This is a genomic window from Bradyrhizobium erythrophlei (genome assembly GCF_900129505.1).
Classification (GTDB): domain Bacteria; phylum Pseudomonadota; class Alphaproteobacteria; order Rhizobiales; family Xanthobacteraceae; genus Bradyrhizobium; species Bradyrhizobium erythrophlei_D.
Genome location: NZ_LT670818.1, coordinates 7,367,167 through 7,482,509 on the forward strand (window position 1 = coordinate 7,367,167; position 115,343 = coordinate 7,482,509).

Here is a 115,343-nt window from a genome sequence, read left to right on the forward strand (position 1 = left end):
CCTTTCACGACAGCGCATCCACGCCTGGGTCGAGACCCAGCGCTGGTCGCCGGAACTTCAACCGGCCAATGAAGAAGGCCGCCAAAAGGGGCGGGAGGAAATGCGGCGATGAATTTTCTGGCCCCGGATCCGCTCCAGATCGACCCGGAGTGGATGACGTGTGCGCTGCGCGGAGCTGGCGCCATACGCGGGACCAAGGTTGTGGACATGACCTGCAAGCCGGTAGGCAACGGACTTGTTGGGGACAGCTATCGTTTCGGCCTCGCCTATGAAGAGGTCGAGCCCGACGCGCCGGCCAGCGTAATCGGTAAGTTTCCGGCGGCCGATCCAGACAGCCGCCGTTCGGGTTCTGCACACCTGCTCTATCTGCGCGAGGTGTGTTTCTATCGCGAGCTTGCCCACACCCTCGCCATCCATACGCCCCGCCCCTTCGTCGCCGAGATCGATCCTGAAACCGACGACTTCGTCTTGATCCTGGAGGACCTGGCGCCGTTCCGGCAGGTGGATCAGCTCGCCGGCTGTTCCCTCGAAGACGCCAGGACCGTGCTGGCGGAGGCTGCGGCGTTGCACGCATCCCGCTGGGGCGACCCGGCGTTGCAATCCCTGGACTGGCTGGCGGTCCGCCCCGCTCGCGCCTCGGCCACGGTGAATGAGACGCTGCCTCCCATCATCCGTCTCTTCAAAGACCGCTACCGGGACGCGCTCGAACCGGAACTTCTTGCGCTCGTGGAAAAGCTTCCCGAAGTGCTGGCGCGCAGCCGAGAGGACCAATCGTCACCGCGCACGGTTCAGCATGCCGACTTCCGGCTCGACAATCTGCTCTTCGACGTCAAGGGCGGAGCGCGGCCGATGGCGACGCTCGATTGGCAGACCGTGAGAATCGGACCGGGTGCCACGGACGTGGCCTATTTTCTGTCCGCGGGCCTCGATCCGTCCGAGCGGCGTCAGCACGAAGCCGATCTGGTGCGTTTCTATCACGCCGAGCTGACCAGGCGCGGCGTGCGGAACTATGATTGGAACCATTGCTGGCATGACTATCGGCGTCAGACCTTTCACGGGATCCTGATGGGCGTGTTCTCCGCCCTCAGCGTCGCGCGTACCGAACGGGGCGATGCGCTGTTTCTGAAAATGACGCGAGGCGCCTGCGAACAGGCGCTCGACCACCGAAGCTTTGACCTCTGGCAGGTATGACCGGGAAACGCCCATGCAGAGACCGGCAGCCGTCGCGCGAATTTGGGCCTGCCCTTGGCTGCCCGGAACTACGCAACTTAACCACCGTCGCAGGAAGGCCCCATGCTCAACAAGCTAGACGACTTCCCCATCCACCAGACGCCGGAGCCGATTGCTGTTCCAGTGACCAGCGACCGCAATGTCTACGATCGGACATGGTTCAATGGCTACGCCAGCGACGGCTCCTATTATTTCGGCATCGGGATGGCAATCTATCCGCATCGCGGGATCCTGGACTGCGCCTTCAGCGTCGTGCAGCCGGGCGGGCGCCAGTATTGCTTCTACGGCTCGCGCCGTGCTCCGATAGAGCGCACGGACATGCAAGTCGGCCCCTTCCGCCTGCACGTGGTCGAGCCCATGCGCCGAGCCCGGGTAGTGCTGGTGGACAACGCCAGCGGCGTCTCCTGCGACCTGACCTTCTCGGCCCGCTCGGCGGCGATCCAGGAAGCCCGCCAGACCCTATGGTCGGGCGCGCGGCGCGTGATGGACGCCACCCGCTTCGACCAGTTCGGCCGCTGGAGCGGCGTGGTGCGCCATCCGGACGGGGAGATCCATGTCGACGAAGCTGTCTGCCACGGGACCAAGGACCGCTCCTGGGGCGTGCGCAACGTCGGCGAGCGCGAGGTCGCCGGCGCGCCGACTGCATCCCCGAGCGTATTCTTCCTCTGGGCGCCGCTGGTGTGGGACGACCACATTTCCCACGCCATCTTCTTCGACGGTCCGCGCGGTGAGGCCTTGATCAGGGAAGCCATTGTTGCACCGCTCTACCCGACGGAAGCCGCCGTGCCCGGCGTTGAAGACGGAAAGGACCAGCGCATGGCAACCGCACGTCATCGGGTGAAGTATGTTGCCAGCACGCGGCTGGCGCGGTCCGCCGAGATCGACCTGATTGATCACGACGGCAAGACGCGCACGATCGCCCTCGAACCAATCCTGAAATTCCAGATGAAGGGCCTCGGCTACGGCCATCCCCAATGGGGACAGGGCATGTGGAAGGGCGAGTTGGAAATCGGTGGGGAGTCATTCGATCCGCAACAGCTGGATCCCCTCGCGCGGGAGCATCTTCACGTCCAGCAGGTTGTCCGCGCCAGCGATGGAGAGCGCACCGGCGTCGGCGTGCTGGAGCAGATTTGTCTCGGTCCCTATGAACCATCCGGGTTCGTTGGCCTCTCCGACGGGGCAAAAGGTTAGCCGATTGGTCGCATCCACGCGGCTCCGGAGGGCTCTACCGAAGGTTGGGTTTGGGCCAGCAGCGACTGCGTCAATCCGACGACCAATCTCAGCAAACCATGCGAAACGTTACATCGAGCGAAAGCTCTTGTTCGTCTCAAGAATTTCCAGCGTCGATTTGCCCGCCTCTGCCTTTTAATTCGAGTACTTCCGCAGCTCCAGCCGGGCAATCTGGTTGCGATGAACTTCGTCCGGTCCATCGGCGAGGCGCAATAGGCGAGCGGTAGCGTAGGCCGCAGCCAATCCGAAGTCGTTACTGGTTCCCCCGCCGCCATGCGCCTGTATCGCCCAGTCGATGACCTGGCAGGCCATGTTGGGCACGGCTACCTTGATCATCGCAATCTCGGCCTTTGCCACCTTGTTTCCGACCGTGTCCATGGCATGGGCAGCATTGAGCGTCAGCAAGCGGGCCTGCTCGATCATGATCCGCGCTTCCGCGATCCGCTCCTGCGTTACCGTCTGTTCGGACACGCGCTTGCCGAAAGCGATGCGGCTCGATGCGCGACGGCACATCCTTTCCAGCGTACGCTCGGAAAGCCCGATCAGTCGCATGCAATGATGGATACGGCCCGGCCCAAGGCGACCCTGTGCGATCTCGAACCCACGCCCTTCCCCGAGCAGAATGTTGCTTACCGGCACGCGGACATTCTCGAACAGGACCTCTGAGGCGCGATCAGGCACGCCATAGAATCCGAAAACGGGAATCGGTCGCAGGACCTGAACGCCCGGCGTGTCCATCGGCACCAAAACCATCGATTGCTGGCGATGCCTGTCCGCGTTGTCAGGATCAGTCTTGCCCATGAAGACGCAAATCTTGCAGCGCGGATCGGTCGCGTTGGTCGTATACCATTTACGGCCATTGATAACGTAGTGATCGCGGTCGCGCACGATCGAGCTCTCGATGTTGGTGGCGTCGCTCGATGCTACCGCCGGCTCGGTCATTGCAAAACAGGAGCGGATTTCACCCGCCAGCAGCGGCTTCAGCCAACGATCCTGATGTTCCTTGGTACCGTAGCGCGCGAGCACTTCCATGTTGCCAGTGTCAGGCGCCGAGCAATTGAAGAGTTCGGGCGCGAGATGCGAGCGCCCCATGATTTCACAGAGCGGCGCATATTCGAAATTCGTCAGGCCGGCGCCGTGGTCGCTTTCCGGAAGGAACAGATTCCAAAGTCCCTCAGCCCTGGCCTTGGGCTTCAGTTCTTCGACAACCGGATAGACCTTCCAGGGGCCAAGTTCCTCGGCCTCCTTGTAAAAGCGCTCTTCATTCGGGTAGACGTGCCGGTCCATGAACGACACGACCCGCCGTTTGAGCGCGACGACTTTTTCTGACTCTGGATAAAGCATTTTTCTCCTTCCAAATCCGTAGACCGCGATCAGGTTCTTCGCCCTCAGTGAATCGCGGCATACATGATTTTCTCTTCCGTGGCCTGGGCAGCGGTCATTTCCTCGACGATCCGGCCGCCCCGCGCCACCAGGATGCGATCGGAGATCGCCATAACTTCCGGCAGGTACGACGATATCACGATAACGGCCTTGCCTTCGGCCGCCAGCGCGCGAATGGCGGCATGAATTTGCGGGATCGCGCCGACGTCGACGCCTCGCGTCGGCTCGTCGAAGATCACGACCGATGGTTCCTGCGCGAGTGATTTCGCCACGACGACCTTCTGCTGGTTGCCGCCGGAATACTCGACGATCCTCAGGCTGCGCTTGAGCGCGGAGATGGAGAGCGCCTTGACCCAGCGATCGGCGATCTTCTTCCTCTGCTTGAGCGAATAGAGCAGCCGTCGCCCGCCCTTCGGCGACGCCAGATAGCCGAGATAAACATTATCATCCGCGGTCATGGTCTCGAAGAAGCCGTCGAGTTTGCGGTCCTCGGTGATATATACAATGCCATCCCGCACCGCCTGCCGCGGTACCCGATAGCGAATCGGCCGGTCGTTGAGATAGATCAGCCCGCCGCGCAGGAAATTCCGCTTGCGCGCGCCGCAGATGACATGAGCGATCTCGGTGCGGCCTGAACCGACAAGCCCCGCCATGCCAACCACCTCACCTTCATAGACCGAAAACGACATATTCTTCACGACGCTGCCCATCGTGACGTTCTCGACCGACAACACCCGACGCCTATCCTTGTCCGTCCCCCCGCGTGGCTCGACAGCCGCCACACCTTCCGCTTCGACCGCCGCATAGTGCGTCGCGGCGATGTCGCGGCCAACCATCATTCGCACGATCGCCGGCCGGGCGAGCCCGGCCGCCGGACCGGTATGCACGAGCTTGCCGTCGCGTAGCACGGTGATGCGATCGGCGATCTTCAGCGCCTCTTCGAGCGCATGCGAAATGAAGATAATTCCAACACCCTGCGAGCGCAGGCTGTTCAAGAGATGAAACAGGTGCTGCATCTCTTCCGGCGTAAGACTCGCGGTTGGCTCGTCGAAAATAATTACCCGTGCATTGTGGCGTACCGCGCGCGCGATCTCGACCATTTGCCGCTTCGCGGTCCCGAGCGTTTCGACAAGTGCGAGCGGATCGACGTTGAAATTGAGCGCCTGCTGCGATTGCTGGGCAGCGATATTGATCTTGCGATAGACGGTGAAGAATTTCTCCATGCCGAGTTCGAGGTTCTGCGCAACGGTCATCGAGGGAACGAGACTGGTCTCCTGATAGACCATGGCCACGCCGTTTTTCAGCGCCTCACCGGGAGACGAAAACGAAACCTGCGTCCCGCCCAGAATGTAGGCGCCCGACGTCAGCTCGATGGCGCCGGAAATCGCCTTGCACAGGGTCGACTTGCCCGCGCCGTTTTCTCCGAGCACCGCATGGATTTCACCGGGTCGCAGGTCGAAATCGACGCTGTCGATGGCATGAATGCCGCCATAGACCTTGCTGCCGGCGACAATCCGCAGAACCGGCGCTACCTCGGCGCTATTACTCATCGTGTTCTCCCGCTGATCTCTCGTCACTGACGGGCAACTCGGCGATCTTGCCATGTCCCTTCGACACCACCAGGACACGGCCGCGGTCATCCGCGACGGCCGTAACGCCATGAAGCTGACCCGAGGCACGGCTATGAAAGCTTTCGACGGCATGCCCCCTGGCGTCGAGGCGCGTCACCAGACCGTAAGATCGCGGCGGTGCCCACGGCTTTTGAATGCCAAGTTTCTTGATCCGGCCGATCTGCGTCGGCTCCCGACAGTCGAACGCCCCTCCAAGGGTCGGCCCGACCCACAGATTCGGAGGAACGCTGGCCATCATCCTTGCACGAAATGCATGCTCGCGCAGGACGAATTCGGTGAGTTGCGTTCGCAGGGCAAAGAAGGCGAGCCAGTAGTGGCCGCCTGCGCCGCGCACTATGCGTGACGGATAACCGGCAAAATTTTTCACTAGCACCCGCGGCTCGCCGCCCGACCGCTCCAATTCGCGCAGGCGATGCGACCACGACTCCGTGACGAAGACACTCTCCTCGTCGTGAGTCACCGCGACGCCGCCCGGCCAATCAAGACCATCGGCGACAACGCGTGCATTCGTCAGCGCTGCGTCGCAGGTGATCAGGCGTCCGGAGGGCGAACGCTTTTGCATCAGATCCGGCAGCCATTGATCGGGCGTGTTGTGCCGGGACCCATCAGTTAGGAAGATCGTTCCATCGGAGGCAACGGCGACCGCCGTCGGACAGCCGATCGCCGCGCCGTCAACCTTCTCGAGCCATCCCCTTATTTTGCCGGCGCCATCGACAGTGCAAATCCCGCGTTCGGGAACGCAAACCACAAGGCCCGTCATCTCCGACCATGCCAGGCCGCCGGCCTTCCCTTCAATCCGGACAAATGGGCGGCGCGTTTCGAAATCCCGGCCTGTGCAGGCATAGATTGTCTGCCCGGCCGAAACGTACAATGTACCCTCACCGTCCAGCACCAGCGCATCGGGTGAATCGAAGATGTCTCCGAGCTGCCGCGCCCGATCGAGCCGTTCGTTCGGCGAGAAGCCGCCATCGAGAACCGGGATCGAGTGGACGTCCCGATTCGGAAAGAAGATGCGGTCGACGATATCACGCGCTAACGACACGGTCTGTCCTCGCAGGCATTGGTTGTTGCTTCGCGTCGTCCTGCTTGCCGCGCGCCCAGTAGGAGTTCCACCCGGTCCAGGTCGGATCGGCGTCGGGCAGCGGAAGCCGGCCGATGCGGTTGTTTTCGAGCCCGCCGATGTACAGGTAGCCCTTATGCTCGCGCATCGAGGTAATGGTCGGATGTGAGATACCGCCGGGGTCCCACAACGACTCGTGCACCTCGCCATTGTCGTCGAATTTGATCACGCAGCCGAAATTGATGCCAGGACACAGCCATTCATCGGGAGGTATCTGCTTCACCATCCGGGTGCGGAACGCTGGATCCGCCATCGCGAGGTCATAGACCGGCGACCGCAATCCGACCAAGGCAAGCCAATAAGTGCCGTCAGAGGCGCGGTTGATGTTGTCGGGATAGCCCGGCAGGTTGTCGACCAGCAATTCCAGCGTGCCCGCCTTCTCGCCCTCGATCCAATAGCGATAGATGCGGCACAGCCACGTGCTAACCCAAAGCACCGCGCGTCCGTCATGCGAGATGCATACGCCATTCGGAAAAGCCAGGTTGGAAAGAACGGTCTGCGTCTTTCCCGTCGCCGGATCGTGGCAGACCAGGCGGCCATTGCCTCTTCCCTCGAATCCGTCGAGCGCCCAGTCTGAGAGATCGTAGCGCGTGGTGGCATCGCTGAAATAGATCTTTCCATCCGGCGCGACGTCGAGATCGTCGGCAAGCCACAGCCGCGAGTCGTCCTTCAAGCGATACCAGGTGCGGTTGGTCTCGTCGGTGACCTTGAATACCGTGCGGTCGGGCTTGACGCCGTAGACACCCATGCCCGCCACGCAGACAAGCAGGTTCTCGTCGCGGTCGAGCGCCATGCCGAGCGGGCGGCCGCCGATCCGCGCAAATTCCTCGCGACGCTCGTAATCCGGCGCGAGAAAACGGATGACGGAGCCGTTGCGATTGACGGTATAGAGATTGTCGTGACGGTCCAGGATGATGTCCTCAGGACCCTCGATGCGATCGAGCGCGATAGCCTCGGCGTTCTTGAGCCGGTCGTTTTCCGCGAAAACTGTGCCGCTGTCGCGTTCGATCGAGGCCGGCGGAGAGAATTCGACGAGGCTTGGGCTGACGTAGATCTTCTGGAGGATCTTGCTCTTGTTCTTGACGAACTTGACGTTGAAACCCACTGCCGCGAGCAGGATTGCGCCGATAGCGGCCGTCGTCAGGCTGCCGTGGGTGCCGAGCTGAACCAGTCCGTTGATGAGCAGGAAGATGATCGCCGCCCCCATCAGCGCGCGGCTGATGGTGCCGCGACCACCGCTCAGGCTGATGCCGCCCAGCACAGCGGCGGCAAGCGCGTTCACTTCCCAGCCAACGCCGGTGTCGGTGCCGGCGCTGTTTTGACGCGCCGCGTAAAGAGTGCCGGCCAGAGACGCCAGCATTCCGGATAGGACGTAGGCGAGAAACAGGGAGTGCCTGACGTTGATACCGGCGTGCCGCGCGGCCTTGCGGCTCGAGCCGACGGCCATGATGTGAACGCCGGAGCGAATTCGCGTGAGATAGAGGTGCGCAATAACCCCGATGACGATAAGACACAACATATTGACGGGAATTCCGAACAAAAATCCCGTTCCCAGGAAGTCCCAGGCCGCACTGTCAGAGGAGGCGCCGGCAAGCTCGGTTGCAAAGGCACCGGTGATCTTGTTGTAGGCTGCGCGCAGGATGATCAGTACCACCATGGTCGTCAGGAAGGGACGCGTCTTGGCATACGCAATCAGCCCGCCGTTGACGGCGCCGATCAGTGCGCCCCAGCCAAGTACGGCGACGATCGTCAGCGGCAACGGCCAGTCGCGCACTTGCATGAGGTACAGCGTCAGGAAATCGGCCATCGCGAAGACGGCACCGACCGACAGGTCGAGGCCACCAGACAGGATCGAGATCGCCATTGCCATCGCCACGAAGGCCTGCTCGGGGAAGCTGCGCATCAGTTGCTGCAGCTGGGCGAGAGAGGTGTATCCGGGAATGGTCAGGATGAAAACGACGAAGACCAGAATCAGCAATGCGAACGGAACGATCGGCTCCATCCATCGCTTTTCAAGCAACTCGCCGATCAGAAGCTGCGGTGAGTAACGATACCAGAAACGTCGTAGCGCGTTCATTAGCTGTCCAATGTTCAGTCGGCGGACGCCCCGGGGCTGGCCTTGGGCGTCCGCGCTGCGGCTCTTGTAAGACGACCGCCTTATTCCTTTGGTACGACGAAGCAGTACTGGCGGTCGGCTTTGCCCGAGACCCAGTAATTGGTGGTGTAATAGGCCAGCTGCGTCGTTCCCGCGGGGCGGCTATCCTGCAACAGCGTCAGCACGGCATTGACGATCGCCTCGCCCTGCGTATCGGCGCGATAGGACAGATTCTTGGTGAACAGGCCCTGCTCCAGCAGGTCGCAATCGGCCGGTTGACCATCGCTCGCCACGAAAATCTTGACCTGGTCCTGCTTGCCGGCGTTCTTGACCACCTGCGCCGCGCCCGCCGTCTGGGGACCCCAAACGCTCAGGATTCCGCACAGATCCGGGTTCTGTTGCAACACGTTGGTGGTGATTTCAGAAGCCTTGTTGGCGTCCCAGTTCGACGGCTGCGACGACACGATCTTGATTGATTTGTCGGCATTGAGAACTTCTGTCGCGGCCTTGGTCATATCAAGCGAATAGGCCGCGGTTGCCTCGCCCTGGATGATCGACACCTTGCCGGAGCCTTTGCCGCCGCCGCAGGTCTTGACAACCTCCTCCCCAAGCATGTGGCCGAGCTTGGGCACGTCGGCGCCGACATAGGCGTCCGTCAACTGGTTCGACGCCATGTTGACCTGGACGACCTTGATGCCCGCATCCATCGCGCGCTTCAACTCGCGCGCGAGCAGCGTCGTGGTTGGATTCTGCACTACCAGAATATCGGGCTTCTCGTTGATCAGCGAGCTCACGGCCTGGAGCTGGACATCCGATTTGAAGTTGGGATCGCGGACGATCAGCTTGATCCCATAGTCGTCGAAATGCGCCTTCATGACGCGGGTCCATTCGGATTCAAGGACGCCAAGCCATACCGGCACCCAGGCGACGGTCTTGCCCTTCACCGCGGTCTGAAATTTCTGGAGCAATTCCGCACGCGGATCGGCGGCGTACGCCGTTCCGATCGATCCGGCTGCAAATGCTGCGATTGCAAGTGCGGCGCGAATAACTTCCCTTTTAGTAATCGACATGTCATTTCCTCCCTGATGCCGAAAGCGTTGTTGCCTTCGTGCGTTGTGATGTCGTCGATTTCAATCAATCGCCCTGCTTGGCAGTCTCCTCGTCCCGAGGATGAATGTAACTGTCGAGCGTGATGGCCAGCAGCAGCACCCCGCCCTTGATCATGTCCTGGGTCTGAATGTCGAGGTTCATGATTGTCATCGCGTTGAGCAGCACGCCGATCAGCAGCGTTCCCGCGATAACGCTGACGACGTTGCCCCGTCCGCCCACCAGACTGACGCCACCGAGTACGACGACGAGGATGACATCGAAAATGATCGTCGATTCGGCGATCTGGAGATGCATCAGCGAGGTCGACCCCACCATGATCACACCTCCGACGTAACCGATTGCGGAACAAATGGCGTATTCCAGCATCGTCAGCGGCCGCGTGGCCATTCCGGAAAGCCGCGCCGCCTGCGCGTTGTCGCCGTGAGCATAGATGAAACGGCCAAGCACCGTCCGCGACAAGAATAGATGCAGCAGCAGCGCGCAGATCGCGAATGCGACCACCGGAACCGGAAGGCCTCCGAAGGTCGTACCGCCCAGCATCAGAAGCCAGTCATGGCCGGGCTGCAAGAAGACCTGATAGTGAGGAACCACCAGCGCGCGTGTTATGCCGAGCACCAGAAGTCCGGACGCGAGCGTCGTGAACAGTGGCGGAATCTCGATCACCGACACCAGATAGCCGTTCGCAATTCCGATCCCGATCGACAAGAGAAGGCCGAAGCCGATCGCGAGCGCCGGCGGCCAGCCATTGTTGATCATCGTGACCGCGATCGCGCTGGAACAGGCAAGCGAGGCGATCTGCGAGAGGTCGATTCCGCGCCCGATCACCACCACCGCCATGCCGAGCCCCAGGATTCCCAGGATGGAAATGCTGCGGGCCAACGTGAACAGATTGCCGAGCGTGATGAAGCCCGGCAGCACGACACTTAGAACAAGGAAGAGAGCGAGCGTCACGCCGAGCACAATCGTCGACTGGCTGGGTTGGTAGCCGCTACGCCGCGGGTTGTCGGCTATCGTCTCGCTCGACACGTCTACTCTCCCTCGCCGACGAATGCGCGCATCTCGACGGCGCCAATCCCGCTTTGCTGGTCCGACGGCTGGCTTTGATAACGGCCTCGCTGGGCCGCTCTGGTCCGACGGTCTACAAAACAAATGCAGTTGTTTGTTGCATCTTATTTGTTATAACAGATTTATGCACGAGGTTCCCGGCATGTCAACGATGATCACCGACGCGCTGTCGACCGAGGGAGAGATCGGCTCGGGCCAGTTCGGGCGGCAGATCACCAAGGAAAGCGTCAGCCAGCAGGCTTACGTCGCCATTCGCAACTCATTGATGCGAAGCCGGCTCAAACCCGGACAAAAGCTCGTCGCGCGACAGGTCGCCGATGAACTCGGAATTAGTGTCACCCCCGTCAGGGAATCACTGCTGCGCCTGGTTTCCGAACATGCGCTGATGCTCGACGAACGCGGAACGGTCGTCGTTCCCGTGCTCACGCTTGAACGGTGCATCGAAATTCGGGACCTGCGCATGCTGATCGAGGGCGAAGGCGCGGCGCGTGCGGCTTCCGTTGTCACCGGGCCGGAGATTGAAAACCTGCTTGCCATTCACGATCGCTATGTGCGGACCGAGACTGACAGTAATTTTGCGGCGGCGCTCGCGGAAAACGAAAACTTTCATTTCGGTGTCTGCCGCCTCGCCAGATCGCCCACGCTGTTTCGCGTGGTCGAAAATCTGTGGATGCAGTTCGGACCCATACTTTCGTACCTATACGACGCGCATGCACGGCCGTTCCACGGTCAAAAGCATGCCCATCTCCGCGTCATCGAGGCCTTCCGGAAGCGCGATCCCGAGCTGGCCCGCAAGGCTATCAGCCAGGACATTCTCATCGGGGGCAAAACTCTGCTGGAAAAGCTCAAGGCGTGAGCCTGCTTGCCGCATCACAAAGAAGATAAAATGCGGATGGTCGACCGTGTCTGATAAATTCTGGGGTGACAGCTCCTGGGAGGGAGCGCTTCGTGAAGAGCAACACTACGACGGTCGGCGGATGCTGTGCTTTTCGGAGCGTCCCGCCACCCTCGCCGCGATGTTTTCCGATCTGGTGCACCGCTTTCCCGAGCGGCCGGCGATCGTCGAGGATCGCACCATCACTTACCGCGAACTCGATGGTCTGAGCCGAACGATAGCGGCCGGGCTGTCCGACCGCGGCATCGCGCATGGCGATCGCGTGGCATTGTTCCTTGGCAACTGCTGGGAATTCCTCGCCTGCGTCTACGCGTGCAACCGTATCGGCGCCATCGTCGTTCCCATCGGGACGCGCCAGCGGCAGGCTGAACTCGAATTCCTGCTGAACGACAGCGGCGCCAAAATACTCATCTTCGAAGCCGATTTGGCGGATGCGATTCCGTCGCGTGATGCCCTTCCCGCGCTCGTGCAGATGTTTTCCGTTTACGGCACCGCAAACGACGCGCGGCCATTCAGCGAACTTCTCGCCGCGGCATCGCAATCGCCGTTTTCGCCGGGCATATCCGAGGAAGATGTCGCCGTCATCCTTTATACCTCGGGAACCACGGGGCGGCCGAAAGGCGCGCAATTGACCCACCTCGGAATCCTTCATTCCGCTCTCACCTTCGCCCGCTGTCACGGCCTGACCGAGGTCGACCGCGGGCTGGTCGCGGTCCCGCTGTCGCATGTGACGGGACTGGTCGGGGTTGCATTGTCGACCATGATTGTCGGCGGCTGCGTGGTGCTGATGCGCCAGGCATACAAGACTCCGGATTTTCTGGCGCTGGCGAGCCGCGAGAACATCACCTATTCGATTCTCGTTCCGACCATCTACACACTCTGCGCGATGCATCCGGAACTTGGATCCTACGATCTGACGTCCTGGCGGATCGGATGTTTCGGCGGTGCGCCGATGCCGGTAGCGACCATCGAGATGCTGGCCGAGAAGCTACCACGTTTGCAACTCTTGAATGCCTATGGCGCCACCGAGACCACGTCGCCATCCACCGTGATGCCACGCACACAATGGCGCGATCATATCGACAGCGTTGGAGTGACGGTTCCCTGCGGCCGGATCAAGGTGGTCGATGATGATGGACGAGAGGTGCCACCGGGTACGTCAGGCGAGCTCTGGATCGCCGGTCCAATGGTGGTGCCAGGCTATTGGCGGCGTCCTGAAGCCAATGCGAGCGAGTTCGTCGATGGCTTCTGGCGATCCGGCGATATCGGATCGATAGACGCTGACGGCTTCGTGCGCATATTCGATCGCAAGAAGGACATGATCAATCGTGGCGGCTTCAAGATTTTCAGTGCCGAGGTCGAGAACGTCATCAGCAGTGTCGAAGGCGTTCTCGAATGCGCGATCATCGGCCGCGCCGACCCCGTCCTCGGAGAACGCGTTCATGCTATCGTGGTCATTGCGGAGCAAAGCACGCTAACCGCGGATAATGTTCGTTCGTTCTGCGCCGAGCGCTTATCCGACTACAAAGTTCCGGAAACCGTCACGCTACAAACCCTCCCATTGCCGCGCAACGCCAACGGAAAGGTCCAGAAACCCCAATTGCGCAAGGGCTAAGCGCACAGATGCACGTCTGCGTCTTCCCGCGTGTCACCTGTTCGTTCTGCAAAGATCCGAAATGGCTCAACGTCCTCTTCGCGCGCCATAAGCGGTCGTTCTCTCAAAGTCGCTTGTGGCCCAAACGAAGCAAGTGGGACCGTATCCAGATTTCGCGACTTCATCGCCAAGTTCACCGGAATGACAAGCGAGGTTTTACCAGACACAACGAATCTACGGAATTGGAGCGCGATAAGCAAACTTGCCGATGCGGCTCAAGGGAGGTGTTGGGGAATGACGCGCGTACCTTCAGAAGGAGACGCCGCCGCCCGCATGCGCGCGGCCAACTGGTCATTGTACGGCGGAGGCTGGCCTTGATCGGAATTTCGTGTGGGAATATCGCGCGTGGTAGCGGGGAAGGATTCGAGCCCGCGACCTTGGTGTTGTTCTTTAGCGATCAGCCGCCGGACGACCGGTGACTCAACGTTTTCCATAGCTGTTTCTACCGACCCGCGGTTGCAGGCTAAAGTTCTGCCGGCGCCGAAGTGACCGCTCTGATCGCGCAGATGTCCAATTTGCTCGCCCCAATATCCAAATCTACGACGCGCAGGTAGCCGACCTGTACCAAATGGGTCTGTGCGCGGTATCTCGTTGGTGTGAAGGCTGCAAAAACAAAGGCAAACCGCAGTTACGCTCAGCTCTTGACCGAATTTCAGAACGGATCACGCTGGCTTTCCCAGGCCCTGTCCCACCCAGAAGCAATCCGGGGGCCAACCATCGGAAAACGATAATTCATATTTCAATGTGACCTGGCGGAGGGAGAGGAACTGGGATCGAACCTTCTCCGCGTATTCCAGAGCAGTCCAGAGGGCCCAGGCGGACAAGGCTCCGAAAGAGGGGGGCCGTAGGCAACCTATGGCGGCCTTTGGGACCTGTTTGTGGGTGGACGGCAGATCCCGTAGGCGTCCGCCCCGCCCTTCCCGCCAACAGACGACGCCCGGGGGCGCTCGCTGCACCCGCCTCCCAGGCCCCTACCGGGGGCCGCCGCCTATCGTTCAAGCGAATGACCGCTTTGCGCGGCCGTTCCTGCGTTCGCGCCCCGCGCATGCGGGCCGTCGAGATTCAAAATGTAATGCGCACCTTCGGTCTACCTTTGAACGAATTGGTGCCGCGAAAGCCCTTCCGAGGCGAAGCTCCCCAAGGAGTTTCACCTTTCCAAGGTGGTCACATTTCCGAAGAAGATGGCTTAGGCAGCGCCCCGCAGAGATGCGGGGCATTTCTTTATCCAGCGGTCCGGTTCATAGCTGACCCAGTCTGTGTTGATCCGCTTGGATCGTGCCCGAGGGACTAAACGTATTCCCCGAAATATTCCTGGGATCTCTCGCGATACGTCCCATCCCGCCAAGGCTTACGAACGGGCCAGTGACGTGACTTCCAATGTGCATTCCACCCGCGCAAGCGCGAATGAACTCGGGAGAGCGAATGCAAGTGCTCGTGCGATTGTTGTAAGTTTCATGGTTGTCTTGTTTTTTAGATAAGAGACAACCGCACTGACGCCATTAAATTCTTCTTTAGCGCAGAAGCCTCCGAGCTGTTCACAGCTCGCAGAGCCTTGATGCTCCCGCAATCATCTCCTATCGCGCGAAACGGTCGGTGTCGACCTTTGATGACGAGTCACTAGAGGGAATTTGGCGTAACGGCGCGATTGTGGTCCGCCGGATCGATTCCTCGACGCAGCCGGCACTTCGCATTGTGCCAATCGGCGTGTCGAAGCTCGCCCGATTGCGTCGATCACCAAAGCGGCCCGCGGTGGGGCCCACAGATCCGCGGCACGCCATCCTGAGACGGCCGCACTGAAATAAAATTCAATTTAATGGTGTCGGCGGATTGCGAATCCTACATCAGCTCCACGCTCATCGGCGATTGCCGAACCCGTGCAATATGCCCTTGCGATCATAGCTCACTGAAAGGGTTGGGGGACCGTGGATATCAAGCCCCTGCTCGGCCTCAGCGGTGTCCTGATCGCCGCTATGACGTCCGAATTCAACGACCAGGTGACATCCATCGCGCTCATCGACGTCCGCGGTGCACTCGGGATCAGCCACGATTCCGGAACCTGGATCGAAAGCCTGTATGTGTCTGCCGAGATCATCGGCATGGCGATCTCGCCCTGGCTGCTGATGACCTTCACATTGAGGCGCTGGACGCTTTTTGCGATCGCGCTGTGCGGGGCCTCGAGCGTGCTGATCCCGTTCAGCCCGAACATCGAGGCGATCTACGCTCTGCGGCTGCTTCAGGGGCTCGCGGGGGGCCTGATCATTCCTCTGGTGATGGCCACCGCTTTTCGCATTCTCACGCCGAAGATCCGGCTTTACGGTTTGGCCGTCTACGCCTTGACAGCAACCTTCACGCCCGCGCTGGCCTCAACGGTGGCAGCACTTTGGACGGATGTCGTGGATTGGCGTTTTGCGTTCCTGCAGACCATCCCGCTCTGCTCTCTTGCCGGCGTTCTCGTCTGGTACTGTGTGGACCAGGACCAGCCGAAATACGAGCGGTTCCGGATGCTGGACTGGCGCGGCGCGCTGCTGCTGGTGATCGGGATCGGCGCCTTGAGCACCATGCTGTATCAGGGAGACCGGCTGGACTGGTTCAACTCACGGCTGATCTGCGTCCTGGCTCTGGTGAGCGCGATCGCCATCCCGCTGCTGCTCGTCAATGAATGGTTCCACCCCTTGCCGATTCTAAAGCTGCAGATGCTCGGCCAGCGTAACCTGGCCTATGGCGTGCTCGGTCTGTTCCTCTTCGTGATCATCAGCCAATCCGGCTCCACCGTCCCCTTACGATTCCTGCAGCAGGTCCAGGGGTACCGGCCGCTGCAGTCCAACCTGATCACGCTGGAGATTGCGGCGTTGCAGCTCGTGATGCTGCCCGCCATGGCGCTGCTGCTGGACTACAGGCGGGTGGATTCGCGCGTCGTCAGCCTGGTCGGGCTGGGATTGATTCTGGCATCCTGCATCGGTTCGTCTTTCGTGACGGTCTATTGGAACCGTGATCAATTTTATATATGGCAACTGTTCCAGGCGATCGGTCAGCCCATGGTGGTCATGCCACTGCTGATGAAGGCCACCAACACCGTTATCAGCCCGGCGGACGGCCCTCTCGCGTCGGCGCTGTTGAATACGGCCCGAGCCACCGCCGAGGCAACGAGCGCATGGTTCCTGGAGCTGATCGATCGTTGGCGCGATGCGCTGCATTCCGACCGCATTGTCGATGAGGCTGGCCAGGACCGCTGGCGGGTGATCCAGGGCAACGGCGTGCTGCCCCAGTATCCGCCGCCGTTGATGCCAGACGGGCGGCTCCGCGCGCCGGGCAGCCTGGAAGCCTTCGGCCACGCCGTGCAGCAGCAGGTAACGATTTTATCGACGAGCGACACCTTCCTGATTCTCGGGGCCCTGACCGTGTTCTTGATGCTCGCGGTGATGACGTTGCCGGTCCGCACCATGCCGCCGCGCATCCACTTTGCAAAGCAGTAGGAACCCGCATGGCAGAGGATCTAGCCGAACTCGAGATGCGAGCCGCCGAGCCGGAGCGGAACGAAAGGCCAGACCCGGCCCCGACGCGCAAGAACGACGATCAATCCCAACGGGAGGATGGACGATCGAAGGACCGCGAGGTGCAGGACGTCGATAAGTTTCCCAAGCCCCTGCCGCGCTGGCCCCTCGTTCTGGCCGGACTGGTCGTGGTGATCTTCGCCGCGGCAGTCCTCTACATCATTTTCCGGCCACGCCCGGACGTGCGGACCGCCGATGCTTATGTGACGGTCCATTACGCCACGATCGCACCGCGCATCTCCGGTCAGGTCGCCACCGTGCCGGTTGACGACAACGACGTCGTCAAGACCGGACAGGTGCTCGCAACTCTCGACCCGCGCGACAATCAGACCGCCGTAGCTGCCGCCGAGGCCGCGGTCGCGCGCGACAGATCGCGACAAGATGAGATCTCGGCGAGCGTGTCGCGCCAACCGGCGATCATAGCAGAGCAACAGGCCGCCGTTGTATCGGCGCGCGCCAGGCTCGCTTTCGCGCAGGCCGACGCGCGCCGCTACGACAACCTCGCCGCGACGGGCGCCGGCACGACGCAGGAACACCAGCGAGCCGACAGCACGCTTTCGCAGGGTCACGCCTCACTGGACAGCGCCGAGGCTTCGCTCGACGCGGCACGCCGGCAACTGGACGTGCTGAAGGCCCAGCGATCGGCGGCAGAGGCGGCGGTCAGGGCCGACGAGGCTCAACTGGAACAGGCCAGGCTTAATCTGTCCTACACGCGGATTAGGGCACCGGTCGATGGCATGGTGGGTGAGCGGTCGGTACAGGTCGGCAACTACGTCGGCCCCGGTACGACACTGATGACCGTTGTTCCGCTCGACCAAGTCTATATCGAGGCGAACTATCGCGAGGTGGCGCTACTGCACGTCCGCAGCGGCCAGCCCGTCACCATCCATCTGGACGCCTATGACGTCGACCTCAAAGGCACGGTGGATAGCGTGCCACCGGCCTCAGGTGCCGCCTTTGCACCGATCGCGCCCAACAATGCCACCGGAAATTTTACCAAGATCGTGCAACGGCTGCCGGTAAAGATCGTGGTGACGCCCGGGCAACCTTTGGCTAAGCTACTGCGCGTGGGCCTGTCGGTCGAGACCACCATTCATACTGGACTGGAGGACGTCGTGGACGAACAGCGCAGATCAAGCGATCGTGTGACCGGGCGCTGATTGGTGCGTGCGTTGCCTCTCATGGCGCGCCTCTCCGGTTCAATGTTGGGCATCGGGCTGGCTGCCTGTACCGTTGGGCCGGACTACCAAAGTCCGGAGATTGCCGCAGCGCCAATACAGACGGCGCCGGAGACCGTAGACGTGCCCAACCGGACGGTCGAGGGCAAGATCGATACGACTTGGTGGAAGAGCTTTCGAGACTCCAAGCTTTCCTCGCTCGTCGAACGGCTCGCGGCCCAAAACCTGGATCTCAAGACCGCAGCGGAACGTGTGATCCAGAGCGTGGCGCAGCGCCAGGTCGCAGTCGCTCAAGGACTGCCGCATATCGATGGGCAGTCATCGAGCACCTATAATCGAGTGAGCCCGAATGGCCCGATCTCTGAGTTCGTACCTGCGCCTGGCTCGACCTTAGACTATGCCCATTTTCAAGATGGCTTGACGTCCTCATGGCAGTTGGACCTGTTCGGTCGGGTGAGGCGGGCCGTGGAAGCCGCCGACGCCAACACCCTGGCGACCGTGGAGAACCGGCATGGCGTCGCGCTCGCGGCGCTCGCCGAACTGGCGCAAAGCTACATGCAATTGCGCGGAACGCAGAACCGGCTTGAGATCGCGAAACGCAATCTCCGCCTCGCCGATGAGAACGTGGAGCTTGTGAACACACGCTTCGGCGGCGGAGTCGCCACCACGCTCGACCTCGCGCAAGCCCGGGCTCAGCAGGCCACCATCGCCGCGACCCTGCCGCCGCTGCGCATCCAGGAGGCAGAGCTGATCAACGCTATCGGACTGCTTTTGGGCGATGCTCCCCGCGCGCTCGAGACTGAGTTGCACCGCTTCAGGATGCTGCCGCGCGTGCCGCGCCGAGTTCCGGTGGGCCTGCCGGGCGCGCTGGTACGCCGCCGCCCGGACGTTCGCGAAGCCGAGGCGCACCTGCATGAAGCCACGGCACAGACGGGCGTCGCGGTGGCGAGCTTCTACCCTGACGTGACATTGAACGGCGCCGTCAGCCTGGAAAGCTTGCATCTGAGCAATCTGTTTTCCCCGACGTCGACTGCCTTCGCCGTGGGACCGTCGATTTCCATTCCGATCTTCGAGGGAGGGCGATTGCGGGGCGTCCTGACGCTGCGCGAATCGCAACAACGGGAAGCGGCCATCTTCTTTCAGAAGACGGTGTTGCGGGCCTGGAAGGAGGTCGACGACGCCATGACAGCCTATCGCGAAGCGCAGCACCGGCGTGCGGATGTGGCGCGGTCCGTCACTGAAAATCACGCCGCTCTGCAGGCCGCCAGGCAACGTTATTCGGAGGGTGCGATCGACTTCCTCAACGTAATCGCCACCCAAGCCCAGTTGCTGCAGAGCGAGATCGATCTTGCCGACAGCGACACGCGGATCGCCACAGACCTCGTCAATCTTTATCGCGCCCTCGGGGGAGGATGGGAGGTCGGAGATGTCGCTTATAGTGCAGATAGCGCGCCGCGACAAACGACTGGAACACCATAGACAGGTACCGGGAAATGGGCCCGGAACATTAGCCATTCGAGTCGGCAGCTAGATCGACGCGGTGTAAAAAGCCGGAATTGACAAAGGCACGCTGGGCGCAATGCCAGGCGTTGTCCCAATCGCGATTGAGTCCTGTTTCGCGAACGTCAACATGCTGAACTCTATTTGGACTCAGTTTGACCCGGCGCCTACGTGCAGCATCAAACGTCAATCGTTATATTTCGGTCCACCGTGGTAGCTGTACGCATTGGTCGCGGCCGTGTCGGTCGCCACGGGCCGATCGAAAGCATTGTAGGCGTAGACGGCTTGTCGGTCTGAGCGCGCAGTCGTTTCCGCAAGCGCCTGTCCTGAGATCGTCATCAGCACTGCCATCGATGCCACTATAGCAAGCTTCTTCTTCATGGTTCTGTTTCCTTGTCCACGGATTACGGAGCGCATCGCGGCATGAAGAATGCCGAAGCGGTTGAAGCTGATATGGGCTTGCAGACGGCCGGCGCCATTAAATTCTGTTTCAGAAACTCGTCCCGACACGCAAACGCGTGGACCCAGCATTTCTCGGACATCGAGCTGTCCGAGATACAAGATGGCACTAGCGAATACCGGTTGCAGTTTACGCGCCTTTTCTGACGTTCCTCACGGCGATTCTCCCAACGCCCTGCATTAAGGCGGCAACCCCTCAAGCAAGATGCGGGCGGCCCGCAGATCCGCCGTCGTAAAACCTTCGGTGAACCGATCATAAACCGATGCAAGCGGCGCTCTCGCCTCGTGGCGGCGACCTTGGCTCACCCTCAAACGAGCAACGCTAACGGCGACCCGTAGCTCCCAAAATAGAGCGCCCTGTTCGTGAGCCATTTGGGCCGCCTGGTTGAAGCGATCTTCGGCTGCCGGGGCGGACTGATTCGCGGCTTGCAGGAGCAGCACTTCGCCTTTGATGCGGAGCAACTCAGGGGCATACCACCCGTGCCCGTCTGCGCCCTCGGCCTCCATCGCGTCGTCCAGGGCAACGAGAGCCTCGTCGAGCCGTCCTGTCCCGGCGAGCCCTAACGCGAGCGTACCCTTGAACTCCGCATACGTCAGGCGCCAGCCCGTCCGGCTGCACGTCTCGAAGGCATCGCACAACACCAGCAGACCTTGCGCGAACTCGCCGCATTCGACCAACAACTTCCCTTTCAGGAACTGACCCGCGGTCTCCCACAAGTGCGCGTTCAAACCTCTGGCCACTGGGGCGCGCTGCGACGTTCCAATTCGTCCTGCTTAGCATCGGGAGGATATGTTGTGATTTACCAGCCCAAATCATCGCATGAACCCGCGCGCGCCAATGAGTCGATTGTCTTCGTCATCGACGACGACGAATCCATGCGCAGGGCGCTCACCAATCTTTTTCAATCGGTTGATTACAGGTCAAGGCGTTCGGTTCGGCGCCAGAAATACTGAAAAGACAGTTTCCGGACGTTACCAGCTGCCTGGTCCTCGACATCAGATTGCCCGGATTGAGCGGCTTGGACGCTCAAAACGAACTAGCCAAAGCGAACATTCACATTCCAATCATCTTTATGACTGGCCATGGGGATATCCCGATGACCGTCAGGGCCATGAAGAGCGGCGCGGTCGATTTCCTCACGAAACCGTTTCGCGATCAAGACATGCTGGATGCCGTGTTAGCGGCAATTGAGCGGGATCGGAAGAGGCGCGAGGCTGAGAAGATCACCGCGAACCTCCAGGCCCTGTTTGAGACACTGACCGCCCGCGAGCGGGACGTTTTGGCCTTGGTCACTTCTGGCCTGATGAACAAACAGGTAGCAGCCGAGATTGGACTCGCTGAGATTACCGTGAAGATCTATCGCGGTCATATTATGAAGAAAATGGGCGCGAGGTCGTTGGCCGATTTGATCAGAATAGCGGAGATGCTCGGAATTCGGCGTGCGAGGCCCTCTGGTTTGTAAACCTATGTATATTTTGCAATCTTGTCTCGCTGCCTCATCTTAACTGTGTGGCACGAGCACAGCGTTCGGTTCCCGCAATTGGAAGGTTCGTCTTGTCAAGGCTTTTTGACATTGCCGTCATTGACGATGATGCGTCCGTCCGTGCTGCGACGAACAACCTTCTCTCGTCGCACGGGTATATCGTCCATACATTTGCCTCGGCCGAGGACTTCTTACGGTCGCCTCAACTGCAGGGCGCGTCGTGCATAGTTACGGATGTGCAAATGCCGGCGATGAGCGGTTTGGATCTGCTCATCCATCTGCGCGCCCAGGATCACCGTGCGCGATTCATTTTCATTACGGCCTTTCCCGATGAGAACGTTCGCGCCCGAGCGCTGAAGGCCGGAGCAATTTGCTTCCTGTGCAAGCCCTTTGCTGGACCCACCTTGATCAAATACCTCGACAACGCGCTGGAAGCACATCGCGGCAGAACTGACACCTGAGACGGTGAGCGCCGGCGCAGCATCGCACCTGCTACCTGCGGGAGTGGATTCGAGTACCGTCGGCAGGTGTCTTGGTCGCCCCGGAGAAAAGCCCCAGTGGGAATAGCTGACCCCATTTATCTTGATTGAACGTGAATGCAGAGCGTGGCGCGACTATCGGCTTCGTTCGGCATCTAATGACAGCATTGCGGGCCGACTCATTGCGCCGGTCAATCGAGCCATCGAAAAAAGGCACCCGAAACCTCCGTATAGTTTGCCGATCCCTTTCAATATCGGGCTCTTACCCATGTATCATTGAGGCTTGCTCGGCATCAGCTTAGTCTCGCTGCCAATCGGAAGCGCCTGTTGCAGGTGACGGCATGTCTACGATCCAGGTCAACGAGCCAGCAAACGAGGCAGGCACCAACCACTCCGCACGCCAGGTCCAGAGGAGGGAATAATGTGCAACACTCCGCAATATGCTCGTAACGGCGCAGCCACGCGCTGCGTGATCTGTGCCGGAAAGTTTGGCTTGATCCGGCATTACTCCTGGCGAACCGCACTCTGTTCAAAGAAGTGCGCAGAACGCTTCAAGACCCGTCGGGAGGACGACCACAAATGGTTACGTCGACTGCAAGCTGCCGCCTGACGATGGCTGCGGCAAACAGCACGGCAATTTCTCCAAGTTTGGGATTTTCGCAGCAAGCCGGAGCGAACATCAGGAGGCGCCACATGAGATTTGTACTAGTGAATGAAAGGACACCCCGCCAGCGATCCTTGTGTGTGAGGTGCGATCAGCCGATCGGGGCGGGTTACATCCGAGAAGTCGGGACGCGGCTCGCCTACTGCAATCACGATTGCTACGCCGATCATTGCCAAATCGCATTCGTGCTTCTTGACAATCGGTCGAGAGCATCAGGAGTAGCCTAGGAGGCCGTCCCCTCGATCTGGGCCGCGCTTATGCGCGCCGACGAGATCTGCTGAGCGATAAACCAATCCGGCCAACCGAGGCCAGTCCGAAGTAAGGAAGGGACATTACGATGCGAGCTCATAACACCAGCCTTGACACCTCCCATCGGACCGACACGGCGTTCGTCGGCGCTGATTCAGCGATTTCGGAGCCGAGATCGGGCTCAATACATTTGCTGACTTCATCACCCGGATCTAGAGACCATCATAGCGTGGTTCGGAGCACGCGGCTGCCGCCGAGGTTGCAGTATGAAACGGCGGAGGTTCTGGCCGATATCGACGGCTTATCCGTTCTGGTGCGTTTCCACGTCCAGGATATACCGGCAGAAATGCGATCAGAGTTCGTCTCCCGGGGCGTCGATGTTCATTCGCTGCTCTCAAGCACACTCGAGAAGATGGTTGATCGAATGCGCGGTTCTTGCCAGCGAACTAACGCCCCCCCCCCCAAAACGCCGCTTGCGACAGTTGCACTGATGTCGAGCGGAGAACCTTTGGCCCAGCCGCCTGCTCCGCTCAATGAAACGGTGCTCCGCGTGGGGCCGATCGAGCTCGATCTGCTCGATCGAACTGCGAAGCGTGGCGATCGTCGGATCGATCTGCGGCCGCGCGAGTTTCAGTTGCTCAAGTACATGATGCAACGGAGTGACGAATTGCTGACGCGGGCAACCCTCTTGAGGGATGTATGGCATTATAAATTCGTTCCCAAAACGAACCTTGTCGATGTTCATCTGGGCCGGTTGCGCCGCAAGGTCGACGGATCAAACGAGGCCCCCTTGATTCGCAACGTCCGCGGCGAGGGCTTCGTTCTGAGCGCGACTCCGTTCTTGCAGGGCTCACCGCCGAGAGCGGCCAATGTCGGCGACTGCGATGCGAATGAGTTCTTCCGAAACATCGGGGCCGTAGGCGTCTGCTGTATCGACGAAGTTAACTTCCAGTTCGGGCAGCCGCTTCAACGTTCGCAACGCTTCGGGCCGATCGGCCGGCTCGCCCCAGATGCCCGGGCCTGTGAAAGGCGCTGCTGGCCTCGGTCCTGACACCGGATCCGGCGCTGGGGATTCGGCTTCGGAGCGACCGGCAAAGGGAATGGCGAGGGAAGATGAATTCGGCATGACGTGTTCTCGACACAGGGGTTAGCAGTCTTCGATTGAAGTCTCTCGGCCGATCAGGCCGCCCCTCGTTTTTAGGCAGCCTTCAGTGCCGCGACGTCGGCCAGAGCGGTTTCGAGTGCGAGCTTGCGCTGTTCAGGGCCAAGGCCGACGCCTTCAGCACGTACGAACGCGACGTCGCTGATGCCGATGAACCCGAAGAAACTCGTCAGGAATGTTTCCTGATGATCCATAAAGGCCATCGGAGACGAGGCGGTGTAGAATCCACCGCGGGACGAGGCGACGATCAGCTTCTTATCGCCCGCGAGACCCTCCACGCCGGTCGCGGTGTACTTGAACGTCTTGCCGGGCGAGGCAAGGCAATCAATCCAGGCCTTCAACTGGCTGGGAATCCCGAAATTGTACATCGGAGCGCCGAGCACGATGATGTCGGCCGCGAGGAACTCGTCGAGCACGACGTTGGTTTCGGCAAATGCAGCCTGCGTCGATGCATCGACCTTGGCACCACCCTGCACGGCGGCCGCCACCATTTCGACGATGTGGCCGGCCAGCGCTCCGGCCTCGTACAGAGCCTTCATCTTGGCGAATAGGATGGTGGGCGACTGGTGCGGGACGGGTGCTATCGCCAGATCGCGATAGGTGATTTCGAGACCCGGTGTGGTCTGGTTCAGACGGGCGACAATACTCGCCGTAAGTTGCCGGCTGACCGACTGACCGCCGGAAATGCTGGAATCGATGTGTAAGAGCTTCATATCTGGTCTCCCTGATACCTGTGGGTGCGAGAGCTACATCGGTCAGAGCCGCTTACGGAATAACCGCTAGGAACATTTTGTTCGTTGCTCTAAGATGCATCCTGGCGAAAATTGCACAAGGAGGCACTATTTTGAGCGATACGCACATCGATGTGTGCGAAGGGGGCCACTCCCCCGAGGAGCGCAGCGCGTTCGCAGACATATTGGCGCATATCGGCGACAAGTGGACCGTGCTGGTGGTCGGCGTGCTCGCGCACGGACCGATGCGTTACAGCCAGATCTTCAAGCTGGTCGAGGGTATCTCGCAACGCATGCTGACGCTGACGCTGAAGAGCCTGGAGCGCGATGGCCTTGTCACGCGAACGGTTTACCCGACCAATCCACCACGGGTGGATTATGAGCTGACCGAACGCGGAAAAACGCTGATCGTGCCCTTGCATATGCTCTGGGCGTGGGCTCAGGCCAACCGCACTGCAATCGAAGGTACCCGCCGCAACTTCGATCAACAGCGCAGCAAGGATGGGGCAGCTGCCTGATTGGCGTGACGCATGGTTCACCCAGATCGGAAGATTTCGATCATCGACAGGGCATCAGCGAGAGGCCGATGCAGACGAGGATGATTCTACACCGGCCGCCACCCCGGCTTCGATGGGTCCACCAGCTTGTAGCCAACCGGTCCCATGCCGCAAATTGCGATGATCGCCGGCTCGGCATGGTCGCGGATTACCCCATCGTAGTGCGGTGTACCAGCGACGCGGCGAACGAAGCTACCGGCGGGGACGGGCACACAGGACGCTGGGTCAAAATCGTCACCACTGTTGCACCACCAAGTGCCGGATATCACCACACACAACCGATCAGTAATATAGGTGTGCGGCGCGCTCATGTAGCCGGGCCACCAGCGCACTAGCGTTAGATATAGCCCCGGCTCGGTAAGTGAGCCTGCCAGCGGACACATATCCACGCTGCGCTCCGGGTAGTTCTTGTTCGAAACCCAGTGGTGATCTGCCGGGGGCTGGATGACGGTTTGTGCAGAGTTGATCGGGCTCGCCTCGGCCTCGCTTACTACCATCGCAGGCAGTGTCGCCAGCAGGGACGCGAGAAGCATGTCCCGCCTCGATGTGTCCATGTTGCTGTACCTCCGATTGTTGGTTTCCATCTGGGAACCAGACTGCCGCATTCTAAAGCTTCCAACAACGCAAGATTAAGCAACCGACGACGCAATTCCACCCTCCATCGTATGTTCCAGCAAGAGCGCAGCATGCGCGAGAGGATTGAGCTGTCGTTGCGCGGGCGATAGCTGATGTCGCCTTCGGGTCCAGGCCGTGTGGAAACGTTTTTCGTACCCCAATAACTGCAAGTAACCGGGCGTGATGGATCTCGACGCGATCGGCTGAGCCTATTTTTTGCTGTATCGGGTCTGGAGTCAATCCGGGCGCAGCCTCGGGCCATGCTGAGCGACCCTAACGGTCTCACGGCGGGCACCATGACGCGCTCGCCCGCGCGATCGAAGTCCATGAGTGCGGTCTTAACGTCGCTCCAAGATACTGAGATATTCTTGCTTCGGATCACGGCCATGAATCCTTCAAAATGCTCTTATGCGCGCGCCTCTCGGCCCAAGATACCCGACTTACGCATACGGAGCAGATCGGTCAGGTCAACGATGCTTCACCAGTAGGACATGCTCCCCTCCTCTCTAACCGAGGAGTGTGACCATGCTGGACCAAGCGAATGCCACCCCGACGCCTCATAAACGGTTGCCTTGGAACAAGGACAAGCTGACCGGGGCAAAGCTGCCGCTACGACCCAAGCACGTCTGGTCGACCTGGACGACGCTGAAGATCGAAGGCCGCGCTCGCGACTTAACCATGTTCAATCTGGCGATCGACAGCAAGCTTCGTGGTAGCAACCTGGCGCATGAACGGCCGCTTTGCGCCAAGAGCGGTCCTTCATTGACAATCATCATCTACGTTCGAAAAGATTTTCGGACTTGCCAGCGGCTCCGCGGGTTCGATCGGCTCGGTCGAATGTCAGGGACCAGGACATCGGTGGGGCGTACTCAGTAACTGGCCCGAATATAGGCAATCGCGAATCGAACGGCCCCGCGAACGCGGTCGGGGGCCATCACCCCGCTCGCGCCGGATTGAAACAAGCGTGATCGCAGATGGTCTGGTTGTACCTATCTAATGTGAAGATGACAAGAAAGGACCAACCATGAAACTTAGGACAATAGCACTAGCAACCGCATTTGCTCTCTCGAGCACGGCCGCCCTGGCGCAACCCGAAACAACTTATGGACAGTCCGTATCTTCAGTTGGAACAGTCACCGCTCCGTCAGTGGGGTCGTACACTTGGCCGTCGGTGGGCACCACAAATGCAATCCCTACCTGGGGCAACACCGGGCCTAGCGCTCCCGCTCCCGGTGCGCCGACAATCGGTACTGCGCCGTTCAGCACCGGCGCTCGCAGGTAATCCCGTCCCTAACCGGGCGGACCGCAGATTCTCGCGATTGCGCCGGATCCGACAAGCGCATCGGACCGCAGGTCGCGCGCACCTGGGATCGACGTCATAAGGTCGTCGACGATTGAGTGAGGAACGCTCCGCCAAAGAATACCGATCAGGTGACAGAACACCGCCGAGCCACCTGCCGCATGAATGATCTCATCGAGCTGCTTTCCTCGGACACAGCCGCGAAGTCCGCTTTGCCCCCCACGAGCGGGCGTCGGCAGCGCGGCTGGTCATGTCCGTTAAGTACCAATCGCGACCGGCGCACTGGCAGCAAACTGCGTCTCTATTCGATCACCTCGTCGGCGGCAACCAGCAGTCCGGGCGGCACAGTGAGGCCGAGCGCCTTGGCAGTCTTAAGGTTGACGATGAGGCGGAACCGCGTCGGCTGCTCAAGCGGCAGATCGGCGGGCTTCTGGCCCTTCAATACCCGCAGGACGAGATTTGCGCCGTGCTCCGCGCTTTCCTTCTCATCCGGGCCATAGGACATTAGGCCACCATCCCGAGCGAAGGCACTCGACTCATAGATCGCGGGCAAGCGGAGCTCCGCGGCGAAGTCGAAGACGTGCTTGCGATTGAGAAAGGTGAGCGCATCGGCGACCATCAAAAGGCCGTCGGGCTTGTCGCGCTCCATCGCCTCGAACGCATCCCCGAAATCATTTGGCTCGCCCACCCCAAAGGAGAGGACGGCGACACCCAATTCTTTCGCCGCCGCCGCGGATGCCTCGTAGCGCGTCGTCATTCCAAGATCCTTGGCGTTCCACAGCATCGCCACGCGCTGGAGTTTGGGGGCCGCCTCCTTCAATAGTCCAAGACGTTTCGGCGCGAGCTCTGCAGCCACGTCGGAAATGCCGGTAATGTTGCCGCCGGCCGATTGAGGCTATCGACGAGATGCGTCTTCACCGGATCGCCTGCGTTGAAGATCACGATGGGGATCGTACTCGTGCCCTCCTTCGCCGCCGCCGCGGTGGGATAGCTGAAGGTGACGATGACATCGACTTTCGTCAGCACCAGCTCTGCAACCAGCGCCGGCAGGCGTTCGAAATGCCCCTCCGCCCCGCGTTTGACCCTCCTTGCTCCCCTGCGCATTCCCGCGAATTTCCGCCACTTCAACATAATCAAATTCCGCGCAACTCCGACTCCTGACGATTGAGGCAAGACCGGCGCAATCGCAGCAATAAAACCAAAGTTGCCGCGAAACGAGGGCGTGATCCCATGCAGAATTGTCGCAAGATCCCGTCAATCGCAGCAAGGAGGGCAAAGTCAATTTACCGGCAGATCGATATATTGGAAGCGACGCTGATCGTTGGGATTTTCGGGCGACGTCCCAACATCCGTCCGTAATTGGAATTGGCTTAGTCTACCTGCGCGTACACCAATGCCATTCAACGACTGGAACTCAGCACGTCGAGACGAAGTTTCGTGAGGCCAAAAAGGAGATTGCAGATGGTTTCCAATTCCAATCGCGGCGTGGTTTATCTCAAACCCGGCAGCGTCGAAGTTCAGAAGATCGATTTTCCGAGCTTCCGGAATCCAGCAGGAAAGACTATCGATCACGGCGTTATTCTCAAGGTCGTAACGACGAATATCTGTGGCTCCGACCAGCACATGGTCCGAGGCCGCACGACAGCGCCGGCCGGCATGGTGCTCGGACACGAAATCACCGGCGAAGTGATCGAAAAGGGCCGTGACGTCGAGTACCTCGACATCGGCGACCTCGTATCGGTCCCCTTCAACGTCGCCTGCGGCCGCTGCCGGACCTGCCGAGAGGGCGACACCGGCGTCTGCCTTCACGTCAACTCCGACCGCGCTGGAGGCGCCTTTGGATATGTCGATATGGGTGGGTGGATCGGTGGGCAGGCCGATTACGTGATGGTGCCCTACGCCGACTTCAACCTGCTGAAGTTTCCGAACAAGGCGCAGGCGATGGAAAAGATCCGCGATCTGACCTGCCTCTCCGATATTCTGCCGACAGGATTTCACGGCGCCGTCACGGCCAAGGTCGGCGTTGGATCTACGGTGTACGTCGCCGGCGCTGGGCCTGTCGGCCTAGCGGCCGCAGCTTCCGCACGCATTCTTGGCGCCGCGGTGGTGCTCATCGGAGACATGAACCGGGAACGGCTCGCTCACGCCAAGAAGGTCGGCTTCGAACCGATTGATCTCACCAGGCACGATCGCCTGGGCGAACTCGTCGCCGACGTCGTTGGCGTTCCGGAAGTCGACTGCGCGATCGACTGCGTCGGGTTCGAAGCAAAGGCGCAAAGTGCGGACGGCAGGGTCGTCGAAGCGCCTGCCGTCGTGCTAAACAGCCTTATGGAAATCACACGGGAAGCCGGTGCAATCGGTATTCCCGGCCTGTACGTGACCGACGATCCGGGGGCGAAGGAGCAGGCAGCAAAACGTGGCAACCTCAGCCTGCGCCTCGGTCTCGGCTGGGCCAAGTCCCACACTCTCCACACCGGCCAGACACCGGTCCTGAAATATAACCGGCAGCTCATGCAGGCGATCCTCTGGGACAGACTGCCCATCGCCAAGATCGTCAATGTCAAGGTGATCGACCTCGATCAGGCGCCGGAAGGATACAAAACCTTCGACGCGGGCGTCGCGAACAAGTTCGTCATCGATCCACATGGGCAACTCCCCAGGGCGGCCTGAGATCGGAGCCGATGAGCTATGCCAGCGACAATCCGGCTGAGCCATGTCCCGGTAACGGAGACAACTGCCATGGCGCATCACCCGCTCCGGCACCAGGACACGCCCTCGCTGATAGCGTCCTCGCGCAGCTAAACTCTAACCAGTCGAAATCAGTAGACATGGCGAAACTTGGAACCAGCGTTTTCTCATTGGCAACGGTCTTCTGCTTGTCAGCCGGGGCACAGACCGTAAACGTTATGACTCTCAATCAAGCCGGGGGCCAGACGGTCCTGCAGGCGGCAAAGGAGAGCGCGCAGCAGCGGAGCGCGCCCTCAGCAATCGCAGTGGTCGATACCGCGGGGGACCTGCTTGCATTCCAGCGGATGGATGGTGTCCGCCCGGCAAGCGCTGACCTCGCCATCGAGAAAGCACGAACGGCTGCGCGGCTGCAGCGGCCGACCGCGGAGATCGAGGACAACATCAATAAGGGCCGAATCGCATTCGTCACCGCCGATATCGTTGCACTGCGCGGCGGCATGCCGATACGTGTTAACGGCGAAGTCGTGGGCGCAGTCGGTATTGCCGGCTTGAGCAAGGAGACCGATACCGAGATCGCAAACACCGCGGCCGCGGCCTTCAGCCCTTCGCCGAAAACACCTAAGCATAATTGAGATCGTTATCGTTCGTGTCGGCCTTTTGGGCGCGTTGCAATCATAAGATCTATGCCGACGCCGGAGAGATTTGTGTCTCTCACCGAACCCACGACCGGCTGGTAGATTGCCAATAGCGTCACGATACGCCGGTCTTGCGCCCTGATTAAGACACCATTCCAAGCCGTCAGCCCCATCAGGCAAAGCATGCTGGAAACATTATTTCTTGCCGAAGTCCCTTGGGCGACAGGTTTTGCAACGTTAGTTTGCCACCATGACGCTCAACAATCTCCTTGGCAATCGCGAGGCCAAGGCCTGCACCGGGCACGGATTTGCGACGCGCCGGATCAACCCGGAAAAACGGTTCGAATACGCGTGACATGCTTTGCTCGGGAATGCCCGGTCCCTCATCATCGATAGTGATCAACGCGGCGCGGTCTTTCAGCCCGACGGTGACAAAGGCGCCGCCGCCATGAGTTGCCGCATTGATAACCAGATTTCTGACGGCCCGCGTCAGTGCCAACGGCGCCGATGAAATTGTCACCGCGTCTATTTTCAAGACCGTTACAGATGCCTTCATTGATACGAGGTCCTGACAGATCTCGCTGATTATTTCATCGGCACGGAGCAATTGGTTTCTCTCCCGTTGGGCTTCTTCGCGCACGAGCTGGATCGCGCTGTCCGCAATATGGTCTAGCTCCTCCAGGTCGTTTAGCCACATGGCGCGATCCTCCTCATCGAGAAATTCCGCCCGAAGCCGCATTCTGGTCATCGGCGTGCGCAGATCATGGCCCGCAGCTGCGACCAGTCGCATCCGGCTTTCGGCAGCGTTCTTCAGCCTGGCCGTCATGGTATTAAGCGCGCGGGCGGTCGCCTTCAGTTCGGCCGGCCCGCTTTCCGGCAATCGCGGAACGACGCCGTCCGCGTCGATCGTTGCCGCTACACGCTCCAGCGCAGAAAGATGACGCGTGATGCGGTAGGCAAACCATATCGCCACACCAACCGTACCGACGGTAACAAGCAAGATCCAGCCGGCGAGCGCGACGAGAATTCCTCCTTTGGGATGACGATCCCTTACCGGAATTGCAAGCCATCCCGATTCGAATTTGACCGACGCGACCGGATGAGTGCTTCCGGCGGGCTGCGTTACAACAATCTCAAGATCGGATCCGGCATTGCGCAGTTGAGCTTGCAGCAGGCTGGTCAGCGCCGGACGCGGCTCGCCTGAAACGGGGCTCGATCCCAAATGCGCGCCCCGGTCCATTACGTCGTCACGAAAGAATGGCGCGATCAGCAAAATCCCCTCAGAAACCAGTTGGACGTACTGTTCCTGTTCTTTTTCCTCATGGCCCGCCCGCGCCCAAAACAACGTCGCTGTCGATATTCCAACCACGCAGATGATCGACAAAACCAGCGTCACTACGATGCGAGCCCTCAAAGAGGTCATTCGCCGGCTCCAACCTTCTCCACATTGGCGGTAAACACGTAGCCTCCGTTTCGCACCGTCTTGATCAACTGAAATTCAATATCGCCGAGCTTTCGGCGAATCCGGCTGAGCAGCACGTCGACGGACCGATCGAAGACATCGCCATCGCCACGGCTGGTCGCGTCCAGCAGATATTCGCGCGACAGCATCCGCCCGGACCTCGCCACCAGTGCATGCAGCAGATCGAATTCGGCCGAGGTCAGGTCCAACTGCCCACCGCTCGAATTAACAACCCGCCGCAATCCCGGTTGCAGCCTGAAGCCTTCGAAACGGTATTCCTGGGGAGAATGCGCAATCTGGCCCGCGTCATTCTGACGACGAAGCACCGCGCGGATACGGGCCGCAAGCTCTCGCGGATTGAACGGCTTGCCGAGATAATCATCGGCGCCGATCTCAAGGCCGATGATACGGTCGACGTCCTCCTTCAGCGCGGTGAGGAGAATGATCGGAATAAGTGAATTTTGGGTTCGCATATCCCGACAGATTTCCAGGCCGGATCCGTCCGGCAACATGACATCGAGCACGACCAACTTGATATCGTTAGACTCAAGCGCAGCCTCCAGTGTGCGCTTGTCAGACGCCAGCGTTACCCGAAATCCCTGCTCGGCCAGATATCGGCCAAGCAGCTTTCGAATCTGGAGGTCATCATCGACTATCAAGATGTGGGGTTCGATGTGCACTCGCTACGTCCTCACCGAAACTGTCCTCGACCGAATAACGCACTTGCCCATGGCTTTCAACGAGGCACCATTCAAATCATCCTTTCCAGCAACATTGAGACATATTGCAGCGGTGCCCAGGCAACGTTCGTATACTGATGGCCCTAATTTAGCGATTGGCGGCGCGTTAGAGCTTCGACGCTTCGACTGAATCCTTGGCGCGCGAGGGTGAGAACTTATCATGCCGAGACTTAACCCAAGCTGGAAGCGCGTTCTGCTCTGGGCTTTAGTTAAGTTGTTTCTGAGCGTCTGCGACCGACAACACGACGCGGCCGCGACGATCTCATTGGACCAACCGCTCAAATTTTCTGTGGCGGAGGTAACCCGCGACGCGTTGAACCACCGCACGCACTGACCTACATGGAAGAATGGTCTGAAACCAAACAGCGTGTATGCTCCTCCGATGACCTTCGCCATCTACTTCGGTGAGCTTATTTTCGCGATTGCTCTCGCAATCATGTTATTGGCTGCCTCAACTGTTGCGTCTTCCACTGCCATTCTTCTATTCTGTTGCGGCCTCGTGGCGTGGACCTTGGCCGAATACATCACTCATCGCTTTGTGCTGCATGCCATCGCTTCGATCCAGCACGGGATCCATCACGCGCACCCGCAAGAGGGTATAGACAAGATCTTCTGGCAGATATGGCTCGCTTTCGCCGTCGTCTACCTGACGACGGAAGCCCCTCTTCTGGCCGGCGTTCTCGTCGCGTACGCCTGGTATTTATCGGTCCACTATGGCGCGCATCACAATCCCTCAATTCTCCCAGCTTCCTTGTTGAAACATCACCTCGACCATCACAAGTTTGCGAGCCGGAACTACGGTGTCACCACGAAGTTGTGGGATCGCGTGTTCGGAACAATGCTCCGTTGACGCAAAGCGTGCTCAGTCGAATAGTCAGGCCTTAGCATTTCGCCCGGACTTTAAGCCCCGAGGCGCAATGTGTCCGCACTACGCCAAACAAGTCGATTTGGACACGTCGCGCAACATTCGGAAATAAAGCCCCGAAATTCGGAACAAGCTTCGGTCGCAAATCACCGGCAACAACGGGATCGATAAAGTCCCTGTGGCCGGTAAGCGAAATGTGGACGACAGCGCTTCTAACTAACGATGATCCTCGCAGGCGCGCGGCCGAGGAGCTTATCAAGAACACCTACGCAGCTCGATATGGCGCTCGGCTGGAGGCTTTTCCTTCCCGGATCATCGCCCTTTCAGACAATCGTGGTGAGATCGTCTGTGCGGCCGGCCTTCGTTTCCTCGATGACGGATTTTTCTCTGAACGCTATCTTGACGCGCCAATTGAAGATGTGGTTAGCGCGATATCGGCGAGGGCAGTTACTCGGAGCGCCATCTTTGAGGTGACCACGCTTGCCAGTCGAGCACCGCTGGCGACGGCGGAGTTCATCGCGGAAATCGGCACCTTTGGCGAGAAGGCCGGATTCGAATGGTCTTTCTTTACCCTGACGCGCCGTTTGCATCATATGGTCGGTCGGCTCGGCATTGCACCGACCTTGCTCGGTGAAGCCGACTGCCGGCGCATCGCGGATTCCGACCGATGGGGGACCTACTACGCTTGCGAGCCGAAAGTATACGCCGTTGCCAGTCGGCGCCTGAGGACGGGCGGTGACGGCCTTCAAAGCGGGGAGCGTTATGCGGCAGCTATTTGACTCGATGAAGCGCCATGCGTCGGAGGCAGGCGACTTGCTCGCGGTAAGCGACCGGTACGGTCAATTATCACGCGGCGAACTCTTTGCCAGAGTCACGGCTCTTGCCGCTGACCTTAAAGGTCAACCCCGAACGATCGGAATCTATGCGCCAAACGGACTTGGCTGGGTCATTGCCCAGCTCGCCTGCGCACTCGCCGGCAAGATCGTAGTGCCGTTGCCGACGTTTTTCAGCCCGATGCAACTCGGCCACGTCGTGCGTGATGCATCGGTTGAGCTTATTCTTGTCTCCGAACAAACGGCAGCGCTGGCCGTGCAATCAGGCGCGCCGACCCATATGATCGATGTCCATCGGTCGGGAGCGGACCTGCCCGACGCGATCGATGGCTTCGGCCAGATCATTTATACCTCGGGAAGCACTGGTCAACCGAAGGGCGTCCGCCATCAAAGTGGGCAGATCGCATGGTCGGCCGCCGCATTGGGAACCGCGACCGCAGCAAGCGCAACCGACACCTATCTCTCCGTCCTTCCGCTACCGCTCCTGTTGGAGACGCTCTGTTCGATTTTCATTCCAACACTGATCGGGGCATATGTGCATTTCGATACCGGCCTCGCTGAACAAGTCGGTCGCGGCGACGCGAGCGGCATTGCGAAGGCGTTTGAAATTCATCGTCCCACGATGAGTGTGCTGGTACCGCAATTACTGAAGCACTGGGTTGCGGAGCTCCAGGGGAGCGGTCAATTCGCGCCGTCTTCTCTTCGATTCGTCGCGGTGGGAGGCGCGCCTGTCCCGAGGCAGGTTGCGAATGCCGCCTGGCGCCTGGGAATTCCCGTCCACGAAGGCTACGGACTTTCGGAATGCTGCTCGGTCGTTGCAGTCAACCGTCCGAAGGAACGTCGCCCGGGTACCGTTGGCCAGCCGCTGAGCGGACTTTCTGTGTCGATTGACGACGGGGAAATCGTCGTCGACGGACCTTCGATAACGGACGGTTACCTGGGCCAAGGACCTGCCAAAAGGCCATGGCGCACCGGTGACCTCGGCGAGATCCATCAGGACGGTTTCGTTACCGTACATGGACGCAAGGACAGTCTCCTCGTCACGTCATTCGGTAGAAACGTCAGCCCTGAATGGATCGAGACAATGCTCCTTGCCGATCCACGCATCGCGCTCTGCACCGTGGCCGGTCACGGCGAGCCGCACTTGACGGTCTTGCTTATCCCCTCCCCTCCAGGGGCAGCTTGGTTCGCCAAGGCAACTCGCGCGGATATCCTGGAGCTGTTGTCCGATCGTTGTTCTGACGCACCAGAATATGGAGTACCGCGCGCCTACGTGATCGTTTCCCTTGAGCAGGCCTTGAAGAATCAGTTGCTCAGTAACGGACGACCCGTTCGCAAAGCAATTGGCAAATTCGTCCTGGAAAGGGCGGCCGCCTAGCGGAGGCCTCTCCTCACATCTCGTTTTCAACCTGAAAGGCCGAGTATGAGCTTCTATGAGCAACTGGTCGCCGAGACGGCTGACAGCCGTGACGCCTTCCTCTCAATTCCGCTGGTGCGGAACACGATTCGGAATGGGGCGGACCGCAGGCTCTACCTCACTTTCCTGACTGAAGCCTATCACCACGTCAAACACACTTTTCCCCTGATGGCTTTGGCCGCGTCACGCACTTCGGACGAGCGATATCAAGACGCTTTGGTCGAATACATGGAGGAAGAGCGTGGTCATGAGAAATGGATTCTCGACGACATCCGCATTCTAGGCGGCGATCCGGAAACGGTTCGCAATGGTCAAGGGGGCCCTGCCTGCAGGATCATGGTGGGCTACGCTTACTACGCCATCGAGCATGTCAGCCCGTACGCATTCCTCGGAAGCGTGCATGTCCTCGAGGGAATGTCCGTGTTGCTGGCGGACCAGGTTGCAGATGCCATGAAGGCGTCTCTCGGCTTGGAGAGCGATGCCGGATTTACCTACCTTCGAACCCATGGATCGCTGGACACCGAACACGTGGCTTTCTTCCAAAAGCTGGTTGATGGCTTCGATGATCGCAATACCCAGCGCATCATCATCGATAACGCGACAATCTTCTATCGCTTGTACGGCTCGATCTTTCACGACCTTGGCGCGCGCCCGGAGTTGAGCCATGCCGCGTGAGCAGAAATGCGTGCTGATAACAGGAGCAGGCTCCGGGATCGGGCGTGCTTTGGCTATCGAAGCGGCGCAGCGGGGAATGGTCGTTGCGCTATGTGGACGGCGGGAGACGGCACTTGAGGGAACTGCTGCGCTGCTCGACTGGGGAAGCCAGCATATCATTGTTCCGGCGGATATAACAAATCCCCAAGACCGCCGCCGGATCGTTGAGGTCATCAGAGGAGAATGGAAAGCGCTCGACATACTCGTCAACAACGCAGGCGTCGTCGAGGGCGCCGCCATCGAGAAATTCGACGATGACGCGATCAGCAGGACATTTTTCACCAATGTCATCGCGCCGATTGCGCTGACGCGCGATCTCATGCCTCTGTTGGCCGCGGCAAGGCCATCGAGAGTGGTCAACATCGGCTCTGTTTTTGGCGACATCGCCTATCCGCGGTTTTCAAGCTATTCCGCCTCGAAATTCGCGCTGCGCGGATTTTCGAATGCGCTGCGCCTGGAATGGAAGCAAATCGGCATTGGCGTCACCTATGCTGCCCCGCGGGCAACCCGGACCGAAGCAGCCGTCGCATTCGACCATCTAATTGCAAATGCCAAGATGGGCGTCGATGCTCCTGCAAAAGTCGCCCGGCAAATATGGCGGTCGGTCGCAAGCGGTCATGATTCGATCTACGCACCTGCACCGGAACGTATCTACGTCGCAATTCAACGGATCTTCCCGCAAATCATCGACTGGGCGCTCTCACGGCAAGCGTCCTCTCATTAAATTCCGCTGGCAGAAAAGACACCCCGCAGACGAGAAGGCTATCTATGATCTTGAAATCCCGGACATCGCTACTGTCATTGATCGTCTTGCTGGTCGCGGGACCCTGTGCAACTTCCAGCCGGGCTGCAGATACCCTGTCGCCGGAAGTCCGTCGCCTGCAAACCAAGTGGGAGGCGATCAAGTTTGGCGTTCCCGAAGGCGACGAGCAAACCAAACAAATGAATGCGCTTGGCGACGAAGCCGACGCAGTCGCCGCACACTTTCCCGGTATGCCCGAAGCCCTGATTTGGGATGGTATCATCACGAGCGAGCGCGCCTCGATGGCGAGCACGTTTTATGCGCTCGTCTTTGCCAAGCGCGCCCGCGACATTCTCGAGCAGGCCTACAACCTGGATCCTGCGAAATTGGATGCCGGCGCGACGACGAGCCTTGGCGTGCTATACTACCGTGTTCCCGGATTTCCGATCGGATTTGGCGATAAGGCGAAAGCCGGGCAGTTGCTCGCACAGGCAGTCAAACTTGCCCCAAGTGGGCTGGACGCGTGGTATTTTTACGGAGACTTCCTTTACACGCAAAACGAATTTCCGAAGGCCGTCGAAGTCTTTCAGCATGCCCTCAAGATACCACAACATCCGGATCGTCCGCTCTGGGACAAGAATCGCCGTCTCGTGATCGAGGAAGATCTGGCCAAGATCGAGGAGAAAAGGTGAGACCTCCTCCGCGCGAATCCGCGATCAGAAATGCAAGACCCCGTTTGCTTGTAACCGACAGGATTTGGCACGCCCTTGGTCGTCAATTGCGAAACCCGAGCGGCGGCGTTGGATTGATCGTTGGATGGCTGATGGCCTGGATCAATGAAGAGCCCAACCGACTGGCCATCAATGCGCTCGACCCTGGCCCAGGTGAAACGATCCTTGAACTCGGCTTCGGTCCTGGTTGGGGCCTTCGAACGATCGCGGCGCGCGCCCGCGGCGCACGTGTGTACGGCGTAGACCAATCGGCGCGAATGCTCCAACAAGCCAAACGTATGAACGAGGTCGCGATATCCCGAGGTCGAATGGTGCTGGTGCGGGGAGCCTTCAGCCCGCTGCCCTGGATCGACGAAATGTTTCATAAGCTCCTGTTGGTTAACGTTCTTTATTTCTTCGACCATGACGGCCGCGATATCTCAGAAGTCTACCGTGTGCTACAATCGGGCGGCCGTCTTGTCATCTACGTGACGTCGCGGGAGACGATGGAACAATGGCCGTTTGCCGGCCCAACTACCCACCGGACCTTCGACGAGCGCGATCTTGCCACTCTTCTCGAGAATGCTGGGTTTCGCCGAGCGCACATAACAATTACACATGTCGAACTTGCGCTCGGCGTCAAAGGTCTCATCGCAGTCGCCGAAAAATCCGGCGGCGCGATACGGCGTGAGGAACTGTCGCAGGATTTTACACCCAGCGGCTTTGAGGCTTTGAGGCAGAACGTTTCCGCGGGGCTACCAAATGATCGGGGTAAGTCGCGCAACGTACGGAAATGAAGCGGGAGTCGGGGGACAAGCTTCAGTCGCAAATGCCGTCAATAACCTGCCGAATTCAGCCCTCTTGCCGATAATCTAAATGCGCAAGACGGTCCTTCCAGCCGAAGAACTAATCGAGAAGCGCTTCTCAGGACAGCCGCCGGAAAATTTCAAGCGCAACCGTAACTGGACGCCGGTTCAGCGCCTGGAGCGGCGGCATGGTCCGGTACGGCCGGCGGCGTCAGAGGCATCACTCGTTCGGCTGACAAAATACCAGCTCGAGTTCTCGTCGCGAATGTCCGCTTGGCGGCCAAGAGTGGCCGGTCGAGAGTACTACCCTGCGCAACAGCCACGGCTTCGATCGCATGGCTCCCTACCGTTCGTAGAAGCCTCGGCGCGATATATAAGAGTCCAATTTTCAGCCCCTTCGCTCGTCCTTGAAGAGCGCTCGACCAATCCCACATCGCCGGCAGCATGCGGCCAAAGAGTTTGTTGTTCCTTGCGTGCTACCCTGCGCCCGCAGCGATTCATGCGGCGAGCGAGTCCGACCTTGGCCTTACGCCCTCGTCACCTTCTTTCCTTTCCGGGGGAAGCCCGGCGAACCGGCACAAGGCATCGGCCATCTGCACGCGCGCGGCAACACCGGTGATCACCACGTCGACCATCGTAAGCGACGAGTGGAAGTGGCCGCGAGCTTTGAGTTGCTCGACGGGCACGCCTGCGGCAGAAAGAGCTTCGGCGTAAGCGACGCCCTCGTCGCGCAGCGGATCGAACTCGCAGGTCGCCACCAACGCCGGAGGCAAGTTTTCGAGTTTGCCGCGCAGCGGCGAGACGCGCGGATCGGTGCGGTCGGCGGGCGAACAGTAGATGTCCCAGAACCAGTACATCAGTGAGCGCGTCAGGAAATAGCCCGTGGCATTGTCGGTATAAGACGGGCGGTCGAAACCACAGTCGGTGACCGGGCACACGAGAAGCTGCCCGGAGATTGCCGGGCCGCCGCGGTCGCGCGCCAGTTGGCAGGTGACGGCGGCGATGTTGCCGCCGGCGCTCCAGCCCGCGACCATCAAAGGTCCTGGTTTGCCGCCAATCTCGGCCGCATGTTCGGCGATCCACCGCGTCGCTGCATAGCCATCCTCGGCCGCCGCGGGAAAGCGGTGTTCGGGCGCATGACGGTAACCGACGCTGACAAAACTCATCCCGGTACGCCGGCACATGTCGCGGCAGAACGGATCGTCGGACTGCTCGTCACCCAAGACCCAGCCGCCGCCATGGAAATAGACCACGATCGGATGCGGCCCCGGCGTCGCCGGCCGATAGAGACGATAGGGCAGCGGACCGTCGGCGCCGGGAAGCGTGCCATCGACCACCTCGCCGACCGGCCGTCCGGCGGGACGGCTCTTGTTGAATTCAGCCACGAAGTCGCGCGCACCCTGGGCTCCCATCGACTCGATCGGCGGCAGGTTCATTTCCGCCAGCATGTTCAGCACCAGCCGCACATCCGGCTGCAGGCGAACGACCTCGCCGTCGTTGCATTGCTCGGCCACGTTCAGGCCGTTCAGCCTGAAGCCGAGCATGCCGCGGCTGACAACCTCGTTGCAAATGCTGCGATAGGGACCGACGCCGCCGGTATAGGGCATCACGCCCCACGCCTTGCCGGGAACGTTGGCGCCCGTGTACCAGGTGTTTGCCAGCCGATGCAGCGTCAGCGTCGCGCAGTCGGCCATGTGGCGGGCCCAGCCGGCCTGCGCCGTCTCGGTCGCCTCGATGGTGGTGAGGCCGGCTTCGCGCATCGCCATCAGCCGGTCAGCCACCCAATCGACGTGCTGCTCGATCGATACGGCCATGTTCGACAGCACTGACGGGCTGCCGGGGCCGGTGATCATGAACAAATTGGGGAAGCCGGCTACCGTAAGCCCGAGATAGGTCTGCGGGCCGTTGGCCCAGACGTCGGACAGCGACTTTCTACCGCGGCCGGTGATCGGATGCACGGCCATGATCGCTCCGGTCATCGCGTCGAAGCCGGTGGCGAACACAATGACGTCGACGTCGAAGGTTCGCTTGTCGGTCTTGATGCCGGAGGGCGTGATGGACGTGATCGGTTCCTGGCGCAGGTTCACCAGCGTGACGTTCGGACGGTTGTAGGTGTTGTAGTAGTTGGTATCGAGGCAAGGACGCTTGGCCCCGAACGGATGGTCGTAAGGGCTCAGCGCTGCCGCCGTCTCGGGGTCCTTGACCGTTAAGCGGATTTTCTCGCGAATCAGCTCGGCGAGCAGCGCGTTGCCGTCGACGTCGACCGCCTGGTCGGCCCAAAGCTGGGTCAAGATGTACACGAGATCGCCAGCGGCCCACGCCTGCTCGAACCGCTCGCGGCGCTCGGCATCGCTCAATTGCCAGCTCACCTCCATTTGTTGCGGCCACGGTACGCCTGCCAGCGACCAGCGAGCCTGCTCACGATAGCCGGCTCGGTCGCCTTCCAGCAACGCGACGCGATCCGCTGGCGCAGGACCATTATGGGCAGGCAAGGCAAAGTTCGGGGTGCGCTGGAAGACGGTCAGATGCGCCGCCTGCTCGGCGATCATCGGTATCGACTGGATCCCCGACGATCCCGTGCCGATCACCGCAACGCGCTTGCCGGCGAGTTTTATCTCTTCATGAGGCCAGCGGCCGGTGAAATAGACCTCGCCCTTGAAGTCCTTGACGCCATCGATCTCCGGCGGCTTCGGCGCGGAGAGACAGCCGGTGGCCATGATGTAATAGCGGCAGGATACGCTGGCGCCATTGTCGGTCGTGAGCCGCCAGCGTTCGGCGGCCTCATCCCACGTCGCCGCCGTGACCTTGGTGCCGAAGCGGATGTCGCGGCGCAGATCATAGCGGTCGGCGACGAAGCCGAGATAGCGCAGGATTTCCGGCTGGGTTGCGTATTTCTCTGACCATTGCCACGCGCTCTCCAGTTCCGGATCGAACGTATAGCTGTAGTCGATGGTCTGAATGTCGCAGCGCGCGCCGGGATATCGGTTCCAGTACCAGGTGCCGCCGACGTCGCCGGCCTCCTCCAGCAGCACCGAATTGAAGCCGGCATTGTGCAACCGATGCAGCAGGTACAGGCCGGCAAATCCGGCACCCACCACCGCGACATCGACCTGTTGTGTCGCAGCGCCGCGCGTCGCCTCTGACGCAGATGATGCAACCATCGCTTCTGGCATACCATCCTCCCATGTCTTTTGATTTCGCCGCGGTCTATCGGCGCGCAGCCCAGTTTGTCACAATCTTCGGTAGTTCCACTTGCGTGGACACGCTATCGCCTCTGGGAATTCACCGGCCTCCTCTGGCAAATGGGCAAAGTGTCAACCCGCGTGGGGTCCCGACGACAAATGGCGATAACGCCAGGTCAACGACCGAACGCGTGCGAGACTAATTTGCTAGACTCAGGAGGCCGACCGCCGGTCGCCCTACCGACGGTCCGCACCGGATCAATCTCGCGGGCTCCGCACTTAGGCGGCCTGCTTTTCCGCAGGAGCCGCGTCAAAGCCGACCCGCGGGAAGCGCAGGTTCACCCTGCCAACCGAGGGGTCTTCGTGCCGGATGATAATTTCGTCGGGTGTCCAGGAGAGAATGCTTCCGCATACGGAGTTGCCATAGTCGTCGGGAGTTACGCTGACCCAGTCACCGCGCCGGAGACCGACATTCTGCGCCTCTGACGACCATTCGTCTGGCTCACTCGGTTCGTTAACCTTGGCAACTTCGATCGCTTGGTCGGGCGTCATTTCGGAGAAATTGCTGTGCCCAATGGCCGCAACTCTTTCATACCAGGGGTCGATCACGGTTGCGAAAGAGATCAGCTCATTTACCTCACTGCCACCATTCTGCCGTGCAAACCAAATCGGATGGTAAGCTGACAAATCGGCCGCGGAAGGATCTGTTCCTAATATGAACCCGCGACCGTCGGCCAGAGCCTCAGCGAGCCATGCGATGTGCGCATTGACCCTTTGCAGGTACATCGCTCGCTTTGGACGCAACGCCTCGGGATCCAAGTCGACCCGGAAGAGCGGACGTCGTTCCTCGATAAGTTCTTGGGGGAGTCCAGGCATGTTGCCTATCGTGAGACAGACGGCATTCATGAAGGAGCCTTTCTCGATCCACCAGCCAAGCGCCTTTGCAAGCGCTTCTTGACCTTTCGGATAGAGCGAGCCCGAAGTGCCCAGTTTTTCGATGGCTCGAAGTATGTGCAGCGTGTCGCAGTAGAACTCTGCCCCGACTTGAAGGATCGGAGTTCGCCGATAGCCTCCTGTCATCGGGGTGAGCTTGGGGCGCGGCGTCCATACCGGAATTTCGACGGAGTTCCAGCTTACGCCCTTGAGACCCAGGGCGAGGCGTATCTTTTCCGAGTAAGGCGAAAGCGGGTAGTGGTGCAGGATGACCTTTGACATGTGTTTTCTCTCCCTGTGTTGTCTGCGGACGTGCCATCCCAGCGAATGGTTCAAGTTTGCCCCTTCGTTGGAAATCGTTGCGGAGGCATTCCGCGAGAGTGGAGCCCGGGATGGTCCGAGCCCTTGACTGAAACCAAGTCTCTGCCACCGTCCGAGCTTGAGGATCGGCAACGAGAGAGCGCTTTGCGCGGTGGCTACTTTCGCAGCACCGGCATATCGAAACCGAGGAATTCAAACGCTGCATCGCCGTTGACCCAGCCATGCAATGGGGTTGCCACCATTGGATCTTTTGCTCGCGCCGATGCGCTGGCGTTACTATTTCTTCGGCGCCTGCATGTCGAAGCCGAGGAATTCGAACGGCGTATCGCCATTGACCCAGCCGTGCCACGTATGCGGCCGGAACAGAATGACGTCATCGGGCTTGTAGGCGATATCGCCGTACTTTTTGCCATCCTTGTCGTTCAGCGTCATCTTGCCAGTGCCGCTGATGACGTAAAGAACGTATGTCTGTTCCGCTGGTCCCTCGTGAAGCGCGATCAAGCCGTTGGCGTCGACGTGCCCGCGCATCACATTGATGCCTTTGCCGATATCAATGCTGTTAGGTGGCACTTGATAGAGTGCCCCATAGTTGAAACCCTTGTTCGGTATGCCGCCAATGTCCGGTATCGGCGCGAGCTTTCCAGGCTCCTTCTTGACCGCAATCGCTTTGCCGTTGGGATCGACTTCAATGCTCGTCAGATCGCCGGCAAACGCCGGAGCAGCAATTGCGAGTGCCACCACCGCATCCAACCCATAGATTAGACCACGCATTCTTCCCTCCCTGTTGCTATGCTTGCTTTGAATTATAGATCGAGTGTTGCTCCGGGCCGCTGCGGAAGCAGTAGCCCGCCGTTTGGTGCCTATCCCGCAGGCTCTCCGCTTAGCCGCCCGTGCGCGCGTCGAGGAAAAGCTGGGTGAACGGCTTTGCCAGTACGGGCTCGAGCTTTGGCACGATCGCCTTGATCTCGGGGGTGCCCATATGGCCTTCGAGGGCGGCCTTGTCGGTCCAGCGCTCGAACGTCAGAAAACGCCCTGGCTCGCCGATCACTTCCATCAGCGTGTAGACCAGACAACCTGGTTCCTTGGCCGACTTCTCCGCGAAGGGCACGAGCAACGCGCGGAGATCATCCGCCTTGTCCTTCTTGGATACGATTTCAGCGATCACGAAGTAGCCGGTCTGTCCCGCCGCCATGGCGGATGAAACAGCAAGAACCGCAGCCGCCACGCTACCCACAACGGCCGCACCAACGAATGCACGGCGATCCATGTCTGACATGATGATTTCCCTCCCTCGAGTTTGTTTTCCTGTGATGACCAGCGGCCGGCCCAAAGGCGGGACTGGTCATGCCCTCTCAAACAGTCGTTGACAGTTACAGAGGACACTATTAGCTTGCACGCGATATAATAAGAGTCAATGATATGCGACACGATGTAAGAAGAAAAAGCCTGAATGCTCAAAGTCCCATTGCCCCGGTAGAAGTACCGGGGCTCGACAGCCATCTTTGCTTCGCGCTCTACGCCGCCAGCAACCACATGACGCGACTGTTCGTGCCCTTCCTTCAAAAGCTCGGCGTGACCTACCCCCAATATCTGGTTCTCGTTGTGCTTTGGGAGCGTGGCCCCCAGGGCGTGGGAGACCTCGCCTCAATGCTACGAATGGATTTTGGCACTCTTTCCCCGATGCTCAAGCGTATCGAGAGCAAGGGACTGATCACGCGGCAGCGGACTCCCAGCGATGAACGACGCGTGGTTGTCACTCTGACAGCAAGGGGCATTTCGCTGCGGAAGCGAACCGAGCAGATGCTGGGAGAATTCTACTGTTTTCTGAATATGCCGCTCGACGAACTCACTGACCTGAAGGACCGGCTTCATCATTTTGTGAAATCGGCAGGACCGAAGGAGTCGCCGGCCGTCCCCCGAAAACTGAAGCTGGCTTCCTGAGCCTGCCGTTTGGTCGATCGACGTCTTAGGAGCGACTGAAAACACGAAAGTCGTGTGTTCGTAGAGATAATATCTCCACGCAAAGATGGAGTGACATGGCCGGACAGGCGGATGGCCATGTCAGCCGGTAGATACCGCCTTTTGGAGGAAACATGACCACCTTGAACATCAATGGACGGAATATGTCCGTCGAGGCGGCACCCGATACGCCGCTGCTCTGGGCCATTCGCGAGCAATTGCAGATGACCGGGACCAAATTCGGCTGCGGCGCCGGGCTGTGCGGTGCCTGCACGGTCCACGTCAACGGCGAGGCGGTGCGGTCGTGCCAGACCGCGATTTCCGACGTCGCCGGCAAGAAGATCACCACCATCGAAGGCCTCAGCGCCAAGGGCGACCATCCGCTGCAGAAGGCGTGGATCGCCGAGCAGGTTCCGCAATGCGGCTACTGCCAGTCCGGACAGATCATGCAGGCGGCCTCGCTGCTCGCCAAGAACCCCAACCCGACCAAGGATGAAGTGGTGGCGCATATGGACGGCAATCTCTGCCGTTGCATGACCTATTCGCGCATTCAGAAGGCGATCATGCGTGCGGCAATCGAAATGCGCGCCGCCTCCAACGCCGGCACCGAGCGGAGGGCAACATGAATAAGCACGTGAAAATCACCCAAAATGAGCCGGCCGATCTGAGCCGCCGCTCGTTCCTCGTCGGCACCGCCGCCGCCGGCCTCGCGCTCGGCTATTCCGGCGTTCCCGGCCTGCTCGGCGCCGATCAGGCGCTCGCCGCGCCCTCCAATTTCGATCCCAGCGTCTGGTATTCGATCGCGCCGGACGGGATCGTCACGGTCACCTGCGGCAAGGCCGACATGGGCCAGCACATCGCTTCCACCATGGCGCAGATCATCAGCGAGGAGCTCGGCGCCAACTGGAAGGACATGCGGGTTCAGCTCGCCTCCAACGATCCGAAGTTCAACGACCCCGTGCTCGGCGCGCAGATTACCGGCGGCAGCTGGAGCACGATGATGAACTTCGATGCGATGAGCCGCGCGGGTGCCGCGGGACGCATGGCATTAACGGACGCCGCCGCTACCGCGATGGGCGTACCGTCATCCGAACTGGTCGTCCGCGACTCCGCGATCTCGCATTCGAAATCGAAGAAGTCGATGACGTTCGCCGACATCGTCAAGAGCGGCAAGATCACCAAGACGTTCACGCCCGACGAACTCAAGGCGATTACGCTCAAGACGCCGGATCAGTACACCATGATCGGCGTGTCGGTGCCGCAGCTCGATATTCCCTCCAAGACCAACGGCACGGCGAAATACGGCATCGACACCATGCTGCCGGGCATGGTGTACGGCAAGGTCGTGACGCCGCCGGTGCGCTATGGCGCTACCGTCAAATCGGTCGACGACAGCGCAGCAAAGAAGGTGCCGGGCTTCATCCAGGCCGTCATCCTCGACGACAAGACCGCGACCACGACGGGCTGGGTGGTGGCGGTGGCCAACACCTATGCCAACGCCCGCAAGGCGGCGGACGCGCTGAAGATCAGCTATGACGGCGGGCCTAACGCCAAGCTGTCGAGCGAGTCGCTGCTCACCGAAGCCAAACGGCTGCAGGCACTCGACGATTCCGGGCTGTTCTTCGTCAAGGACGGCGACACCGCGGCGGCGTTCGGCACGGCGGCCAGGGTGATGGAGGCGGAGTACACCACCAACATCAACATCCATGCTCCGATGGAGCCGATGAACGCCACGGCGGAGCTCAAGGGCGATATCTGGCACATCTATTCCGGCAACCAGTTCGCGACGCGCTCCGGTGCGATCGCGGCGGGCGCTGCCGGGGTCGATCCCAAATTCGTCGTGATGCACCAGACCTGGCTGGGCGGCGGCTTCGGCCGGCGTCTCGACGCCGACATGATGGTGCCGGCGGTGCAGGCGGCCAAGGCCGTCGATAAACCGGTCAAGGTCATCTACAGCCGCGAAAACGACATGACCATGGACTTCTCGCGTCCGCTGACGTTCCAGAAGGTCAAGGCCGGTATCGACGGCGACGGCAAACTGGTGGCGCTCAATCACGACGTCGTCAGCGCATGGCCGACCAAACGCTGGGGCATCCCGGATTTCCTGTCGCCTTCGGTCGACAAGAAAGGCGCGCTCGATGCGTTCACCGTGAACGGCGCGGACTTCTTCTATTCCGTGCCCAATCACAACGTCCGCGCCATCCTCAACGAGATGGCGCACAGCGCCACCCCGTCGGGTCAGTTGCGGTCGGTCGCGCCGGGCTGGACCTTCTGGGCGGTCGAAAGCATGGTCGATGAAATTGCACACGCGGTCGGCAAGGACCCCGCGCAGTATCGTATCGACATGCTCGACGGCAAGGGCAAGAACGACGGTGGTGCGCAACGCCTGCGCAACACCCTGCTGGCGGCGATGGGCATGTCCGGCTACGGCACCAAGAAGCTGCCGCAGGGCGAAGGCATGGGCGTGGCCTGCGTTTCCTCGCAGGAACGCGCTACCGCAAGCTGGACCGCCTGCGTGGCCCATGTCGCCGTTTCGCCGTCAGGCGAGGTCAAGGTCAAGAAATTGACCGTGGCCACCGACGTCGGCACCCAGGTGCATCCCGACAACATCCGCGCCCAGGTCGAGGGCGCGGCGTTGTGGGGACTTTCGCTCGCCCTGTATGAGAAGGCGACGCTGAAGGACGGCGGTATCGAGCAGACCAACTTCGATACCTACACGCCGCTGCGGATGAGCCAGGTGCCGGAAGTCGCCGTCAGCGTCATCGCCAATGGCGACAAAGCCACCGGCGTCGGCGAGCCGGCGGTGACGGTGATCGCGCCCGCGCTCGGCAACGCCATCTTCAACGCGGTCGGTGCCCGCGTCCGCGCGCTGCCAATCACGACAGAGCAAGTGAAGGCGGCGATGAAGGCTTAAGGCAGCCGCGCATTGCGGTGCGAAACGATCCGCCGGGGAAATTCCCCGGCGGTTTTTTGTCCGCGACTTGCATGGCTTAGACTGCTAACGGTACGATTTCGTTCAACTAATGCAGAATGATACCGTTTTTCGCATAAACAGCGGAACGGCGGTCCAATGAGAAGTGGTATCCATATATTCTCAAGCGGTTGTTGGCAGTTATCAGGGAATTCCATGTTATGCGACGCGAAGTAAGAAGAAAAAGCCTGAATGCTCAAAGTCCCATTGCGCCAATGGAAATGCCCGGGCTCGACAGCCATCTTTGCTTCGCGCTCTACGCCGCCAGCAACCACATGACGCGACTGTTCGTACCCTTCCTTCAAAAGCTCGGCGTGACCTACCCCCAATATCTGGTTCTCGTTGTGCTTTGGGAGCGTGGCCCCCAAGGCGTGGGAGACCTCGCCTCAATGCTACGCATGGATTTTGGCACGCTTTCGCCGATGCTTAAGCGGCTCGAGACAAAGGGATTCGTTAACCGACGCCGGCAGCCCACCGATGAACGACGCGTACTCGTCGATCTAACAGCGAAGGGGGTTTCGCTTCGGAAGCGGACCGAACAGATGTTGGGCGAGTTCTACTGCTTTCTAAACGTGCCTTTAGCGGATTTATTCGATCTGAAGGATCGGCTTCACCATTTCGTAAGCTCAGCCGGACCGAAGGAAACGAGGACCAATCCTGTTAAGGTGTCAGAGTGAGCTTTCTGAACTATCGTTTCAACGCCTTCTCATCAATTTCGTTCGTGTGTGACGCCCCGAATAGCTTACGGAATTCTCCTTCTCTAACGCTATCAGTTGAGGAAAGCGCCTCAAGCGAACCGTAGTCTCCGCGAAACGGGAACATTTCGTATTTGGGCCGGAGACTTTTGCCGATTCCGCCTAAACACCTGCGAACGGCGAGTCTGGAGACAACCTCGGAGTCGCCAAAAGCTCGGATTTCCGGGCCATTCGCGCGTCTCTTCTGGCGCCGGGCGGAACGGAGGACTGGCTGGCTGGGGCGGGAGGATTCGAACCTCAATATGGCGAGTTAGAAATCGGACGCTCTCGCCTGCCCGAGAGAAGCGGCAGAACCTCTTTCCGCTGAAGTTCATAAGTAACTCCGAACGTTCGAATTTCGAGAACCGTACCGAATGGATGGAGTCCAGAGCTTCGGAGAGAAACGGACCTTTCGGAGAACAATAGGCCGACTCTGCCGATAGGGAGTCCGAAGCTCAAATGAGAAATCGCTGCTGTTACTGGCTTAATTGCCCCCGAGTTCACCCGGAGAATACGCGGCCTTCGGCAATCTGGCGGAGGGAGAGGAACTGGGATCGAACCTTCTCCACGTAGTCCGCAGTAGTCAGGGGTGCTCAGGCGCATCAGGACGCCCTCGGATCGGGCGGCCGGAGCCTGACGGCGCCCAAAAGGGCTCTCGAGGCGCCCACAGCGACGGCGGCGAGCCCCAGCCATATGGGTGCCCTCAGGAGCCCACGAACGCCTGATGCCTTTCCGGAGCATGTCGTGAACCATGCGCCCATCCTTGCGGAAGGTCCCGCCCCGCGAGAATTTGCGTCAATGGTCGCGAAATATCTCGCTGCATGAACTCCGCATGCCGAAGCGGTCGCGCCTCGAACAGTCGCCCGGTGCGGCGTAGGAATCCGCCGATTCTTTTCACTTTATGCAGCTGGAAATGCCTCCGGATCTTCTTGAGGTCCAACGCGTTACACGCGTCGTATTGTAAACTCTGGCTCAATCTCGAGCACGGTCACGGTTCACCTGCCGAGCGGAAGATGGCGATGGTGATTGGCCGGCCCTTGCTGAAGTTGAATGCCTCGACACGCGGTCCGCGTTCATAGCGCACCCCAATCGCTTCTGCTCGCTGGGCAAAAGCGCTTTCCTGATGCGTTTCGATGAAGGCAAAACGGCAGTCGCCCTCGCGCAGCAAGTCTGCCGCTCCTGACGCATCGGTGAAATGGGTTTCGGTGCCGGCGAGAAAGACGAGGCTCGGCTCGCCGTACCCGGCGCTGGCGGCGACCGGATGCGTGCAACCGGACTCGCGCAGCACGCCAGCGAGCGCCACACTCGGGAACAGCGGGCCAAGCGTCGGCAGGATCATCGAATAAACGCCGATGCTTATCAGCACCATTGCCGCCGTAGCGCGCATAAGCGCTCGCTCGGCACCGTCGTCATCATACAATTGCCAAGCCAAGAAACCACAGACGATCGCAGCGGCGAAGAACGGCCAAGCGGGAAGGACGATGTCGTGGTTAATCACGATCGCGCCTGCAACAGCGGTGATGCTGAGGAGAATCGGGACGACGAACCACCAAATGATGTTGGGTTTGAGCCAGCGCCACCGGGACAACGCTTTCGCCTCGACCGCTCCGGCGGTGAGGATGGCGATGGCTGGATACAATGGCATCACGTAATGTGGCAGTTTGGTCACGGACAATTCAAACACGAGCCATGAGGGCACCAGCCATGCCAAGAGGAAGCGAATTGGCATCTCTCGCCGCTTAGCCCATACCGCTGGTGCCGCCAATCCCGCCAGAATGCAGGCAGGAAAGAAGGTCGCAAAAAACAGGACCACATAGTATCCCGGCGGCCCGCCGTGACTCTCCTGGGAATTCGCTATCTTACCCAGAGTGTCGTGGACCACGGAATCAAGGAGGAAGGCATTACCTGTGCGGGCGTAGATCGCGATGAACCACGGTAAGGCGAGAACGACAAGCCAGACGACACCGTAAAGCGGGCGAAGCGCTTGAACCCAGCGTACGGAGCGATCGATGATCGAGAGTGTCGCCACCGTGAGGCCAACGATCATGACAATCACGAGCCCCTTTAGCAGAATTCCGGCCGCGAGTGCGGTCCAAAATACCGCAAGCAGCGCCCATCCAGGTCGCGCGACCTTATCGTCGCGCGAGAATAAATATGCGCGCGCTAGCACCGACATCGCGGTGACTACTGTAAAAAGCAGCATAGCATCGGCTCTCGCGAGCCGGGCTTCGGCGCCGAGCAGGATCGAGCCCACCATCATCAAAGCGGCCAGCGCCGCGCCGCGCCGGTCGACAAAGGCGAGTGCGCACCAGTAGGTTGCCAACACAGCGCCGACGGCGCCGAAAAGCGACGGCAGCCGGTAAAGCCAGATGGTGAGACGCGCATCCGGAACGCCGAACGCTTCAGCCGTCTTCACCGTGGCCGCCTGCAGCCAGTACATGCCGACTGGCTTGGTGTAATGCGCCTCGCCTTGGAAGCGGGTGTCAACATAGTCGCCAGTTTCGATCATCTGCTTGGATTTTTGGGCAAAATGCGGCTCGTCGCGATCGATCGGCGGAATCTGGAATACGCCGGGCAGGAAAGCGATCAGCGAGGCAATGACCAGCATAAAAACTGCCCGCCGGTTCGAACTCACGGCAAAATCGAAAACCGAGGCAAGGCCCTTTGTCCGCCAAAAGGTCCGCGGCAGCGCGCAAAGCCGAGAGCGCAGTTGCGCTGCATTAAACAAGGTCAGACTCTCGTTGGGCGAACTGGTGCTGCGCCAGGACATCCTCACGCGCGAAGCGGTAGTATCGGACCGCACCTTCGAACGGCACGTCCCGCATAACATGCTGCAGCCGGCGTAGTGCGATCAGATTCCAATAAATTTTCTTGATCATCAAATTGCGATGCGGCCGAGATTCCCTGTACTCCACGGGAACCTCAACCAGGCGCTTGCAGTTGCGCATGGCGCGTAGGACCAGTTCGGTATCGAACTGGCCGCGATCGAGCTCGCAATTCGCTATGATGGCATTTAGCGACTCGCGATTGAGCAGCTTCGGCCCGTGCGTGTCCGTCCCACTGTAGCCAAACAACACCTGCAGGGCGGCGTTCAGGCCGGCGCTCAGAAACCTGCGGTACGGCCGCTGAAAATTCAACGTCGGGTCGGCGCGCTTGGAGGCAATGAAGAGGTCATATTGGTGGCGATTATTCCAAGCCCAGGTCATGAACGGAAGGTCCCACTGCTCGATGTCGAGCATGTAGACCCATTTGGTTGTTGTGGAGCGCAGGCCTGCCTTGAGCGCAGCACCATAGTTCGGCTTCTCGAGATTGACCACGCGCGACAGCGGCCAACGCTCGACAATGTGGCTGAGAAAAGCCGGGGTTCCGTCGGTGCTGCCGTTGTCGACAAAGACATAAAGCCAATTGTCAGCGCCGAGCAGGTTATCGAGATAGTTCGCCAGCGCCTCGGCGTTCGCCATCAAAATGGATTGCTCATTGAAAACCGGGATTACGATCGACAGCGGCAGTTCCCCGGCGGCTGGCGTTCCCGATGACACTTTTGTCAGCATCGCTACTTCCAATCAGCCGCCGTCAATCCGAAGCGGACCAAGCCTGCCGCCGCACCCAGATCTCGCGGTTCTCCAGATACCAGTTCCACGTTGTCTGCAAGCCAGCCTCGAGGTCCGTTGGAGCATTGTAACCGAATTCGCTCGCCGCTTTGGCGATATTACACCAAGTCGAGTGAACTTCGCCGCTGCGGCGAGCTTCGCAATGAACCCGGATATCGCGTCCGGAAACCTTCTTGAGCGTTGCGACGAGCGTGCGGAGCGATGTCGGCTGTCCGCAGCCGAGCTGGTAAACGCCGGTGAGCTCCCGCTTGAGCGCCGCTTCGATGCCGCGCACCAGATCGCCGACGTAAAGGTAATCGCGCTGCTGGGTGCCGTCGCCGTAGACGACGAGCGGCTCCTCGCGAATGATGCTTTTGATAAAGGCGGCCACCACGCTCTTTTTGTGCGCCGAGCGCGGACCGTAGATGTTCGAAAAGCGCAACGTCACGCATGAGAGTCCATAGGCGCCGGCAAAGGCGGAGCAATAACCCTCCACAGCAAGCTTGGAGGCGCCGTAGGGAGAGAGCGGACAAGGTGCCATCTCTTCCGAGATCGGCGACGCTGCTTCGCCAAGCAAGGCGCCACCGGTCGAAGCATTGATGACGCGACGAACATCTGCGGCGCGGGCCAATTCGAGCAAATGGAATGAACCAGCAACATTGACTTCGAAACTGGGACGCGGATCTTCAACGGAAGCGATAACACCGGACAGGGCCGCAAGATGTACGACGGTATCGACGCCTTGCAGGCATTCCGTCATCGTGGCTCTGTCGGTGAAATCGCCGCAAGTGAACCGTACCCCGCGCGGAAAGCTGGGACGCTGCTGCCCGACCGAGAGGTTGTCAAGCACGACGACCTCGTAGGCGCTGTTGGCCGACAAATGCTGTACGAGATTAGCACCTATGAAGCCGGCTCCGCCCGTTACAAGTACGCGCATGCTAGTAGATCTCGAATGAAGCATTGATCGGGGAACTGCGCAGCAATCGTATCACCACTTCGAGACACAAGGAATCTTTGTACGGTCGCAATTGCTTGCGTACTTCTTCGCGATTTCCCTGATCTCCCCGAGCAAGCTACTGTTGAGCATGATCGGCTCGAGGCCGAGGCCGATAAGACTACGGTTTTCGACGTACAGGTCGTTAGTGTCCGCCTCTTTGCGCGGATTGGGCACATGCGAAATCGGCACCCCAGTCAATCCGGAAATCATCTCCGCCAGATCGATGAGCCTGAAGGTCTCGGTCATCTGGTTGAAGATGCGCACACGTTCGCCTTTTTGAGGCGGGTTCATAATCGCAAGCTCGATACAACGAACGGTATCCTGAATGTTGATGAACGCCCGCGTTTGACCGCCTGTGCCATGTACGGTTAACGGAAAGCCGATGGCTGCCTGCACGAGAAAACGATTGAGGACGGTTCCATAATCACCATCATAATCAAACCGATTGATGAGCCGCTCATCGAGTGACGTCTCTTCAGTTTGCGTGCCCCAAACGATGCCTTGGTGCAAGTCGGTGACGCGAACCTCGTCGATTTTGTTGTAGAACGCGAACAACAATTGATCTTGGGTCTTGGTCAGATGATAGATGCTGCCAGGATCGGCCGGATAAAGAATCTCCCGATGAATGACTTTACCGCCCTCCTCCACCTTAATCGGCAAATAGCCTTCCGGAATCTTCATCCCGGCGGCGCCATAGCCGTAAACCCCCATTGTACCAAGATGAACGACGTGGCTGTCCACGCCGGCCTCGACGATCGCGGCGAGAAGATTGTTGGTGGCATTGAGATTGTTGTTGACCGTGTAACGCTTGTGATACGATGACTTCATTGAATAGGGCGCCGCGCGTTGTTCGGCGAAATGCACGATAGCGTCCGGCTGCCACTCAGCAATGAGCGTCAAAAGGCGATGATAATTCTCGGCGACGTCGAAATTGTAAAAGGAAGTAACCTTGCCGGTTATCTCTTTCCAAGCCCGAATACGTTCTCCGATCGGCCGGATTGGCGTAAGCGACGATGCCTCTAGCTCGTTGTCGATGTTGCGACGAGACAAATTATCGACGATTACCACATCGTGGTCTCGCGCCGAAAGGTGCAATGACGTAGGCCAGCCACAAAACCCGTCGCCGCCAAGAATTAAAATTTTCAATAATCTTCCTCCCTCAATCTCGCTGCCCCATGTCCGAGATGAGTGCTGAGGTGGATCCCATCGGTAGGACCACCTACAAAGTTCCATTCCCCACACGCCCTTGTCGTCCCCACTGGGCGCCCTCGATCCCCGGGTAGCCGCGAGGATGGAGTAGGGGCCTTCTGACAGACGATTGTTTCTCCAGAATTTCTGAATTGTGGAATCATAGTGGCCGCTGGTCTGGCTGGTCGCAATCATATGCATATATGACAGCGCTTCCTAGTTTGACGTTAACTGGCAGATCATCGATTGGACAGCATTGAAAAAAAGCGAATCTTCAAGCATGCCGAAAGCGCCGCGCCATGGCTATGACTGAAGCTGTTTCTTTGGCCGCCGCCGCGCGTTCGCGCATACGCTCGATCGGCCGCCGCGGCGCCGCGCGCCTCGTCGCCTGGGCGGGCGACGAGAAATTAAGCCCGTGGCTGGTGGCGGGCTTCGTCATCCTCCACGTGGTGTTCTGGACCTTGATCCTGATGCGTTTGCGGGTGGCGCAGGATGTGCACTTCGATGTCGCCGAGGCCTTTGCCTGGGGCCAGAAATTCCTGCTTGGCTACGGTAAGCATCCCCCGCTGTCGGGATGGGTCGCCGGCCTCTGGTTCATGCTGTTCCCGGTCACGGACTGGTCGACCTATGCGCTGGCGATGGTGACGGTCGGTGCAGGCATGATGATCTGCTGGGCGATCGCCGTGCGTGTGGTCGATCGCCGCCGCGCCTTCCTTGTAGTGGTGATGCTCGCGATCTACCCGATCTTCAATTTGAAGGGCTTCAAGTACAATCCGGATCTGCTGCAGCTGGTCACGCTGCCGCTGGTGGTCCTCGCCTATCTGGACGCGTTCGAGAAACGCACGATTCGTTCAGGCGTCTGGCTCGGGCTTGCCGGCGCGCTGGCGCTGATGACGAAATACTGGGTGCTGACGATGATCGGCGCGATCGGCCTCGCGGCACTGATTCATCCCGCGCGGATGCTGTTCCTGCGCTCGCCAGCGCCGTGGGTCGCGATCGCGACGTTGGTGGTTGCGATGGTCCCGCACTTCATTTGGCTGAAGCAGGTGGATTTCGCGCCGTTCACCTATGCCAGCGATACCTATTCGATATCAAATCATATTCAGAGCCTGGAATTGGTACTGGGCTATATCGGGCATAACATTGCTTTGCTCGCGCTGCCGTTGGTGGTCGCCGCCGTGGCGTTGGCGTGGAGCCCGCACGGGTGGATGTTGCTGCAGCGCGATCCGCGCGCCTTCGTCACACAACCATGGTCGCGCGATGCCAATTCAGACGTGCGGATGAACCAGGCACGGAATATCTGGATCGTTCAAGGCATCGTCGCCGTCGGTCCGCTGATCGGGGCGCTAGTTTTCTCGATTTACGTCAAGACTGACTGGGGCATCTCGCTGTTCTTCCTGACGCCGCTGGCAGTGGTCGCGATTCCTCAATTGCGCCTGCGCCGGGCCGCGCTTGTGCGAGTCGTTGCGACCTGGCTGGTGATTTCGCTGCTTGTGCTGGTCGCTGCGCCGCAGATCGTTCCCATCACGATGCTGCACAATGCGACCGGCCAGTTCACCTATGGCTCACATTCGCAGCTCGCGCGTGAGCTGACGGAGCTGTGGCATCGGCGCTTCCATTCGCGTTGGAAGGTGGTCGCCGGCGCCACCGATGTCGGCGAGCCGATGACATTCTATAGCCCCGATCACCCGATGCCGCTAACGCCGAATGAAAGCTGGTCATCGGGGCTTACGTCGCTCGACGAGGCGAACCGATATGGCTTCATCGGCATCTGCGAAGTCGGCGCCTGGAATCAGCAGGCATGCGAGGCCTGGATGAAGCGGAATGCAGCAGGTGGAGAGGAGATGGTGATCACAACGAGGCGACTCTTTCGCGGGTCTGCCGGCGCTGCGACCACATGGAACGTATTCATCGTCCCTCCGGCCAATCGTGAAGCTCCGGAGTAGCCTCATGGATAGTGCCAGCATTTATCGTTTTAGCCGACCAGCCCCACAGATAATGTCGCTCTTGGCGCTAACCGTTTGCGCGATTGGTTGGGCCGGAGTTTGGCGAGAACACCCACCAGCATGAGGGATTTCTACAGGAACGTCACGGGGACCTCCCGCGTTGATTCCAGGATTTTACCGACAAAGACGGCGTCGTCCATAGTAGCCCACGTCCGCTAGGTTCCCGACGCTGGATCGTAGGCACCAGCAGCGTGTTGGTGCCGGCGAACGGCTCCCATTTCGCAAGGACCATGCACCGCAGCAAGCCGCATCTCTCTTAGTTTCGTTGATCGCCGATGGTATTGGCCCGAAAAATAGCTTCTCCGTTTCTAGGATTATGCTAACGATCCGCCCGTTAACTACCGCCCAATTTGGTGATGAGATGAACGCAAAGGGCTTAGCCGGAAGACTACTAATTGGTCGTCAGATTGGCGCGGTAGCAACCGCGTTCATGATTCCCGTGAGTACCAGCGGACAAGCAATCGCACTGTCCATTTTCGTTTTGTTCGCCATTCTAACTGTAGAGCGTGAAGAATGGCTGGTCACCTTCGCGATTCCCGCAGCGGGCGTTCCGGTTGGCCTATTTTTGCTAATATTGATTGGCATGTCGTGGTCGCCGACCCCGTTTGCCCCCGGAGGGGGAGTAACTCACTATGCAAAATTGTTGCTCATTCCGGTTGCGATGGCGTGTGCTTTCACCCCCCGGGAGGCGCTTCAAATCGGCTACGGGTTTTTGGCGGGATGTCTAGTCGTCCTGGTCCTTTCGTTTTTGTCATTTTTCATACTTCTCCCCCCTCCCTTCCGCCGCGCGATGGACGGTGTGCCGTTGAAAGACAATGCCGTTCAAAGCGGATGTTTTGCGCTATGCGCTTTCGCGCTGGCCTTGGGAGGCGTCCGCGTGTGGGTTGGGGGCAACCGGCGACGTGCAGCCGCAATGATTATCTTGGCATTAATATTCCTTGCGGACATCTTCATGATTTTCATCTCGAAGACCGGCGTCCTTATGACGGCTGCATTGGTTGGTCTATTTGTAATCCATGCTGAGGGTTGGAGACGGTTCTTGTTGGTCGCAGCTCCGATCGCACTTGTCGTGGCAATTGCGCTTTGGTCGTCGGCTCCAGCACACCGTCGTTTGGCAGAGATTGCGACCGATATACATGCCGTTGACGGTGACAAAGGGAGTTCGGAACCAACCCTCTCGACAGCTAGTCGGCTCGATTTCTGGAGCAAGGCTGTCGAATTCATTAAGGAAGCCCCGTTGTTTGGTCACGGCACCGGCAGCACCAAATCGCTGTATCAGTCTCTCGAGGCTACTAGACCGTCTCCATATGGCGAGGCTGTGCCCGACCCGCACAATCAGTTTTTTGCGATTGCTATTCAGGTCGGTCTGGCGGGCGGCGCTATACTACTCGTTATGTGGGCCGTGCATTTTTCAATGTTTATCGGCCGTAGTTTCGCAAGCGCGTTGGGGCAGGCGGTCGTTATACAGAACTTCATCGGATCGCTTTTCAATAGTCACCTGTCGACCGTCACACAGGGAATGCTGTATTGCTTGGCTGTGGGATTGCTTGGAGGCATTGTGCAGCGAGCGCCACCGAACATTGATCGCTAAAGATCTCCGCAGCCAGCTTGAAATTAGCTCATAAAATGAATGATATGGCATCGCGATCGATTTTACTCGACAATGCGCATTTTTTAATTCGGTGCCTACGTTATCGTTTGCGAACAGAAAAGCTTCAGATCAAAACCATGATCTGTCTCAATCTGAGGGGCGCGACGGTCTTGGATATCGGGGCAAACAAAGGACTCTATTGTTTTTGGATGATGCGCGCAGTCGGACCTTCAGGCCACGTAATCGCATTTGAAACGCAACCAGAGATGCGAAACGGCATCGAACGTCAGAAACTTCGATTTGATTGGTCCAATCTTCGAGTGATGAATGTCGCCTTATCGGATTTAGATGGGGAGATGAACCTATCTCGGCAAAGAATCGGCGACGGAAGCGCGACGCTGGACACAATTGCCGACGAAATATTCTCGAAATTGAAATTCATTAAATGCGATGTGGAAGGGCACGAACTTAACGTGTTTTTGGGTGGCGCGCAGACAATTCGACGCCACCGACCTGTCGTACAATTCGAGAGTACCGTTACAGATCAAAGAACACAGGATATTTTTCATTTTTTTCGTAGTCTCGGATACTCGGGGGTACTTTTATTAGGGGGTGCGTACCTTCATTACTCCAATCCTGACACCGTTCCGCACTACAAGTTTGGGATGGGAGGCCACCGAGATTTTCTATTTTTCCCACCGGAAGCGATCGGAACGACGATCCCGTTTAATCTGTCTGAAGTGGATTCCGGACCTGGGACCAGGGATCGCCGAAATTAAGGTGTGATCCCGCCTGCCTTTGTCCTTCAAATCAAGCAGCTTCCTGCTGCTGCTTTTGCGTCTGCTGTAGGCGCTTCGGGTCAAAATCAGATCTCGATGCTCGCAACGCAATGTCTGCTTCAGGCGTCCTTTTCCGTGATGACCGCGAACTCATTGCCAAGCGGCACTCCGCCCAGGCCGAAGCGGACCGGGGCCTTGTAGTGTTCGACGTAGTTGTTTGCATGCTGGTTTGCCATTTTGTCTGCGCGGCGGCCGAAATGCTCGGCAAGTAGCTGTTGCCGCGACTGCCGAGCCCTGAATGCCCAAGCCGAGGAAATCTCGGCGGCTGTGCGGCAGCGTTGCACCCTTTTCAGTGTTTTCAGAATTCTGTTCTCCCAATGTCACTACGTGGTGACGCGACGCCCTGCGGCCGTCGCGCGCTACTTCAGGCGGGGTCCAGGCCCTGCGATTTACGCCAACCCTCTGTGCTGGGCCCGGCCGATCGATGCCGAGCTGCGCCGCGATGCCAGAACGGTAACGCCAACACGTATTCGAAGGGCGGCTCCGAAGAGGTGGTCGGCCGGGCGATCAGGTGAGGGGCGAGTACTTATACCAGCCTTCGGAAGGTCTGACTCTTTTTTGAAAAGCTGGCGCCGGCGTGATTCATTTATGACCGACTGGATTGATTCGGGAGGTCGGCGATGGGCGCGGCGGTCGGTCTACGGGAGGATTTCGAGGCGGATGAGCTGCGTCGGCTCGCGGCGAAGGTGAAGGATGCCGCGCAGGCGCGACGGCTGCTGGCGCTGGCGGCGATTCGCGACGGGATGAACCGCACCGAGGCGGCCCGGATCGGCGGCATGGACCGGCAGACGCTGCGGGACTGGCCGCACCGCTTCAACCAGTACGGGCCTGACGGTCTGATCGACATCAAGCCGACCGGGCGGCCGTCGAAGCTCTCCGACGAGCAGAAAGATGCATTGAAGCAGCTCGTCGAGACCGGCCCCGACCCGGAGAAGGATGGGGTCGTACGCTGGCGCTGCGTCGACCTGAAGCGTGTTCTCGGACAGCGTTTCGGTGTCGATCTGTCGGAGGTGAGCCTGGGGCGCGCGCTCAAGAAGCTCGGCTTCTCGCACATCAGCGCCTGGCCGCGCCATCCCGTGCAGGATCCGGAGACGATCGCGGCATTTAAAAAAACTTTCCTACGCAGGTCGCGGCGATCGTGACCAAACTCGCCCCGGAAACGCCGATTGAGGTCTGGTTCCAGGACGAGATGCGGGTCGGCCAGAAGAACAGCCTCGTCTACCAATGGGCCAAGAAGGGATCACGGCCGCGGCAGCCCAAGGATCAGCGCTACGAGAACGCCTATGTGTTCGGCGCCGTCTGTGCGAGCCGCGACACCGGCGTCGCCCTCATCATGCCGCAAGCCGACACCGAGGCCATGCAGGCGCATCTCGACGCCATCGGCAAGGCCGTCGCGCCCGGCGCGCATGCGCTGCTGATCCTCGACAAGGCCGGATGGCACACGACGCGCAAACTAAAGCCACCTGCCAATGTCACCCTCGTGCCGCTGCCACCCGCCTGTCCGGAGCTCAACGCAGCCGAGAACATCTGGCAGTATCTGCGACAGACCTATCTCGCCAACCGCGTGTTCGCGTCCTACACCGATATCCTCGACGCCTGCCAAGACGCCTGGCGAAAACTTCTCGCCGAAACCGGGCGCATCACCTCGATCGCGGCCCGCGACTGGGCCATCATCGGTCAGCCCTTCTGAAGGCTGGTATTAGCAACCGCGGCAGATGCCGTTGATCATGCGGTCGAGCGCCGCGTTCTCCTGGTTGACTGGATCGTTCGGATTCATCAGATTTTTTTCCGAGGTCACTTGATCAGCAGGTGGCTGGCGCTGCCCCACCGGTGCCTCCGGCAGCAATTGCTGGTCCGAGTTCATCGACGGAGCTGCGGCTGGATTTCCCGAACCAGCCGGCTGCGCAATCGCCGCCGTCGCGGCTCTTTCTTGGTTTTTTCCGCAAGGATGTCGCAGACCATCGTCGCCGAGATACGTCCCGGACACCGGGTCGTAGGACTGGTAATGCTGGGCGCAATAGGAAGGATCAGCGCCGCTCGATACCACGGAGCCGGAGTACCCGTCGTAGCCGGGGTCGTTGTAAGCGTAGCCGTCGTTATAATAATTGGGGTCGTAGTATCCAAAGTAAGTATAGGGGTCGTAGTAGCCACCGTAGCCATAACCCAGCGCGCTACCGGCCGCTAATCCGCCAGCAAAGCCGACTCCTCGGTCATAACCGTGGCGCCGGTCGCGATCGCCGCGATACCCGCCGTGCGCAAACTGTCCGTCGCTGTGCCCAGTGAAATTTCCGCCGCTCACTGAGCCAACTCGGCCATCGCCGATGCTTGCTTGAGCACCGCGGAACCCGCCGCCGCCGACGTGCATCCCATCGCCGCCGCCGCCGACGTGCATCCCACGGCCGATGCCGCCGATGTGCATCCCACCGCCACCGCCTATGCCGCCGACGTGCATCGCGCCGCCACCGCCGACGCCGCCGATGTGCATCGTGCCGCTACCGCCGACGCCGCCGATGTGCATCGCGCCGCCACCGCCGATGCCGCCGATGTGCATCGCGCCGCCACCGCCGACGCCGCCGATGTGCATCCCACCGCCACCGCCGATGCCGCCTACATGCATCCCACCGCCGCCGCCGCCGATCCCCGCCGCGAAGGCCGGGCCTGCAACAGCTAACGCGAGTGACAGGGCCGTAGCCCCGACCATACGAAGTTTCGACATTGTGCTTCTCCACAAGAGCCTGAAGCAGAAACATAGGCGTTAGGCGCGAGGCTCATGTAGGTAAGCAATCCGCCGCTACCATTAAATTGAATTTTAAGAGTCAGAGGCCCAGCAAACGCTGGTGCATTCGCGTTGAACAATGAGTTGCTTCCAAGTAGCCACCGCGCATATCCATTGTGGCGACGCCTGTCAGGAGCATCGGCCCGTGTTTATCGATCCTGCGCGGCTGATCGGCATCGTCCTTTTCTGTGCTGATGCACGATCGGCTGCTCCGATTACTGCCTTCGAAATTTCCCATTAGCGACTGCGAGCCGCGTGGCCATATGAGGCCACAGGGCGATGCTCACTGGCTGCGCCCGTCGAAAGGAAAATGACATGACTGGACGAAGAACGATGATGGTATTGGCCAGCGCCCTGCTCGCCGGGTCTCTGCTGGCGACGGGTGCTGCACAGGCAGGTGGTGGTGGTGGCGGTGGCGGCGGCGGCGGCGGTGGTGGCGGCGGTGGTGGCGGTGGTGGCGGTGGTGGCGGTGGCCATGGGGGTGGCGGCGGCTTCAGCGGAGGCGGCTTCGGCGGAGGTCACATGGGCAGTTTCGGCGGAGGCAGCTTCGGCGGAGGTCACACGGGCGCCTTCGGCGGAAGTCACTTCGGCGGATCTCCCATGGCGGGCACTGGCCGAGGTCACGGCGGAACTCGCATGGCGGGCATTGGCCGAGGTCACTATGGCTATGGAAGACACCATGGCTTTTACGACAACGACTATGGTTGCCCGTATTACTCATCATACAACTGGCCGTACACCTGCGCCTACTGAATGGTGAGCTGCGCCGCAACTTCCGAATCAATCTTCAGGCGTTCACCAGGAGAGCTCGCGTACAGCAGAACGCTAGCTCTCCTAGGTGAGCCGTCAGCCCAACTCAAACGCCATCATTGAACACCAGCGTCACCCGGCGACCGACCGATGTCGCTAGTTGGCTGCCGAACGAGGTGCGACGTCCCCATCACTCCCAAGGGCCCAGGCGATCCTAGAGCTAGGTATACTCTTCTCAACCAAATGTAACGTACGGATCTAACCTCCGTTCAACGGCCCGGGTCCATCTCTCTCATGCGGGTGTAGCTCAGTGGTAGAGCACGACCTTGCCAAGGTCGGGGTCGAGGGTTCGAGCCCCTTCGCCCGCTCCAGAATTTCCTAATGTGGCGTGCGCCGAGCAAACGCGGCGCTTTCCAGTGGGTGCAAACCCCACCCGGCAACCGCTCCAGCCGGAAGCAATCGGAGCAGTCATGGAGGTAACGAAGTGGCTGAAACCTTCGATTAGCGTGTCACGACTCCCCCGTCCTATCGAAGCAATATCGACGAAGGTGTCGTGCCGGCGCCGAAATATCTTGTCAAACCCGCTTGCTTAACGATCGCCGTCTGGTCGACCAAAAATCTGGGAATTGATATGTCAAAGCCACGCCTACGATTGATCCATTGCTCGAACGGCGTCCGACCGAGAGCAAAGCACCGGCACCACGGCCGCAGCTTCCGACCTTTGGTTATTGATGGGGGCGTGCGAGCGAGATCCGTGCCGAGAGAGAGCTCATGGGACGCTGCGCTTAAACTAATCGATCTTGGTTTTTTAACTTTCCATGTAAATTATCTTGCCTTCTTGCAGGCGAGTATAACAGTTCTTGAGGCCCACAAATGGACTGATCCTGAAAAGACTAGCTAGATTGACATGGTGCACCCGACCCATGGGGTGCGACCGAGTGGGTCACCGAAACACCGCGCTCTCGCGTATCGATCGCATCGACCGTGCTGCTCAACCCCGTCGGCTCCCTTCGGCTGTCCCGCGCGCAGAAGCCAAATCGCTATAGAGCCCGCGCGCGGCACCGCCTGACGTATCCCTGCCCGCGATTGCCGCTAGCTCCGGGACAGTGCGGCTAGGGACATCATCTCAGCCGCGGGCTCCAGAAGCTTGGCCACGATACCCGGTTGATGCCTGCGCGGTACGTTCGCCCCTATTCAAAGGGACAGAAGAACGACTTCCGTGACGCGGAGGCCATTGCCGAAGCGGTGCAACGCCCGACGATGAAGTTCGTGGCAACCAAGACTGTTGACCAACTGGACCTTCAGGCGATTCACCGCGTACGAGAACGTCTGGTTAGCCAGCGCACGGGCATCGTCAACCAGATCCGCGCCTTTCTACTGGAACGCGGCGTTGCTGTTCGGCAAGGATTGCGCTTCTTGCGCGCCGAGTTTTCGAAACTGCGCTAACTACTCAGTCTCCGTGCGCGCAATCGCGTTCGCAAAAGATGTTCGGTCGGTAAGTACGATCAACGATCCCGGTCAACCAAGCACTTGGGCAAATCGCAAAAATCAAGGTGATGTAACTCGAACAAGTGGGCTTTTCGGATTGGCAGCCGAAAATTATGCGTATGAACCAGGACCACCGGTCCGCATCCTCTTTGCGCCAGAGGATTGACCATCCCCCACCCCGAAGGTCTGACGACGCGCTTAGTTCCGGTTGAAGTAGACCTCAAGCAGCAAATCTTTGATGTCTGCTCTTCCCTCAACAACGGACATGCACCAAAGGGGCGGTTACGTCAGCTTTGGTAGAGTCGAGGATGGGCGCGGTAGCTTGGGCCATTCGGCAACGCTCCGTTTCCCATCCCACCGGGTCGCCGGAGGCGGTCGCCCGCCCCCGGCTCCCACAGAACGTGGCGTGCGGATTTCCCGCACCACGCTCTTCGGCAGTTGGTTCACAGCTTTCACTGCTATCTGTTCAAGTTTCGTTTCCATGGTCAGCTGATCTTCTCACTGAGTAGAAGGCCGTAACTCCCGTTGAATGGAGCCCATGTTGCCCAAGAACAATTCAACTACCGCTGACCGCTTCCCCAAGTAGCCGGCTCTCCCGACCGCAGAGTACTATCAGTCAGTCTGACTTCCACCCGGTCATCAGACCCTTCTCACCACTTCGGCTTGGCAGGTCCTACAGGCTTGCGCCTGAACCGGATGGATCTCCCTTGTTCACGTTGCTCCCTTTGGTTGCATGCTGGCGGTACCGAACCCCGGGAGCACCTCAGACCGCTCGCGTTGTCGCGGCCTGCGATTCCGCCTTCCCCTTTGAGCGACAGGGTCGGCTACTCCGATCACGTTCGATTTCGGGGCTATGTTCCCGTTCACTTCATTCCGGCCTACAACCTCCCTGTCTACGCTTCGCAGCGGCCGTTACCGGACGCCACGCCAGACTCGGTTCGCGGCTGCTCGCTAGGCTTTGCCGCGGCCGTCATCGCAGACGGCAGACTTCAACGCGCTTGCAAGGCGCAACGCTCATCGAACCGGACGTGCCCGATTAAGGCATCCGGCTCTCCGACTGGTTTCACCGTGAGGCACACAGAGAGCAAACTAACCGCACGCGGCTTCGGTGCGGTGAGTAACTCTCCTTCGCCCCTCGACACAGCAATCTCCGGCGGCTCCTGTCTTTGATGGTGTTTGCAGGCTCATCGCCAATCACCACGACCTAGCCATCTTCGAAAGCGCACCAGAAGTCAGGGCCCTTTCCTCAGCCAGCATTACCCGGCTTCGACGGTCATACGACCCTGTCCGACTCCCGGCATGGCCGCCGCCTTCGCGACGTTGAGGCCGCTACCCTCGCCCTTGACGGGTCTCCCCCGATTACCCGAACCACCTTTCCGACGTGCCGTGCCCACTACCCCGGCGGATCGAGCGGGTGCGCGTGTCGATTGCTTCCCCGCTCATACAGCCTTCCCCAAATGGCAGGAGGGTCGGCATCCGCATTGTCACTTTCGAGGCCTGCTCAGGCTTCACTCACGTTACGGCCCGCCGGATTGCTCAACCGCCTAAAGCGGCCTTTGTCACGAGGCTCCAGCCCTGCCGGTTACCCGGCCGAACCGCTCGTCAGCTACCAGATCAATCGACAACTCTCTGGGTGGCATCTTCCTCCACTAGTGATCCGCGCCTTCGGGGCGCACTGCCACTTCCGGACTTCGGTCGCCGCGACAACTTCGCCAGTATCGGCCGGACCGACCCGCCCCAATCGCAGCCGAAAGGGAGCCGTTTTTCTCGCCGAGCACACCACAAGGGCGACGACTGACAAGATTGTGTAGGCCGAGGTTCGCGGAGAAGGCGGTACTATGGAAGGAAAAGGCCGATCAGAACGAAGCGAGTGGGTGTGACGCGTTGCGAATCTCCTGCGGCGTTTGTCCAAAAGCGCGTAGGAACGCTCGGCGCATGCGCTCCCGGTCGCCAAAGCCGGTTTCCTTCGCGATCGCTTCGATGGGACTCCGCCCTTGTTCCAGCGCCAGCCTGGCGGCCTCCATCCTGAGGTTCTCGATCGCCTTCGCAGGCGATTGTCCGGTTTCGGCGTGAAACACGCGAGTGAACTGGCGTGGGCTGAGGCGCGCCGCTTCGGCGAGCCGTTCCACCGACAATGGCTTGTGAAGATTGGCTCTAGCAAAGACGAGCGCATCCTGCACACGATCGGATTTCGCATCGAGTTCCAACAAGGCAGAATGCTGTGATTGGCCCCCCGAGCGGCGGTGATGAACCACAAGCGCCTTAGCGACAACGCGGGCCGCCTCCGGCCCTACGTCTCTTTCGACCAGGCCCAGTGCGAGATCTATGCCGGCCGTCATTCCCGCGGAGGTCCAAACCGGGCCATCGGCAATGAAGATCCGGTCTACCTCCACCTTGATTTTCGGAAAGCGGCTTTGCAGTTCGCGGCCATAAAGCCAATGGGTCGTCGCACGACGACCGTCGAGAAGGCCGGCTTGGGCGAGCGTGAATGCTCCAATACAGATCGATGCTATTCGCCGCGCTGATCCCGCGGCGTTCTGGAGAAACGCGATGATGCCTGGCGGTGCGGGAGCGATGTCATGACTGGCGCCCACCATTATTGTGTCAAACTGGGCGCAACCAAGCGGTTCTGTGACAATTTCCATGCCGAATGAGTTGCGAGTGCGCCCACCTGTCTCCGACAATACTCGCACCTCATAGCGCTGTTCGCCTAGCGTTATGTTGGCGGCATCGAAAACCGAAAGCGGAGCGAAGCTCATCACCTCGAAGCCCGGTACGACGATCATTCCTACGCGTATCATGATCATCACCATATCTCGCACGCGCTATCTACGTTGATTGAGCGCCTGCGGCCTTCGGCTATCGTATCATCCGAGACGGGAAAGCGCACGTCGTCGGAGCGCCGGTTTTCGCGCACACGCGTGCGCCTATTCGACGCCAGTTTGGAGCCGACTGATCGCATAAGTCATTGCGGCAGCGGGGTAATCCACCGTTTACAGACAATGAAGGGTCAGCACGAGAGTGGCGTCTCGGTGCAATCAGAGCGCGCGCCGGAAGGGTCCTGTGTTCATTCAATTGACCCTCCCAGTGGGCGGCGAGAACAGGCCAATAGATGACGTCCTAAAGCGTGGCAATTACGACCTTCTCGCCCATCGCGGGACCGACGTAGAGAGGGTCCGTGACACTTTCTTCGTTCCGGCACCGGGATGGCGGGGTCGCGCCGCTTACAAGGTCGCGGCGGAAATCACGAGACGACAAAGATGAGCGCTTACCACCAGATAGTCCTCGCGTCCCGTCCCAAAGGGACTCCGACATCTTCCAACTTCCGACTTGAAGAGGGACCGATCCCTGTGGCCGAGAAGGGACAGGTATTGGTGCGGACGTTGTATCTTTCGCTCGATCCGTACATGCGGGGCCGGATGAACCTCGCCACGCCCCATCCGATAGAAATCGGCGCAACTATGGACGGCGAGGTGGTCGCGGAGATCGTGCAGTCGACACACCCGGTCTATCGTCCTGGTGACCTGGTCCTGGCAATGACTGGCTGGCGGACGCATGCGGCTGTAGAGGCGAACGGCCTGCGGCGTGTCGATCCCGGGCAAACGCCGGTGACGACCGCGCTCGGCGTGCTCGGAATGCCAGGCTTCGCGGCCTACGCCGGGATGAAGTTGATCGGACAGCCGAAAGAGGGGGAGACCGTGGTGGTGGCCGCCGCGAGCGGCCCAGTCGGTTCACTGGTGGGACAGCTCGCCCAATTGGCCGGAGCGCGGGCCGTGGGAATCGCCGGAGGCGCCGAGAAGTGTGCCTATGTCCGCGACGAGTTGGGCTTTGACGCCGTCGTCGACCGCCGCGCTGGGGGACTTCCGCAGGCGCTGGCGCGAGCCTGCCCGGATGGAATCGACGTTTACTTCGAGAGCGTGGGCGGACCCCTGTGGCAGGCGGTGCTGCCGCTGCTCAACCGCTACGCGCGGGTGCCGGTCTGCGGGCTCATCGCCTTTTACAACGGCGTTCCACGATCGAATCGGGACATGCTGCCCGCTGCTATGATGACGATCGTGAAGCGCAGCCTTCTCGTTCAAGGCTACATCAACACCGAGTTCGTGGCCGATCACTATGCCGACTTCTTACGGGAAGTCGGTGCACTCGTCGCATCTGGGCGCGTTCGCTATCACGAAGATATTGTCGAGGGCCTCGAAGCGGCGCCGGAGGCGTTCATCGGAATGCTGTCCGGCCGAAATTTCGGAAAGCTGTTGGTTCGTGTTGGGTAAGGCTCCACGTGTTCAGGGATTTTTTTGTACTGGCGATCCGCTCCTATTCAGCGCCCATCCGGTCCGCGGTTTGCCTTGCTGTCCGGACCGCATGAGCACTCTGCTAGTCGTCGATGTCCTGAAGGGTGGCATCTACGACCTTTGGGCTGCCGTCGAAGCGCCGTAGATTTTGGGCTGTCAAGCGGCCTTCCTAGAGCCGCCTGCTCAAGTTTCACGCCGCTAAGCCGCGCATGAATGTTCCGACGAAACGCCGTCGGGTTTCCGGCGCCTAACAGAGGAGGATCGGAGAATGAGCAGTCAAGTTGTCTTGATCACCGGCGGACTTACCGGCATCGGGCGCGCCGCCGCCGTCGCCTTTGCCAAGAAGGGCGCGAAGGTGGTCATTGCCGGCCGGCGTGATGAGGCCGGCAAGGCGCTCACAAAAGAGCTGCGCTCTTTCGGTGCAGAAGCCGAGTTCATTAACGCCGACGTCCGCAAGGAGAATGACGTGCGCGCTCTGGTCGACAAGACCATCGCACGGTTTGGCCGTCTCGACGTTGCGGTGAACAACGCCGCCACCGAAGGTCAGGGCGGCCCGATCACGGACCAGACCGCGGAAAGCTTTGCCGCGACGTTCGACACCAATGTTGTCGGCGTGGTCCTGAGCATGAAGCACGAGGTGCGCGCCATGCAGGCCCAGGGGAGCGGCAGCATCATCAACGTCTCCTCGACCTACGGGCACAAGGGCGCGGCCTATGCCTCGATCTATGCCGGCGCCAAGCACGCTGTCGAAGGCATCACTAAGTCGGTGGCGCTCGAAGTCGCCGCGTCGGGCATTCGCGTGAATGCGGTCTCGCCTGGCCCGACGGACACCGGCATGCTGACCCGCTTTACCGGCACCGCAGATAACAAGGCGGCCCTGGTGGCGCAGGTTCCGCTGGCTCGGCTCGGCCTCTCCGAGGAAGTCGCCGATGGCATCGTCTTCATCGCATCGGATGAAGCCCGGTTCATCACCGGCCATATCCTCAGCGTCGACGGCGGCCACAGCGCCGCCTGACCCCGCTCGGCTGGCCGGGATTGCGCAACGAAGCCAACTATTACGCCCACCGCCCGATCAACGCACAATGCATATCAAGTCGAAGGAGGAAGTCCGATGGCTAACGTGGTGAAGAAATACAGCATTTCTTCTGAGCTAGCACAGAAAATGGTGGATGAAGCGGTGGCGAAAGCCAGAGAACTTGGCGTTACCGAGAACGTAGCGATTCTCGATGACGGCGGCAATCTCAAGGCCTTCAGCCGGATGGATGGGGCACCGATCCTTTCCATCGAGATGGCGCAGAATAAGGCATATACAGCTCTGTTCGGCGTTTCCACGCAGGACTTTTTCAACTTTATCCAGGGCGACCCGTCGCTTTTGGCCGGCATCCCCACGCTTGCACGTGTGGCGGCGTGGGGTGGAGGGTTTCCCATTAAGGTGAACGGAGAAGTTGTCGGGGCGATCGGGCTGAGCGGGGCGCCCGCGGTACAGAACGACGTCGATTGCGCGAGAGCAGCCCTGGCGCTCCTGCCCGATGCGGTGCCGGCTGAGTAAAGAGGGCGCGACCATGATGATTCATAGCCGCCCAGAAATGATTCATACCCACCAGACCGCGCCGACGCAGTTCGTCGAGGCCAACGGCATCCGCTTCGCCTATCGTCGCTTCGGCAAACCGGGTGGCGTGCCGCTCGTTTTCAACCAGCACTTCACCGGGACGATCGACCATTGGGATCCGGGGGTGACCGACGGCCTCGCGGCGACGCGGGAGGTGATCCTGTTCAACAACGCTGGCATTTCCAACAGCTCGGGCGAAGTGCCTACCACGTTCGAGGAGATGGGTGCTAACGCCATCGCCTTCCTCAACGCGCTGGGACTGAAGCAAGTTGATGTGCTCGGCTTCTCGATCGGCGGCTTCGTCGCCCAGGAGATCACGCTGCAAGCCCCTGAGCTGGTCCGGCGCTTGGTGCTGGTCGGCACGGGCCCGCGCGGCGGCCAGAACATGGCGACCCTCACGCCGGAAGCGCAACAGATCTTCGGCGCCACCTACAAGGTGCCGGAGGAGATCTGGCTGAAGGTCCACTTCACCGACTCGGAAGCCAGCCAGGCCGCCGGCCGCGAATTCCTGAAGCGCTTCCTCCGCCGCACTGAAAACCGCGATCCCGAGGTGAACGAGAAAGTGGCGCCCGCCCAGATCGAGGCCATCGGCAAGTGGGGTGTGCAGCGTGAGGGTTCCTATGAGTACCTGAAGACCATCCTGCAACCGACGCTGGTAATCAACGGCGACAACGACGTGATCATCTACTCCATCAACTCTTGGATTCTGCAGCAGAACATCCCCAACGCTCAGTTGATCATCTACCCGGACGCCAACCACGGTTCGCAGTACCAGTACCCGGAGCGCTTCGTCGGGCACGTCTCGATGTTCCTGTCCGAGTAAGACTCTTCAGCGCATTGCAAAACCTGCGCTTTCTTCGTTTGAGCGGAAGACAGATGGATCCGCCGCAAGGCGTCTTTGGAGCGTGGACCGAAGGAGAATGAAGTGACGCAGACAATCGAGGAAAAGAATAAGGCTTTCGTGTTGGAGGCTTTCGAAACGCTTTTCAACAAGAGGGACTACGCCGCTGCGGAGCGTTTCTGGTCTCCGAACTACATTCAGCACAGCGCGCACATTCCGCCGGGACGCGAGGGCCTCTTCGCGTTGGTCAAGGGCACACCCGACAGCCTCCATTACGAGAACGGGCTTACCGTCGCCAACGGAGACTACGTGTTGCTCCACGGCCGGTTCTCAGGCATGGGCCTGCCGGCGAACTGGATCGTGGTGGATATCGTGCGCCTCGAGAACGGCCGACTTGCCGAGCACTGGGACGTCATCGAGGACGAAGCGACTAAGGAGGCGTCCGTTAGCGGCCTGCCCATGTTCGGGACGACATTTCCCTCGGGATGATCTGCTGCGGGCGTCCGAAATGGGGGCAGCACATGTCCGTTCCGGGTCCAGGCCGTGTGGAAACGTTTTTCGTACCCCAATAACTGCAAGCAACCGGGCGTGACGGACCTCGACGCGACCGGCTGAGCCTATTTTTGCTGTATCGAGTCTGGAGTCAATCCGGGCGCAGCCTCGGGCCGTGCTGAGCGACCTTAGCGGTCTCACGGCGCGCACCATGACACGCTCTTCAAGCCCGGATCGCTGCGAGGAACGGTTTGATACCGACGATGTTCATCACGCGCGTGAGGTTGTAGGCGAGCACGTGCAGCGCCATCTCAGTCGCCACTTTGGGCAGCGTCTTCATCAAAAAGTGCGTCGCCCCCATCCGCATCTTCAGCGTGCCGAACGGATGCTCGACTGTCTCGCGGCGAGTACGCATCGCGTCCGGATTCTTGTCCAGGCGGGCCTGCACAGCATCGACAACGTGCTCGTGTTCCCAACGCGTGATGCGGCGTTGCGGTCCCTTCGTGCACTGAGCCTTCAGCGCGCAGGTCCGGCACGTGTTACTCCAATAGCGGTGCAGGACCAATCCATTTTCCTCGTTCGCGAAGCGGTGGATGAGCGTCTCACCGGCTGGACAAACGTAAATGTCCTCTTCGGCCACATAGCGGAAATCCTGCTTGCCGAAGCGGCCTTCGGACTTTGCCCCCGATGTCTGCGGTTTTGGCAGCGTGACCGTGATGCCAGCCTCTTCGCATGCGAGGATCTCCTCGCCTTTGAAGTAGCCGCGATCGGCGAAGGCTTCGAGGTTTTCTGCCTCCAATGCCGCCTTCGCTTGGTTGGCCATGTTCGCAAGATGCGACTTGTCGGTGCCGACGTTGGTCACCTCATGCGCGACGATCAGATGGTTCGTCGTATCAACGGCCGCTTGTACGTTATAGCCGACCATCCCAGAGCCGCGCCCGCTGGTCGCCATCGAGCGGGAATCAGGATCGGTGAAGGAGACCTGCTGATCGGGCGCGGCAAGCATCTCCTTCTCAATCGCTTTGAGGCGCTTGACCTCCTCTTCGAGCTTGATCAGCTTCTCCTTGAGCCGCGTGGTCCTGGCCACAAGCTCCTCCGACGGCACCTCACCGGCAGCTGTCTGGCGATCGGCTGTGTCAAGTTGGCTCAGATAGCGCGCAACGCTCTCCTCGATCTGCGCCAGACGCCGCTCCATCTTTCCCTTCGTGAAGTTGTTGTCGCGCGAGTTAACCGCCTTGAACTTGCTGCCGTCGATCGCAACGCTCGCTTTCGCCAGCAGACCCATCTTGCGGCACAAGGCAACGAATTGCGCGCAGACCTTCTTGATGGCGGGGCCGTTGTCTTTGCGGAAATCGGCGATGGTTTTGTGATCCGGAACGAGCCGTCCCGTCAGCCACATCACTTCCAGATTGCGGCCAGCCTCACGCTCCAGCCGCCGGCTCGATTGGACCCGGTTGAGATAGCCATAGATATAAAGCTTGAGCATCGCCGAAGGATGATACGCGGGCCGGCCGGTCGCCGCCGGGTTGACGCCATCGAACCCCAGCTCGCGCAGTTCCAGCGCATCGACGAACACATCGACCGCGCGAACAGGATTGCTCTCGTCCACCCAATCATCAAGGCATTCCGGTAACAGTGTCGTCTGCTGGCGATCCGCCCCTTGAACGAAACCCTTCATCATCCCCCCGCGATTCAGCAAGGGAAGCATGGCATCGGTCAGGTTTTCACACAGTCTGGGTCAAAGGCTGACCTCGAGCCGCTAATGCTCAAGGTCCGCTCTTCCATCCACAGCGGACATTCACCGAAGCCGCAAGTGGGCTTTTCCTTGTAAAAAAATCGAAGATTTTGGGTATGAACCAGGCCCACCGGTCCGCACCCTCATCGCGCCAGAGATTTGACCACCCCCGACCCCATCCGCAAAAGACGACGCTCTCGGTAGGACCATTGACGGCAAGCGTCCGAACAAAAGCGAGCGTCACGTCTGGCGCTCTGAAAGCCAAACTTGCAAACCTCACAAGCAAGTGCCTTTGTCCGCTTTTTCGAACGAAGGTATCGAGAATAACAGGTCGCACATCGACCCTTCACGTTGTCGATCAAGCTTGTCTTTCGGCAGTCTGCGCAAATTATCGCGGCCATGCGTTACGGATACACGGAGTGCTCGATTCGTACTACGGGTATCTGTAACAAGGGCCAGGCAGATATGCCTTATCACTTTGCCCGCTTACCGGCTAACCAAGTCGTCAGGACATCGAGGTTTGTTGTTAGTGCAACGATGTCTGCTCGAGCCCCGGCACTTAGCCTACCGCGGTGGTGCTCGATTCCCAAAAACCGTGCCGGGACGAGCGATGCGGCGCGAAGTGCGTCATCGAGGGAAGTCCCCACGAGCGTTACTGCATTTTTAACAGCCGATGCCATGTCGAGATGAGCGCCGGCAAGCGTTCCGTTTTCGGAGACCAGTCGTCCGTGCCGCAGCTGGATCTGCCTCCCCATGAGTTCGAAATGGTCTTGCTCGGTGCCAACGGTGGGCATTGCATCACTGACAAGGGCAATGTTGCTCCGATTTTTTGATGAAAAGACGGCCCGCACAACGAGCGGATCGACATGTATACCGTCGAGAATAATGCCCGCTGTAAGACGTTCGTCCGTAAGGGCCACGCCAACAATACCAGGTTCTCGGGCGTTCATGGGGGGCATTGCATTGAATAGGTGTGTAACTCCACTAAGCCCCTCGTCGATGGCCCTTATCAACGTGTCGGGAGTTGCCTCGCTGTGACCAACTGACACCCGAATTCCGCTCGAAGCGAGGGTCTTCACAAACCCCGCAGGTACGCATTCTGGCGCCAGAGTCACCATGGACGATCCGACTGTGGATAGCTCTCCGAGCCAATCCAGATCGTCCCTTGTCGCGGACAGAATACAGTCGCCCCGATGAATCCCCGGGCGCAAGCGACTAATAAACGGACCTTCGAGATGAAGACCCAGGATTCCGTCGGTGCCGGCCAGTAATTTTGCGGCAGCAATTGCGGCCGTCGCCTTCACGCGGGTATCGCTTATCAATGTAGGTAAACAGCTTGTAGTGCCGTACCGGCGATGTGCTCGAGCAATCGCGCACATCGCGTCCGGCGTTGGCTCATCATTGAGAAGAATGCCGCCGCCACCGTTGACTTGCAGGTCGATGAAGCCCGGCGCAAGCATCGTCCCGGGCGGCATAACTTCGGTGCGCCAGTCACCTGACGTCTGATCGCGCGGCGCGATGCACTGAACCACTCCACGATCGATCAAGATGACCGCATTATTGTGCCATCGATATCCATCGAAAATACGGTCAGCCGAAATTGCCGACTGGTGCGTTTGGGCGTGTTCGGCTGGTTCCAGACCCATCGCCTCACTTCCTCACTGGCCGGTTGGTCGGCCCGATCGATCCGTTGGCCGAACTGCAGGATGCACCGGCTCGGAGCCCGGGAATCATGAGAGCGGAACTCAGGGGGCTAGCAAACGTTCCGGAAGGTGCTACCACAACGTTTGCGCACTGAGCATCGCCATTTTTCGCGAGTAAGCGAATGAGCAAATACGGGTCATCGGATCACGCTCAATTTTATATCGGAGTCGACGGCGGTGGAACTAGTTGCCGAGCTCGCATCGAAGATGCGGAAGGTCGTCTTCTGGGTCAAGGCGCCGCCGGCCCCGCTGCAACGCGAATCGGCGCGGATAGGTCGATGCAGGCGGTGCGAACAGCGAGTATGGCAGCCGCTACCGACGCCGGGCTGCTGCCGACCGCCCTTGCTCACACGAGCGCCGGCGTGGGATTGGCTGGAATTGATCGTAAAGGGGCCCGTGAGGCGTTTCTGAGCTTCCCACATCCGTTTCGAAACGTCATCTACGCGACTGACGCGAACATCGCTTGCTTGGGAGCGCACAGTGGCCGCGATGGAGGCATTGTCGTTCTGGGCACCGGCAGCATCGGCTTCGCTCGGGTGAAAGGCCGCGAACTCCGTATCGGAGGATACGGCTTCCCGATCTCCGATGAGGGCAGTGGTGCCGATCTCGGACTAAAGGCCGTGCGGCTCGCCCTTCGCGCACACGATGGCAGAGCTAGACCGACTCCCTTTTTGCTCGAGGTCATGGGACGGCTTGGGCCTGATGCCTCTACGTTAGTCGCCTGGGCCGAACAGGCGACCGCGACCGAGTATGCAAGCTTGGCTCCAATTGCTTTAAGCTACGCAGAGGCTGGTGATCCGTTCGCAGAAGAAATTGTCGCCGAAGGTGCCCGGCATGTCGACGTGCTCATTGGTTCACTGGTGGAGTTCGGTGCGCCGCGTATCTCCCTCCTTGGGGGTCTGGCATCGCGTCTGGTTCAATGGCTTTCACCCGACGTCCTACACTTTCTTTCCCCGCCTGAAGGCGACGCGGTAGCCGGGGCCCTGCTTTTGGCCCGTCGCGAAGGACGCACACCAACACCAGGCGAGGCGGCAGGGGAAGGTGCGCAGATATGCTGACTGAGCACATAAGCCCGCGGTTCGTCGACCTCGATTCATGGTCCACTAGCGACATGATCCAAGCCCTGTATGACGGACAGCTCGTCGCTTGCGCAGCTGTGAGACCGGCCCTGCCGGCGATAAATGCCGCCGTAGATGACGCGGTGATGGCCCTCAAGCGCGGCGGTCGCTTGGTTTACGTGGGTGCCGGCACCTCCGGTCGCATCGCCATTCAGGACGGCGCGGAGCTTCGTCCGACATACGATTGGCCAAGCGATCGTATCGTTTTCGTGATGGCTGGAGGAATGCAAGCGCTAGTGGAGAGCGTTGAAGGTGCCGAAGATAACGAAGCAAAAGGGGTAGAAGCTATTGCCCAAGCTAACGTTGATCAAAACGACGTTGTTATAGCTGTCGCAGCGAGCGGTACGACGCCGTTCACTGTCGGAGCCCTACGTTCCGCAGGAGCGAGGGGAGCCCTCTGCATTGCAGTGGCGAATAACCGAGGCGCCCCGCTTTTTGAACTAGCGCGCCATCGTATCTTGATTGAGACCGGGACGGAGGTGCTGGCAGGCTCGACGCGGCTGCAAGCGGGAACAGCCCAAAAGATCGTCCTAAATCTCTTTTCTACAGCCGTGATGGTCAAGCTGGGCCGCGTCTACCGGGGTCTGATGGTAAGCATGCGCGCAAGCAATGCGAAGCTTCTTCGCCGTGCAGAAATCATCGTTAGCCAGATCGTGGGTTGCGACGAGGATGATGCTGCCACATTCGTTCAACGCGCGGAGGGTGACGTCAAAATTGCCGTCCTACTCGGTCTAGGATGGGAAAAAACCGACGCCATCGAGTCATTGCTCAAACACGAGGGCAATCTGAGATCAGTTATCGACGAGTTGGCTCATGATCGAACATGACCGAGCCCAGACAGCCATGGCTCGAGAGATCCGGGAGATCCCGCTTACAACTGAGCGCCTTCTGGCAGAACATGATTTGATCACAACTGTCGCAAATCGCATCCGCCACGCCAACCCACGGGTCATTGTGATTTCAGGCCGCGGCAGCTCTGGAAATGCGGGAACTCTTCTTCGCTATTTGTTTGAAACTCAGGCGGGTTTACTCGTTTCGACGTCCGCTCCCTCAGTCGTGACAACCTACAAACAATCGATCGATATGCGGGACGCCGTTTTCATCGTCATATCACAATCCGGTCGTAGTCCCGATCTTGTGACAGGAGCGCAATCGGCCAGAAAAAGTGGGGCCCTGACAGTTGCTATTGTAAACGATGTGAGATCGCCCGTTGCTCTTGCCTGCGAACTGACGCTGCCGATTGGAGCTGGCCTAGAGCGTTCAGTCGTCGCTACAAAATCTGTCGTACTGTCGATGGTGATAGGCGTGCAACTTATCGCATCGCTCACCTCCGATCATGCTTTGGGCGAAAAGATCACACAGCTCCCGCGAAGATTCAGTGACGCGCTTACCTGCGATTGGTCAGCCTGGAGCGGCAGTTTCGCAGCAGCACGCGCAGCGTTCGTAATTGGGCGGGGATTTGGATTGGGACCGGCGCGCGAGATCGGGCTTAAGATCGCCGAAACGATGCGGCTACCGACATTAAGCTATAGTGCAGCAGAGGTAATGCACGGTCCACTTGCTTCTGCCAGCACTGAAACTCCATTTCTCGTGTTGAGGCAGAACGACGGATCATCTGCCATGGTCGATGCTTTGATCGCCGATCTTCGTGTCAGAAAGCTGAATGTCTTTTCCGTTGGTGATCCAAGCGGAACGCTTCCGTGGATAGGAAACGATGATCCAATTTGCGATGCGATTACGATGTTGTTGCCAGCCTATGCTACCATAGAGCAGGCTGCGCGGGATCGCGGTTTTGATCCGGACAATCCGCCAAATCTCACCAAAATAACAGAAACCCTCTGATGCCGCTAGGGATGCTCCATTCATCGGTCCCTTGCTACGTCCGACCTGAAGGCAATAATCAAGTGGGCTTTTCCTTTTAAAGAACTCGAGAATTTTGCGCACGAATTATGCCCACCGGTCCGCATCCTCATCGCGCCAGAGAATTGACCACCCCCACCCACAGGCCTGAGCGAACGACTCGCAGGTAACCCACAATCGTTCGACCACCACGAAAGCCAGTCACGGCCCCGGAAATGGCGGCTCTGTCGCTTTCAATCAGGCCAACCCGACGCTCATTTCGGGCCGATGGAGCTTGGGTAATCGCAATCAAAGGCTTTATTCGCGTCGGTAACATGGGGCAGGATACGACTCATGTCCGACCTCTCAGCCGAAATACAGCTTAGGCCAACCCGCATTGGCTTTCTCGTGCATCCCGCCGACCTTGCCTCCGTCCGCAGGATCATGCGTGCATGCACGTGCCTGTGGGGAGGCGTTTACAATCCGATTATCCCAGTTTTCAACAAACCGCCTAACGAATGGAAATCCGAGGTTTACGAGCGCTTTAAGGGAGCAGCGGTCGCCAAGGGATATGTCCGGTTCTTCGAACCCGACGTGTACGTCGAAGCTGAGGCGGGCCTTCTTGAAAAGGCGGGTCTCGGTGCGCTGCGCGAAGACCACACATTTCATTCGCAAGTGATTACCCTGAAGGAGTTGTTCGAACCGGACCAAGACCGAAGTTGGTCCGAGCCAGAGTTCGGTCTCAACGTCCATGATGTGCTTGGGCAAATCTACAAAACTGAGCAGAAGTTTATCCTCCGCGACAAAGGGGAAAGCGTCTTAGTCAAACCGCAGCGCGCCAATGCGCTCGTAGAATCCGTGTTCGGCGCGTACCCGACGTCCCCGGACATGAGCTACATTCAGCAGGCCTACACGGATGTCTACAAGCCGGAAACGATAGATGCGACCCCGGACACTTGGCGACGCGTCTTCCGTGGGGGCGCAGAAACGCCCCTGCGCGTTACGCGCTATGGTCTGAACACAGAACGTTACTGGTACCACGATCTGGTTTTGTTTGTTTTCGACCCCTCTCGCGCCACCGATTTGATTGACCTCTGGAATTTGAGGCTCGAGCCACATCCTGTCCTACCCGTTCCTATCGGGTGGTTCGAAGCCTTGGCAGACGATATATACGACTTCCTCGAGTCTCAGCACCGACCCGTTGCCGGAAATCCGAACGGTGTAATGCACAATGCCACGATAGAATTCGGCCGTTCGATAAGAAAGACGGACGCTGAGAGGCTGATCAAAAAAATTAAGCCTGGGCTTTCGCCCGGCGCCTTGACGCTGAAGTATTGGCGGAATTCGATATGGATCGACCATCGCAACGACCGAGTTCATCGCGACCGGCGCTTGAAAGTCGTTGCAAGTGAAAAAAGAGTTGATTTGATCCTCAAGAAGGATGGCCCGCGACTGCACACCGCGTTTGAAGCGCTAGAGCCGGAGTTCTCCGGTCGCCACGGAAAGGGCGAGCACCGATGGGTCAATGTCCTCCGATTATCAAACTACGGCAACAAGACCATTGCGGCACTGTTGCCCTTCAATACTTTTGATCGCTCGTGGCCAGGCCTTGCAATGGGCGGTGAACGCGTTCCAATTGGAGGTGAGGGATGGGTTTACCCACAGCGCTTCAAGAATCTGGACCACTATGTTTCGCTACTGAATCCTGAGGAAGCAATTATCGGTTCCCTTAAACAGCTTGGTATCAAGGCCGAGCTGTCGGAACCCGGGCACATCGCCAAGCAAATGTTGGAGCACCTCGGCGGATTGTGGGGTGTGCATCTGCTGGCCGATCTCGAGACGTTGAAGCTGCTCAACAAGATGGCAGGCGGGTTGCGGCGAAAACGAAACGACCACGAAACGATTGAAGAAAATTTTGAACTCAGGACGGCAAGATTAAAGGAATGGACAGACTTGATCTCGCAGCGTCAGGAAAAAGGGGCGCATGGGTCAGAGTTGGCAAAGTTCACCAAAGCCAACATCATTCGGCTCGGTCTCGAGACAGACTGCCCGCATTGCAACGCGAAGAATTGGAGCACACTAACCTCTGTAGATTATCGTGTGGTCTGCGAGCGCTGTCTCAAGCCTTATGATTTTCCGCAGGCTGGGTTACGGGACCATAACCGCAACTGGACCTATCGCGTAGTAGGCCCCTTCTCCGTTCCGGACTACGGTCGAGGCTCATACAGCTCTCTCCTGGCTCTACGTGTGCTGAGCCGCTATAGATCGGCAATGGATCGCATGACTTTCACTACAGCTATGAATCTTAACTTCGACGGGATTCAGCGCGAGGTCGACTTTATCGCATGGCACGGCGATGAGCATATGCAGGAAACACATCGTCCGCCGCAACTTCTCATTGGCGAAGCTAAATCGCTCGGACGGGGAGAGCTGATCACACCGAGCGAGCTGGCCAAGCTCAAAGCCGTCGCTGAAAAACTACCGGAGGCGGTTATTGTGCTCGCGGTGTTGCGCGATCACTTTACTGAAGCTGAAAAGAAAATCCTGAGAAACTTCGTTACTTGGGGTCGACGCGTCAACGCTTACGGCGAGCCGACGAATCCGGTCCTTCTTCTGACATCACACGAATTGACAATGGACCACCACCTCCCTTCGACATGGAAGGAGCTGGGCGGCAAGCACTCGAAATTCGCCGACTACAACCATACTCGGACCCTTTTCGCTTTTGCAAATGCGACCCAACAAATCTATCTCGACATGCCGTCATTTGATCAAGCGCGCAGGCAATATTGGCAAAGACGCCATGCGCGGCGTCTTGCGAGGCAGAGTGGCGCCGAAGCAGGTAGCGGTATAGCTAATCCTCCCATCCCGCCGCCCCTCACGTAGATCGGCTTACGTCACCTTTATACCTTTGCCGAACAGCACGTCGGTCAAGCGCTCTCCTTCAGTGGGCTTTTCCTTTTAAAAAAAGCCCGAAAATTTTGCGTGTGAACCAGGACCACCGGTCCGCATCCTCTTTGCGCCAGAGGATTGACCATCCCCCACCCCGAAGGTCTGACGACGCGCTTAGTTCCGGTTGAAGTAGACCTCAAGCAGCAAATCTTTGATGTCTGCTCTTCCCTCAACAACGGACATTCACCAAAGGGGCGGTTACGTCAGCTTTGGTAGAGTCGAGGATGGGCGCGGTAGCTTGGGCCATTCGGCAACGCTCCGTTTCCCATCCCACCGGGTCGCCGGAGGCGGTCGCCCGCCCCCGGCTCCCACAGAACGTGGCGTGCGGATTTCCCGCACCACGCTCTTCGGCAGTTGGTTCACAGCTTTCACTGCTATCTGTTCAAGTTTCGTTTCCATGGTCAGCTGATCTTCTCACTGAGTAGAAGGCCGTAACTCCCGTTGAATGGAGCCCATGTTGCCCAAGAACAATTCAACTACCGCTGACCGCTTCCCCATGTGGCCGGCTCTCCCGACCGCAGAGTACTATCAGTCAGTCTGACTTCCACCCGGTCATCAGACCCTTCTCACCACTTCGGCTTGGCAGGTCCTACAGGCTTGCGCCTGAACCGGATGGATCTCCCTTGTTCACGTTGCTCCCTTTGGTTGCATGCTGGCGGTACCGAACCCCGGGAGCACCTCAGACCGCTCGCGTTGTCGCGGCCTGCGATTCCGCCTTCCCCTTTGAGCGACAGGGTCGGCTACTCCGATCACGTTCGATTTCGGGGCTATGTTCCCGTTCACTTCATTCCGGCCTACAACCTCCCTGTCTACGCTTCGCAGCGGCCGTTACCGGACGCCACGCCAGACTCGGTTCGCGGCTGCTCGCTAGGCTTTGCCGCGGCCGTCATCGCAGACGGCAGACTTCAACGCGCTTGCAAGGCGCAACGCTCATCGAACCGGACGTGCCCGATTAAGGCATCCGGCTCTCCGACTGATTTCACCGTGAGGCACACAGCGGGGCCGTTAGGGGTAGGCGTTCGAGACGCAGCAGACCGTGTTGTCCATAGACAACGTCGAGAGAGAACCGGTGTGTGCCACGTCCTGCCACTTTGTGCCGTCTGGCGAGGAAGTCGCGTACGCGCTCATAAACGTATCGGTCAATGCCGCGGAATGCCGATCGGCGCGTTCCATGGCAGAAGTAGTTCGACCAGCCAAGCAGAGAGCTGTTCAGCGTGTCGCGCACTTCGGGCCATGGATCGTTGTTGCCAGGCACCAGCAGATTGCCAACCTTCGTTTTGAGCCGTTGCACGCTCTTCTTGGACGGGCTCGCGCTCAGATACCAATGACCGTTCGCTTTGTAACGGTGAGGTCCGAACGAGTAGCCGAGGAAGTCGAAGCGTTCTTGCCGAGCATTCTTCAACGAGGTCTTGGCCTCGTTGAGTGTCAGCCCGAGCCGCGTCATCACCGCCTTCGTCCACGCCAGGGCCTCGGCCGCACATCCGCGACTGAGGATAACGAAGTCGTCGGCATACGCGATGACGTGTGCCCGGAACGCCTCCCCGCGCCCGGTCAGCCGCCAATACTTCAGGAACCGATTCATGTAGATGTTGGCCAGCAGTGGGCTCACGACGCCGCCCTGTGGCGTGCCGCGCGCGTTGCTCTTGCCACCACCGATGCGCCGGGTCCCGTCGCCATCATCCCGTTCCTCGATCGGCGCTTTCAGCCACAGCTTGATCAGCCGGAGCACGTGCCGGTCCACGATGCGACGAGCTACTGATTTCAGAAGCTCGCCGTGCGGAATCGAATCGAAGTAGCGGGATAAGTCGGCGTCGACCACGTCGGTATGGCCCCGGCAGATCAGCCGGTGCACTTCCTTGACCGCGTCCACCGCTCCGCGAACGGGGCGGTAGCCGTAGGCATTGTCCTCGAAGTCCGCCTCGAAGATCGGTTCCAGCACGAGCTTGGCGGCGGTCTGCACCACCCGATCCCGGATCGTCGGAATGCCGAGCGGTCGCTCGCCTCCGTCCGGCTTCGGTATGGACACCCGCCGCACCGGATCGGGCCGGTACGCCTTCGAAACCAGTTCCTCGCGCAGGCCCGCCAGCCACCTCTCCAGGCCCGACGCCTCAACCGCCGCAAAGGTCATTCCGTCCGTACCCGGCGCACCCGCATTTGCTCGGGCCAGCGCATAGGCATGACGCAGGATGTCCGCTCGGTAAATCTTGTCGTAGAGCAGGTAGAAGCGGAAGGCAGGCTCCGCCTTCGCCTTGCGGTATAGCTTTCTCTGAAGGGTCCGGATCGTTGTCGGTGTTGCCAGGCTCATCGCCAATCACCTTCACCTCACCATCTTCGAAAGCGCACCAGAAGTCAGGGCCCTTTCCTCAGCCAGCATTACCCGGCTTCGACGGTCATACGACCCCGTCCGACTCCCGCCATGGCCGCCGCCTTCGCGACGTTGAGGCCGCTACCCTCGCCCTTGACGGGTCTCCCCCGATTACCCGAACCACCTTTCCGACGTGCCGTGCCCACTACCCCGGCGGATCAAGCGGGTGCGCGTGTCGATTGCTTCCCCGCTCATACAGCCTTCCCCAAATGGCAGGAGGGTCGGCATCCGCATTGTCACTTTCGAGGCCTGCTCAGGCTTCACTCACGTTACGGCCCGCCGGATTGCTCAACCGCCTAAAGCGGCCTTTGTCACGAGGCTCCAGCCCTGCCGGTTACCCGGCCGAACCGCTCGTCAGCTACCAGATCAATCGACAACTCTCTGGGTGGAATCTTCCTCCACTAGTGATCCGCGCCTTCGGGGCGCACCGCCAAAGGCTGACATTCGTTGACTATGACACCGCCCTGATTGCCAACAGGGCGACCACCAATGCTGGAGGCATGACGACAATCCCAAGTTTCAGGAACTGCCACGCTGTCACAGCTTCGCCTTCTCGCCTCAGGGCGATTAGCCACAGGATTGTCGCGAGCGAACCCGTCACAGAGAGGTTGGGGCCAAGATCGACGCCTATCAATATTCCGCTTGTCACTTGCAAGGGGACATTAGCACTTTGGCTGACGGTGGCAGCGACCAAGCCAGTCGGAAGGTTGTTCATCAGGTTTGAAGCGAGAGCGACGATGATGCCCGCACCAAAAGAAGCATCCCGAGGCGAGTATGCCGCCACGTTATGAAGCATTTGCGTGACCGAGTTCAAGATTCCAGTCTGCTCGACACCCGCGACCAATATGAACAGTCCGGCAACGAGCGGCAACACTCCCCATGAGATATCCCGCAACACAGGCAGCGGAGACTGCCGACTGATGATCAGCACGATGATGGTCACTGCGGTTCCTGCAACGAACGTCGGCAAGCCAAGCTGCCGGTCGAGGGACGATGCGCCAAGAAGTGCCACAGCGGTAAGAGCAATACCGACTGCAACGCATTTACCGCCAACGGAAAGCGGCTCGGTTGGGAAATCCTCGGAAATTTTCTGATCTATCGCGGCGCGCTGGGTGAACCGCAGGAGGAAATAGGTAGCGAGGATAGAGGCAATCGACGGCGGCGTGAATTGATAGAGCCACTGTGCGAGCGGCGGCATATGGGTGCCAAAGATAACCAAGTTCGCCGGATTGGAAATCGGCAGCACAAAGCTCGCGGCATTGGCGATGAACGCACATATGAAAAGGTACGGCAGCGGCTCGACCCGAGCGGCTGTCGCAGCGGCATATACGGCAGGCGTCAGCACGACGGCTGTCGCGTCATTCGACAGGAACACCGTGACAAGTGTGCCAACGACATAGATGATCAGGAATAGTCGCCTCGCTGAACCTCTCGCATAGCGAACAGCGAGCGCTGCCAACCAATCGAACAGCCCTTCCTGACGCCCGACCTCGGCAAGTAGCATCATGCCGATCAGAAAGAGATAGACATCGATCCCCTTTGCCGCTGCGGCGACCGCAATGCGCCAAGGAAGAAAGCCGAACCCGATCAGCACGACCGTGCCGACCACGGCCCAGACATATTCTGGTATCCGCAGCGGACGCGTGATCACCCCAAGCGTGGCGAAGGCAGCGACAGAGAAGATCAGAGTATTGTGGTTCACCGGTTAAGACGCCGGGACTGGAACTGCGGCGCTGTCACCGGTTGGCTTTCCCACGCATGCTGGTTTGAGCACGGAGGCGAACGAAAGCCAGATTACGATTGAGCCAATGGCAAAGCATCCAAGGATCGTAAAGGCCGCGGGATATCCAAGGTCTTGCGCCAGCCACCCGCCAATCGCTGGACTTAGCGCAGCTCCTACGCCTTGAACGGTCATTACGGCACCTTGGCCGACATTGACCCGCCCCGTGCCATTCAGAATGCGAGCCACGAGGCCCGGGACGGCTACGCTTTGCAAGCCCGCGCCAATGCCGTCGAGCGCCTGCACCGGAAACACCCCCCAGTATTTGATCACCGATGCCGCGACCAATCCGCGAACCGGCAGCGCGAGAAACGATATGAGCAGGACCAGCCAATAACCTTCCTTCTCCGCCATTCGCATCGCTACGATTGATGCGACAATCATCACGGCCTGCGCTACGACGATCGTCATGGCCACAAAGCCCGCACCGTTGTCTTCTTGTCCCGAGACGACCGCCAGACCATAGAGCGGCAGCATTGCGGCATTGCCCAAATGGAAAAGCGCCAAAGCAGCAGCTAGAACAAGAAGTGGCCTGCATTCCAACAAGACCCGCCATGCGCTAGCCGGCTCCCGACTGCTATCGTCGCTTGAACCTCGAGCAACATGATCGTCAATTGCTTTCTTAGGGATGATCGATACCGAAATGATCGACAGCGCACCGAACACAGCCGCCAAAATGAACACCGCGCCGAAACCAGACTGCCATCCTAGGAAGCCAGACAGGGCCGCGCCCACCACATTGCCGGCGTGATTGAAAGTCTGATTGCGACCGTTCTGCCTGTTGAAACCTGCCTGATGCACGATCCCCAGTGTGATCCCCGTGACCGCAGGCACGATCGCGGCCCCTGCTATCGCGGTCGCTACCTGCGACGCGGCAACAACCCAGAAGCTCTGCGAGACAAGGATGACAGCGGAGGCAATGACAGTGAAGATGCCGGGGATGATGACAAAGGTGCGCTTGTTCGTCGTCGCGTCGATCATCGCGCCCGCTGGCGTGGTCATGATCATGCCCGCGATACCGCCAACGCTCATCACGGTACCGATCAAGCCGCTTTCCCAGCCATGGGCCAGCAAAAATATGCCCAAGAAAGGACCAATGCCCGCCTGTATGTCAGCCATAAAGAAGTTCAGTGACAAGAGCGCCGCGATAACTTGCGGCTTAGTGCCCGAGCTCTTTTCGACCAGACCGGCCTCCTCACACAGATACTAACAGCAGCTAGTTTCGATGTGGGTTTGAACAATTAAAATAAATGTTAGTCCGCAGAAATGCTCCACGTCCGCTCCGGGTCCTGAACGGACTTGACGCGCTTAAAATGCGATGTCCGCTTTTCTCCCGAAAACCGACGTGTATCGGGCGTCGTCCCAAGGTGGGCTTTTCGGATTTAATTCCGAATTTTTTGCGTATGAACCAGGCCCACCGGTCCGCATCCTCTTCGCGCCAGAGAATTGACCCACCCCCACCCCGAAGGTCTGACGACGCGCCGAGCGCCGGTTGAAGTAGACTCGAGCAGCAAATCTTTGACGTCTGCTCTTCCCTCAACAACGGACATTCACCAAAGGGGCGGTTACGTCAGCTTTGGTAGAGTCGAGGATGGGCGCGGTAGCTTGGGCCATTCGGCAACGCTCCGTTTCCCATCCCACCGGGTCGCCGGAGGCGGTCACCCGCCTCCGGCTCCCACAGAACGTGGCGTGCGGATTTCCCGCACCACGCTCTTCGGCAGTTGGTTCACAGCTTTCACTGCTATCTGTTCAAGTTTCGTTTCCATGGTCAGCTGATCTTCTCACTGAGTAGAAGGCCGTAACTCCCGTTGAATGGAGCCCATGTCGCCCAAGAACAATTCAACTACCGCTGACCGCTTCCCCATGTGGCCGGCTCTCCCGTCCTCGGAGTACTACCAGTCAGTCTGACTTCCACTCGGTCATCAGGCCTCCCTCACCTTGTCGGCTTGTCGGGCCCTACAAACTTGCGTTTGAACCGAATGGATCTCCCTGGTTCACGTTGCTTCCTTTGGTTGCATGCTGGCGGTACCGAACCCCGGGAGCACCTCAGACCGCTCGCGTTGTCGCGGTCTGCGATTCCGCCTTCCCCTTTGAGCGACGGGGTCGGCTACTCCGATCACGTTCGATTTCGGGGCTATATTCCCGTTCACTTCATTCCGGCCTACAACCTCCCTGTCTACGCTTCGCAACGGCCGTTACCGGACGTCACGCAAGACTCGGTTCGCGGCTGCTCGCTAGGCTTTGCCGCGGCCGTCATTGCAGACTGCAGACTTCAACGCGCTTGCAAGGCGCAACGCTCATCGAACCGGACGTGCCCGATTAAGGCATCCGGCTCTCCGACTGGCTTCACCGTGAGGCACACGGAGAGCAAACTAACCGCACGCGGCTTCGGCGCAGTGAGTAACTCTCCTTCGCCCCTCGACACAGCAATCTCCGGCGGCGCCTGTCGTTAATGGTGTTTGCAGGCTCATCGCCAATCACCACGACCTCGCCATCTTCGAAAGCGCACCAGAAGTCGGGGCCCTTTCCTCAGCCAGCATTACCCGGCTTCAACGGTCATACGACCCCGTCCGACTCCCGCCATGGCCGCCGCCTTTCGCGACGTTGAGGCCGCTACCCTCACCCTTGACGGGTCTCCCCCGATTACCCGAACCACCTTTCGGACGTGCCGTGCCCACTACCCCGGCGGATCAAGCGGGTGCGCGTGTCGATTGCTTCCCCGCTCATACAGCCTTCCCCAAATGGCAGGAGGGTCGGCATCCGCATTGTCACTTTCGAGGCCTGCTCAGGCTTCACTCACGTTACGGCCCGCCGGATTGCTCAACCGCCTAAAAGCGGCCTTTGTCACGAGGCTCCAGCCCTGCCGGTTACCCGGCCGAACCGCTCGTCAGCTACCAGATCAATCGTCAACTCTCTGGGTGGAATCTTCCTCCACTAGTGATCCGCGCCTTCGGGGCGCACTGCCAAATTCAGACCTGGTCAATGTCGCGCATACGGCGCGCGCTCAGTTACCGAAGACCGGCTTGGCGTAAAAATCGGGAAAGATCGCGGGAAGATACAAGTGGGCCTGTAGGCGGCCACCTATGTCGCGGCCGGAATGGGCATCCATCGGGATGATCGCCTCTGCGGCGACCTGGAGATAGCGGCTCACCCAGATGACGCCGGGATTGACGGTGCCGGTCGTCCTTCCGGCGAGCGGCCCGTTGAGCGGTGTCGACGTTGTGAATTCAACCAGGGGAACCCATCCCTGCGGGTAGCGGGTCCCGGTACGGTTGGGTCCGGTATACTCATTGGTGACCAGGCTGTATTCCAGCGCAAAGCCCAACTGCAGGATCTTCGGGTTGACCGTCGCGGCGAGCGTGGTCGGGCCGGTGGGCAGCGTCGACAGACTATTGAAAGCGCCTGTCTCTAAGGGGATATTGACCGAACCTAATGAAGTCGAAGTCAAGGTGGACGCGTCGGTTGGCACCGCGACGGCGGCCGTGGCACTGATCGTGAGCGGCCGCAGCCACGCCGCCGAATCCGGCAGATCGCCGAAGCCCTTGCCGACATAGACGGTCGGCGTCAGCGTGGAGAAAGTCGAGGCGATTCCGGGCGCTCCGGTGCCGCCGATCGCCGCCGTGCCGCCCACGGTGACGACGAATTGGTGCTCGGGGTTGGTATAGAGCTGATACTGGGTGCCGATCACGAGATTGTCGAAGCCCGAGCGCGTGCCCCTGTTGGCGTCTTCGATGACGCGAAAGGTCTCGGTGAAGAATACCGCCCAGTCTTTGGTAACAAGTCTGCTGTAGGTGGTGGGAATGTCGAATTCGCGCGTAGAGGGTGTGGTGGCGGTGTCGGGCAGCTTCACAAAGTAGGGCGGATTATAGAAGTCGGCCGCGGTGGGAACGGTGGTCGCCAAGGTCGAAGGGAAGTAGCGGTCGCCGACGTAGGCGGCCCACCCTTCAGAACATGTCGCGAGCAGGAGCAGGAAGCCGGGTATTATCGTACGCCAAGCAATACAAGCCATCGCGCCCTCCCTATGTCAAAATACTATCACTCCACCTGTTGAGCGGCGTCCCCATCGGCCGCTACGATACCCTGATCATCCGACGCCTCACGCCGCGATGCAAGTCGCCAAGATGCGATAGAGCGTTGACCCCTCCTCGCATGGGACTCGCATGGGGAGGGGTCAGGTTTTGTACTCAGCCCTTGTGCTTGATTTTCACCGTGCAGTCGTATTGGTGCGGCGTTGGGCCAGTGTGACTGTCGGATTACATCGCTTGCGCCAATGGAAGTTTGAGCATTGAATTCAGCGATAATACGCCCCTACCGCAAGTAGCTTTTCGGGTGTGCCTGCGCTCTTCGCTGGATGAAGCGATGAAGAGACTCGCCCGGGCGTGAGGCGAGTGTGATGGCTTCACGCATAGCTAAACAAGGAGGGTACGCCTGGTCGTTCCACCTAACTGTTCGGGAGCGGACAAACGCGCAGCCTCATGCGCGCACCGACCAACACTGTCGATGGCCAAAAGGGAGGAGAGCAATGAGTACCTGGCTTAGTGAGCGAGAACAGCGTCTCGTCGCGGGCGCGGAGACGGCATCGGCGGCAACGCCGATTCCCACTCAGATTGTTTCCAACGGCGAGTATCTTCCGCCCCCGCAGAGCGCTACGCAGAAGAAGGTCGAGGCGCGGATCAACGAGCTGGCCGATGTGAACGGCAAGCACCTCGGCTTGAGCCGCAGGCAGTTCCTGCACACGAGCTGCGGCATGGCGGCGGCATTCCTCGCCATGAATGACATCTACGGCAATATTTTCCAGGTCGCGCCCGCGGAGGCCCGCGAGCCCGAGCTGATGCTGGCGCGCGCGCAAGGCCTCGCCGGCCAGTTCATCTTCGACGTCCAGACCCATTTCGTGCGCGACGACTTCGATCACAAGGAGCTCTTGGGTCTGGCGGACTTTGCGAGCCAGCACTGGAACCCGAAGATGAAGGAGGAGGGCGTCTCCTCGCTCGCCCGCTACAAGTTCCAGAACTATGTGCAGGAGATCTATTACGACAGCGACACCAACATGGCGCTCTTGAGCGGCGCGCCGTTCGACGATCCGAGCTGGTGGCTTCTGTCCAACGAGCAGATCGTCAAGGCGCGCGAGCTAATCAACGACTTCGCGGGCTCGCCCCGTCTGCTGGCGCACAGCGTCATCACCCCCAAGCAGCCCGGCTGGATGGAGGAGGTCGACAAGGCAATCGAGGTCTACAAGCCGGATTCCTGGAAGTCTTACACGATCGGCGACCCGCTGGCGCCCTCCAAGTTCCCATGGCGGCTCGACGACGAGCAGGTGATGTATCCGTTCTACGAAAAAGCGGTTAAGGCCGGCATCAACACGCTTTGTATCCACAAGGGGCTGCTGCCGCCCGATTACGAGAAGTCGTTCGCTGGCGTGTGGGAATACGCAACCGCGTGGGACATCGGAAAGGCTGCCAAGGATTGGCCGCAGATGAACTTCGTGATCTATCACTCGGCGCTACGGCCGTTCCTCGAACTTCCGGACAAGGCGTGGGCGGAATTCGAGCAGACCGGCCGCATCCAATGGGCCTCGGATCTCGCGGAAATCCCACAGAAGTTCGGCGTCACCAATGTCTATGCCGAGATCGGCACGTCCTTTGCCAATTCGGCGGTGGCGCATCCGAAGTTTTGCGCCGCGCTGGTCGGCACGCTGATCAAGGGCATGGGGGTCGACCACGTGATGTGGGGCACGGACTCGGTCTGGTACGGCTCACCGCAGTGGCAGATCGAGGCGCTGCGCCGGCTCGAAATCCCGGAGGACATGCAGAAGAAGTACGGCTTTGCGCCGCTCGGCGACGCCAACAGCGCCACCAAGCAGCTGATCTTCGCGGGCAACGCAACCAGATTTTACAAGATCAAGCTGAAGGCGGCCGATAACACCAGGATGCCGGTCTTTTCCGAGGACCGCCTCGCGGCGCTCAAGAACGAGTACACACAAGCTGCGAAGCAACCCTCGAACCTCCGCTACGGCTACGTTCGCGCCGCCTAAGTGCCAACGGCTGCGGCGGCGGAGCGGGCAAGCTTCGCCGCGCAGCAAGCCCGCGGCTGCCTTTCGTCGGCAGGACAAATGTAAACGTCCTCTTCTGCCACTTCGAAAGTTCTTACAAAGTGGGTTTTTCCTTTTGAAAAAAATCAAAATTTTTGCGTGTGAACCAGGACCACCGGTCCGCACCCTGATCTCGCCAGAGATTTGACCACCCCCGACCCAGTTTGGCGGAATAACTCACGGGAGCTGCAGAGATGCCACGCGCTCTCGGTTAGCAAGGAATGTGTCCGGCCCGCTCTTGTGTCCCCCGTACTTGGCGTTAACCGATGGTCAGAGTGTTTGCGACGCGTTTGAACTGCTTTCCTATCTGCCCCGAAAAAGCCGATGATGCCGCGCTTACACTCCCGATCTCGCCTCCGCTATGGAAGTCATGGGCACCATGCAGAGTGATGTTCTCGGGCGGCTTCCCACCGAGGAAGAAGAGCGTAACCCACAGTTGGGCAGTGTTCTGCTCCGTCGTCCCGCAGCTCACCCGCTTCACGCTGGAGTAGTTGGCTACGTGCCTGTCATTCTCCAGCACTTTGCCGCCCTCAATCTGCCAGCGCATGCCGGGATCGTCTGCGTTGTGTAGGCAATCTCGATGCAAGGTGTACGTGAGAACTGAGGACGGGCCGACCCCAAACGTCAGGTGGAACGGCGCTGTCAGCCCACCACCGCCGTTAGGAACGAAGAAGTCCATGAAAGTCCCGGCTGGATAATTGAAGCGCATCACATTAGCAAAAGCGCTTGTGGCAACGTAGAGGTTGTTGTCGGGACCAAACGTGATTCCGATTGGGGAGTAGAGGTCGCTGCCGGTATTGGCGAAGAAGTCGATGAATGCGCCCGTCGTCGGGTTGTAGCGGCGGACGCCAAGATTACCTCCGAACGTGCCGCCAGAAATGTAGAGATTGCCGTCGGGGCCAAACGCCATGGCCGATGGCGTATACAGCCCGCCGGAGCCGAGCGGGCTACCAGCGGGCATCAGCAGGCCGAGCGACGCCATGGTCGTGAGATCGAATGTCTCGACGGTCGCGGCGTTGTAGTAGAGCACGTAAAGGCGGTTGTTCGCGGGATTGACCTTCACGTCCCGCGGGCTGGCGTTGGCGAGCGAGGGAACAAAGTTGCCGGTGTTCACACCCGTGGTGGCGTCGAACTTCTGGACGCCTTGAGGGGGGTTCGAGTTGGTTACGTAGAGCACGCCCTGGTGGATGGCCATGCCCGTTGGACCTGCCAGGTTGGCTGACGCAAACACGTCGATGAACGCGCCGGTCCCGCTGTCGTACCGCTTCACCTGGTTGGTCTGGCCATCCGAGACAAGGAGGTTGCCGTCGAGACCGATAACGACGCCGAGCGGATCGCCCAGGGCGGACGCGGCCACCCTGACAAAGGCTCCAGTTGTCCCGTCGTACTCCCGGACGGTATGGTCAAATTGGCTGGCGACGAGCAGGCCGCTGGTGATCATTTTTCGTCCCTTCCTGTCCAACGTATACCAACATTAAGAGCTCTCTTTCCGACGAGCAACGCCCAGTGTGCGGGGCGTCCGAAAGTGGCATGAATGGACTCGTGCGGCGAAACAGCGCGCGCACGGGACGAATTTGGCCAACTTCAGATCAGCTTTAGTCCAAGTGGCTTTTTGTATTTAATTCCAACTTTGCACGTACGAACCAGGCCCACCGGTCCGCAGGCGAAGCCGCGTAGAGATTTGACCACCCCCGCTCCCTTCAAGCTTTGACAAGACTGCGCAAGGTCGCGTGGCTTCGACGGGCAAAGCCCAAATTCGCGTTTTGCTTTGATCGCGGCTATCGCTGGGGCTCGGTTACTCGATAGCTGGCCTTCAGCTTGTGCACGGCGGCGTCTTCCGTCGCCAGGCGACGTTGCTCCCGCAAAATCATTTCGAATCTAGGCTCTTCAAAAAAGCAATTAGCGCCGAGTTAACTTCGTCAGCTTTCTCCTGCTGCGTCCAGTGCCCACAGTCTGGCAACATAATAGTCTGTTCAAGTTTGGGAACGAATTGTTTGAGGTTCGCGATGAGCTGGTCCATTCCGGGAAATTTCACAACGAGATCCCGATCTCCAGCCATGTAGAGCGCCGGCACCCCAACCTTTGCATCCGACCAAGGAGCCATCAGCTCCCAGTTACGGTCGATATTGCGATACCAATTTAAGCCGCCGCGGAAGCCAGTTCGCTCAAGTTCGCTGGCGTAATAGTCAATGTCTTTCTCTGAAAGCCAATTTGGGAGAGAAGGCGGCGCAGGCCGCGAACCAAGCCAGCCTCCCTGCCTCGGGACCATTGAGCTAATTGGAGGGGAGTTTTTATTGCTAGATCCAGCGAGGACTAAACGAACTGTCTTTCGTACATCCTGCTCAAATTCCTTCTCCGCGATGCCCTCAGCCTGGAAGTAAAGCTGATAAAATATCTCGTTGTCCGTCTGCGGCATGACGCTCGTCGGCGGCGCCGGGCCTCGTGGTCTAAAAGGCACGCTAAGACCAGCGACGGCATGAAACCGATCCGGGCGAAAAAGAGCGCAATGCCAAGCGACTGGCGCACCCCAGTCGTGGCCTATCACGACCGCCGGTCCATCGGCGATGGCGTCGACTAGCCCGACCATGTCGCCGACTAAATGGAAAAGTGAATATTGATCTATTGCGTTAGGACGATCCGTCTGTCCGTAGCCGCGCATGTCCGGTGCGATGACGTGATAACCAGCCTCGGAGAGAGCCTTGATTTGGTGCCTCCACGAATACCAGGACTCAGGGAATCCGTGGCACAAAAGAACCAAAGGTCCCGCGCCTGCTTCCGCAATATGGATCTTTATGCCGTTCGATTCAACAAACCTGTGCTCGACTACCATCGCGAACCTCGCTCCAATTTACTTTGGCAAGAATGCGACTTCGAATTTTGAGGGTAGCGATTTCTACCTACGGCTTAATAAAGCAATACAATCTCGATCATGATAAGCATTTGGAACGATTGCAAGACCGATAGAACTGTTTGCGTCGGCAAGTTAAGTGCCAAAGCCACGGCTAACCGCTTCCGCTTGCAAACGCTTTGCCTCGCGCAGCTTGGGCTGACCCTGAGGATTTCCCCGCTTCCTTGCGTCGGCGCGTGGCGTTATGCTCGACTGGCGTCGGCCCCTCTTTCTGCGAGAGGAGCCAGCAGCCGGAGGCGGCAATGGCGTCAACTCTGATCGGCAAGCAGGCCGTCGTAATCGGCGCGGGAATGGGCGGGCTTACGGCCGCGGGAGCGCTCGCTGATCACTTCGATCAGGTCGTTGTTCTGGAGCGCGACACTCTGCCCTCGGAGCCTACATATCGCGCGGGGACGCCGCAGGCGCGGCACGTGCACGGGCTGCTGCTCAGCGGCCAGCGCGCCCTCAGCGAGCTGTTCCCAGGTTTCGAGCAGGATCTCGCACGGGCGCGCGCCGTGCCGCTCAGGGTCGGTCTCGATGTTCGCGTGGAGCGCCCCGGCTACGATCCCTTCCCGCAACGCGATCTCGGCTGGCTGATTTACGCCGTGTCCCGGCCGACAATCGAGCACGCCGTGCGGCGGCGGGTGGAAAGCCGCGCGAACACCACGCTGCGCCAGTGCTGCCGGGTCCAGGAAGTGCTGGCGTCGCCAAATGGAGGAGCGGTCACCGGCGTGCGCTACGAGAACGACAACGGTGCGAGCGAGACGATTGCAGCGGATCTCGTCGTCGACGCCTCTGGACGCGGCGCCCTCACTCTCGCTCTGCTGCAATCGATCGGCCGACCACTGCCAGAGGAGACCACAATTGGCATCGATCTCGGCTATGCCACATGCGTCTTTGCCATCCCGGACGATGTCCCGACCGATTGGAAAGGCGTCATGACCTTCGGCCAGGCGCCCCAGAACAGCCGTGGCGGCCTGATGTTGCCGCTCGAGGGCAACCGCTGGATGGCGACCATTGGCGGGCGCCACGGTGACGTGCCGTCCGGCGATGCGGAGGGTTTCCTGACCTACGCCCGGGCACTGCGGACGCCAACGATCTACAACGCGATCCGCCACGCCAGGCGCCTGGACGGGGTCACGCGCTACGGCTTCCCCGAGAGCGTGCGGCGCCATTTCGAGCGACTAGGCGTCTTCCCCCGCGGGCTTCTGCCCATCGGAGATGCAATCTGCCGCTTCAATCCCGTCTACGGTCAAGGCATGAGCGTGGCCGCCCTGGAGGCGTGCCTGCTCCAGAGGCTTCTCGAGAGACTAGGGGGAGACAGCGATCCAATCGGCGGGCTAGCGCCGACTTTCTTCGCCGAGGTGCAGGCGTTGATCGAGACGCCGTGGTCGGTGGCCATACTCGACTTCGTGTTTCCCGATACGCGGGGGCAACGTCCGGCGGATTTTGAGACTACGCTCAAATTCGGTATCGCCCTAACCCGGCTCGCCGCCGAAGATCCGGCCGTCCACAAGCTGACCGTCGAAGTCCAACATCTATTGAGGCCGCGCAGCGTCTATCGCGATCCCGCCCTGGTGCAGCGCGTGCTCGCGAAGATGGCCGAGGCGTAACCCTTCGCCGTGGAGATGGTACATCCGCCGAGAGGACTGGCGCTTTCGACCATGCCAAGTGGGTTTTTCTGTTTAAAAAAATCCGAAAGTTTTGCGTGCGAAGGAGGCCCACCGGTCCGCATCCTCTACAAGCCAGAGAATTTACCACCCCCACCCCGAAGGTCTGACGACGCGCCTAGTTCCGGTTGAAGTAGACCTCAAGCAGCAAATCTTTGATGTCTGCTCTTCACCTCAACAACGGACATTCACCAAAGGGGCGGTTAGGTCAGCTTTGTGCCACAAGCGCTCACTTAATCGATCAACTCGTCTGCTCGACCGAGCAAGCAGAGCGGAACGGTTAGACCGAGCGCCTTCGCCGTCTTGATATTGATCACTAACTCGACCAGCGTGGCTGCTAAACCGGCAAGTCAGCGGGCTACTCGCCTTTGAGGCGCCCGGCGGGAAGCTCGATGGGAAGTGTCGCCAAAACACAGCACCTGATGCCGTGGCTAGCCGTACCTTGAAGGCGGCGACGTGATGCACCTGGGCGCAAAATAGAGAGGCCGCTTCGGCGGCCTCTCTCTTGTCGATGGGAGCGGACGGAGCGGGCGTTATCGCTTCTCGCCACCGCCACCCTTAGTTCGTGCAGACCTTCATGGTCTTCATCCCGGTCTCAGCTTCGGTGCGCGTCTTGAACATCTTGCCGTCGCCGACAACGACAGTGGTGGTGGTGGTCGGCTTCTTGTCCACGATGGTGCATTTCTTCGTGGAAGTGTCTTGCACTACATAAAATTCCGTGGCGGTCTGAGCGTAGGCAGCGCCGGTCATGATTGCTGCGGCTGCAGCCGAAATAAGAAACTTCTTCATAGTGTCTCCTCCATTGTGAGTGTGTCCCTGCGTTAGATTACTGAGGGGCGTGGTGTCGGTTCCACGGCTGGGAACTAAGTCTGTGGGTTCACTAACTTTCAGTTCCTAGGTAGAGAACTTAAACGGGTTGATATGAACGCTAGCCGAACGGGCAGTTCAGAGACTGTTTATTTCGAGCTTACCGATCTTCACCTCCACCTTCGAACCACGATCAGGAATGAGTCCCCGGCGATTAAACTCATTTGTGTCCGGTTTTCAGCTCTGAAAGGATTCATCGTGAGCGGACGAGTGCCCGACCTGATGGAGAGGCCTAAAATGAAAAGCGATGTCGTTCCGCGTCAGAATTGGAAGGGCGGCGACTTCCCCGCGGTGTCCGCTCTCGCCTCAACACAGACCTTTCGCGAAAGGTACCGGCACGTCCGAAAAGTGCCATGATCGGACTCACGCGGGGCAGTAAACAGTCTCATTATTCCGACGTTATTGGCGTCCTGTGCTTCGGCTGTGACAAAATGACCAGTCAGTCTTCCGCCTTATTTATGACCTGTTCCATTCAGAACTCGTTCAGTGGCAAGCTCTAGTAGATTCCATCAGGTTCCTCATCGTGGGTTTCTTATGAAGCATCAGCGCAATTTCGTATTGGCCTTACTCTCAGTGCTTCTTTTCGGGGACTTGGTCTTGGCTAGTGCCCAGGCGGCGGAGAAGCGCATCGCTTTGGTCGTTGGCAACGCGAATTATTCGTCCGGAGTTCTTCCGACACCTGCCAATGATGCCGGGTTGATCGCGCAAACTCTTCAGGCCGCCGGTTTCGACGTGGTCGGAGTTCGCGACCTTGATCAAGATTCGCTGCGGCGGACGTTCCGGGATTTTATCGCCAAGGTATCTGCGGCGGGTCCTGATACAGTGTCATTCATCTACCTCAGCGGCTACGGATTGCAGCTCGAAGGCGAAAATTACTTCGTGCCAACGGACGCGAACATCGCACGTGATGCGAATGTCTCGTCCGAGGCTTTACGCCTTTCGGACTACACCAAGCCGCTTGCTGCTCTCGGCATCAAAGTGAGCATCGTCGTTCTTGATGGGGCTCGAGCCAGCCCGTTTGCCAAATCCGGCCCCCCACTTGCGAGTGGCTTGGCCCTTGTCGAGCCGGACCCTGGAACGTTGATCGCTTTCAACGCTGCGCCAGGAACCGTGGCGCCAGACGAGGCAGGCCCCTATTCGTCTTACGCCCAGGCGCTTGCGGAGATGATGCGCGAGGGCGGCCTTCCGGTGACGGACCTGTTCAACCGGGTTCGTCTTCGCGTCAATGACGCAACGAAGGGTGCGCAGGTGCCGTGGAACGCATCGAAGCTGGAAGCGCCGTTTTACTTTTTTGAGCGGGCGCCGGATGCGCCGCCGCCGCAAGTTTCGCCCGAACAGACTTCATCGATCCGATCGAAGCCGATCCGTGATTTTGACGCGAGGGATGCCTATCTCGCAGCTCTGGATCGCGACAATCTGCAAGACTATGAGAATTTCCTGCGTGCTTATCCGAACGATCCGATGGCAAGACGGGTGCAGGCAATTGTTGCAGCCCGCCGCGAAGCCATAACGTGGCGGCGCAGTCGGAGCGTCGATACGCCTCCCGCTTACTGGTCGTATTTGCGTCGTTATCCCCGCGGCTCCCACGCTAACGATGCGCGGCGTCGGCTTGCATATTTGACGGCCGCTCTCGAACCGCCGCCGCGATTCGAAATCATCAGCTATGATGTGCCGCCGCCGCCGCCGGAAGAGGTGATTTACGTCGAACGGCCAGTGTTGATTTTCGACGATCCGGATTTCGGATTTGAGCCTCCGCCGCCGCCTCCGGTGTTTTTCCTGCCGCCGCGGCCGGTCTACTTCGTCGATTTGGCTCCGCCACCGCCGGCGGTTTATGAATACGTTCTTCCCGTTCCGGTCTATGTGCCGGTACCGGTGTGGGTCAACACGCCAGAATACGTTGCGCCGCCGCCTAACAATGTCATCTACAACAACATCCACAACACTGTCGTCGTCAATAACACCACCAATACCGTTGTAATTACCAATCCAAGCGGGCAGACCCAAACCTTCTCCCCTCCAGCTCAGGCCCCTGCAGCTCAGGCGCAGCCTCCCGCCGCAGCTAAATCGTCGCCGTCCAGCGCCGCTATTGTAGGTGCCGGCGTTGCGGGCGCTGGCGCCGCCGCTTTGCTCGCACCTTCGCTTCCGCCGTCGGTCGCTCCAAAAGCGATTCCGATTCAGAATACAAATCCGCCAAACACTCCGTCTCCCGGTCAGACGCAGCCCACTGCGACGCCATCGGCAAACGGCAAGCCACCTGTCGCCGGTCAACCGTCGCCTACTCCTTCGCCGACACAACCGGCGGCTCCGGGGCAAGCGCCGAAAACAACCCTTCCTGAAACCAAAGCCGGTCAGCCGCTGCCAGGATCAGGCGGACAACCGCTGTCGCCAATGGACGGCAAGCCGCCCGTCGCCGGTCAGCCATCGCCTACGCCTTCGCCGACACAACCGGGGGCTCCGGGGCAAGCGCCGAAAACAACTCTTCCCGAAACCAAAGCCGGTCAGCCGCTGCCAGGAGCAGGCGGACAACCGCTGGCGCCAAAAGACGGCAAGCCGCCAGTCGTCGGTCAGCCATCGCCTACGCCTTCGCCGACACAGCTGGCTCCTCAAGGGCCGGCGCCGAAATCAACCCTTCCAGAAACCAAAGCCGGACAGCCGCTGCCAGGAGCAGGCGGACAACCGCTGCCGCCAATAGACGGCAAGCCGCCGATCGTCGGTCAGCCATCGCCTACGCCTTCGCCGACACAACCGGGGGCTCCGGGGCAAGCGCCGAAAACAACTCTTCCCGAAACCAAAGCCGGTCAGCCGTTGCCTGCGCCTTCGCCGACACAGCTGGCTCCTCAAGGGCCGGCGCCGAAATCAACCCTTCCAGAAACCAAAGCCGGACAGCCGCTGCCAGGAGCAGGCGGACAACCGCTGCCGCCAGTAAGCGGCAAGCCACCCGTTGCGGGTCAACCGCAGCCTGCTGCACCACAGCCAGTACCACCGCCTACCTCGGGGCCCGCGCCAAAGACGACGTTGCCCGAAACCAAAAGCGGACAGCCGCTGCCAAAATCTGGCGAGCCATCGTTGCCATCGGAGAACACGAAGCCGCCCGTTGCTGGCCAACCGCTGTCACCGCAAGCTCAACCGAAGACACCATCAGCGGTCGCACCCCCCACTGCATCGCCGCCGCCACCGCCTGCTATTCCACTACCGCCGCCGCCTCCTGCTGCACGTCCGGCTCCGCCGCCACCACCACCGCCTCCTGCTGCGCGCCCGGCTCCGCCGCCACCGCCGCCGCCTCCTGTTGCGCGACCGGCTCCGCCGCCACCGCCGCCGCCTCCTGCTGCACGTCCGGCTCCGCCGCCACCGCCTCCGCCTCCTGCCGCGCGCCCGGCTCCGCCGCCACCGCCGCCGCCTCCTGTTGCACGTCCGGCTCCGCCGCCACCGCTACCGCCTCCTGCTGCGCGACCGGCTCCGCCGCCGCCACCGCCGCCGCCTCCTGTTGCGCGTCCGGCTCCGCCGCCGCCACCGCCTGTTGCGCGACCGGCTCCGCCGCCGCCACCGCCGCCTCCTGTTGCGCGACCGGCTCCGCCGCCGCCACCGCCGCCTCCTGTTGCGCGACCGGCTCCGCCGCCACCACCGCCGCCTCCTGTTGCGCGTCCGGCTCCGCCGCCTCCGGCGGCAGCGAGGCCGTGCACGCTTCCAAACGGTCAACCTTGTCCTCCGCCGAGATGACGAGATGAAGAGGGTTAGACCGCCCGAATTGCAGAAGCGGACGAATTGGGAGCGCGCGCTCACTGGATGCTACAGAACAATACCGAGAACGCGCTTCCAAAAATAATTTGCCCGCTCGCGTGCAGCCTTAAGAAAGCGTTAATCGCGGAATGTACGATAGTTCGAACAACGGCCGTGTAAGGCGGCGTGGAGAAAATGTGATGGGCAAAATCGCTTCAGCTATCGTGGCTGTTACATTGCTCACGAGTCCGCTTCTGCTGCCGGTGCCTGCAAGCGCCGAGAACGGTCAAATCGCCGCCGGCGTAGTGGGCGGACTTATCGGCGGGGCGTTGCTCGGCGGCGCTCTGGCAGCACGGCCAGCTCCGCCTCCGCCGCCGGTTTATTATGCGCCAGAGCCGGTCTACGTCGAAGAGCCTGCCTGCCGTCTGGTTCGGGAGCGCTACTGGGATGGATATGGCTGGCAATTTCGTCGAGTCCAGGTTTGCGATTGATCGCCGCACCGTTTCGGGCGGTCGCGCCGTGAACTGACTCAAGTCAATCAACTAGAAGCGAATTGGGCGCCGCTCTTTCCCGCCCTAGGACATGCGCAGCCACGGCGCCTGGCGACATCCGCCGCCAGTCTTCCGCCAGTCGCCGTTCCGCGCTCGCCTGCCAAAATCCCCCTTTTATGTACAATTCCCTTCTCAAAAATATCCGATCACATCGGTGTGCCGTCCGGCCACCGGCTCGATGTCCGCCTTGGGGTCAAAAGCTGACCTGGGCGTGTAGCGATGGATCGTCTGTTTTTTCCCCCCAACAACGGACATTGAAACCGCATCAGATGGCAGGGCCGAGACGGATGATGAAAGACCTCGCCCGAAAGCTCTTAGGCGACTTAAAACCTTAGGGGTCACGTAACTCACAAGTGGGCTTTTCGGATTGATACCGAACTTTTTGCGTATGAAGGAGGCCCACCGGTCCGCATCCTCTTCGCGCCAGAGAATTGACCACCCCCCACCCCGAAAGTCTGACGACGCGCCTAGTTCCGGTTGAAATAGACCTCAAGCAGCAAATCTTTGATATCTGCTCTTGCCTTCAACAACGGACATTCACCAAAGGGGCGGTTACGTCAGCTTTGTGCCGAAACCGGAAGTGGCAGTTTAATTCTCCGAGTTCATTAATGTAACAAATCTTGCATGTCGCAAAAAATTGGGAAAGGGTGGATGAGAGCGAACTCAAGTTGAGCGGCTATATTTGGGAAAGGAATATAGGAAGCCCTGCGGCAACAACTGTGCATGCTTCGCAACTGCCTCACGGACGCAATCCAGCAGATAGCTTCCTAGCCCTGGTTTCTCGACGACCAAAACCGCAATTGCTGCGGCTCGGTCCCGCACATATTTGGTGGGATTGCCTGTGATGAGAATAGCCGGGATCGATACTCCCCGACCGCGCAGTGCGCTGACCAGCTCCAGTCCATTCATTGCGGGCATGTGGTAGTCAACGACCAAGCACCCAATCGCAGGTAGGCTCGCTTCGCTGAGGAAGTCGTGGCCATTGGAAAAGGCACGCACCTCAAAGCCCTCACTCTCCATCATGTTTCTGAGGGAATCCCGCACGGCCTCGTCATCATCAACGACGAGGATGACTTGCTTCGCAATCTCCGGCGCAGGCTGAGTTATCACCAAATTGCTTTCGCTGCTGGGTTATCTTGACTTGACGCAACGTGCGGCGTTCCGATGCTTTTTCTAGGTAGACGGCTGCGCGGAAACGGCTCACATAGTATCGCTCGATTCACCTGCTGCATCAGCCGGCACAACCAAAACGCGGGATTGTCCCGTATTCATCGAGAAGATCGCCTCGACTTCGAGACGCATGGTGCCATGGCATTCGCACGCCGCCGCCGCGAGCCGCGATCGGTCGACCTCGATCTGGCCTCGACGATCAGATCTGATCGCTCCGGACGCGCGCAGATTGCGCATGAGGAGCGTCACTGTCGTTCGCCGCACACCGAGTATTTGCGACAGCGCCTCCTGGGTGAGCGGGAGGAGGTCGTGGTCGATGCGGTCGCGAAAATGAAGCAGCCAGCGTGCCATGCGGGCTTTGACCGGATGCAGCGCATTGCAGGCCGCGCCAAGCTGAAACTGCATCAGCATCGCCCTGATGTGAATTTGGACCGCGTGCCGGATCGCGGGGCTCCGGTTGAACGCGGCGTTAAATCGCGGTGCAGGGATCCGTGAGACAGTGCCCGTCGAACGAACGATGGCGGTAACGGCCGAAGGTGACGGCCCTAGCACGGAAAGAATGCCTACTGCCCCCTCGCGTCCGACTGCGGCGGTGGCAACCGTCTGCCCGTTCGCCATGTCGATCATCAGCGAGATGGCGCCGCTATGAGGGAAGAAGACATGCTCGATCTGGTCACCCGCTCGCGAGAGGACCGCGTCCTGATCGAGCGCGACCCTCTCGAGTTCGGGCGCCAGCAAGCCGAAGTCCGCTGGCGGCAGTGCTGCCAGAAGGCGGTTACCAATTCCGCAGGGGCGCGTCACTTCAGGTGACCTGCTGTGAGGCGTCCGCCGCCTTCTCCGTTCCCAGCGGTGCGGAACGGCGGCCTTAACATCGGTTTGAATCTGCTTTCGACACCGCACCCGGGATCCATAGGCGCGCCGAGCTTTTCAAGGTCAGGTTGGGTGGCGCCTCGAACAGGAGGTAGCCGAGTAAGAAGATGCCGGCTACCTCGAACAGGAGGTAGCCGAGTAAGAAGATGCCGGCGCCGAAGCCAAACACGCTCGGCGACAACCCCAGGTTCTTGTTCATGGCCAGTGCGGCGAAGCCGATGGTCGCGTGATCGATGAACGAAACGAAAAAGAGCAGCATCACGAAGGGAACAATGCGCAGTGTGATTTTGCGCAGCACGCGCGTTTCCAGCTCAGCACTCATCGAATGGGCTCCTAGGCTGATTGCTTTTGATTTCCGCGCCATTTGGCGGGTGAGAGGCCACCCTGCGACCGTAACCGCCGTGACTCAATTGGCTCTCGTTTATACAAAGAAATGATATAATCGGGATCCAGGAGAGATCCGATGGATCTTCATCAATTGCGGTGCTTCGTGACGGCGGCCGAAGAACTGCATTTCGGCAGAGCAGCGCAGCGGCTGGAAATGCTGCCCTCGGCACTCGGACGCCATATGCGGCTTCTCGAAGAGGACCTCGGCACCCGGCTGATGACGCGCACTACTCGGAGCGTCACACTGACCGACGACGGGGCCATTCTCGTCAAGGAAGGCCGCGCACTGCTGGAGCAGGCAGACGCTCTCGCTGCCAAGTTTCGAACGCGCGGCCGGAAGCAGGCCGCAACTGTCCGCGTCGGCGCGATCGATAGTGCTGCGGCCGGACTGCTGCCGATGCTGCTTCGCGATTTTCGCGAGCGGCGACCCGACGTCACAGTTCAACTGGTGGAGGATAAGACGATCCGTCTGTTGCCGCGTTTGCTGTCCGGTCGGCTCGACCTTGCTTTCGTCCGCCCCCCGGAAAGTCCGGACAAGCGGCTAGAATTCATGTTTCTCTTTCACGAAACCGCCGTCGTCGCGGTCTCTGATCATCATCCGCTCGCATCGCGGAAGTGCGTAACCGTCGCTGATCTGGTAGATCAACCGCTGATCGTGCCCGAGCGTCGTTCGCGACCGCACAGCCACGATCTCACCATTACCCTATTTGCGGAAGCCGGACTGCAAGCCCGCATCGCCCAGATTGCCGACGAGAAGCAGACCATCGTCAATCTTGTTGCCGCCAAGCTGGGTGTTGCGATCGTCCCCAAATGGACGTCACGAATGGCGGCGCGCGGTGTTCGCTATATCAGGCTTGCTGCGTCCGATATGAAGAAGTTGCCAGTGGCAGCAGCCTGGACTCGCGGGGCGCGTGATCCCATCAGAGACGAGATGCTGGCGTTGCTTCAATCCAATCTTCCCGGCTACGCGCTCAAGGCTTAGAAGCCAGGACCGCTGTGGCTCAATCACGTCATTCTGAGGGTGCACCGATCAGTCCGGTGTACCCCCCGACCATCTCAGAGCCGATCCGCACTTCGCATTCTGCCAAGGTCGGACATAGCCCTGCTATTCAATTATTTCGTCGGCACGCGCGAGGATTGCGAGAGCAATTTCGAGGCCGAGTGTCTTTGCTGTCTTGAGGTTGATGACGAACTCGAACTTTGTGGGCTGGACCACTGGAAGATCGGCAGGCTTCTCACCCTTGAGAATTCGCCCAGCGTAGACACCCATCTGGCGATACCCGTCTACAAGGTCGTGTCCGTAACTAACGAGTCCGCCGATTTTGGCGAATTCGCGTTACGGACAGACTACGGGCCGTTTATGGCCGGCAGCTAGCGCCACGATCTGATCGCGTCGGCTGTTGTAGAACGGGTCTTGGACAACAAGAAGCCCGTCAGCCCCTTTTTGGGCGGCGATCTCGAATGCCGTTTCAATGTCAAGTGCGGTACTGGCGCGCACAATGTCTATCTGTCGTTTGATCACGCCTGCCGCTTCTCGCAACTTGCGCAGCTGGAGATCGGCAGCCGGATTCATCGGGTTCACCAGCACACCAATCGGCGTAGTTCCAGGAATAAGTTGGTCCAGAAGCTCCAGACGCTTGGTCTCCAATTCCGGCCCGAGAAGACCCACGCCCGTGACGTTGCCCCCAGGCCGATTAAAGCTCGCGACGATGCCGGCCACGACCGGATCGCCGGTGTTGACAAAGCCAATCGGAATCTCGGCGGTTTCCGCTTTGGCAACCGGTGCTGCCGGGGTATTCGCGGCGATGATAGCCACTTTACGATGTACAAGATCGGCAGCCATCACTTGGAGGCGATCGTACTGACCCTTAGCCCACCGATAATCCGTCGTGACGTTTTTACCCACGACGTAACCGGTTTCATTGAGCCCGTGGAGGAATCCGGTCACGTGCGGTGCGTATCCGTTTAGTGATCCGCCATTGAGGAATCCGACCACCGGCATTTTCGGTTGCTGGGCACGCGCCCCAAGCGGCCACGTGGTCGCCGCACCGCCGAGAAGCGTGATGAACTCGCGCCGCCGCATGTGCTTCTCTGAACAAACCTTGTGCAATGTCTAAAGCCTACCACTTTTGCCACCGGGCGGTTGCGGGAGAAATTGCGCCCAACCGACCTCAGGCTGATTAGGCCCGATGGTCGCGGTAGGGACGAGGATTTCTCCTCGCCCCCCGCACAGATCCCGGCGAGCGCTGCTAACGCACCGGGCTCCTCCCTCGGGTCGAACGTCGGCGGCACGCACGCTTGAACCCACATGCGCTCCGGCGCACAGCCGCCAATTGGATCGACGTGGCAGCTCGGCTCAGTGTCCGAACCACGGCCGCCTGTCGGCTGTTCCCCTCGGGTGAGGCCCTTCCCTCCACGACCTCCGCCGGAAGTTGCCTTCCTTTGTTCGGTCGCTTCCTCGGTACTACGACCTCATCCGACTTCTCACCCGCGTACATGCTCGACGTGCGGCTTGTCGCCTTCCCGAGCCGGCCCGGCACACGTCCGGGCACGGATGAGACCTCCCAGGTTCCGCGCAAAGAACTTCCCCACGTGCACAAGGTCTCCGACTGCGCGAGGTTCTTCCCATGCAAGCCATTCGCCATGGGACGATGTTGCCTTCTCTTTCTCAGAATAAGATCGGCACCTCGGAATTAGACCCGTTTCGCAGCTCAATACTTGGCCCGTGGTCTCCCCTGTGAACGCTTCACGGCTGCCCTCGCGAGCAGATCCTCGTGCATCACTCGGGGTCGGGGCGGTTGGCTAGACCTTCCCCGTGGGGGACTTTCACCTCCTATTCTTTGCCAGCTTCCTGGCGCACTCTCAGATGGGTCAAAGGCCGACCTCAAGCCGCGAATGCTCATGGTCCGCTCTTCCATCAACAGCGGACATTCGCCGAAGCAGCCAAGTGGGCTTTTCCTTTTAAAAAAACTGAAGATCTTGCCTGTGAACCAGGCCCACCGGTCCGGATCCTCATAGCACCAGAGAACTGACCACCCCCACCCCGTGATCTTCAGTTCCGATTACCGCGTTGCTCGATGCGGATTGCCAGGACGGCAATCCTTAGGGTCTCATCATCTAGCCGTCCCTGTCGCTCGAGCGTGCACAGGCGGGAACGCTGCGCCTCGTTCATTTCCCCTAACACCAGCCAACCGTCATCGCCAATACGACCGGCTATACGGTGCTGAACAACCTCTGTTCCCTCCTGCTTCTTCTGGAAGGCCGCTATCCTCTCCGCGGGGATGCTAGCTATGGATTTGTGTGACGGTTCATATGAAGGTTCTATTGAAGGTTTATGCCGCAAGCTCTGCGGTCTGGTCAGTGCCGATTTTGCGGCCTGGCCAGACCGCAGATTAGGGGACCGAGCCACAGTCTGCACCTTCGGCGCGGCGAAGGTTTGCAGGGGCAATTTGTAAAGATACCCCTGCCACTGGCCGCGGCGCTTGGGCATACGTTCCCGCTTAAGAAGCGTCAGCTCCTCAAGCACAACGATTTGACGCTGAACGGTATCCACCGATTGCTCGGTGTCTCGCGCCAACGTCGCTTGTGACGGCCAGCAGATTCCATCCTCATCCGCGTAGTTTGCAAGCGCCAGCAGAAGGAGCTTCCGCCCTGCTTTGCCGGTGATTTGCCCTATGGCCCAGGCTGTAGCTCGCCAGCTCATCCGAGCCTCGCCCAGGCTTTGCGGATTGCCCCAAGCGCTCTCGCTCGGGTGCGGAAGCTTCCCAATCCGCGATTTTTGGAATCGAACGCTTTGAATGTTTTGCGATCGATTTTTACATATCGCCCCAGCCGTTCGCGGCCAAAGTAAAGCGAATACTCGATTGGCTTCGGCCGCACAGCAGCCCTGACGCCGCGTCCTGTTTTTGATACTGGAGGAGACCGCGTCATGACGCAGAGCCTATCGGTGCGCCAATCGTATTCGCATCGATCCACGCGATGAGGTCACGGCGGCGATAGCGAACCGCGCGGCCAACCTGAACAAATGGGGGCCCGGCCATCCGGATCCGCCAGGATTGCAGCGTCCGAACCGAGAGGCTCAGCAGGTCGGCCGCATCCTGCTCCCTCAGAAGGGCGTCAGTGTCCAATGAAAGGGAACTTGCGGGCATCTCAAAACTTGCATCAGTTGCGATGCATTGAGACTGCCTACGATCAAGTACGCCGAATAGGCGCCGCGATTATCGAAGTGCGGCGATTACGATTGCGGTGATTTCGGCTTTGGACCCGGCGCCTTCCACGCCCAAGCTCGTTTGTTTGCAATCGCGTCGTCCCGTGCTTTTAGAAACGCTCTATTGCTCAGTTTATTCGGCCACTTTGATTTGGCCTCAGCCCACAGGTCATCCCTAGAGCGTGGCACGATCTCTGGATTGGACATCATTCCCTCGAGCCAGGCGACGCAGTCAAGCCGGCATTTCTCCTTCGTCTGAATTTGCGCTTGGGCCTTGCGGGGTATCTCAGCGACTTTCGGGGCGATATCGTTCTGCGGCTGATTGGGTGTCTCGGGCAATCTTAGGCTCAGACCGGTCCACCTGGGCATCGCGCGATGATCTTGACCTTCGCACAAATCCCCGTTGCTCACATCGATCGAGGTGCCGCTGCGCATCCACTGGTGCCGCCCGATCGGTCCTTCGATGCCGGTTTGCGCAAATGTACCAAATGCGACAATCTTTCCGTCAGCGAGAATATCTCGCAACGCTGAGAAACGATCAACAAGCAATGCTGAGACCGCAATCACGGCATCAGGCGGGTTTGGAAGACTATCGAGACCAAGCGGTTGGTCAACAAGATTGAATTCAAGGGATTTCGCGGCTACGTCCAACGGCCAAAAAAAATGACTGGTCATTGGCCCCGGAAACATTCCGTCACTGAAAACGGCAGCATGGGAAGTTTTGGCGTTCACGACGCGCTTACCCAGCGCCACAATCTCTGAATCATCGAGCACGTAAATCCGAAAGGCTTCTTTCAGGGAGAGGCCATTCAAACGTTCGGCAGCGTTTGGGGCGCGCAGAACACTGAACGAGTTCGATACATCCATGGCGAGTCGTTTAGCTGGGTTTACGACGAATCAGTTCGCCAGTTTGCACCGATCCCGATCAGAATCGGAACGGGTTTGATGATCTCTCCAAAGCTTTTCCGAGTGCTTTAGTACGCCTGAATACGATCGCCTGCGTGGCTCTGCTGTTTCATGTGAAATCGTAGACACGCTCTGAACGCTTGCCGTTCAATGGCGCATGCCAAGGGAACCCGAGACCGAACACCTAACCGAAATCGCCACCATTTTGGCGGCCGGCCTTTTGCGTCTTCGGAGCCGAAAGTCCAGTCCAAATTCGCCCTCTCAAACCGATAGTCAGCTCGACTGTGAGCGGGTTTTTTGCCGTCATGAGACCGGTAATTTCAAGGATTCCGAACGATGAATGTATCGGTTTTGACCCAATTAGCGGCGCTGAAGGGGGCTTCTACCCCTGTTTTGAAGGCGAAATGGCGGGAGCTATTCGAGACCGAGCCGCCGGCTTACAATCGGCGTTTCCTGGAAAGCCGGCTGGCCTACCGTATCCAGGAATTGGCCTATGGCGGGCCGAGCCGCCAGACGTTGGAACGGCTCCAGGCGATGGCCAAGCAGTATGCGACACGAGACGCGGCCGAACGCAAGGCGCGCCCGGTCCATCGACCGATATCAGGCACCAAACTGATCCGGGAATGGCAGGGTATCGAGCACTGCGTGACGGTGCGCGCCGACGACTTCGAGTATTTGGGCCGGCCTTACAAATCCCTGTCGTCGGTCGCCCACGAGATCACCGGCACCAAGTGGAATGGCTGGGTGTTCTTTGGCCTCAAGAACCATCAAAGCCGAACATGAGGTCCCACCGCGCACGCCCCAATCGCCGCGGTGCTGGCCTCGATGGCGCTGACGGTCAGCAATCTGCTTCGAGCGACGGCTTGCCGTCGGTGAGGCGAAAGCTGCGCTGCGCGGTCTACACCCGCAAATCCACCGAGGAAGGGCTCGATATGGAGTTCAACTCGCTGGATGCCCAGCGCGAGGCCTGCGAGGCCTTTATCGTTAGTCAGCGCGCCGAAGGATGGCTCCTGGTCGAGGATGGCTACGACGATGGTGGAGTCTCCGGAGGCACCTTGGAGCGACCTGCCCTCAAGCGACTGCTGGCCGATGTCGAAGCCGGCAAAATCGACGTGGTCCTAGTTTACAAAATTGACCGGCTTTCCCGCTCAATGCTCGATTTCCTCAAACTGGTCGAGACCTTCGAGCGTCACGGCGTCACCTTCGTTTCCATCACCCAAGCGTTCAACACGACGAGCTCGATGGGTCGCCTGACCCTCAATATGCTGCTGTCCTTTGCCCAGTTCGAACGCGAGGTCATCGGCGAGCGCATCCGCGACAAGGTCGCAGCCTCCCGCAAGAAGGGCATGTGGATGGGCGGCTGGACGCCGCTCGGCTATGAAGTCAGGGACCGAAAGCTCCTTATCCACAAAGAAGACGCCGAACGGGTCCGGTCCATTTTCAGGCGTTTTGTCCAGCTGAAGTCGGCAACACTGCTGGCTAGGGAATTGGTCCTCGCCCGGGCGACCAACCGTTACGGTCAACTGCTCGATAAGGGTGTTCTCTATAGAATCCTGAACAATCGGGTCTACATCGGCGACGCCGTGCACAAGGGCATCTCCTACCCCGGCGAGCACCAGGCCATCATCGACCGCAAGCTCTGGGATCAGGTTCACGCCATTCTTAGACAAAGCCCGCGTCGCCGGGCGGCTAGCGCACGGGCGCAGACGCCGGCGCTACTGAAAGGTTTGCTGTTCGGGCCGGACGGCGCGGCGATGTCGCCGACCCATACCCGCAAAGCGGGGCGGCTCTACCGTTACTACATCAGTCAAAGCGTAATGAAGCAGGGCGCTAACGCCTGCCCCGTCAGGCAAATCCCGGCGGCCGAGATCGAGCGCATTGTCGTCGAGCAGATCCGCTCACTGCTGCAAACGCCCGAAATCATCGTCCAGACCTGGCGCGCTGCCCGCAAGGCCGACAAGGACATCACCGAGAGCGAGGTCCGAGGTGCCCTGCTTGGGTTCGAGCCAATCTGGAATGAGCTGTTCCCGGCCGAACAGGCCCGTATCGTTGAATTGTTGGTCGAGCGTGTCGACCTGCAGCCTGATGGGATCGACCTGCGCCTGCGGATTGAGGGGCTGACATCCCTCTACAGCGAACTGCGCACCAGCGGCGGCTCGCAGCAGGAGGCGGCATGACCGGCACCGCGACCATGCACGCCGGTCAATTTAGCCGTCCCACCCTGAGCAAGGACGGTCGAACCATAACCGTCCACATCCCCATCACGCTGCGCCACCAGGGTGGACGCAAACAGGTGGTGACACCGGCCGGCGCCGATCCATGGATCCCTACCCCGTCTCGCGTCGACAACACCATCGTCAAGGCCATTGTCCGCGCCCATCGCTGGCGCGACATGCTGGAATCCGGACGCCATGCCACTGTCCGCGATCTCGCCAAAGCCGAAGCGATAAACGAATCCTACCTGGGCCGTGTCCTGCGTCTCACCCTGCTCTCCCCCAGCATCATCGAAGCCATTCTCGAAGGCCGACAGCCGGCCACTCTCGATCTCCAGGATCTCCTCAAGCAATTCCCTATTGCCTGGGACCAGCAAATCGGAAGCTTCACCGCAGGTGGGTAAAAGACAGGTCCGCTTTGCCCCCAAAAGCGGACCTTCGTCAGCATCACTTCGATGTCCGAAAAGTGCCAATTCCGGAAATGAGAGGCCTTATTCAAGCACCTCGTCGGCGCGGGCGAGCAGCGTCGCCGGGACGTTGAGACCGAGCGCCTTTGCGGTCTTTAGATTGATTGCCAGCTCGAATTTGGTCGGTTGCTCTACAGGTAAGTCCGCAGGCTTTGCACCTTTCAGTATTTTATCCACGTAGACCGCCGAGAGGCGAAAACTGTCGACGATGTCAGGGCCGTAGCTCATGAATCCGCCGCCCTCGAGATAGGCCTTGTTTGCGAAAATCGTTGGAAGACTGCGCCGCCGCGCAGCAGCGCCTATCTCCGAGCGGTTACTTATTGTTGAGCTGTCAGAAATGATGAGTACCGCGCCCGCTCCAGCTTGCGCGGCTCGCGCAAAACCGTCCTCCAAACCATCAGGAATTCGCACGTCGAGAGAGTCGATCGCTATGCCAAGAGCGCGCCCGGCCGTTTCCGCTTCCCGCAACTGACTGACGCCTCCCGCATTCTGAACGTTCCAAAGGACGGCAACCATCGACAACGCTGGCACAATCTCCTTGAGCAACTCGATGCGCTTCTGTGTTAGTTCGGGCGCATACACCGATCGTCCCGTAACATTGCCGCCAGGGCGGGCCAAACTGGCAACAAGGCCGTCGCCGACGGCATCCTGACTGCTTGTCATGACGATCGGTATGGTGGCAGTCGCCTTTTTGGCCACTTGTACCGCTTGCGCACCAGCGGTGACGATAACATCGACCTTTAGCGCCACCAGTTCATCAGCCAGGGCCGGCAGTCGTTCGGTTTTGCCTTCAGTCCACCGGTATTCGATTGTGATGTTACGACCGGCAGCGTAGCCGTGCTCGCGCAGCCCAGACAAGAATCCTTCGTCGAAAGGTCCCGGCCCAGACCGGTCCATGAGGTAACCAATTCGTGGCACCCGTTGTGCATTCTGGGCACGCGCCGCAATCGGCCATGCAGCCAATCCGCCTAGGATCGCAATGAACTCGCGCCGTAGCATGTTCGCCCCCGGCTCTGGAGACGGCACCGTAACAGCACCGACGCATGATTTGATAGGTGCGGAAAACCGGCTTCAATCAAATATCTGCTGGGCCCAAGCGATGGTCGCGGTAGGGACGAGGATTTCTCCTCGCCCCCCGCACAGATCCCGGCGAGCGCTGCTAACGCACCGGGCTCCTCCCTCGGGTCGAACGTCGGCGGCACGCACGCTTGAACCCACATGCGCTCCGGCGCACAGCCGCCAATTGGATCGACGTGGCAGCTCGGCTCAGTGTCCGAACCACGGCCGCCTGTCGGCTGTTCCCCTCGGGTGAGGCCCTTCCCTCCACGACCTCCGCCGGAAGTTGCCTTCCTTTGTTCGGTCGCTTCCTCGGTACTACGACCTCATCCGACTTCTCACCCGCGTACATGCTCGACGTGCGGCTTGTCGCCTTCCCGAGCCGGCCCGGCACACGTCCGGGCACGGATGAGACCTCCCAGGTTCCGCGCAAAGAACTTCCCCACGTGCACAAGGTCTCCGACTGCGCGAGGTTCTTCCCATGCAAGCCATTCGCCATGGGACGATGTTGCCTTCTCTTTCTCAGAATAAGATCGGCACCTCGGAATTAGACCCGTTTCGCAGCTCAATACTTGGCCCGTGGTCTCCCCTGTGAACGCTTCACGGCTGCCCTCGCGAGCAGATCCTCGTGCATCACTCGGGGTCGGGGCGGTTGGCTAGACCTTCCCCGTGGGGGACTTTCACCTCCTATTCTTTGCCAGCTTCCTGGCGCACTCTGAGTTGGGTCAAACTGAGAAGATCTCAATATGAGCAAACGTTTTCCGCTCTTCAGCCAATAGCGGACGTTCCTAGGCGGTGATGCTGAGAGCTCCCAGAGACTCAGTTAAGTTACTCTCGCTCATCCAACAGAGAATCGAACCGAGGCCGATTTTGATTTCAAGTTGTGCCTCTGGCGCTTCACTTTTCTAAACTGTACTAAACCGACGAAGTACGAAGCTTTGGAGAAAAATGCCGTCTCCAGACCAATTGTGCCAAAAATCGGCAATCTCCGGTACAGCCGTGAGCCTCGAAAACCCCACTTTTGCTCGGGGATTTTCGGCCTAATCGTTGACGCAGAAGCCTGAACGCTCGGGCGGGTGGCGGAGGGAGAGGAACTGGGGTCGAACCTTCTCCACGTGGGCCAACGTGGAGGAAAGTAACCCAGCGTACGGCGCGCCTGCAGGCGGCGCCAAGGCTTGGCCAATGGCGGGCGATGCTAGGAAAGGACGACAACGAGCGTTTATAGGGGCAAAGCACCCGCCACCGTTAGTTTCCGGCGTGTGTCATCTCTGACGGCTTGCCGCGGAGCTTGCCCCTCCTTAGCCGGGTATTCTTGGCGCGCAAAACCGGTCCCCACTTTGCTGGAAAACGCTGTACAATGCCGACGAGGTAACGTTCCGGCCGGTGGACGAACATCATGACCGCCACGTCGATGAGCCGAATGGTCCTGCTGGCGTTTGTTGCGGCCTGTGGTATCGCGCTTGTCTTCGCGATCCAGTACTTCCGGCGCGAGCCGCCGGTTGAAACCAAGGCCGCAACCGCCGCGCCGGCGGTTTCAAAGCCGGCATCGGGCGCGCAAGATCAGGGTCCGGACGCGCTTGCAGCGGCGCAAGCAAAAGTAGACGCGGTGGCGGCCGCGCTCGCCGGATCGCCCGTACCGCCGGACAGCGACGACGGCGTGCCGGCGTTCGACATTGCCCGCATCGAGCCGACGGGCGAAGCGGTAATCGCGGGCCGGGCGTCGCCGGGCGCAACAGTGGAACTGCTGCTGAACGGCGAGCTGCATGATCGCGTGGTCGCGGATCAATCCGGACAATTCGTCATGGTCCCGCCCCGGTTTCCCTCAGGCACTTATGATCTGACGTTGCGGTCCAAGCAGCCGGACGGCAAGCAGGCCACGTCCAGACAGAGCGTGGCAGTAGCGATTGAGCCGGCATCAACCGACCGGCCAGTCGTGGCGCTGATGACGCCCGGCAAACCCGCCGTCGTGCTGTCGCAACCGCCTGCGCCAAAGCCGATGGCCGGCGCAGTGGTTGTGGAATCGGTCGAGATCGAGCCAGGCGGCAGGTTCCATGCGAGCGGTCGCGCGCGCCCCGGCGGCGCGGTGAGGCTTTATCTCAACGATACCTTTGTTACGTCAGTAACGGCCGACGCGGATGGACGGTTTGCGGTCACGATCAATCAAGGGGTCGCGCCCGGCAGCTACCGCGTCCGGCTGGACGAGGTGGAGCCTATTTCCGGCGCGATGCGGGCACGCGCCGAGGTACCCTTCAACGTTCCCGACACGATGGTCGCGGCGTCCGTGCCGGCGCAGGCCACAGCCTCCAAGCGGCCGGACAGTGCCGCTGCGCAGCCGCAGCTGGCGGCCGCCGTGGCGAGCGTTCTGCCCGACGGAGGCTCGCCCTCCACCGTGGTTGTGCCGAAGATCGCAACCACCACCGTCTCCCGCGGCGACAGCCTCTGGCGCCTGAGCCGCCAGACCTATGGTGTGGGCACGCGCTACTCCGTCATTTACAAGGCGAACCGGGAGCAGATCCGCAATCCGAACCTGATTCGTCCCGGCCAAATCTTTGTCCTACCAGCGCGGTGATAGAGCGAAGCAGACGGGCGGGGATCGCAAGCGGAATGGGACCTTCTCCACCGGCTCTGGGAGCCAAAAAAAGGACCTACAACCAAGCCCTAATTTCCTGAAATTCGCCTTCCGCGCGAATCAATGGTCGGCTCCGGGGTAGGGTATCGTCGTCGAGAGCGACGTGAAGCTGATGCAGAAAGACCCGGCATCGCTACCGGGCCTTTCTTTTCTTTTGAGCGCTGAACGGTTGGACTTAGAAGTCCATACCACCCATGCCGCCCATGCCGCCACCGCCCGGAGGCATACCGCCGGCACCGGCGTTCTTCTTCGGAACTTCCGCCACCATGGCTTCGGTGGTGATCAGGAGCGCCGCGACCGAGGCTGCGTTCTGGATCGCTACACGCACGACCTTGGTCGGGTCGATGATGCCCTTGGTGACGAGGTTGCCGTATTCGCCGGTCTGCGAGTCGAAGCCGTAGGCATACTGATCCTTTTCGAGGATCTTGCCGATGATCACCGAACCGTCTTCGCCTGCGTTGATGGCGATCTGGCGTGCCGGCCAGGACAGCGCCTTGCGCACGATCTCGACGCCGGTCTTCTGGTCGTCGTTCTTGGTGCGCAGCCCCTTGAGGTGCTGGGAGGCACGCAGCAGGGCGACGCCGCCGCCGGGAACGATGCCTTCTTCGACGGCCGCACGGGTCGCATGCATCGCGTCGTCAACACGGTCCTTACGC

The 115,343-nt window shown here is 59.7% G+C and carries 86 protein-coding genes, 1 tRNA gene and 9 pseudogenes (1 of these 96 running past the window's edge); 53 read left to right on the forward strand and 43 right to left on the reverse strand.

The genetic code is table 11. The features are described 5' to 3' along the window. Positions 1–108 precede the first annotated feature (108 nt). Both B5525_RS34555 and B5525_RS34560 read left to right on the forward strand, forming a co-directional pair. Positions 109–1,191 carry a phosphotransferase gene (locus tag B5525_RS34555; RefSeq protein ID WP_079570326.1) on the forward strand — a complete coding sequence of 361 codons (1,083 nt, stop codon included), beginning with the start codon at positions 109–111 and terminating at the stop codon, positions 1,189–1,191. 102 nt (positions 1,192–1,293) lie between these two features. After that, entirely contained in the window at positions 1,294–2,421 is a 1,128-nt protein-coding gene (locus B5525_RS34560) for a hypothetical protein (protein WP_079570327.1), read from the forward strand. A 174-nt stretch (positions 2,422–2,595) separates the two neighbouring features. Here B5525_RS34560 and B5525_RS34565 read toward each other — a convergent pair whose 3' ends face one another. The 6 genes from B5525_RS34565 to B5525_RS34590 form a co-directional block, all read right to left on the reverse strand. Then, positions 2,596–3,804 carry an acyl-CoA dehydrogenase family protein gene (locus B5525_RS34565; RefSeq protein WP_079570329.1) on the reverse strand — a complete coding sequence of 403 codons (1,209 nt, stop codon included), beginning with the start codon at positions 3,802–3,804 and terminating at the stop codon, positions 2,596–2,598. Positions 3,805–3,848: 44 nt separating this feature from the next. After that, positions 3,849–5,393: a sugar ABC transporter ATP-binding protein gene (locus tag B5525_RS34570; protein ID WP_079570330.1), complete on the reverse strand. Its 1,545-nt coding sequence runs from the start codon at positions 5,391–5,393 to the stop codon at positions 3,849–3,851. Further along, positions 5,386–6,516 (reverse strand): SMP-30/gluconolactonase/LRE family protein, encoded by a 1,131-nt coding sequence (locus tag B5525_RS34575; protein ID WP_079570332.1) that lies wholly within the window; start codon positions 6,514–6,516, stop codon positions 5,386–5,388. The genes B5525_RS34570 and B5525_RS34575 overlap by 8 nt, the downstream gene beginning before the upstream one ends. Further along, entirely contained in the window at positions 6,500–8,671 is a 2,172-nt protein-coding gene (locus B5525_RS34580; RefSeq protein WP_079570333.1) for an ABC transporter permease, read from the reverse strand. The genes B5525_RS34575 and B5525_RS34580 overlap by 17 nt, the downstream gene beginning before the upstream one ends. Before the next feature lie 80 nt (positions 8,672–8,751). Then, the gene (locus B5525_RS34585; protein ID WP_079570335.1) at positions 8,752–9,759 is read right to left on the reverse strand and encodes a sugar ABC transporter substrate-binding protein; all 1,008 of its coding nucleotides are present in this window, start codon (positions 9,757–9,759) and stop codon (positions 8,752–8,754) included. Positions 9,760–9,823: 64 nt separating this feature from the next. After that, positions 9,824–10,825: an ABC transporter permease gene (locus tag B5525_RS34590; RefSeq protein WP_244567687.1), complete on the reverse strand. Its 1,002-nt coding sequence runs from the start codon at positions 10,823–10,825 to the stop codon at positions 9,824–9,826. Between B5525_RS34590 and B5525_RS34595 the strand changes: the two genes are divergently transcribed. The 5 genes from B5525_RS34595 (at position 10,800) to B5525_RS34615 (ending at position 19,621) form a co-directional block, all read left to right on the forward strand. Continuing rightward, positions 10,800–11,720 carry a GntR family transcriptional regulator gene (locus tag B5525_RS34595; protein WP_154073617.1) on the forward strand — a complete coding sequence of 307 codons (921 nt, stop codon included), beginning with the start codon at positions 10,800–10,802 and terminating at the stop codon, positions 11,718–11,720. The genes B5525_RS34590 and B5525_RS34595 overlap by 26 nt on opposite strands. 121 nt (positions 11,721–11,841) lie before the next feature. Beyond that, a complete protein-coding gene (locus B5525_RS34600; protein ID WP_079570338.1) occupies positions 11,842–13,374 on the forward strand; it encodes a class I adenylate-forming enzyme family protein in 1,533 nt (510 codons plus the stop codon). Between the two features lie 1,961 nt (positions 13,375–15,335). After that, positions 15,336–16,886: an MFS transporter gene (locus B5525_RS34605; protein WP_197687870.1), complete on the forward strand. Its 1,551-nt coding sequence runs from the start codon at positions 15,336–15,338 to the stop codon at positions 16,884–16,886. Between the two features lie 8 nt (positions 16,887–16,894). Then, a complete protein-coding gene (locus B5525_RS34610) occupies positions 16,895–18,124 on the forward strand; it encodes an HlyD family secretion protein (RefSeq protein ID WP_244567688.1) in 1,230 nt (409 codons plus the stop codon). A gap of 21 nt (positions 18,125–18,145) precedes the next feature. Continuing rightward, a complete protein-coding gene (locus B5525_RS34615; RefSeq protein WP_079570340.1) occupies positions 18,146–19,621 on the forward strand; it encodes an efflux transporter outer membrane subunit in 1,476 nt (491 codons plus the stop codon). A 207-nt stretch (positions 19,622–19,828) separates the two neighbouring features. Here the strand turns inward: B5525_RS34615 and B5525_RS34620 are convergent, their stop codons facing one another. After that, the gene (locus B5525_RS34620; protein WP_079570341.1) at positions 19,829–20,023 is read right to left on the reverse strand and encodes a hypothetical protein; all 195 of its coding nucleotides are present in this window, start codon (positions 20,021–20,023) and stop codon (positions 19,829–19,831) included. A gap of 42 nt (positions 20,024–20,065) precedes the next feature. Here B5525_RS34620 and B5525_RS34625 point away from each other — a divergent pair, with 42 nt between their 5' ends. Continuing rightward, positions 20,066–20,248, forward strand: coding sequence for a hypothetical protein (locus B5525_RS34625; RefSeq protein WP_079570343.1), 183 nt, complete (start codon positions 20,066–20,068; stop codon positions 20,246–20,248). 33 nt (positions 20,249–20,281) lie between these two features. Here B5525_RS34625 and B5525_RS34630 read toward each other — a convergent pair whose 3' ends face one another. Then, positions 20,282–20,818, reverse strand: coding sequence for a hypothetical protein (locus tag B5525_RS34630; RefSeq protein WP_154073618.1), 537 nt, complete (start codon positions 20,816–20,818; stop codon positions 20,282–20,284). A gap of 78 nt (positions 20,819–20,896) precedes the next feature. Between B5525_RS34630 and B5525_RS34635 the strand changes: the two are divergent. The 3 genes and pseudogenes from B5525_RS34635 to B5525_RS48040 all read left to right on the forward strand — a co-directional run. Continuing rightward, positions 20,897–21,564 (forward strand): annotated as a pseudogene (locus B5525_RS34635) (response regulator transcription factor). 92 nt (positions 21,565–21,656) lie between these two features. Further along, the gene (locus B5525_RS34640) at positions 21,657–22,046 is read left to right on the forward strand and encodes a response regulator transcription factor (RefSeq protein ID WP_154073619.1); all 390 of its coding nucleotides are present in this window, start codon (positions 21,657–21,659) and stop codon (positions 22,044–22,046) included. A gap of 1,580 nt (positions 22,047–23,626) precedes the next feature. Next, positions 23,627–23,743: pseudogene (locus B5525_RS48040) on the forward strand (winged helix-turn-helix domain-containing protein); the annotation flags it as partial. A 99-nt stretch (positions 23,744–23,842) separates the two neighbouring features. Here the strand turns inward: B5525_RS48040 and B5525_RS46820 are convergent. Beyond that, positions 23,843–24,001: pseudogene (locus B5525_RS46820) on the reverse strand (aldo/keto reductase); the annotation flags it as partial. A 173-nt stretch (positions 24,002–24,174) separates the two neighbouring features. Then, the gene (locus B5525_RS34655; protein WP_079570351.1) at positions 24,175–24,852 is read right to left on the reverse strand and encodes an FMN-dependent NADH-azoreductase; all 678 of its coding nucleotides are present in this window, start codon (positions 24,850–24,852) and stop codon (positions 24,175–24,177) included. 131 nt (positions 24,853–24,983) lie between these two features. Here B5525_RS34655 and B5525_RS34660 point away from each other — a divergent pair, with 131 nt between their 5' ends. Next, positions 24,984–25,388: a winged helix-turn-helix transcriptional regulator gene (locus B5525_RS34660; protein WP_079570352.1), complete on the forward strand. Its 405-nt coding sequence runs from the start codon at positions 24,984–24,986 to the stop codon at positions 25,386–25,388. 86 nt (positions 25,389–25,474) lie between these two features. Here B5525_RS34660 and B5525_RS34665 read toward each other — a convergent pair whose 3' ends face one another. Continuing rightward, positions 25,475–25,960, reverse strand: coding sequence for a cupin domain-containing protein (locus B5525_RS34665; protein ID WP_079574187.1), 486 nt, complete (start codon positions 25,958–25,960; stop codon positions 25,475–25,477). Between the two features lie 607 nt (positions 25,961–26,567). Here B5525_RS34665 and B5525_RS44850 point away from each other — a divergent pair. Both B5525_RS44850 and B5525_RS46825 read left to right on the forward strand, forming a co-directional pair. Then, positions 26,568–26,918, forward strand: coding sequence for a hypothetical protein (locus B5525_RS44850; protein WP_154073620.1), 351 nt, complete (start codon positions 26,568–26,570; stop codon positions 26,916–26,918). Between the two features lie 211 nt (positions 26,919–27,129). Next, positions 27,130–27,324, forward strand: a pseudogene (locus tag B5525_RS46825) (hypothetical protein); the annotation flags it as partial. A 319-nt stretch (positions 27,325–27,643) separates the two neighbouring features. On the opposite strand, the pseudogene B5525_RS34680 reads toward B5525_RS46825, so the two are convergent. Then, a pseudogene (locus B5525_RS34680) lies at positions 27,644–28,473 on the reverse strand (ABC transporter substrate-binding protein). 330 nt (positions 28,474–28,803) lie between these two features. On the opposite strand from B5525_RS34680, the gene fdhA reads away from it, so the two are divergent. Then, entirely contained in the window at positions 28,804–30,012 is a 1,209-nt protein-coding gene (gene fdhA, locus B5525_RS34690) for a formaldehyde dehydrogenase, glutathione-independent (protein ID WP_079570358.1), read from the forward strand. 158 nt (positions 30,013–30,170) lie between these two features. Then, entirely contained in the window at positions 30,171–30,662 is a 492-nt protein-coding gene (locus tag B5525_RS34695; protein ID WP_197687872.1) for a GlcG/HbpS family heme-binding protein, read from the forward strand. Between the two features lie 175 nt (positions 30,663–30,837). Here B5525_RS34695 and B5525_RS34700 read toward each other — a convergent pair whose 3' ends face one another. Together B5525_RS34700 and B5525_RS34705 are read right to left on the reverse strand one after the other, a co-directional pair. Continuing rightward, positions 30,838–32,088 (reverse strand): ATP-binding protein, encoded by a 1,251-nt coding sequence (locus tag B5525_RS34700; protein ID WP_079570361.1) that lies wholly within the window; start codon positions 32,086–32,088, stop codon positions 30,838–30,840. Next, complete coding sequence (locus tag B5525_RS34705; RefSeq protein ID WP_079570363.1) at positions 32,085–32,807, reverse strand: response regulator; 723 nt, start codon at positions 32,805–32,807, stop codon at positions 32,085–32,087. The genes B5525_RS34700 and B5525_RS34705 overlap by 4 nt, the downstream gene beginning before the upstream one ends. A gap of 442 nt (positions 32,808–33,249) precedes the next feature. On the opposite strand from B5525_RS34705, the gene B5525_RS34710 reads away from it, so the two are divergent. From B5525_RS34710 to B5525_RS34740, 7 genes are all read left to right on the forward strand, one after another. After that, positions 33,250–33,717 (forward strand): sterol desaturase family protein, encoded by a 468-nt coding sequence (locus tag B5525_RS34710; protein WP_079570364.1) that lies wholly within the window; start codon positions 33,250–33,252, stop codon positions 33,715–33,717. 209 nt (positions 33,718–33,926) lie between these two features. Continuing rightward, the gene (locus tag B5525_RS34715; RefSeq protein WP_079570366.1) at positions 33,927–34,511 is read left to right on the forward strand and encodes a thermostable hemolysin; all 585 of its coding nucleotides are present in this window, start codon (positions 33,927–33,929) and stop codon (positions 34,509–34,511) included. Continuing rightward, positions 34,495–35,943 (forward strand): AMP-binding protein, encoded by a 1,449-nt coding sequence (locus B5525_RS34720; protein WP_079570367.1) that lies wholly within the window; start codon positions 34,495–34,497, stop codon positions 35,941–35,943. Before B5525_RS34715 ends, B5525_RS34720 begins: the two co-directional genes overlap by 17 nt. Positions 35,944–35,988: 45 nt before the next feature. Then, complete coding sequence (locus tag B5525_RS34725; RefSeq protein WP_079570369.1) at positions 35,989–36,657, forward strand: TenA family transcriptional regulator; 669 nt, start codon at positions 35,989–35,991, stop codon at positions 36,655–36,657. After that, a complete protein-coding gene (locus B5525_RS34730) occupies positions 36,647–37,420 on the forward strand; it encodes an SDR family NAD(P)-dependent oxidoreductase (RefSeq protein WP_079570370.1) in 774 nt (257 codons plus the stop codon). Before B5525_RS34725 ends, B5525_RS34730 begins: the two co-directional genes overlap by 11 nt. Positions 37,421–37,464: 44 nt before the next feature. Beyond that, positions 37,465–38,130 carry a tetratricopeptide repeat protein gene (locus B5525_RS34735; RefSeq protein WP_154073621.1) on the forward strand — a complete coding sequence of 222 codons (666 nt, stop codon included), beginning with the start codon at positions 37,465–37,467 and terminating at the stop codon, positions 38,128–38,130. Positions 38,131–38,261: 131 nt separating this feature from the next. Next, complete coding sequence (locus B5525_RS34740; RefSeq protein ID WP_154073622.1) at positions 38,262–38,945, forward strand: class I SAM-dependent methyltransferase; 684 nt, start codon at positions 38,262–38,264, stop codon at positions 38,943–38,945. 506 nt (positions 38,946–39,451) lie between these two features. Here the strand turns inward: B5525_RS34740 and B5525_RS34745 are convergent. The 4 genes from B5525_RS34745 to B5525_RS34760 form a co-directional block, all read right to left on the reverse strand. Then, positions 39,452–42,127, reverse strand: coding sequence for a flavin-containing monooxygenase (locus B5525_RS34745; RefSeq protein ID WP_079570372.1), 2,676 nt, complete (start codon positions 42,125–42,127; stop codon positions 39,452–39,454). A 288-nt stretch (positions 42,128–42,415) separates the two neighbouring features. Next, positions 42,416–43,351 carry a glutathione S-transferase family protein gene (locus tag B5525_RS34750; protein WP_079570373.1) on the reverse strand — a complete coding sequence of 312 codons (936 nt, stop codon included), beginning with the start codon at positions 43,349–43,351 and terminating at the stop codon, positions 42,416–42,418. Positions 43,352–43,666: 315 nt separating this feature from the next. Further along, the gene (locus B5525_RS34755) at positions 43,667–44,161 is read right to left on the reverse strand and encodes a cupin domain-containing protein (protein ID WP_079570374.1); all 495 of its coding nucleotides are present in this window, start codon (positions 44,159–44,161) and stop codon (positions 43,667–43,669) included. Positions 44,162–44,270: 109 nt separating this feature from the next. Beyond that, complete coding sequence (locus B5525_RS34760) at positions 44,271–44,666, reverse strand: putative quinol monooxygenase (RefSeq protein ID WP_079570375.1); 396 nt, start codon at positions 44,664–44,666, stop codon at positions 44,271–44,273. Between the two features lie 143 nt (positions 44,667–44,809). Between B5525_RS34760 and B5525_RS34765 the strand changes: the two genes are divergently transcribed. The 4 genes from B5525_RS34765 to B5525_RS34780 all read left to right on the forward strand — a co-directional run bounded on the left by B5525_RS34765 (position 44,810) and on the right by B5525_RS34780 (position 48,997). Then, positions 44,810–45,331, forward strand: a complete 522-nt coding sequence (locus B5525_RS34765; RefSeq protein ID WP_079570377.1) for a MarR family winged helix-turn-helix transcriptional regulator — start codon at positions 44,810–44,812, stop codon at positions 45,329–45,331. A 152-nt stretch (positions 45,332–45,483) separates the two neighbouring features. Then, positions 45,484–45,975 carry a (2Fe-2S)-binding protein gene (locus tag B5525_RS34770; protein WP_079570378.1) on the forward strand — a complete coding sequence of 164 codons (492 nt, stop codon included), beginning with the start codon at positions 45,484–45,486 and terminating at the stop codon, positions 45,973–45,975. After that, the gene (locus B5525_RS34775; protein ID WP_079570380.1) at positions 45,972–48,263 is read left to right on the forward strand and encodes a xanthine dehydrogenase family protein molybdopterin-binding subunit; all 2,292 of its coding nucleotides are present in this window, start codon (positions 45,972–45,974) and stop codon (positions 48,261–48,263) included. Before B5525_RS34770 ends, B5525_RS34775 begins: the two co-directional genes overlap by 4 nt. Positions 48,264–48,481: 218 nt before the next feature. Next, positions 48,482–48,997: a MarR family winged helix-turn-helix transcriptional regulator gene (locus B5525_RS34780; protein WP_079570381.1), complete on the forward strand. Its 516-nt coding sequence runs from the start codon at positions 48,482–48,484 to the stop codon at positions 48,995–48,997. Between the two features lie 1,045 nt (positions 48,998–50,042). Here B5525_RS34780 and B5525_RS34785 read toward each other — a convergent pair. From B5525_RS34785 to B5525_RS34800, 4 genes are all read right to left on the reverse strand, one after another. Further along, complete coding sequence (locus tag B5525_RS34785; protein WP_079570383.1) at positions 50,043–51,662, reverse strand: ArnT family glycosyltransferase; 1,620 nt, start codon at positions 51,660–51,662, stop codon at positions 50,043–50,045. A gap of 112 nt (positions 51,663–51,774) precedes the next feature. Further along, positions 51,775–52,515: a glycosyltransferase gene (locus B5525_RS34790; RefSeq protein WP_172900036.1), complete on the reverse strand. Its 741-nt coding sequence runs from the start codon at positions 52,513–52,515 to the stop codon at positions 51,775–51,777. Between the two features lie 112 nt (positions 52,516–52,627). Next, positions 52,628–53,524 carry an NAD-dependent epimerase/dehydratase family protein gene (locus B5525_RS34795; RefSeq protein ID WP_244567689.1) on the reverse strand — a complete coding sequence of 299 codons (897 nt, stop codon included), beginning with the start codon at positions 53,522–53,524 and terminating at the stop codon, positions 52,628–52,630. 108 nt (positions 53,525–53,632) lie between these two features. After that, complete coding sequence (locus tag B5525_RS34800) at positions 53,633–54,787, reverse strand: NAD-dependent epimerase/dehydratase family protein (RefSeq protein ID WP_079570387.1); 1,155 nt, start codon at positions 54,785–54,787, stop codon at positions 53,633–53,635. Between the two features lie 341 nt (positions 54,788–55,128). On the opposite strand from B5525_RS34800, the gene B5525_RS34805 reads away from it, so the two are divergent. From B5525_RS34805 to B5525_RS34820, 4 genes are all read left to right on the forward strand, one after another. Beyond that, on the forward strand, positions 55,129–56,775 hold the full coding sequence (locus tag B5525_RS34805; RefSeq protein WP_079570389.1) for a glycosyltransferase family 39 protein: 1,647 nt from the start codon (positions 55,129–55,131) through the stop codon (positions 56,773–56,775). Between the two features lie 421 nt (positions 56,776–57,196). Next, positions 57,197–58,426, forward strand: coding sequence for an O-antigen ligase family protein (locus tag B5525_RS34810; RefSeq protein WP_172900037.1), 1,230 nt, complete (start codon positions 57,197–57,199; stop codon positions 58,424–58,426). 35 nt (positions 58,427–58,461) lie between these two features. Next, positions 58,462–59,205, forward strand: coding sequence for an FkbM family methyltransferase (locus B5525_RS34815; RefSeq protein WP_244567690.1), 744 nt, complete (start codon positions 58,462–58,464; stop codon positions 59,203–59,205). Between the two features lie 680 nt (positions 59,206–59,885). Next, positions 59,886–60,955 (forward strand): IS630 family transposase gene (locus B5525_RS34820; RefSeq protein WP_154073625.1). Its coding sequence is split into 2 segments (ribosomal slippage): positions 59,886–60,372 and positions 60,372–60,955, totalling 1,071 coding nucleotides; the frame shifts between segments, so codons are not numbered across the junction. 9 nt (positions 60,956–60,964) lie between these two features. Here the strand turns inward: B5525_RS34820 and B5525_RS47630 are convergent. Continuing rightward, positions 60,965–61,564, reverse strand: a complete 600-nt coding sequence (locus B5525_RS47630; RefSeq protein ID WP_338075242.1) for a BA14K family protein — start codon at positions 61,562–61,564, stop codon at positions 60,965–60,967. A 30-nt stretch (positions 61,565–61,594) separates the two neighbouring features. Here B5525_RS47630 and B5525_RS47635 point away from each other — a divergent pair, with 30 nt between their 5' ends. The 4 genes and pseudogenes from B5525_RS47635 to B5525_RS34840 all read left to right on the forward strand — a co-directional run. Then, a complete protein-coding gene (locus tag B5525_RS47635) occupies positions 61,595–61,936 on the forward strand; it encodes a hypothetical protein (RefSeq protein WP_172899787.1) in 342 nt (113 codons plus the stop codon). Positions 61,937–62,423: 487 nt separating this feature from the next. Beyond that, entirely contained in the window at positions 62,424–62,801 is a 378-nt protein-coding gene (locus B5525_RS45940; protein WP_197687873.1) for a hypothetical protein, read from the forward strand. Between the two features lie 286 nt (positions 62,802–63,087). Further along, positions 63,088–63,162, forward strand: a tRNA-Gly gene (locus tag B5525_RS34835). Positions 63,163–63,910: 748 nt separating this feature from the next. Beyond that, positions 63,911–64,219: pseudogene (locus B5525_RS34840) on the forward strand (IS110 family transposase); the annotation flags it as partial. A 1,916-nt stretch (positions 64,220–66,135) separates the two neighbouring features. Here B5525_RS34840 and B5525_RS34845 read toward each other — a convergent pair. Continuing rightward, positions 66,136–67,080 (reverse strand): GlxA family transcriptional regulator, encoded by a 945-nt coding sequence (locus tag B5525_RS34845; RefSeq protein ID WP_079574195.1) that lies wholly within the window; start codon positions 67,078–67,080, stop codon positions 66,136–66,138. 459 nt (positions 67,081–67,539) lie between these two features. Between B5525_RS34845 and B5525_RS34855 the strand changes: the two genes are divergently transcribed. The 5 genes from B5525_RS34855 (at position 67,540) to B5525_RS34875 (ending at position 71,507) form a co-directional block, all read left to right on the forward strand. Next, positions 67,540–68,547 carry an NADP-dependent oxidoreductase gene (locus tag B5525_RS34855; RefSeq protein ID WP_079570395.1) on the forward strand — a complete coding sequence of 336 codons (1,008 nt, stop codon included), beginning with the start codon at positions 67,540–67,542 and terminating at the stop codon, positions 68,545–68,547. A 289-nt stretch (positions 68,548–68,836) separates the two neighbouring features. Next, the gene (locus B5525_RS34860; protein WP_079570396.1) at positions 68,837–69,583 is read left to right on the forward strand and encodes an SDR family NAD(P)-dependent oxidoreductase; all 747 of its coding nucleotides are present in this window, start codon (positions 68,837–68,839) and stop codon (positions 69,581–69,583) included. A gap of 96 nt (positions 69,584–69,679) precedes the next feature. Then, on the forward strand, positions 69,680–70,117 hold the full coding sequence (locus B5525_RS34865; protein ID WP_079570398.1) for a GlcG/HbpS family heme-binding protein: 438 nt from the start codon (positions 69,680–69,682) through the stop codon (positions 70,115–70,117). 13 nt (positions 70,118–70,130) lie between these two features. Further along, positions 70,131–71,000 (forward strand): alpha/beta fold hydrolase, encoded by an 870-nt coding sequence (locus B5525_RS34870; protein WP_197687874.1) that lies wholly within the window; start codon positions 70,131–70,133, stop codon positions 70,998–71,000. A 102-nt stretch (positions 71,001–71,102) separates the two neighbouring features. After that, complete coding sequence (locus B5525_RS34875; RefSeq protein WP_079570401.1) at positions 71,103–71,507, forward strand: nuclear transport factor 2 family protein; 405 nt, start codon at positions 71,103–71,105, stop codon at positions 71,505–71,507. A 226-nt stretch (positions 71,508–71,733) separates the two neighbouring features. Here B5525_RS34875 and B5525_RS34880 read toward each other — a convergent pair whose 3' ends face one another. Continuing rightward, the gene (locus B5525_RS34880) at positions 71,734–73,188 is read right to left on the reverse strand and encodes an IS1182 family transposase (RefSeq protein WP_079574197.1); all 1,455 of its coding nucleotides are present in this window, start codon (positions 73,186–73,188) and stop codon (positions 71,734–71,736) included. 530 nt (positions 73,189–73,718) lie between these two features. Continuing rightward, the gene (gene nagA, locus B5525_RS34885; RefSeq protein WP_079570403.1) at positions 73,719–74,891 is read right to left on the reverse strand and encodes an N-acetylglucosamine-6-phosphate deacetylase; all 1,173 of its coding nucleotides are present in this window, start codon (positions 74,889–74,891) and stop codon (positions 73,719–73,721) included. A gap of 179 nt (positions 74,892–75,070) precedes the next feature. On the opposite strand from nagA, the gene B5525_RS34890 reads away from it, so the two are divergent. The 4 genes from B5525_RS34890 (at position 75,071) to B5525_RS34905 (ending at position 80,791) form a co-directional block, all read left to right on the forward strand. Then, positions 75,071–76,006 carry a BadF/BadG/BcrA/BcrD ATPase family protein gene (locus tag B5525_RS34890; RefSeq protein ID WP_079570404.1) on the forward strand — a complete coding sequence of 312 codons (936 nt, stop codon included), beginning with the start codon at positions 75,071–75,073 and terminating at the stop codon, positions 76,004–76,006. Beyond that, positions 76,000–76,893: an N-acetylmuramic acid 6-phosphate etherase gene (locus B5525_RS34895; RefSeq protein ID WP_079570406.1), complete on the forward strand. Its 894-nt coding sequence runs from the start codon at positions 76,000–76,002 to the stop codon at positions 76,891–76,893. Before B5525_RS34890 ends, B5525_RS34895 begins: the two co-directional genes overlap by 7 nt. Beyond that, positions 76,880–77,908: an SIS domain-containing protein gene (locus B5525_RS34900; RefSeq protein WP_079570407.1), complete on the forward strand. Its 1,029-nt coding sequence runs from the start codon at positions 76,880–76,882 to the stop codon at positions 77,906–77,908. Before B5525_RS34895 ends, B5525_RS34900 begins: the two co-directional genes overlap by 14 nt. A gap of 351 nt (positions 77,909–78,259) precedes the next feature. Beyond that, complete coding sequence (locus B5525_RS34905; RefSeq protein ID WP_079570409.1) at positions 78,260–80,791, forward strand: hypothetical protein; 2,532 nt, start codon at positions 78,260–78,262, stop codon at positions 80,789–80,791. A gap of 1,045 nt (positions 80,792–81,836) precedes the next feature. Here the strand turns inward: B5525_RS34905 and ltrA are convergent. The 4 genes from ltrA to B5525_RS34925 all read right to left on the reverse strand — a co-directional run bounded on the left by ltrA (position 81,837) and on the right by B5525_RS34925 (position 89,011). Continuing rightward, positions 81,837–83,162 (reverse strand): group II intron reverse transcriptase/maturase, encoded by a 1,326-nt coding sequence (ltrA, locus tag B5525_RS34910; protein ID WP_172899993.1) that lies wholly within the window; start codon positions 83,160–83,162, stop codon positions 81,837–81,839. Between the two features lie 511 nt (positions 83,163–83,673). Beyond that, positions 83,674–84,924 (reverse strand): arsenic transporter, encoded by a 1,251-nt coding sequence (locus B5525_RS34915; RefSeq protein WP_079570410.1) that lies wholly within the window; start codon positions 84,922–84,924, stop codon positions 83,674–83,676. A gap of 3 nt (positions 84,925–84,927) precedes the next feature. Then, positions 84,928–86,121 carry an MFS transporter gene (locus B5525_RS34920; protein ID WP_079570412.1) on the reverse strand — a complete coding sequence of 398 codons (1,194 nt, stop codon included), beginning with the start codon at positions 86,119–86,121 and terminating at the stop codon, positions 84,928–84,930. A 1,885-nt stretch (positions 86,122–88,006) separates the two neighbouring features. Next, a complete protein-coding gene (locus tag B5525_RS34925; RefSeq protein ID WP_154073626.1) occupies positions 88,007–89,011 on the reverse strand; it encodes a hypothetical protein in 1,005 nt (334 codons plus the stop codon). A 513-nt stretch (positions 89,012–89,524) separates the two neighbouring features. On the opposite strand from B5525_RS34925, the gene B5525_RS34930 reads away from it, so the two are divergent. Further along, the gene (locus B5525_RS34930; RefSeq protein WP_079570415.1) at positions 89,525–91,033 is read left to right on the forward strand and encodes an amidohydrolase family protein; all 1,509 of its coding nucleotides are present in this window, start codon (positions 89,525–89,527) and stop codon (positions 91,031–91,033) included. A gap of 316 nt (positions 91,034–91,349) precedes the next feature. Here B5525_RS34930 and B5525_RS45945 read toward each other — a convergent pair whose 3' ends face one another. Further along, a complete protein-coding gene (locus B5525_RS45945; RefSeq protein WP_197687875.1) occupies positions 91,350–92,531 on the reverse strand; it encodes a hypothetical protein in 1,182 nt (393 codons plus the stop codon). Between the two features lie 426 nt (positions 92,532–92,957). Beyond that, positions 92,958–93,920, reverse strand: coding sequence for an alpha/beta fold hydrolase (locus B5525_RS34940; protein ID WP_079570416.1), 963 nt, complete (start codon positions 93,918–93,920; stop codon positions 92,958–92,960). A 320-nt stretch (positions 93,921–94,240) separates the two neighbouring features. On the opposite strand from B5525_RS34940, the gene B5525_RS34945 reads away from it, so the two are divergent. Beyond that, positions 94,241–95,590, forward strand: coding sequence for an FAD-dependent oxidoreductase (locus B5525_RS34945; protein ID WP_079570418.1), 1,350 nt, complete (start codon positions 94,241–94,243; stop codon positions 95,588–95,590). Between the two features lie 615 nt (positions 95,591–96,205). On the opposite strand, the gene B5525_RS34950 is transcribed toward B5525_RS34945, so the two are convergent. Beyond that, a complete protein-coding gene (locus tag B5525_RS34950) occupies positions 96,206–96,436 on the reverse strand; it encodes a hypothetical protein (protein ID WP_079570419.1) in 231 nt (76 codons plus the stop codon). A 612-nt stretch (positions 96,437–97,048) separates the two neighbouring features. Between B5525_RS34950 and B5525_RS46830 the strand changes: the two are divergent. Next, positions 97,049–97,741: pseudogene (locus B5525_RS46830) on the forward strand (caspase family protein); the annotation flags it as partial. Between the two features lie 1,954 nt (positions 97,742–99,695). Here the strand turns inward: B5525_RS46830 and B5525_RS46835 are convergent. Further along, positions 99,696–100,202, reverse strand: coding sequence for a hypothetical protein (locus B5525_RS46835; RefSeq protein WP_244567691.1), 507 nt, complete (start codon positions 100,200–100,202; stop codon positions 99,696–99,698). Positions 100,203–100,431: 229 nt separating this feature from the next. Here B5525_RS46835 and B5525_RS34965 point away from each other — a divergent pair, with 229 nt between their 5' ends. Beyond that, entirely contained in the window at positions 100,432–100,722 is a 291-nt protein-coding gene (locus B5525_RS34965) for a hypothetical protein (RefSeq protein WP_079570422.1), read from the forward strand. Positions 100,723–101,445: 723 nt separating this feature from the next. Here the strand turns inward: B5525_RS34965 and B5525_RS34970 are convergent. The 3 genes and pseudogenes from B5525_RS34970 to B5525_RS34980 form a co-directional block, all read right to left on the reverse strand. Then, a complete protein-coding gene (locus B5525_RS34970; protein ID WP_244568110.1) occupies positions 101,446–101,892 on the reverse strand; it encodes a response regulator transcription factor in 447 nt (148 codons plus the stop codon). A 90-nt stretch (positions 101,893–101,982) separates the two neighbouring features. Further along, on the reverse strand, positions 101,983–102,753 hold the full coding sequence (locus B5525_RS34975; protein WP_079570424.1) for a Crp/Fnr family transcriptional regulator: 771 nt from the start codon (positions 102,751–102,753) through the stop codon (positions 101,983–101,985). Positions 102,754–102,856: 103 nt separating this feature from the next. Then, positions 102,857–103,144: pseudogene (locus B5525_RS34980) on the reverse strand (hypothetical protein); the annotation flags it as partial. A 141-nt stretch (positions 103,145–103,285) separates the two neighbouring features. On the opposite strand from B5525_RS34980, the gene B5525_RS34985 reads away from it, so the two are divergent. Further along, positions 103,286–104,191 (forward strand): LysR family transcriptional regulator, encoded by a 906-nt coding sequence (locus B5525_RS34985; RefSeq protein WP_079570425.1) that lies wholly within the window; start codon positions 103,286–103,288, stop codon positions 104,189–104,191. A 123-nt stretch (positions 104,192–104,314) separates the two neighbouring features. Here B5525_RS34985 and B5525_RS34995 read toward each other — a convergent pair. The 4 genes and pseudogenes from B5525_RS34995 to B5525_RS35010 all read right to left on the reverse strand — a co-directional run bounded on the left by B5525_RS34995 (position 104,315) and on the right by B5525_RS35010 (position 108,283). Beyond that, a pseudogene (locus B5525_RS34995) lies at positions 104,315–105,292 on the reverse strand (ABC transporter substrate-binding protein). Between the two features lie 969 nt (positions 105,293–106,261). Beyond that, positions 106,262–106,912 carry a helix-turn-helix domain-containing protein gene (locus B5525_RS35000; protein ID WP_079570430.1) on the reverse strand — a complete coding sequence of 217 codons (651 nt, stop codon included), beginning with the start codon at positions 106,910–106,912 and terminating at the stop codon, positions 106,262–106,264. A 223-nt stretch (positions 106,913–107,135) separates the two neighbouring features. Continuing rightward, positions 107,136–107,357 (reverse strand): helix-turn-helix transcriptional regulator, encoded by a 222-nt coding sequence (locus B5525_RS35005; protein WP_079570431.1) that lies wholly within the window; start codon positions 107,355–107,357, stop codon positions 107,136–107,138. Between the two features lie 86 nt (positions 107,358–107,443). Then, positions 107,444–108,283 carry a hypothetical protein gene (locus B5525_RS35010; RefSeq protein WP_079570433.1) on the reverse strand — a complete coding sequence of 280 codons (840 nt, stop codon included), beginning with the start codon at positions 108,281–108,283 and terminating at the stop codon, positions 107,444–107,446. Positions 108,284–108,658: 375 nt separating this feature from the next. On the opposite strand from B5525_RS35010, the gene B5525_RS35015 reads away from it, so the two are divergent. From B5525_RS35015 to B5525_RS35025, 3 genes are all read left to right on the forward strand, one after another. Continuing rightward, positions 108,659–109,105 carry a DUF2924 domain-containing protein gene (locus tag B5525_RS35015; protein ID WP_079570434.1) on the forward strand — a complete coding sequence of 149 codons (447 nt, stop codon included), beginning with the start codon at positions 108,659–108,661 and terminating at the stop codon, positions 109,103–109,105. Positions 109,106–109,185: 80 nt separating this feature from the next. Beyond that, complete coding sequence (locus B5525_RS35020) at positions 109,186–110,499, forward strand: recombinase family protein (protein ID WP_244567692.1); 1,314 nt, start codon at positions 109,186–109,188, stop codon at positions 110,497–110,499. Next, the gene (locus B5525_RS35025) at positions 110,496–110,939 is read left to right on the forward strand and encodes a hypothetical protein (protein ID WP_079570438.1); all 444 of its coding nucleotides are present in this window, start codon (positions 110,496–110,498) and stop codon (positions 110,937–110,939) included. Before B5525_RS35020 ends, B5525_RS35025 begins: the two co-directional genes overlap by 4 nt. An 87-nt stretch (positions 110,940–111,026) precedes the next feature. On the opposite strand, the gene B5525_RS35030 is transcribed toward B5525_RS35025, so the two are convergent. After that, positions 111,027–112,001, reverse strand: coding sequence for an ABC transporter substrate-binding protein (locus tag B5525_RS35030; protein ID WP_154073627.1), 975 nt, complete (start codon positions 111,999–112,001; stop codon positions 111,027–111,029). Positions 112,002–113,454: 1,453 nt separating this feature from the next. On the opposite strand from B5525_RS35030, the gene B5525_RS35035 reads away from it, so the two are divergent. Next, positions 113,455–114,627 (forward strand): LysM peptidoglycan-binding domain-containing protein, encoded by a 1,173-nt coding sequence (locus tag B5525_RS35035; RefSeq protein ID WP_079570441.1) that lies wholly within the window; start codon positions 113,455–113,457, stop codon positions 114,625–114,627. 235 nt (positions 114,628–114,862) lie between these two features. Here the strand turns inward: B5525_RS35035 and groL are convergent, their stop codons facing one another. Next, positions 114,863–115,343 carry the final stretch of a chaperonin GroEL gene (gene groL, locus B5525_RS35040; RefSeq protein WP_079570443.1) on the reverse strand. 1,172 nt of this gene lie beyond the right edge of the window, so 481 of the gene's 1,653 nt are visible here — the last part of the coding sequence; its start codon lies off the right edge, out of view; it ends in the stop codon at positions 114,863–114,865.

Coding starts and splice junctions, on each gene's coding strand:
- B5525_RS34555 (WP_079570326.1), top strand. CDS start 109: ATGAATTTTCTGGCCCCGGATCCGCTCCAGATCGACCCGGAGTGGATG.
- B5525_RS34560 (WP_079570327.1), top strand. CDS start 1,294: ATGCTCAACAAGCTAGACGACTTCCCCATCCACCAGACGCCGGAGCCG.
- B5525_RS34565 (WP_079570329.1), bottom strand. CDS start 3,804: ATGCTTTATCCAGAGTCAGAAAAAGTCGTCGCGCTCAAACGGCGGGTC.
- B5525_RS34570 (WP_079570330.1), bottom strand. CDS start 5,393: ATGAGTAATAGCGCCGAGGTAGCGCCGGTTCTGCGGATTGTCGCCGGC.
- B5525_RS34580 (WP_079570333.1), bottom strand. CDS start 8,671: ATGAACGCGCTACGACGTTTCTGGTATCGTTACTCACCGCAGCTTCTG.
- B5525_RS34585 (WP_079570335.1), bottom strand. CDS start 9,759: ATGTCGATTACTAAAAGGGAAGTTATTCGCGCCGCACTTGCAATCGCA.
- B5525_RS34600 (WP_079570338.1), top strand. CDS start 11,842: ATGCTGTGCTTTTCGGAGCGTCCCGCCACCCTCGCCGCGATGTTTTCC.
- B5525_RS34610 (WP_244567688.1), top strand. CDS start 16,895: ATGGCAGAGGATCTAGCCGAACTCGAGATGCGAGCCGCCGAGCCGGAG.
- B5525_RS34615 (WP_079570340.1), top strand. CDS start 18,146: ATGGCGCGCCTCTCCGGTTCAATGTTGGGCATCGGGCTGGCTGCCTGT.
- B5525_RS34620 (WP_079570341.1), bottom strand. CDS start 20,023: ATGAAGAAGAAGCTTGCTATAGTGGCATCGATGGCAGTGCTGATGACG.
- B5525_RS34625 (WP_079570343.1), top strand. CDS start 20,066: ATGAAGAATGCCGAAGCGGTTGAAGCTGATATGGGCTTGCAGACGGCC.
- B5525_RS34655 (WP_079570351.1), bottom strand. CDS start 24,852: ATGAAGCTCTTACACATCGATTCCAGCATTTCCGGCGGTCAGTCGGTC.
- B5525_RS34665 (WP_079574187.1), bottom strand. CDS start 25,960: ATGCTTCTCGCGTCCCTGCTGGCGACACTGCCTGCGATGGTAGTAAGC.
- B5525_RS44850 (WP_154073620.1), top strand. CDS start 26,568: ATGCTGGACCAAGCGAATGCCACCCCGACGCCTCATAAACGGTTGCCT.
- fdhA (WP_079570358.1), top strand. CDS start 28,804: ATGGTTTCCAATTCCAATCGCGGCGTGGTTTATCTCAAACCCGGCAGC.
- B5525_RS34695 (WP_197687872.1), top strand. CDS start 30,171: ATGGCGAAACTTGGAACCAGCGTTTTCTCATTGGCAACGGTCTTCTGC.
- B5525_RS34700 (WP_079570361.1), bottom strand. CDS start 32,088: ATGACCTCTTTGAGGGCTCGCATCGTAGTGACGCTGGTTTTGTCGATC.
- B5525_RS34710 (WP_079570364.1), top strand. CDS start 33,250: ATGACCTTCGCCATCTACTTCGGTGAGCTTATTTTCGCGATTGCTCTC.
- B5525_RS34715 (WP_079570366.1), top strand. CDS start 33,927: ATGTGGACGACAGCGCTTCTAACTAACGATGATCCTCGCAGGCGCGCG.
- B5525_RS34720 (WP_079570367.1), top strand. CDS start 34,495: ATGCGGCAGCTATTTGACTCGATGAAGCGCCATGCGTCGGAGGCAGGC.
- B5525_RS34725 (WP_079570369.1), top strand. CDS start 35,989: ATGAGCTTCTATGAGCAACTGGTCGCCGAGACGGCTGACAGCCGTGAC.
- B5525_RS34730 (WP_079570370.1), top strand. CDS start 36,647: ATGCCGCGTGAGCAGAAATGCGTGCTGATAACAGGAGCAGGCTCCGGG.
- B5525_RS34735 (WP_154073621.1), top strand. CDS start 37,465: ATGATCTTGAAATCCCGGACATCGCTACTGTCATTGATCGTCTTGCTG.
- B5525_RS34740 (WP_154073622.1), top strand. CDS start 38,262: ATGGCCTGGATCAATGAAGAGCCCAACCGACTGGCCATCAATGCGCTC.
- B5525_RS34745 (WP_079570372.1), bottom strand. CDS start 42,127: ATGCCAGAAGCGATGGTTGCATCATCTGCGTCAGAGGCGACGCGCGGC.
- B5525_RS34750 (WP_079570373.1), bottom strand. CDS start 43,351: ATGTCAAAGGTCATCCTGCACCACTACCCGCTTTCGCCTTACTCGGAA.
- B5525_RS34755 (WP_079570374.1), bottom strand. CDS start 44,161: ATGCGTGGTCTAATCTATGGGTTGGATGCGGTGGTGGCACTCGCAATT.
- B5525_RS34760 (WP_079570375.1), bottom strand. CDS start 44,666: ATGTCAGACATGGATCGCCGTGCATTCGTTGGTGCGGCCGTTGTGGGT.
- B5525_RS34765 (WP_079570377.1), top strand. CDS start 44,810: ATGCGACACGATGTAAGAAGAAAAAGCCTGAATGCTCAAAGTCCCATT.
- B5525_RS34770 (WP_079570378.1), top strand. CDS start 45,484: ATGACCACCTTGAACATCAATGGACGGAATATGTCCGTCGAGGCGGCA.
- B5525_RS34775 (WP_079570380.1), top strand. CDS start 45,972: ATGAATAAGCACGTGAAAATCACCCAAAATGAGCCGGCCGATCTGAGC.
- B5525_RS34780 (WP_079570381.1), top strand. CDS start 48,482: ATGCGACGCGAAGTAAGAAGAAAAAGCCTGAATGCTCAAAGTCCCATT.
- B5525_RS34785 (WP_079570383.1), bottom strand. CDS start 51,662: ATGCTGGTCATTGCCTCGCTGATCGCTTTCCTGCCCGGCGTATTCCAG.
- B5525_RS34790 (WP_172900036.1), bottom strand. CDS start 52,515: ATGGCGAACGCCGAGGCGCTGGCGAACTATCTCGATAACCTGCTCGGC.
- B5525_RS34805 (WP_079570389.1), top strand. CDS start 55,129: ATGGCTATGACTGAAGCTGTTTCTTTGGCCGCCGCCGCGCGTTCGCGC.
- B5525_RS34810 (WP_172900037.1), top strand. CDS start 57,197: ATGAACGCAAAGGGCTTAGCCGGAAGACTACTAATTGGTCGTCAGATT.
- B5525_RS34815 (WP_244567690.1), top strand. CDS start 58,462: ATGAATGATATGGCATCGCGATCGATTTTACTCGACAATGCGCATTTT.
- B5525_RS34845 (WP_079574195.1), bottom strand. CDS start 67,080: ATGATACGCGTAGGAATGATCGTCGTACCGGGCTTCGAGGTGATGAGC.
- B5525_RS34855 (WP_079570395.1), top strand. CDS start 67,540: ATGAGCGCTTACCACCAGATAGTCCTCGCGTCCCGTCCCAAAGGGACT.
- B5525_RS34860 (WP_079570396.1), top strand. CDS start 68,837: ATGAGCAGTCAAGTTGTCTTGATCACCGGCGGACTTACCGGCATCGGG.
- B5525_RS34865 (WP_079570398.1), top strand. CDS start 69,680: ATGGCTAACGTGGTGAAGAAATACAGCATTTCTTCTGAGCTAGCACAG.
- B5525_RS34870 (WP_197687874.1), top strand. CDS start 70,131: ATGATGATTCATAGCCGCCCAGAAATGATTCATACCCACCAGACCGCG.
- B5525_RS34880 (WP_079574197.1), bottom strand. CDS start 73,188: ATGAAGGGTTTCGTTCAAGGGGCGGATCGCCAGCAGACGACACTGTTA.
- nagA (WP_079570403.1), bottom strand. CDS start 74,891: ATGGGTCTGGAACCAGCCGAACACGCCCAAACGCACCAGTCGGCAATT.
- B5525_RS34890 (WP_079570404.1), top strand. CDS start 75,071: ATGAGCAAATACGGGTCATCGGATCACGCTCAATTTTATATCGGAGTC.
- B5525_RS34895 (WP_079570406.1), top strand. CDS start 76,000: ATGCTGACTGAGCACATAAGCCCGCGGTTCGTCGACCTCGATTCATGG.
- B5525_RS34900 (WP_079570407.1), top strand. CDS start 76,880: ATGATCGAACATGACCGAGCCCAGACAGCCATGGCTCGAGAGATCCGG.
- B5525_RS34905 (WP_079570409.1), top strand. CDS start 78,260: ATGTCCGACCTCTCAGCCGAAATACAGCTTAGGCCAACCCGCATTGGC.
- ltrA (WP_172899993.1), bottom strand. CDS start 83,162: ATGAGCCTGGCAACACCGACAACGATCCGGACCCTTCAGAGAAAGCTA.
- B5525_RS34920 (WP_079570412.1), bottom strand. CDS start 86,121: ATGGCTGACATACAGGCGGGCATTGGTCCTTTCTTGGGCATATTTTTG.
- B5525_RS34925 (WP_154073626.1), bottom strand. CDS start 89,011: ATGGCTTGTATTGCTTGGCGTACGATAATACCCGGCTTCCTGCTCCTG.
- B5525_RS34930 (WP_079570415.1), top strand. CDS start 89,525: ATGAGTACCTGGCTTAGTGAGCGAGAACAGCGTCTCGTCGCGGGCGCG.
- B5525_RS45945 (WP_197687875.1), bottom strand. CDS start 92,531: ATGATCACCAGCGGCCTGCTCGTCGCCAGCCAATTTGACCATACCGTC.
- B5525_RS34940 (WP_079570416.1), bottom strand. CDS start 93,920: ATGGTAGTCGAGCACAGGTTTGTTGAATCGAACGGCATAAAGATCCAT.
- B5525_RS34945 (WP_079570418.1), top strand. CDS start 94,241: ATGGCGTCAACTCTGATCGGCAAGCAGGCCGTCGTAATCGGCGCGGGA.
- B5525_RS34950 (WP_079570419.1), bottom strand. CDS start 96,436: ATGAAGAAGTTTCTTATTTCGGCTGCAGCCGCAGCAATCATGACCGGC.
- B5525_RS34965 (WP_079570422.1), top strand. CDS start 100,432: ATGGGCAAAATCGCTTCAGCTATCGTGGCTGTTACATTGCTCACGAGT.
- B5525_RS34985 (WP_079570425.1), top strand. CDS start 103,286: ATGGATCTTCATCAATTGCGGTGCTTCGTGACGGCGGCCGAAGAACTG.
- B5525_RS35000 (WP_079570430.1), bottom strand. CDS start 106,912: ATGAGCTGGCGAGCTACAGCCTGGGCCATAGGGCAAATCACCGGCAAA.
- B5525_RS35005 (WP_079570431.1), bottom strand. CDS start 107,357: ATGCCCGCAAGTTCCCTTTCATTGGACACTGACGCCCTTCTGAGGGAG.
- B5525_RS35010 (WP_079570433.1), bottom strand. CDS start 108,283: ATGGATGTATCGAACTCGTTCAGTGTTCTGCGCGCCCCAAACGCTGCC.
- B5525_RS35015 (WP_079570434.1), top strand. CDS start 108,659: ATGAATGTATCGGTTTTGACCCAATTAGCGGCGCTGAAGGGGGCTTCT.
- B5525_RS35025 (WP_079570438.1), top strand. CDS start 110,496: ATGACCGGCACCGCGACCATGCACGCCGGTCAATTTAGCCGTCCCACC.
- B5525_RS35030 (WP_154073627.1), bottom strand. CDS start 112,001: ATGCTACGGCGCGAGTTCATTGCGATCCTAGGCGGATTGGCTGCATGG.
- B5525_RS35035 (WP_079570441.1), top strand. CDS start 113,455: ATGACCGCCACGTCGATGAGCCGAATGGTCCTGCTGGCGTTTGTTGCG.